79 protein-coding genes (1 of these 79 running past the window's edge) are annotated in these 106747 nt (G+C 38.9%); 34 read left to right on the forward strand and 45 right to left on the reverse strand.

The features are described 5' to 3' along the window. Together Q0093_RS04595 and Q0093_RS04600 are read left to right on the forward strand one after the other, a co-directional pair. Positions 1-187 carry the 3' portion of an aldehyde dehydrogenase gene (locus Q0093_RS04595; RefSeq protein WP_297928601.1) on the forward strand. The gene continues 1181 nt to the left of window position 1, outside the view, so 187 of the gene's 1368 nt are visible here — the last part of the coding sequence; its start codon lies beyond the left edge, outside the window; the stop codon is at positions 185-187. A 19-nt stretch (positions 188-206) separates the two neighbouring features. Continuing rightward, on the forward strand, positions 207-1361 hold the full coding sequence (locus tag Q0093_RS04600) for an iron-containing alcohol dehydrogenase (RefSeq protein ID WP_297928602.1): 1155 nt from the start codon (positions 207-209) through the stop codon (positions 1359-1361). A 147-nt stretch (positions 1362-1508) separates the two neighbouring features. On the opposite strand, the gene Q0093_RS04605 is transcribed toward Q0093_RS04600, so the two are convergent. From Q0093_RS04605 to Q0093_RS04620, 4 genes are all read right to left on the reverse strand, one after another. Then, complete coding sequence (locus tag Q0093_RS04605) at positions 1509-2159, reverse strand: NAD(P)-dependent oxidoreductase (RefSeq protein WP_297928603.1); 651 nt, start codon at positions 2157-2159, stop codon at positions 1509-1511. A gap of 82 nt (positions 2160-2241) precedes the next feature. Further along, a complete protein-coding gene (crcB, locus tag Q0093_RS04610) occupies positions 2242-2625 on the reverse strand; it encodes a fluoride efflux transporter CrcB (RefSeq protein ID WP_294177594.1) in 384 nt (127 codons plus the stop codon). Positions 2626-2635: 10 nt separating this feature from the next. Further along, positions 2636-3982, reverse strand: coding sequence for a dihydroorotase (locus Q0093_RS04615; RefSeq protein ID WP_297928604.1), 1347 nt, complete (start codon positions 3980-3982; stop codon positions 2636-2638). Beyond that, positions 3979-4746: a polyprenol monophosphomannose synthase gene (locus tag Q0093_RS04620; RefSeq protein ID WP_294177596.1), complete on the reverse strand. Its 768-nt coding sequence runs from the start codon at positions 4744-4746 to the stop codon at positions 3979-3981. Before Q0093_RS04620 ends, Q0093_RS04615 begins: the two co-directional genes overlap by 4 nt. 175 nt (positions 4747-4921) lie before the next feature. Between Q0093_RS04620 and mfd the strand changes: the two genes are divergently transcribed. After that, on the forward strand, positions 4922-8272 hold the full coding sequence (mfd, locus tag Q0093_RS04625) for a transcription-repair coupling factor (protein WP_297928705.1): 3351 nt from the start codon (positions 4922-4924) through the stop codon (positions 8270-8272). A 13-nt stretch (positions 8273-8285) separates the two neighbouring features. Continuing rightward, complete coding sequence (locus tag Q0093_RS04630) at positions 8286-10679, forward strand: YfhO family protein (RefSeq protein WP_297928605.1); 2394 nt, start codon at positions 8286-8288, stop codon at positions 10677-10679. Here the strand turns inward: Q0093_RS04630 and Q0093_RS04635 are convergent. The 8 genes from Q0093_RS04635 to Q0093_RS04670 all read right to left on the reverse strand — a co-directional run bounded on the left by Q0093_RS04635 (position 10625) and on the right by Q0093_RS04670 (position 18718). After that, a complete protein-coding gene (locus Q0093_RS04635; RefSeq protein ID WP_294177598.1) occupies positions 10625-11224 on the reverse strand; it encodes a YigZ family protein in 600 nt (199 codons plus the stop codon). The genes Q0093_RS04630 and Q0093_RS04635 overlap by 55 nt on opposite strands. 114 nt (positions 11225-11338) lie before the next feature. Next, positions 11339-11782 carry a PepSY-like domain-containing protein gene (locus Q0093_RS04640; protein WP_297928606.1) on the reverse strand — a complete coding sequence of 148 codons (444 nt, stop codon included), beginning with the start codon at positions 11780-11782 and terminating at the stop codon, positions 11339-11341. Positions 11783-11937: 155 nt separating this feature from the next. Next, a complete protein-coding gene (locus Q0093_RS04645) occupies positions 11938-12687 on the reverse strand; it encodes a nitroreductase family protein (RefSeq protein ID WP_297928607.1) in 750 nt (249 codons plus the stop codon). A gap of 77 nt (positions 12688-12764) precedes the next feature. Continuing rightward, positions 12765-13160, reverse strand: coding sequence for a 2-amino-4-hydroxy-6-hydroxymethyldihydropteridine diphosphokinase (locus Q0093_RS04650; protein ID WP_297928608.1), 396 nt, complete (start codon positions 13158-13160; stop codon positions 12765-12767). 8 nt (positions 13161-13168) lie between these two features. Then, a complete protein-coding gene (locus Q0093_RS04655) occupies positions 13169-15295 on the reverse strand; it encodes a Tex family protein (protein ID WP_297928609.1) in 2127 nt (708 codons plus the stop codon). A 15-nt stretch (positions 15296-15310) separates the two neighbouring features. After that, positions 15311-16693 carry an ATP-binding cassette domain-containing protein gene (locus tag Q0093_RS04660; RefSeq protein WP_297928610.1) on the reverse strand — a complete coding sequence of 461 codons (1383 nt, stop codon included), beginning with the start codon at positions 16691-16693 and terminating at the stop codon, positions 15311-15313. A 4-nt stretch (positions 16694-16697) separates the two neighbouring features. Then, entirely contained in the window at positions 16698-17636 is a 939-nt protein-coding gene (locus tag Q0093_RS04665) for a hypothetical protein (protein ID WP_297928611.1), read from the reverse strand. Further along, entirely contained in the window at positions 17624-18718 is a 1095-nt protein-coding gene (locus tag Q0093_RS04670; protein ID WP_297928613.1) for a metallophosphoesterase, read from the reverse strand. Before Q0093_RS04670 ends, Q0093_RS04665 begins: the two co-directional genes overlap by 13 nt. Before the next feature lie 602 nt (positions 18719-19320). On the opposite strand from Q0093_RS04670, the gene Q0093_RS04675 reads away from it, so the two are divergent. After that, positions 19321-21003: a putative transporter gene (locus tag Q0093_RS04675; RefSeq protein ID WP_294177606.1), complete on the forward strand. Its 1683-nt coding sequence runs from the start codon at positions 19321-19323 to the stop codon at positions 21001-21003. Between the two features lie 77 nt (positions 21004-21080). Here Q0093_RS04675 and Q0093_RS04680 read toward each other — a convergent pair whose 3' ends face one another. The 3 genes from Q0093_RS04680 to Q0093_RS04690 are packed head-to-tail and all read right to left on the reverse strand — an operon-like array spanning position 21081 to position 22597. Then, positions 21081-21539 carry a hypothetical protein gene (locus tag Q0093_RS04680; protein WP_297928615.1) on the reverse strand — a complete coding sequence of 153 codons (459 nt, stop codon included), beginning with the start codon at positions 21537-21539 and terminating at the stop codon, positions 21081-21083. Between the two features lie 30 nt (positions 21540-21569). Beyond that, complete coding sequence (locus Q0093_RS04685) at positions 21570-22079, reverse strand: hypothetical protein (RefSeq protein WP_297928617.1); 510 nt, start codon at positions 22077-22079, stop codon at positions 21570-21572. Further along, entirely contained in the window at positions 22076-22597 is a 522-nt protein-coding gene (locus Q0093_RS04690; protein ID WP_297928707.1) for an RNA polymerase sigma factor, read from the reverse strand. The genes Q0093_RS04685 and Q0093_RS04690 overlap by 4 nt, the downstream gene beginning before the upstream one ends. 226 nt (positions 22598-22823) lie before the next feature. On the opposite strand from Q0093_RS04690, the gene Q0093_RS04695 reads away from it, so the two are divergent. The 8 genes from Q0093_RS04695 (at position 22824) to Q0093_RS04730 (ending at position 30644) form a co-directional block, all read left to right on the forward strand. Beyond that, positions 22824-24182, forward strand: a complete 1359-nt coding sequence (locus Q0093_RS04695) for a TolC family protein (protein WP_297928619.1) — start codon at positions 22824-22826, stop codon at positions 24180-24182. Positions 24183-24223: 41 nt separating this feature from the next. Then, the gene (locus Q0093_RS04700) at positions 24224-25441 is read left to right on the forward strand and encodes an efflux RND transporter periplasmic adaptor subunit (RefSeq protein ID WP_297928709.1); all 1218 of its coding nucleotides are present in this window, start codon (positions 24224-24226) and stop codon (positions 25439-25441) included. 36 nt (positions 25442-25477) lie between these two features. Beyond that, positions 25478-26224, forward strand: a complete 747-nt coding sequence (locus tag Q0093_RS04705; protein WP_297928621.1) for an ABC transporter ATP-binding protein — start codon at positions 25478-25480, stop codon at positions 26222-26224. Positions 26225-26236: 12 nt separating this feature from the next. Then, on the forward strand, positions 26237-27457 hold the full coding sequence (locus Q0093_RS04710) for an ABC transporter permease (RefSeq protein WP_297928622.1): 1221 nt from the start codon (positions 26237-26239) through the stop codon (positions 27455-27457). Between the two features lie 74 nt (positions 27458-27531). Beyond that, on the forward strand, positions 27532-28575 hold the full coding sequence (locus Q0093_RS04715; protein WP_297928624.1) for a sensor histidine kinase: 1044 nt from the start codon (positions 27532-27534) through the stop codon (positions 28573-28575). After that, complete coding sequence (locus Q0093_RS04720; protein WP_297928626.1) at positions 28572-29297, forward strand: LytTR family DNA-binding domain-containing protein; 726 nt, start codon at positions 28572-28574, stop codon at positions 29295-29297. Before Q0093_RS04715 ends, Q0093_RS04720 begins: the two co-directional genes overlap by 4 nt. Positions 29298-29353: 56 nt before the next feature. Further along, positions 29354-29515, forward strand: coding sequence for a rubredoxin (rd, locus tag Q0093_RS04725; RefSeq protein WP_294177614.1), 162 nt, complete (start codon positions 29354-29356; stop codon positions 29513-29515). 187 nt (positions 29516-29702) lie between these two features. After that, positions 29703-30644, forward strand: coding sequence for a DMT family transporter (locus Q0093_RS04730; RefSeq protein ID WP_297928629.1), 942 nt, complete (start codon positions 29703-29705; stop codon positions 30642-30644). On the opposite strand, the gene ccsA is transcribed toward Q0093_RS04730, so the two are convergent. The 11 genes from ccsA to Q0093_RS04785 form a co-directional block, all read right to left on the reverse strand. Next, complete coding sequence (ccsA, locus tag Q0093_RS04735; RefSeq protein WP_297928630.1) at positions 30636-33344, reverse strand: cytochrome c biogenesis protein CcsA; 2709 nt, start codon at positions 33342-33344, stop codon at positions 30636-30638. The genes Q0093_RS04730 and ccsA overlap by 9 nt on opposite strands. 33 nt (positions 33345-33377) lie before the next feature. Beyond that, positions 33378-34025, reverse strand: coding sequence for a GDSL-type esterase/lipase family protein (locus tag Q0093_RS04740; RefSeq protein ID WP_297928632.1), 648 nt, complete (start codon positions 34023-34025; stop codon positions 33378-33380). A gap of 139 nt (positions 34026-34164) precedes the next feature. Then, the gene (locus Q0093_RS04745; protein WP_297928711.1) at positions 34165-37119 is read right to left on the reverse strand and encodes a glycoside hydrolase family 95 protein; all 2955 of its coding nucleotides are present in this window, start codon (positions 37117-37119) and stop codon (positions 34165-34167) included. A gap of 586 nt (positions 37120-37705) precedes the next feature. Further along, positions 37706-38854, reverse strand: coding sequence for a hypothetical protein (locus tag Q0093_RS04750; protein WP_297928634.1), 1149 nt, complete (start codon positions 38852-38854; stop codon positions 37706-37708). Between the two features lie 240 nt (positions 38855-39094). Further along, positions 39095-42001: a glycoside hydrolase family 2 protein gene (locus Q0093_RS04755; RefSeq protein ID WP_297928636.1), complete on the reverse strand. Its 2907-nt coding sequence runs from the start codon at positions 41999-42001 to the stop codon at positions 39095-39097. 10 nt (positions 42002-42011) lie between these two features. Next, a complete protein-coding gene (locus Q0093_RS04760; RefSeq protein ID WP_297928638.1) occupies positions 42012-44318 on the reverse strand; it encodes a GH92 family glycosyl hydrolase in 2307 nt (768 codons plus the stop codon). Between the two features lie 24 nt (positions 44319-44342). Next, a complete protein-coding gene (locus tag Q0093_RS04765) occupies positions 44343-45572 on the reverse strand; it encodes a glycoside hydrolase family 71/99-like protein (RefSeq protein ID WP_297928640.1) in 1230 nt (409 codons plus the stop codon). A gap of 215 nt (positions 45573-45787) precedes the next feature. Continuing rightward, positions 45788-47554 carry a hypothetical protein gene (locus Q0093_RS04770; RefSeq protein WP_297928641.1) on the reverse strand — a complete coding sequence of 589 codons (1767 nt, stop codon included), beginning with the start codon at positions 47552-47554 and terminating at the stop codon, positions 45788-45790. 8 nt (positions 47555-47562) lie between these two features. Beyond that, positions 47563-49521, reverse strand: coding sequence for a heparinase II/III family protein (locus Q0093_RS04775; RefSeq protein WP_297928643.1), 1959 nt, complete (start codon positions 49519-49521; stop codon positions 47563-47565). Between the two features lie 159 nt (positions 49522-49680). Then, positions 49681-51462 carry a tetratricopeptide repeat-containing serine protease family protein gene (locus Q0093_RS04780; protein WP_297928645.1) on the reverse strand — a complete coding sequence of 594 codons (1782 nt, stop codon included), beginning with the start codon at positions 51460-51462 and terminating at the stop codon, positions 49681-49683. A gap of 60 nt (positions 51463-51522) precedes the next feature. Further along, positions 51523-52953: a DUF3078 domain-containing protein gene (locus tag Q0093_RS04785; protein WP_297928647.1), complete on the reverse strand. Its 1431-nt coding sequence runs from the start codon at positions 52951-52953 to the stop codon at positions 51523-51525. A gap of 447 nt (positions 52954-53400) precedes the next feature. On the opposite strand from Q0093_RS04785, the gene Q0093_RS04790 reads away from it, so the two are divergent. Next, positions 53401-55011: a CTP synthase gene (locus tag Q0093_RS04790; RefSeq protein WP_297928713.1), complete on the forward strand. Its 1611-nt coding sequence runs from the start codon at positions 53401-53403 to the stop codon at positions 55009-55011. A 41-nt stretch (positions 55012-55052) separates the two neighbouring features. Next, positions 55053-56948 (forward strand): membrane protein insertase YidC, encoded by a 1896-nt coding sequence (gene yidC, locus Q0093_RS04795; protein ID WP_297928648.1) that lies wholly within the window; start codon positions 55053-55055, stop codon positions 56946-56948. Between the two features lie 247 nt (positions 56949-57195). On the opposite strand, the gene Q0093_RS04800 is transcribed toward yidC, so the two are convergent. The 3 genes from Q0093_RS04800 to dapF are packed head-to-tail and all read right to left on the reverse strand — an operon-like array spanning position 57196 to position 61516. Continuing rightward, entirely contained in the window at positions 57196-59385 is a 2190-nt protein-coding gene (locus Q0093_RS04800; RefSeq protein WP_297928650.1) for a glutamine synthetase III, read from the reverse strand. A 37-nt stretch (positions 59386-59422) separates the two neighbouring features. Beyond that, positions 59423-60652: an LL-diaminopimelate aminotransferase gene (locus tag Q0093_RS04805; RefSeq protein ID WP_297928652.1), complete on the reverse strand. Its 1230-nt coding sequence runs from the start codon at positions 60650-60652 to the stop codon at positions 59423-59425. 21 nt (positions 60653-60673) lie between these two features. Continuing rightward, positions 60674-61516, reverse strand: coding sequence for a diaminopimelate epimerase (dapF, locus tag Q0093_RS04810; RefSeq protein WP_297928715.1), 843 nt, complete (start codon positions 61514-61516; stop codon positions 60674-60676). 600 nt (positions 61517-62116) lie between these two features. On the opposite strand from dapF, the gene glmS reads away from it, so the two are divergent. From glmS to Q0093_RS04835, 5 genes are all read left to right on the forward strand, one after another. Continuing rightward, positions 62117-63961, forward strand: coding sequence for a glutamine--fructose-6-phosphate transaminase (isomerizing) (gene glmS, locus Q0093_RS04815; RefSeq protein ID WP_297928654.1), 1845 nt, complete (start codon positions 62117-62119; stop codon positions 63959-63961). Between the two features lie 18 nt (positions 63962-63979). Next, complete coding sequence (locus Q0093_RS04820; RefSeq protein WP_294177630.1) at positions 63980-65857, forward strand: amidophosphoribosyltransferase; 1878 nt, start codon at positions 63980-63982, stop codon at positions 65855-65857. A 22-nt stretch (positions 65858-65879) separates the two neighbouring features. Further along, a complete protein-coding gene (carA, locus tag Q0093_RS04825; RefSeq protein WP_294177631.1) occupies positions 65880-66950 on the forward strand; it encodes a glutamine-hydrolyzing carbamoyl-phosphate synthase small subunit in 1071 nt (356 codons plus the stop codon). A 12-nt stretch (positions 66951-66962) separates the two neighbouring features. Next, positions 66963-70181: a carbamoyl-phosphate synthase (glutamine-hydrolyzing) large subunit gene (gene carB / locus Q0093_RS04830; RefSeq protein ID WP_297928717.1), complete on the forward strand. Its 3219-nt coding sequence runs from the start codon at positions 66963-66965 to the stop codon at positions 70179-70181. 268 nt (positions 70182-70449) lie between these two features. After that, the gene (locus Q0093_RS04835; RefSeq protein WP_297928656.1) at positions 70450-72813 is read left to right on the forward strand and encodes a TIM-barrel domain-containing protein; all 2364 of its coding nucleotides are present in this window, start codon (positions 70450-70452) and stop codon (positions 72811-72813) included. 65 nt (positions 72814-72878) lie between these two features. Here the strand turns inward: Q0093_RS04835 and Q0093_RS04840 are convergent, their stop codons facing one another. Together Q0093_RS04840 and Q0093_RS04845 are read right to left on the reverse strand one after the other, a co-directional pair. Next, a complete protein-coding gene (locus Q0093_RS04840) occupies positions 72879-73883 on the reverse strand; it encodes a Gfo/Idh/MocA family oxidoreductase (RefSeq protein WP_297928658.1) in 1005 nt (334 codons plus the stop codon). A gap of 54 nt (positions 73884-73937) precedes the next feature. After that, entirely contained in the window at positions 73938-74819 is an 882-nt protein-coding gene (locus Q0093_RS04845; RefSeq protein WP_297928660.1) for a hypothetical protein, read from the reverse strand. Positions 74820-75026: 207 nt separating this feature from the next. On the opposite strand from Q0093_RS04845, the gene Q0093_RS04850 reads away from it, so the two are divergent. Genes Q0093_RS04850 through Q0093_RS04860 form a run of 3 tightly spaced genes read left to right on the forward strand, consistent with a single transcriptional unit; the run spans position 75027 to position 78335 of the window. Further along, entirely contained in the window at positions 75027-76394 is a 1368-nt protein-coding gene (locus Q0093_RS04850) for a DUF5690 family protein (protein ID WP_297928661.1), read from the forward strand. 39 nt (positions 76395-76433) lie between these two features. Beyond that, positions 76434-77234 (forward strand): phosphonoacetaldehyde hydrolase, encoded by an 801-nt coding sequence (phnX, locus tag Q0093_RS04855; protein WP_294177636.1) that lies wholly within the window; start codon positions 76434-76436, stop codon positions 77232-77234. Between the two features lie 12 nt (positions 77235-77246). Continuing rightward, positions 77247-78335: a 2-aminoethylphosphonate--pyruvate transaminase gene (locus Q0093_RS04860; protein ID WP_297928664.1), complete on the forward strand. Its 1089-nt coding sequence runs from the start codon at positions 77247-77249 to the stop codon at positions 78333-78335. Positions 78336-78641: 306 nt separating this feature from the next. Here Q0093_RS04860 and Q0093_RS04865 read toward each other — a convergent pair whose 3' ends face one another. The 8 genes from Q0093_RS04865 to Q0093_RS04900 all read right to left on the reverse strand — a co-directional run bounded on the left by Q0093_RS04865 (position 78642) and on the right by Q0093_RS04900 (position 85577). Continuing rightward, complete coding sequence (locus Q0093_RS04865) at positions 78642-79337, reverse strand: YjjG family noncanonical pyrimidine nucleotidase (protein ID WP_297928666.1); 696 nt, start codon at positions 79335-79337, stop codon at positions 78642-78644. A gap of 91 nt (positions 79338-79428) precedes the next feature. Further along, the gene (locus tag Q0093_RS04870; RefSeq protein ID WP_297928668.1) at positions 79429-80310 is read right to left on the reverse strand and encodes a hypothetical protein; all 882 of its coding nucleotides are present in this window, start codon (positions 80308-80310) and stop codon (positions 79429-79431) included. Positions 80311-80321: 11 nt separating this feature from the next. Beyond that, on the reverse strand, positions 80322-81017 hold the full coding sequence (gene rsmI / locus Q0093_RS04875) for a 16S rRNA (cytidine(1402)-2'-O)-methyltransferase (protein ID WP_294177640.1): 696 nt from the start codon (positions 81015-81017) through the stop codon (positions 80322-80324). Positions 81018-81021: 4 nt separating this feature from the next. Beyond that, positions 81022-81678 carry a hypothetical protein gene (locus Q0093_RS04880; RefSeq protein ID WP_297928670.1) on the reverse strand — a complete coding sequence of 219 codons (657 nt, stop codon included), beginning with the start codon at positions 81676-81678 and terminating at the stop codon, positions 81022-81024. Positions 81679-82084: 406 nt separating this feature from the next. After that, positions 82085-83056 carry a flotillin-like protein FloA gene (floA, locus tag Q0093_RS04885; protein WP_297303252.1) on the reverse strand — a complete coding sequence of 324 codons (972 nt, stop codon included), beginning with the start codon at positions 83054-83056 and terminating at the stop codon, positions 82085-82087. A 21-nt stretch (positions 83057-83077) separates the two neighbouring features. After that, a complete protein-coding gene (locus Q0093_RS04890; protein ID WP_297928671.1) occupies positions 83078-83560 on the reverse strand; it encodes an NfeD family protein in 483 nt (160 codons plus the stop codon). Between the two features lie 18 nt (positions 83561-83578). Beyond that, a complete protein-coding gene (locus Q0093_RS04895; RefSeq protein ID WP_297928673.1) occupies positions 83579-85036 on the reverse strand; it encodes a tetratricopeptide repeat protein in 1458 nt (485 codons plus the stop codon). Between the two features lie 52 nt (positions 85037-85088). Beyond that, the gene (locus Q0093_RS04900; protein ID WP_297928675.1) at positions 85089-85577 is read right to left on the reverse strand and encodes a YcxB family protein; all 489 of its coding nucleotides are present in this window, start codon (positions 85575-85577) and stop codon (positions 85089-85091) included. A gap of 118 nt (positions 85578-85695) precedes the next feature. Between Q0093_RS04900 and Q0093_RS04905 the strand changes: the two genes are divergently transcribed. Further along, positions 85696-86472: an ATP-binding protein gene (locus Q0093_RS04905; RefSeq protein WP_297928677.1), complete on the forward strand. Its 777-nt coding sequence runs from the start codon at positions 85696-85698 to the stop codon at positions 86470-86472. 26 nt (positions 86473-86498) lie between these two features. After that, positions 86499-86867, forward strand: coding sequence for a DMT family protein (locus Q0093_RS04910; RefSeq protein ID WP_297303163.1), 369 nt, complete (start codon positions 86499-86501; stop codon positions 86865-86867). Between the two features lie 41 nt (positions 86868-86908). Here Q0093_RS04910 and Q0093_RS04915 read toward each other — a convergent pair whose 3' ends face one another. Both Q0093_RS04915 and Q0093_RS04920 read right to left on the reverse strand, forming a co-directional pair. Further along, positions 86909-87094 (reverse strand): PLDc N-terminal domain-containing protein, encoded by a 186-nt coding sequence (locus Q0093_RS04915; RefSeq protein WP_297928679.1) that lies wholly within the window; start codon positions 87092-87094, stop codon positions 86909-86911. Positions 87095-87359: 265 nt separating this feature from the next. Continuing rightward, positions 87360-88232, reverse strand: a complete 873-nt coding sequence (locus tag Q0093_RS04920; RefSeq protein ID WP_297928681.1) for an AraC family transcriptional regulator — start codon at positions 88230-88232, stop codon at positions 87360-87362. Positions 88233-88439: 207 nt separating this feature from the next. Here Q0093_RS04920 and Q0093_RS04925 point away from each other — a divergent pair, with 207 nt between their 5' ends. Genes Q0093_RS04925 through Q0093_RS04935 form a run of 3 tightly spaced genes read left to right on the forward strand, consistent with a single transcriptional unit; the run spans position 88440 to position 94081 of the window. Next, complete coding sequence (locus Q0093_RS04925; protein ID WP_297928683.1) at positions 88440-89570, forward strand: efflux RND transporter periplasmic adaptor subunit; 1131 nt, start codon at positions 88440-88442, stop codon at positions 89568-89570. A 3-nt stretch (positions 89571-89573) separates the two neighbouring features. Beyond that, on the forward strand, positions 89574-92714 hold the full coding sequence (locus Q0093_RS04930; RefSeq protein WP_297928684.1) for an efflux RND transporter permease subunit: 3141 nt from the start codon (positions 89574-89576) through the stop codon (positions 92712-92714). After that, a complete protein-coding gene (locus tag Q0093_RS04935; RefSeq protein WP_297928686.1) occupies positions 92711-94081 on the forward strand; it encodes an efflux transporter outer membrane subunit in 1371 nt (456 codons plus the stop codon). Before Q0093_RS04930 ends, Q0093_RS04935 begins: the two co-directional genes overlap by 4 nt. A 210-nt stretch (positions 94082-94291) precedes the next feature. Here Q0093_RS04935 and Q0093_RS04940 read toward each other — a convergent pair whose 3' ends face one another. The 3 genes from Q0093_RS04940 to Q0093_RS04950 are packed head-to-tail and all read right to left on the reverse strand — an operon-like array spanning position 94292 to position 98282. Next, positions 94292-95908: a hypothetical protein gene (locus Q0093_RS04940; protein WP_297928688.1), complete on the reverse strand. Its 1617-nt coding sequence runs from the start codon at positions 95906-95908 to the stop codon at positions 94292-94294. A gap of 3 nt (positions 95909-95911) precedes the next feature. Continuing rightward, entirely contained in the window at positions 95912-96946 is a 1035-nt protein-coding gene (locus Q0093_RS04945; RefSeq protein WP_297928690.1) for an HlyD family secretion protein, read from the reverse strand. A gap of 22 nt (positions 96947-96968) precedes the next feature. Beyond that, entirely contained in the window at positions 96969-98282 is a 1314-nt protein-coding gene (locus Q0093_RS04950) for a TolC family protein (protein ID WP_297928692.1), read from the reverse strand. Positions 98283-98514: 232 nt separating this feature from the next. On the opposite strand from Q0093_RS04950, the gene Q0093_RS04955 reads away from it, so the two are divergent. From Q0093_RS04955 to Q0093_RS04965, 3 genes are all read left to right on the forward strand, one after another. Beyond that, entirely contained in the window at positions 98515-99414 is a 900-nt protein-coding gene (locus Q0093_RS04955) for an AraC family transcriptional regulator (protein ID WP_297928694.1), read from the forward strand. Between the two features lie 381 nt (positions 99415-99795). Then, positions 99796-100695 carry a helix-turn-helix domain-containing protein gene (locus Q0093_RS04960; RefSeq protein WP_297928696.1) on the forward strand — a complete coding sequence of 300 codons (900 nt, stop codon included), beginning with the start codon at positions 99796-99798 and terminating at the stop codon, positions 100693-100695. A 26-nt stretch (positions 100696-100721) separates the two neighbouring features. Next, entirely contained in the window at positions 100722-101597 is an 876-nt protein-coding gene (locus Q0093_RS04965; RefSeq protein ID WP_297928698.1) for an AraC family transcriptional regulator, read from the forward strand. Positions 101598-101684: 87 nt separating this feature from the next. Here Q0093_RS04965 and Q0093_RS04970 read toward each other — a convergent pair whose 3' ends face one another. Beyond that, positions 101685-102872 (reverse strand): pyridoxal phosphate-dependent aminotransferase family protein, encoded by a 1188-nt coding sequence (locus Q0093_RS04970; protein ID WP_294177657.1) that lies wholly within the window; start codon positions 102870-102872, stop codon positions 101685-101687. A gap of 549 nt (positions 102873-103421) precedes the next feature. On the opposite strand from Q0093_RS04970, the gene lpxD reads away from it, so the two are divergent. The 3 genes from lpxD to lpxA are packed head-to-tail and all read left to right on the forward strand — an operon-like array spanning position 103422 to position 106673. Continuing rightward, a complete protein-coding gene (lpxD, locus tag Q0093_RS04975; RefSeq protein WP_297928700.1) occupies positions 103422-104462 on the forward strand; it encodes a UDP-3-O-(3-hydroxymyristoyl)glucosamine N-acyltransferase in 1041 nt (346 codons plus the stop codon). 40 nt (positions 104463-104502) lie between these two features. Then, a complete protein-coding gene (locus Q0093_RS04980) occupies positions 104503-105885 on the forward strand; it encodes a bifunctional UDP-3-O-[3-hydroxymyristoyl] N-acetylglucosamine deacetylase/3-hydroxyacyl-ACP dehydratase (RefSeq protein ID WP_294177659.1) in 1383 nt (460 codons plus the stop codon). An 11-nt stretch (positions 105886-105896) separates the two neighbouring features. Beyond that, positions 105897-106673, forward strand: a complete 777-nt coding sequence (gene lpxA / locus Q0093_RS04985) for an acyl-ACP--UDP-N-acetylglucosamine O-acyltransferase (protein WP_294177660.1) — start codon at positions 105897-105899, stop codon at positions 106671-106673. Positions 106674-106747: the final 74 nt, after the last annotated feature.

A 106747-nucleotide genomic window follows, 5' to 3' on the forward strand; every position in this document is an offset into this window, starting at 1 on the left:
CGCAAATCCCGACTTACCATTCGGAGGCGTGGGTCATAGTGGAATAGGTCGTTATCATGGAATCGACAGTTTTTATACATTCAGCCATATAAGATCAGTCCTTTCTACGACAACCCGCATTAATCCGGGAATAAAATTCGCCCCGTACACAGGAAAATTACCGATATTGAAACGCTTTATGAAATAAACTTTTAATTTATCTTATAATGAATAATTTTGATTTCCATAACCCGACCCGACTTATTTTCGGGAAAGGAACTATCGCTAAACTAGGGACAGAAATACCCTCTGACAGACGCATCATGGTATGTTTCGGAGGGGGAAGCGCCAAAAAAAACGGAGTTTATGAACAAGTAAAAAATGCCCTGTCAAATCATTTTAACATCGAATTCTGGGGTATAGAACCGAATCCTGATTATGACACAGTGATGAAAGCGGTTACATTGGCCCGCGACAATAAAATAAATTACCTTGTTGCCGTCGGAGGCGGTTCTGTAATAGATGGTACAAAATTTATCGCACATGCGATTCCCTACACAGGAGAAGATGCTTGGGAATTAGCTATACATCCCGAAAAGATCATAAAAACGACTCCGCTGGCAACAGTTCTCACTCTTCCGGCAACCGGATCTGAAATGAACTATCGAGGTGTACTTTCACGCCGACGTACTCAAGAAAAAGTTTCATTTATCACTCCGAAATCATCACCTCAATTTTCGATCCTTGATCCGGAAGTAACATATACTCTTCCTAAAAAGCAGCTTTCCAATGGAGTTGTAGATGCCTTTATGCACATCATGGAACAATACATGACTACTCCGGGAAACGGGATTTTGATGGACCGATGGGCTGAAGGTGTACTGCTTTCTCTTATCGAAATAGGCCCGAAAGTGTTGAAAGACCAAAAAGATTATGACACAATGGCAAACTTCATGTTGTGTGCATCTATGGCTCTAAATGACTTTGTGAGCATGGGTGTTCCGCAAGATTGGGCAACGCACCGCATAGGATATGAACTCACAGTGCTTTACGGACTCGATCATGCCGAAACGCTTGCTGTCGTATATCCGTCTTTACTTCGTGTTTTGAAAAAACAAAAAACGGAGAAATTGGCTCAATACGCTGAAAGAGTATGGAACATAACAACAGGAAGCAAAGAAGAAAAGGCAGACAAAGCAATCGAAAAAACTGAAGAGTTTTTCCGACAAATGGGATTACGCACGCGGATGAGTGAATACGGAATTCCGGCAGAAGCTGTGGATATTATCTACAACAGGCTCAAAGCTCATAATATAGCATACGGAGAAAACAAAAACGTAACAGCCGAAGTAGCACGGGAAATTTATACCGGATGCCTATAAAAATAAAAGCTCTTAAATAAAATAGAAAAGCACCGTTTTATCTTGTGTACGAATAAAACGGTACTTTTCATTTATTCTTGCCTGTCACTGCTATCCATATTTCGGGCTCATTAAAATTTTCAAATATTTTTATAATTGATTTTCAAATCAATAACCGATTGTAAAGCGTTCGTAATGATGTGTCGGATATTCAACTTCATCGATCATCGCAACAGCATAATCTTCGACAGAAACAGAACTTTCTCCCTGATCGTCAACAATCATATTATCTTTTCCTAATCTAAATTTTCCTGTTCGCTTTCCCGGAAATAAATTTGCAGCCGGAGAAAAAAACACCCAATCTACCCCTTTTTCTTTCGATAGAGTATTTAAATAAAACTCTCCTAACGATTTAACTCCCGGTAAAATCGTTTCAGGAATCATCCCCGAATCGATCAAACGGAGTCCCGGTTCGACAAACAAAGTTCCCGCCCCTCCAACCATTAAAAAACGAGGAACTCCCGATTGTTTTACAGCTTCTAAAATTTTCGGATATACAGACAATGTCTCCTCATAAATATCCGGATTATTCCAACCGGGATTATAAGCACTGACAATAACATCCGCACCTTTACTTAAACGTGCAATCTTATCAATGTCTGTAACATCGCCTTGTTTCACAGTCAGATTAGCATCCTTTATCGTGATTTTCTCAGGATGTCGTACAATCGCCGTAACTTGCATCCCTCGACTTAAAGCTTCTTTCATAATGGCAGAACCTACATAACCGCTAGCTCCGATCAAAATAATTTTTTTCATATCTTGTCATTTAAAATTCATTATATAACAAGATATAAACTACTTCATGAAGGTGAATGTTCAACAGAAAGACAAAAGAAATTTATCCGTTCCGCACAGATAACGCAATAAAAGAGCCCAAAGCCGTTAATGCTATGCCGCATGTAACACTAATTACGGTATACAAAGAAAAATTCAGCCATTCCCCTGCCTTGAGCAGTAACAGAGATTCACTGGCAAATGTCGAAAAAGTCGTAAAACCACCGCAAAAACCGACCGTTAAAAACATGCGTATCTCTGCAGACAAATTTTCACAACGGGCAAACCATCCTATCAACAGCCCGATAATAAAACATCCTGATAAATTGACCGCCAATGTCGCCCATGGAAACGCACTACCCGCCTGACTAAATATATATTTAGATAGCAGATAACGGACTATACTACCCATAAAACCACCGATCCCGACCCAAAGTGCCAATCTCATATTTACAGAGTTAGTTATCAAAAACGAGTTCTCTGCCCCGATAATTTACATCAACTGTACCTTTATCATAGACAAGAGTTCCGTTCACATAAGTTCGATCTATCGACATAGGGAAAGTATATCCCATAAATGGAGACCATCCGCATTTCGACAGAATATTTTCTGTCGTAACCGTATAACTCCGATTCGGATCGACAAGTACCAAATCTGCGAAATATCCGGGGCGGACATACCCCCGTTTTTCTATGTGAAACAGATCTGCAGGAGCATGGCACATGCGCCTCACTACCTGTTCGGGCGTAAAGTCACCTTTCCGTACCTTATCTAACATCACTAATAAAGAATGCTGAACTAACGGGCCACCTGACGCTGCTTTTAAACAAGAACCTTGTTTTTCACTCCAAAGATGAGGCGCATGATCAGTAGCCACCACATCGATTCGTCCAGTTCTTACAGCCTCTGTCAGAGCCAAACGGTCGGCACAAGTCTTAATAGCCGGATTCCATTTTATTTTATTCCCATATTCAGCATAATCGTTATCATCAAAGAAAAGGTGGTGTACACATACTTCTCCTGTAATTTTTTTCTCGGACAAGGGAGAATCATCCAACAAAGAGAGTTCTCGTGCCGTAGAAAGATGTAACAAATGCAATCTGGCATTATTCCGTACCGCCAGATCAACAGCTTGTGAAGATGATGCATAACAAGCCTCCGCACTCCGTATTAACGGATGAAAAAGCACCGGCAATTCTTCTCCAAAACGAGAGATATAATATTCCCGGTTAGCCCGGATAACTTCTTCCTTTTCACAATGTACGGCTATCAATGCAGGTATTTCGGAAAAAATCCTCTCCAACGCAGCAGGCTGATCTACCAACATATTTCCCGTAGAAGAACCCATAAACAACTTTACTCCGCACACACGTCGGTGATCGATCTTGTAAAGCTCTTCTATATTATCATTCGTAGCCCCCATATAAAAAGAATAGTTAGCAACTGAGGTTTCGGCTGCCCGGTCAAATTTCCAATCGAGTGCCTCTTTCGTTGTCGTTTGAGGGTTTGTATTCGGCATTTCCATATAAGAAGTCACCCCGCCTGCCACCGCAGCAATCGACTCAGAATGCATATCAGCCTTATAAGTCAAGCCGGGTTCTCTAAAATGTACCTGATCATCGATAACACCGGGTAGAAGCCATTTGCCAAAGGCATCTACAACCTCATCCGCATTACGTTCCATTTCGATGGTACACTCTTCAGGATAAACCGCAGCAATTTTATCTCCTTCGATAAGAACCGAAGCTATTCCCGCATATCCTTCATTTATTAAAGTTGCATTTTTTATCAGTATTTTTCTCATGATGCCGCATTACTTTTCTTATGGGGATATTTCTTGAACCAGCTGTCATATTTCAATTTAATTACTCCGAAAACAGCTTCTCCGAAAATGCTGCTATTCATTTTGCTTGTACCCAATACCCGATTTATAAAAATAATAGGAACTTCTACCAACTTGAAGCCACACTTATATGCTGTAAACTTCATTTCTATTTGAAATGCATACCCTTTGAACCGGATATTATCCAAATCGATCGTTTCTAAAACTTCCCGACGATAACATTTAAATCCTGCAGTCGTATCGGCAATATCCATCCCTGTGACAAACCGTACATATTTCGATGCAAAATATGACATCATCACCCGTCCCATCGGCCAATTTACGACATTTACCCCCGTTATATAACGAGACCCGATAGCGACATCCGCACCTTTGTTGGCACAGGCATCCCATAACTTTAAAAGGTCGTCAGGGTTATGAGAAAAATCGGCATCCATTTCGAAAATATATTCATAACCATGAGCAAGCGCCCATTTAAATCCGGTTATATATGCCGTACCCAGTCCCTGTTTCCCTGAACGTTCAATAATAAATAAGCGACCTGTAAATTCTGTCATCAACCGCTTCACTATATCCGCCGTTCCATCCGGCGAACCATCATCAATTACCAAAATATCAAATGCATGCTCTAAAGAAAGGACTTTGCAAATGATATTTTCTATATTCTCTTTTTCATTATAAGTCGGGATAATCACCACCCCGTCAGATTTCACATTCGAGCTCATGAGCCTATCGATAAATCGTTTATTTATCAAAAAATCAATGTGACAAAGATACTACAAATTGAAAAACTACGTAAAATGAATAGTAAATAATGATTAACATGTAATAATTTCTACCTCGCAGTTTGATCAAAAAGATGTATTTTTGTCAAACTTTACGGATGATTATTTCTACAAAATGAAAATCGACTCATTATATACGCTTTTCAATACGCCTGCCCGGCAAAAAGCATTACAAAATCTTGTTGCGGATAACCGGACAAAGACAATCCACATAACCGGATTGCAAGGTTCTGCAGCCTCGTTATTTCTCTCATCACTATCATCTTGCGGAAAGCCTGTCGTTCTGGTTGCAAACGATATGGAAGAAGCCGGATATCTTTACCATGATTTGGTACAAATACAAGGAGAAGGAAATATCGTATTTTTCCCTTCCGGCTATAAACGTGCCATTAAATACGGACAAGTTGATGCGGCAAACGAAATACTACGGACAGAAACTCTCAACCGTTTGAGACAGCCCGACCGATCTTTGATCGTTGTTACTTGCCCGGAGGCTTTGGCTGAAAAAGTCGTAAGAGAAACCACTCTGTCTGAAAAAACAATCCACTTGGTAAAAAACGGCAAAGCGGACATCACGAACATTTCGGATATTCTTTTCAAATACGGCTTCGAACGGGTCGATTATGTATATGAACCGGGACAATATGCCGTAAGAGGCAGTATTCTCGATGTTTACTCCTTTTCTTTCGACCAGCCCTACCGTATCGATTTTTTCGGAGACGACATCGAAAGTATCCGTTCTTTCGATATAGAGTCGCAATTGTCCAATGATCAATTCGAAGAGATATTCATTATTCCCAACATGATGAATAACGAAGCTAACGGCATCTCTTTTCTTGAGTTTATCGATCCGAAAACGATTTTCGGGTTCAGAGATCTGGCATGGTGCATAGAACGGATCAATGGAATTGCAGGAGAAACTCTGTCCGACCAATTATTGATAACCGAAGAAGGCGATCTTAATGCTGGGAAAAAAATCATAGACCCGGATACATTCCGCAAAAAAATATTCGAATTCAAACGAATCGATTACGGAAATAAAAGCCTTTCCTCAGACGCAGCCATTCTGAGAATAGAGTGCTCTCCCCAGCCGATCTATCACAAGAATTTCGAACTAGTCATCGATTCGTTCACCTCTTTTTTGAAAGAGGGATATACCCTTTATATTTTAAGCGACAGCGAAAAACAGATACAACGTATTCAAAGTATCTTTGAAGATAAAGGTGAAAATATCTCGTTCACCCCCGTACAGAAAACACTACACGAAGGTTTTATAGATCGAGAGTTGAAAGCCTGCTTTTTTACAGACCATCAATTGTTCGACCGATTCCATAAATACAGTCTGAAAAGTGATAAAGCCCGTTCGGGAAAACTCGCTCTTTCACTTAAAGAACTGCAACAGATCGAAATAGGAGATTATATCGTCCACATAGATCATGGAGTAGGAAAATTCGGAGGACTGATACGAACAGAGATCAATGGAAAAATGCAAGAAGTCATTAAACTCATTTATCAAAATGACGACATTCTTTTCGTCAGCATACACGCTCTGCACAAATTAGCCAAATATCGGGCAAAAGAAGGAGAACCTCCCCGAATCAACAAATTAGGGACAGGAGCATGGGAACGGATGAAAGAAAAGACCAAGAGCAAGATGAAAGATATTGCCCGTGATCTTATTAAACTGTATGCCAAAAGAAAAGAAGAAAAAGGATTCGCATTTTCCCACGACACATTCATGCAGCAAGAACTCGAAGCGTCATTTATTTATGAGGACACACCCGATCAATTGAAATCGACAGCCGAAGTAAAAGCCGATATGGAGAAAGAACGCCCTATGGACAGGCTGATATGCGGAGATGTCGGGTTCGGAAAAACTGAAATTGCAGTCCGAGCTGCTTTTAAAGCCGCATGCGATAATAAGCAAGTAGCTGTTCTTGTCCCGACTACAGTATTGGCATTCCAACACTATAAAACATTTAGCGAACGACTTAAAGATTTCCCCGTTAAAGTAGACTACCTAAGCCGGGCAAGAACTTCTGCAGAAACACGACAGATACTCAAAAATTTATCAGAAGGTAAAATCGACATACTGATAGGTACACACCGCATCATAGGAAAAGATGTAAAATTTAAAGATTTAGGATTACTCATCATCGATGAAGAACAAAAATTCGGTGTCGCCGTTAAAGAAAAATTGAAACAGATAAAGACAAATGTAGATACTTTGACTATGTCAGCGACACCGATTCCTCGTACTTTGCAATTTTCTTTAATGGGCGCTCGCGATCTTTCCGCCATAACTACTCCCCCCCCCAATCGATACCCTATACAGACCGAGGTTCACGGATTTAATGAAGATATTATCAAGGAAGCCATTAATTTTGAAATGAGCCGAAACGGTCAGGTATTTATCGTCAATAATCGGGTAAAACAGCTTTATGAACTGGAAAATCTCGTACATCGCCTTGTTCCGGACGCCAGAACAATTGTAGGTCACGGACAAATGGAGCCCGAAAAACTCGAACAAGCAATTATCGATTTTACAAATTACGACTATGATGTATTGATAGCGACTACCATCATCGAATCGGGAATCGACATGCCCAATACCAACACGATTATTATCAATAATGCTCAAAATTTCGGTTTGAGCGAACTTCATCAATTACGGGGACGTGTAGGCAGAAGTAATAAAAAAGCTTTTTGTTATCTCCTTACTCCTCCGCTGAGAGAACTGAGTGTGGATGCCCGCCGTCGATTACAAGCGATAGAAAGTTTTTCAGAACTTGGAAGCGGAATACATATCGCCATGCAAGATTTGGATATTCGAGGAGCAGGAAATTTATTGGGGGCTGAACAAAGCGGATTCATTGCAGACTTGGGATATGAAACCTACCAAAAAATATTGAAAGAGGCTGTAGAAGAGTTGAAAAATGAAGAATTTACGGATGTTTATAACGAAAATAGCGTGGTTCTTCCCGGCGAACGAGAAACATTTGTCAGCGACTGCACCATAGAATCAGACATGGAATTGTTATTTCCAAACAGCTATATTCCAAATGACTCGGAACGAATTTCCCTCTATCAGGAATTGGATAATATGGAACGAGCCTCAGACATACAAACATTCACATCTAAACTGGAGGACCGGTTCGGACGCATACCTCATGAAGGGAAAGAGCTTATCCGTATCGTTACCCTCCGACAACTGGCAAAACAGTTAGGTATGGAAAAAGTGGTATTGAAACAAGAAAAGATGAATCTGTTTTTTGTTTCGGATAATAACATCCGCTATTTTCAGTCTCCAGTTTTCGGTAAAGTATTAAGTTATCTGCAAAAGAATCCCCGACAGTGCCAACTGAGGGAAATCAAGGGAAAACGATCTATATCTATCGCCCATATAAAAACGGTAGAAGAGGCGGTTCTTACTTTACAAAATATTCTGGAACAAGAAGAATTATAAAATTTTCTTTCCCATGGAAAAACACGGGCGTATAAACATATTCGTAAATGTGCTATTATCAGGTATATTAAGCCTAATAACTGCATTTGCAGGTATGTTGCCCTCCATTATGCAACATGGGGGATATTTTGTCTCAAAAGCAGATTATATTACTCAGCAAATACCGTTTATACTTGAGACTAAACGAATGTTCTCAACGGGGATGCCCTACTGGAGTTGGAATTCATTTTTAGGAGACAACTTTTTAGGAGGATATGCCTTTTATACTGTGGGAAGTCCATTTGTCTGGATAGCTACTTTATTTCCTGAAAATCATATCCTACAAGGAATTACCGTTTCAATCTTATTAAAATTTTTCGTCTGCGGAATTACCTCTTTTCTCTATTTCAGAATTTTTATAAAGAAACCAATATATGCAATTATAGGGTCACTGCTATATACATTCTCCTCGTTTACGATTTTAAATACGCAATTTAATCATTTTACCGATGTTATAGCACTTTTTCCTTTAATTCCGACAGCTTTGGAATTACGACTCTACAAAAAGAAACAGATTCCGGGATTACTGACCTTCGCCGTTTTCATCAACCTGCTTACCAATTATTATTTTTTCGTATCTTCAGGAATATTTATCGTAATTTATGCCCTATTCAGATTCAAATCGGGAGATTGGACCGGCAATAAACGAAACGATTATTCGGCAATACTCATCGAAGGAATTTTAGGAATATTATTAACTGCATTTCTGATACTTCCGGCATGGTATAAAATCTCAGAAGCTCCGAGAGTCGATAGGATTTGGAAATTCAAAACAGACATCTTCAACATATTAGAACGTCTCAGAGCCTTATTCATGCCGGCAGGTAGCCTTGAAATCCCGGCCTTTTATCCCCAAATTCTCAACTGGAGTTCAATAGGTGCTTTTCTACCGATCACAGGCGCGATACTGGCAGTTTCATTCATCCGGCAGCATCCCCGTAACTGGGTATCTCAACTTCTGATATGTCTGGTCATTATTTCTCTGATCGCACCGTTAAATGCGTCTTTCAATCTGTGGAGCAACTACTCATATACCCGTTGGTGGTACGCTTTGTCTCTTATTTTAGCACTTTCTACAATAAACATATTGTCGCACCCCGATAAACTGTATAATCCCATTTCTCGCAAATATTTCTTATATATTCTCACATTCCTCATTCTGATTACTGTTCCTTTTATTTCAGGACAATTTATCTGCGAAAAAGGGTGGTTCGGAGAGATGTTCTCATCACGATGGACAAATTGGTTCGGAAGATATACCGACACGAATAAATTGATATCAGGATATTCAACCATTTTGACCATAATAAATTATCTTTTACTGTTCGTCATCATCTATTATCGTATATCCCCCCAAAAATTGCTGTTTATCACATGCCTCGCTTCTGCAATAAATATGGGAAGCTTTGTCGAAGTAAATAACCGGATAGACGGGGTCAACAACAGCGACCAAAGTTTAACCGTTTTTCTGACCGACTCTATTCATAATATATCTCCTCAATATGAATATCGGATAGACTTCGATCCGGCAAACCACATGAATATGGGGTTATATCAAAATGAACCTGCAATATCGGTATTCCACAGTTTGCAAAGTCGTTCTCATGCAGATTTCATAAGCGTTTCGGGATATGTAGAAAATATAAAAAGCCCCACCAACGAGCCGTCATTAGAAAACCGGGAATATACCGATGCATTATTATCGGTACGTTATTTTTACAGATATGTTCCTTTTAACACAAAATATATTCCCGAAGGATTCCGATTAAAAAAGAAGAAAAACAAATCTGAAATATACGAAAACCAAAATTTTATTCCTTTCGGATTTACTTACGACAGAGCTATAAACCGGACAAAATTCGACTCGATACATCAAGCCGACCCTCAAAAAAATCGATGTAACATACTTTTGTCCTCTATTGTTCTCGAAAAACAAGACTGGGAAAAATACCACTCATTATTTCAATATACAGAAATAGATACCAGCTTGGATGTTACGCAGCTTTCCCGAAAAAGAAATGAAGTCGTCTGTTCTTCATTTCGCGGAAACTCAACCGGATTCACTGCTGAAATTAATTTACCTAAAGAAAATCTTATTTTTTTCAGTGTTCCGTACGATTCGGGATTTTCGGCAACCGTTAACGGAGAAAAAAGAGAAATTATAAAAACAAATATTTCGTTCATGGCAGTAAAAGGAGATAGAGGTAAAAATACCGTAAATTTCACATACGTTCCTCCCGGAATGAAAGATGGAATTCTAATTTCTACTCTCGCCTTGATTTTTTTCATTATTTATATAGGAAAACAGACTCTCTATTCTTCTAAAAAACGAAGACTCTCCACTTTAGCAAGCCGTGAACGAAGATAATCGACAGCTGATCGACGCACACGAAGGGTCATATCACAATCCAAATTAAAATATTGAGAAATTATAGTAACATTATCCTCTTTTACAATTCGCATCACATCATTCAGAAAAGGATATTCAAACGCAACACGTATATCATCCTCAACAAGGCATTCGATTATTTCATTCGCCCGGATCGCTTCGGCAGCTGCTTCACGATAAGCGACGATCAACCCGCTCGTTCCCAATTTTATTCCTCCGAAATAACGAATTACGACAATCAATATATTCGTCAGTCCGAACGAATTGATTTGTCCGAGTATCGGTTTTCCGGCTGTTCCCGAAGGTTCTCCATTATCATTCGAACGAAAATCCGCACGTTGATGTCCCAGCATGTACGCCCAACAAACGTGTCGGGCATCATAATACTTCTTCTGATATATTTCAAGATTTTCCTTAACTTCATCTAATGTAGAAACCGGGACTGCAAAGGAGATGAACTTACTCATTTTTTCCTTATACAACCCCTCAGAAATTCGGGCTATCGTTTTATACGTATCTTCCATATCGCAAAGATACGATTTTCAACATCAATACAAAAAAACAGCTACCCATGAGGGTAGCCGCATTATTCTATAAATGATTCACAAATTCGTATCGAGTAAAATTCAGACAGGTTCTTAATCCCGGTCATTATCCATATCGATCACATTGAAATTCATATCGAATTTGATTTCCCAGAAATTGGACAACTTTACTTCATAATCATAACGATCTCTCTCGATACTAAGCACCTTCGCTTCGGGATAGTTCGTTTCTACATATTTTTTTATAGGGGCTGGAATAACCTTAGCCGGTACAACAGTTGACTTACAATTCACTTCCGTCCATTCGCCTTTCTTATCAAATTCAAGTTTGTCTCCATTATTAAAAACCACATCATAAGACTTATCGAACAACTCGGTTTCCATTTTCACAAAAGCAATTTTAGCTTTCGGGAAATGTTGTTTTACAAATTGTTGTGCCGCCTGAGGCAACTGAGCAAAATTAATCGGCTTATCATTATCTGCCAATGCTACTTGAATAGAAAATACACACACGAATAAAAAGATCAACTTTTTCATAATCTGACATTTTAAAGGTTACTACTGATTATTTTTATTTCTTGATACAAAGATCAGATACAATTCTGAAAAGATTCTGGAATTTTTATACTGTCTCAAAAAAAAATAAAAATAATTCTCTCGCAGTTCGGTTTACTACACAAATTCAAAAAAAACTATCTACACTCCAAATTGAAATTTTGCGCTTTTAAATAACCTTCCATATCATACTTCAAGGCTTCCCGATAATAGTCAAGCATATGGGCGCACCAGTCATTATCAGTCTTCGCTCCCGCCCTGCAGCCGTTATATTCACAAATTACACGATCGTAAGCCAATAATTCCTCTGTCATGTCATCGGTTCGATAATGGTTTTTATGTATCAAGACCGATAAAGGCTGTTTCGGTTTCAGATCGGGAATTTCACGAGGATAACCGATAGAGAGTCCGCAAGCAACAAACACACCCTTCGGAAGCTGCAAAACTTCCGCGACACGTGCCGGATCAGATGTTCGGGCATATCCGATGCAACAGCTTCCCAAACCCAAAGATTGCGCTGCAACTACGGCATTCTGCATTGCCAAAGCCGCATCGATCAATCCGATCATTACTCCGTCCATTTTATCCTGAATTCGGGGAAAATCAAGCCCCTTAGCTTTTGCCAATAGAGACACTTTATTAAAATCGACACAAAAAACCAAGAATACGGCAGACGTCTTTATCTGCTTTTGACCTATGATGTCATATAACAGTTCTTTTTTTTCCTGATCTTCTACCGCAATAACCGAATATTGCTGACCATTATAACTGGTCGGGGTACTTGCTATCGCCCGATAAATCAAATCAAGCTTTTCCGGTTCTATTTTTTCCCTTTCATAACGCCGAACCGAAGTCCGTTTCAATAAGACATCTTCTATAACTTTCATTTTAACCTCCTCGCATTAACGAATTAAAATCTGAACATCAAACACATTGACGAAAGATATTGTTTATAAACTGGCTCTTACTTTACAAGACGACAAGACGGGTCATTTAATTCCATCAGACCGATCTGCATATAATCCTGCATCATATCTCTCGGCTTTTTAATTTCATCGTTCCACATTGCTATATCTATATCTAAAGGAACAATTCCTACCTTTTTACCGCCCGGAGTACGTCCGGCAGCCTTCTCCATTTCCTTAAAAATACGAAATAAATCCTCATACTCCAACTCTGTCTCCAGAACTCCGACACAATTGTGATAATTCGGCTGAGGAATACTGCTCACCGGAACGGTTTCATAACAAGAAGAGAATTTCGCAGACGAGACCAATCCCCGAATCTCCACACAACTTTTTTTCACTAATAATTTTCCTCCGGGAACATTCGATCCCAAACAAACAATTGCCCTGTTCATCGCACTAATTATATATCTTTCATTGATAACTGCACTCTTTTCCGCTCTTTATCCACACTCATTACCTTTACCATAATCTGCTGATGTATAGATACTATCTCCGTAGGATCAGATATATATCTGTCTGCCAATTGCGAAATATGCACCAACCCGTTCTCTTTAATACCGATATCTACAAAACACCCGAAATTCGTAATATTCGTCACTATTCCCGGAAGTAACATTCCTTCCTTGAGATCATCTATCGTTTTTACCGAAGCATCGAACTCGAACACTTTAATAGCTTGTCGAGGGTCTCTGCCCGGTTTATCGAGTTCTTCTAAAATATCTTTCAAAGTCGGCATCCCGACTTCTTCAGAAAGATAATTCTCCAGCACCAACCGTTTACGAAGTTCTTTATCAGCTATCAGTTCTTTGACGGTACAACCTAAATCAAATGCCATTTTTTCTACCAAAGCATAGCGTTCGGGATGCACCGCCGAATTGTCCAAAGGATTCTCAGACGAGGCAATTCGCAAAAAACCGGCAGCTTGCTCAAAAGCCTTATTTCCCATACGAGGAACTTTCAGCAATTCTTTTCGGGAGTGAAACGGTCCGTTTTCTTTACGGTAATCTATGATATTTTGCGCCAGCTGAGGTCCTAATCCTGAAATATACACCAACAGATGCTTACTTGCCGTATTAATATCCACACCGACAGAATTAACGCAATTCTCGACAGTTTGATCCAACGATTTCTTAAGCTTACTCTGATCTACATCATGCTGGTATTGTCCCACTCCGATAGATTTCGGATCTATTTTCACCAATTCCGCAAGCGGGTCCATCAGACGCCGACCGATAGATACAGCACCTCTTACAGTTACATCATAATCGGGAAATTCTTCTCTGGCCACTTTCGAAGCAGAATAAACGGATGCTCCGTTCTCACTAACAACAAATACTTGAACTTTCCTATCATAACGCAAATTGGTAATAAAATTTTCTGTTTCCCGGCTCGCCGTACCATTACCGATCGCTATTGCCTGAATGTCATATACTTCTACTAAATGCGTTATCTTCCGAGTCGAACCGGAAACATCCTGACGGGGAGGATGCGGAAATATCGTCTCATTATGTAATAGATTTCCCTGAGCATCCAGACAGACAACCTTACATCCGGTACGAAAACCCGGATCGATTCCCAACACCCGTTTCTGCCCCAAAGGAGGAGATAGCAATAATTGTTTCAAATTTTCAGAAAAAACCCGAATAGCCTCGTCATCGGCCTTCTCTTTAGATGATGTCGCAAACTCAGTCTCTATCGAAGGCTTCAATAAACGTTTATATCCGTCACGTACCGCATCGGATACAAGTGCAGCCGCAGCCGTAGCATTTTTTATAAACTGACCCTCAAGACGATCGATACAAAGTTCATCTTCCGGCGATATAGAAACTTTTAAAAAGCCTTCGGCTTCTCCTCTACGCATTGCTAACAACCGATGGGAAGAACAACGATACAACGGCTCAGACCACTCGAAATAATCTCTATATTTCGCAGCTTCTTCAACTTTCGTTTTTACTACACGAGACGATATTACAGCTTCTCGCCGAAATAATCCCCGCACGGTATTCCTTGCTCTTTCATTTTCAGAAACCCATTCGGCAATAATATCACAAGCTCCTTTCAATGCATCTTCGCTATCTTTAACTTCTCCTTTTACAAAAGCTGATGCTTTATATCCCGGATCACCGGGCTGCTGAATCATTAGCCATTTAGCTAAAGATTCCAACCCTTTCTCTCGGGCTATCTCCGCACGAGTGCGACGTCTCGGTTTGTACGGCAAATAGATGTCTTCCAACTCCGTCATATCCCAAGAAGACTCTATGCGATTTTTCAATTCCGAAGACAGTTTTCCTTGTTCCTCGATCGTCGATAGAATCGTCTGTTTCCGTTTTTCTATCTCACATAATTTGTCATATCGGTTTTTTATATCGGCAATCTGCACCTCATCCAATGCCCCGGTCATCTCTTTCCGGTAGCGGCTTATAAACGGAATCGTAGCCCCGTCTTCAAGTAAAGCTATCGTATTCGAAATCTGATCGGCCTTGATATTCAAAACTTTTGAAATCAACTGAGGAAATATTTTATTCATTCTCAAATAATAAGTTTATTGAATTCTTACAATTTTATCAGCTATTCTCGTCTCATCATCTTGATGTGTAACATACAAGATAGTCTTTCCGTACCGGACCTGCCATTTCCGCAAATAGTCCATAACTCTTTGCTTCAAATCGAAATCGAGCCCTTTAAACGGCTCATCAAGCAAATATAAAGATGCAGGGAAAAACATCGTTCGCGCCAATACGACACGTTGACATTCTCCCCCGCTCAACGTTTCAGGAAAACGATCTATGCAATTTCGCATATCCAGTTGTTCCAAAATCTCGGTTATTTCTTTACGAGCCGTTTCCTCTCGCATACAAGACGAACGGGAAAGCGCGATATTTTCATACACCGTCAAATGCGGCAAAAGTCTGTATTCTTGAAAAAGAAAAGCCACTCTATAATCTTTTTTTAAAGACACATCTCCCGCTTCGGCATGATCCAACCCCGACAACAGACGCAACAACGTTGTTTTCCCATATCCGGAAGAAGCCATTAAACAAGTAATTTTTCCCCTCGAAACAGACAACTGTAACTCCGATAATAAGATTTTATGTCCATATCTCTTTCGAATTCCCTCTATATTGAGAATATCGGGAAAATTCTCCATTATTTTTTCCGCATGATCTTTTGAGGCGAAAGAGACCGGGAAACTATATTTTTCAATCCTTTTCAATAACGATTCAAAACCATACGATATAACTACGGCAACCAACGTCCAAGCCAACAAACGAGGAACTTCTATAAAGCCGTGAGCTTCACGAATCATAACTCCGATACCTGTAACGGGTTGCGCCAAAGCTTCTCCCATAATAATAGCTTTCCATCCTAATCCTGTTGTGGAGATCAGTCCGCTGAAAAGATAGGGCGATACTGCCGGATAAATAATATGTTTTACTTTTTGCCTTATTGAAAAAGCATACATATAGGACATTTCCAGCAAGGAGTGATCGATATTCCGAAAACCGGCTATTAAATTCTCGGTCAACACCGGAACTATAGTTATCAAAGCCATTATCAGAGGAATGTATTCCGGAGAAAACCAAATCAAAAATAAAAACAAAAATGAAATAATCGGGACGGAACGAAATAAAGTCAAAAAAGGATGAATATACGTGCGAAACGCATCTGATCGGGAAGCGCGCCATGCCAATATCGCAGCCAGACAAAGGGAAAGCAACATCCCGCATATTCCTCGCAACAAAGTCGATAATATGGCAGACGAAAAAGAGGCCTCCGAAAACAAATAAAATACTGCTGCAATGAGCTGAAAAGCTGAAGGGAAAATATCTTTGTTCCCAATAATATATAGCGAAAAAAACTGCCAACATAGCAATACGGTAAACCATGAAGCTGCAATAAGAATATATTTTTTTCGCTTTCTCATAAAATTATATCGAATTATCGGATATATAGAAACTATCGTCCGGGAACTTGCCTCCTATGGATTTCGGATAATACTTGAAAATAACATGCAGCAAACTATCTACTGAAATTCTGACGGAAGAGCGTGACCTGTATTCGATGCGACAACGAGCATATACTGTTGCCAAATCAATTTTACCGGGTAATATTTTATAGCGTATCAGCCGACTTTCTGTTTCCGGATTTTCAGGTGTACTCTTCCTCACTGAAACCGACAATAAAGAATCGACAGAATTCAATAAATTTTTATCTTGCTTTATTCCTGAACTAACGACCACTGCCGTTTGTGCAAAACCATTCGGACTGAATTCTTTTGCCAAATCATAGCGGACAAATAATGATGAATCTTTTTGTAATGCCAAAGATACAAATGGTTCTGGCAATATAGCATTAGATATCTGACGACTCATCAAGGCTCTATACAAATCTTGAGGTGTAGAATAGGTATAATCGGGATAGAGATCTTGTAAAGCAGAAACACTTTGCAAATATTTCAGCAATACATCGGAAGTTGTACCCTGTCCAAATAAAAATACAGGAAATGGCGACCTATCAGCTCCTTTATCGGACGAGACCCAAAATAAATTTCCCCAAACCGGACAGGCTAAAAGAGAATAACCTGTATTTTTATTGTACAAATTTACAGCCGAAGAAAGCGGCAAAACCGCTATATCTATTTTTTTTTGTATCATTAATGCCTGCACCTTCATCGGATTATCGTACAAAACAGCTTCAAACCGTTTTCCTTGAATATAATAAACCGAATCTAACAAGTTGGAAAATGCTATTGCCGAAGGACCTTTCAACAGAGCCATACGAATTACAGGCGAATCGGACGGTGCTTTTCTACAAGAAAAACCTGTTATTAAAAAGAAAACGCAAATTATAACTTTTACGATATACATTTAAGTCGAATTACTGTTATCTCAGGCGTTGCTCCTACCCGCATCGGCATAAACACACAACCTATACCTTCGTTTACATATAAAAATTGATTCCCCTCCCGATAAAGTCCGCTCCAACGAGGATAACGCATCGCTGCCGGAGAATAACGCCAATTTCCCAGTTGCAACTTAATTTGCATGGCATGAGTATGTCCCGAAAGAGACAAATCTATATTCGTACCTGATATAACTTCTTCATCCCAATGCATCGGATTATGGGTTAATAAAATCTTAAAATATCCATCATTCAAATCCGGATAAGCAGCATTCAAATTTCCGTATTTCGGGAAAGGAGGTTCACCCCAATTTTCAACTCCGATCAGAGCCACAGAATCATTACCGCGATATAAATACACCGACTCATTATTCAACATTCGCCACCCCATCTCTTTTTCTCTTATTCTGAGATGTTTCCGATCTTCTAATTTTTCCGATACATCTTTCCATGGTACATAATCCCCGTAATCATGGTTACCGAGAATCGAATATACCCCGTTCTTTGCTTTCAACCCGGAAAGTACATGCAAGAAAGGTTCTAATTCGGCACTGCGCAATGTAACCAAATCACCGGTAAAAACGATCAAATCGGGATCTAATTTATTGATTTGCCTGACCATCTCGGATATGAATACCGTATCTGATCCAAAACTTTCTAAATGGATATCGGAAATCTGTACGATCTTATAATTATCAAATCCTTCCGGCAATCGGGATGATTCTACGGAAAGTTCTCGAATAACCAAACGCTCTCGATTGATAAACGCCCCATAAGCCATAGATCCGAAAACAAACAAAGCTCCTACAACTCCTATATAATTAAATATATGGAACATCTTTTTTCTAAACAGACAGGGTACATAGTCCCATACAGAGAGCAAAAAGTAAGTAATCTTAGGGGCATAAACCAAAAAGTAGATGAACATAAACCATATAAATAACATACGGTTATCGACATCCTGATGATTTTTCATAAGAGCATAAGCAAACAAAAATGCTGCCAATAACAAACAATTAATACCCCAATAAGATATACGCAACCACATATACCGACAGATTTTCCGTATGATCCGGAAATAAATATAGAAGTCTATTGCAAAATTAATGCAAACTAATGCAAAAAAAGCTATCAGTTGTAGTCTCATATTTTGAATAACACGTTAGCATATCGCTTTACAAAAATACAAATAATTCCGAATCTAAAAGATGTAATTTCGAATCTCCGACAATACATTAATTTTCTTTAGAGTATCGTCTATACACTGTTCTAAACCGAAAACAAATTTAATGATAATAAATCGTTTATTTTTTGCCGCATTAATTAAATATCCTTACCTTTGCAGCCTCTTAAGTAACGGATTATTTTATTTTTAGAGAAAGTGATTTTTCCACTTTATAAAGACAAAAATAAGAGCTTGTTTAAATTTGTATAAACATTTTTTGAGAATTGCTTTAAAGTTGTTTTTCTATTTCGATAAGGAGCGATAGCGAAGACGATACGCAAGAATAGAGAAACAAACCGAAAAGAGACTTAAAAAGTTTGGATATAAATTTTATTGGAAATTTTGAATAGGTTCTAAGATACGAAGCGATATAAAAAACAATTTTTGAACTTTTACATATTTAATTTATACACTTTATATTAACCATGACTTGGATTGAGAATCTGCTATTTACTTCTTCATCGGTCGCACATACGGTATTATTATATGCCTTTGTAATCGCTGCGGGAGTATATTTAGGGAAAATGAAAATCTTCGGCATATCCTTAGGAGTGACATTCGTGCTTTTTGTAGGGTTATTGGCCGGACATTTCGGATTTGTGGGAGAAGCCAATATCATGCATTTTATGCAAGAGTTCGGACTTATCCTTTTTGTTTATTCTATCGGGTTGCAGGTAGGCCCGGGATTCTTTTCTTCCTTTAAAAAAGGCGGAATGACCCTGAACTTACTCGCAACGGGAATCGTATTGCTAAATGTCGCCGTAGCTTGTACTATCTACTTTTTAGCTAACGGTCGAGTCGAAATGCCTATAATGGTCGGTATTTTATCCGGAGCTGTAACAAATACTCCGGGATTAGGAGCAGCCCAGCAAACTTTAGCCCAACTGCATTTCGATGGAAAACTCGATGTTGTACCTGAAATCGCTTCAGGCTATGCTGCCGCCTATCCTTTGGGAGTATTAGGTATTATCCTTTCGATGCTTATCATACGAGCTATATTTAAAGTAAAATTGGATAAAGAAAGCCGTCAAATAGAAGAAGAAACCGCAGCCAGCGTACTTAAACCGCACTTGGTTACCTACAAAGTAGAAAACCAACTGATTTTCGGGAAACCTTTAGATGAACTAATGAAACTCATCGACCGGAACTTTGTTATTTCTCGAATAAAAAAGAATAATAATGAAGTTATCATTCCTCAATCTTCAACTATCATAGAACAAGGGGACTTACTGTTGGTCGTATTGTCGATTCAAGACGAAGAAGCATTGAAAGCTTTCATCGGCAGTACAGTAGAAATGGACTGGGAAGCCATCCATGCTCCCGTAGTATCGCGCCGCATACTCGTGACAAAATCGGAATTTAACGGACGAACGATAGGATCTCTTCGGTTACCGATGGGATACCGATTAAATGCCACCCGTGTCAACCGTGCCGGTGTCGATCTGCTTGCTAACCCAAACCTGACTTTGCAAATCGGAGACCGTCTGACCGTTGTAGGAAAGCTGGAAGATATAAACCGCCTGGCAGAAAGACTCGGAAACTCGATGAAACGTCTTAACGAACCGAATATGATTACTCTTTTTGTCGGAATATTTTTAGGTATCATTTTAGGAAGTATCCCATTAGCGATTCCGGGAATGTCGTCATCCATGAAATTAGGGTTGGCGGGAGGACCTTTAGTAGTTGCTATATTAATAGGGCGTTTCGGATATAAAATGAAATTGGTGACTTATACTTCTACCAGTGCCAGTTTAATGCTTCGAGAAATAGGAATATGCCTATTCTTGGCAAGTGTCGGAATTACGGCAGGAGGAACATTTGCAGAAACCGTATTCAGTGGAGACGGATTACTTTGGGTATTGTGGGGATTCTTAATAACAATCATACCGCTTTTGATTATAGGTTCTATCGCTCGCGGGTATTACAAAATCAACTACTTTACCCTTATCGGACTAATCGCAGGAAGCAATACCGATCCGCCTGCATTGGCTTATGCAAATAAGACTACCTCGACAGATGCTCCGGCAGTCGCTTATTCAACGGTATATCCTCTAACGATGTTTTTGCGGGTGCTTACCGCCCAACTATTGATTTTATTATTTTGCTAAACATAAAAATGAAGTCCGGAAATTCCGGGCTTCATTTCGTCACACCACTTTTCTTCTCTGGAATTTAATTAATATATTTACCTTTTCGGTTTTCCTGTCCGACGTAAATATTCCATTCTTATTTTCCTTTTAATATCCGAATCGGATTGATACAATTTTATAACTTGCTGAGGAGACAATATTTCTAACAAGTTATCCATATATTGTTTATTCAAAACATACAATTTATGTTCTCTGTCAAGATATTCCCTAAGAACTGTCTGAGCCTTCTCGTCAGACAATGTATCAGCGTTCATCCGATTAAACAATTTATGATTCAGCATGTTCAAACGGGCAACCCTTTTTTGATACTGTTTATATACGGGACGAAGCTGTGATATCTGCATTTCCGTAAGATTCAGACGCTCTTGTATTTCCGATAAAGAAACTTCAACCATTCGCTCTTGTAACTCTTTTTGCTTTTCCTGAATAGGAGGTCTCTGCGCCCATAACACGATAGGCACACACAAAAACATCAACATCAATACTCTATTCATAACTACCATATTTAATCTTAAACTAATAAATTAATTATACCACTGATCTACAACCGTTCCACCTGTAATTTCCGTAAGAAACATCAGATCTTCATCACTTAGCTTATCGATCAACTCATCCATCGGCAAATCCTTTTCTGTTTGTGAATATTTAAAATTTTCCGCTAAAGTTTCTTCCCATAGCATAAATTCCAAACTTGAGTCTCTTTGAAAAACTTCATTAAAAACATTCCCGACATATTGATCTGAAACGGGATAAAATTCTTTCAACGAATCGTCGGCCGAAATCTCTGCTATCCTCAATTGATCCGAAACTTCTTTCTTATGTCCGGCTCCTATGTAAACCACCAATAACAAAATTGCAGCAACACTCCCCAACATGTAAAAGAAATAGTTCCTACGAAAACCTGACTTTCGAGAAAATTTTTCTTGTTTACAAGTCTCAAGCACATTACGGGTAACTCTCTGCAAAACCTCCTCATCTACCCGATAAGGTAAACGCTTGCCGACCTGATCAAAATAAAAATCTTTATCTTTCATATCTGATTATTTACCATATATTTTTTTACCTTTTCCACAGCATAATGGTAACCGGTTTTCAATGTTGCCACCGATTGCCCTGTAATACGACTTATCTCCTCATAGCTCAATTCATCATAATATCTCAAATTAAATACAATCCGCTGCTTTTCAGGCAAACGCAAAATCGCCTCTTGAAATCTCAATAACAATTCATCCGCATCTGCATTATTTTCGGTATAAAGCGTTTGTATCAACATGTCACTAACCTCTTCATATGGTGTAAAGGATAACTTTTTACGCCGTAAAAATTGCAAACTTTCATTTGTCGCAATCCGATAAAGCCAAGTAAATAAACGGCTTTCTCCTCTAAATTCATCCAAAGACCGATAAGCCTTTATCAACGATTCCTGCAAAATATCTTCCGCATCCTCATTCGATACGACCAAACGTCGTATATGCCAATACAGAGACTCACGATACATCACAACCAGTTGTTCAAACCCTGTATTACGCATTTTCGGGTCACGCAACTTCATTATTATATCCTGCTCCGTATCTCCAACCATAAAACAAAGTCTAAATTTTTAATTAATTCTATCTATTGGATGCCTATTTATCGATAAAGTTAAACCTATTTACTTCAATTTTTTGTTTTATCTGTAAAAAAAGAAGATCTGTCGGTGAAAAGCTACTCTTTTTATATTTCGATTGGCTGAGAAAACAGCCATATTTAACTTTGTATAAACACAAAAAGAAAGACTTATGAATTATTATCGTATCGGAATTTTCGTGTTTTGTTTCTGTACAGGAGGACTACGGTTATTATCTGCTCAAGAAAAACCTCAAGAGTGGACTTTAAAAAACTGCATAGACTATGCACTGACACAAAACATTCAACTCAAAAAAAGTAAAATTGCATTGGAAAGCAGCCAGGTAGATAGTAAATCTGCCCGAGCCAAATTGTTCCCGTCTCTCTCATTCGGGTCAACTCAACAGTATATAAATACCCCCTTTCCCGAAGGTAACAGTTTAGACAATTACGTAGTTACCGGCAGTAAGGGCAGCAGTAAAAACTCATACACCGGAAACTATTCTCTTCGATCATCGATGACTTTATATAACGGGGGAAAATTGCGAAACAACATCAAATCTTCCAAACTACAAGAACAAGTACAACAATACTCGGTAGAAGAAGAAATCGACAATATCGAGACTTCTATTACCGAAAGTTTTTTACAAATATTATACGCACAAGAATCTGTAAAAATCAACGAAGAAACCGTAGCTCTTTCAAAACTACAATGTGAACGAGGAAAAGCTCTGTTGGAAGCCGGTTCTATTTCTCAAAGCGACTATGCCCAATTAGAATCACAATACAGCTCGGATAAATACCAACTCGTACTTTCACAAACGACTCTGGAAAGTAACATACAGACGTTAAAACAACTTTTGGAAATGGATATGACAGAAACTCTGAGTATTTCTACTCCGACTCTCGAAGCACATGATGTCTTGACACCATTACCCGGAAAAGAGGAAGTCTACCAATCAGCTTTAAATTTTATTCCCAGCATACAAAGCGGAAAACTCGGAATCGACATAGCCAAACTGGAACATAAAAATGCCAAAGCCGGATACTATCCCACTTTAGATTTGTCAGCAAGTGTCGGTACAGGTCACATTTCAGGCAATGACTCAAATTTCGGACAACAAATGAAAAATAAACTGAACGAAAGCATCGGGCTCACTCTCAGCGTACCGATCTTCAGTAACAGAGAAAATAAATCGGCGGTAGAAAAAGCTAAACTGCAAATTTCTGAAGCTGAGTTGGAATATCTCAATGCCCAAAAAGAACTTCAAAAAATAATAGAAGATATTTATTTGGACGCAACTTCATCTCAAGCCCAATATGCAGCCGCCATAGAACAAGTAAAAGCATCAAAAACCAGTTATAATCTGGCACAAGAACAATTCAATTTAGGAATGAAGAATACGGTAGAATTACTCACTGAAAAAAATAATTTTCTTTCAGCACAGCAAGAAATGTTACAAGCCAAATATATGGCTATTCTAAATGCTCAGTTATTAAGATTCTATCAAGGCAAAGAAATAACTCTTTAAATAAAAACGAATAAAAAATTAAATAGACATATACAATGAAAATAACAAAAAAGAAAACCGTCCTTATTGTCATAATCATAGCAATCATAGGAATAGTTATATGGATGTTAAGTAACCCATCCAAAAAGAATGAAATAGCATTCGACACGGCAATTATAACAAAACGAGACATATCGAACTCGGTAACAGCAACGGGAAGTATAGAACCTGTTACCAAGGTAGAAGTCGGTACTCAAGTATCCGGAATCATCGATAAGTTATATGCAGACTATAACTCAATAGTAACCAAAGGACAACTAATCGCCGAAATGGACAAAGTTACTTTGCAAAGCGAACTCGATTCTAAACAAGCGGCTTATGACGGAAGTAAAGCTGAATATGAATATCAACAGAAGAAGTATGCCCGCAGCAAAACTTTGTATGACAAAAATCTGATCAGTGATACCGAATATGAAGAGGCTGTCTATAATTATGAAAAAGCAAAAAGTACTTATCAAAGCCAAAAAGCAGAGCTGGCAAAAGCAAAACGGAATCTTGCCTATGCAACTATCACATCACCTATCGATGGTGTCGTGATAAGTCGTGATGTTGAAGAAGGTCAAACCGTAGCCGCCGGATTCGAAACACCTACCCTTTTCACAATCGCTGCAGATTTGACTCAAATGCAAGTAGTTGCAGATGTCGATGAAGCAGATATAGGCGGTGTTGAAGAAGGTCAACGGGTAAGTTTCACTGTAGATGCATATCCTAACGATACGTTCGAAGGGAAAGTTACTCAAATACGTTTGGGTGACGAGAGTAGTTCAAGTAGTAGCAGTAGTTCTTCTACATCGACCGTCGTTACCTATGAAGTAGTTATTTCTGCCCAAAATCCGGAATATAAACTGAAACCGAGATTGACAGCAAATGTAACGATTTATATCCTCGACAAAAAAGATGTACTCAGTGTCCCGGCAAAAGCTCTTCGATTTACTCCGGAAGCTCCGTTGATCAATCCTGACAATAAAATTATCGATTGTCAATCAGAACATAAAGTATGGACACTCGAAGGAAACACCTTTACCGCTCATCCCGTAAAGGTCGGCATCACGAATGATATATACACAGAAATTCTCGATGGTGTTACGGAAGGAATGAAAATCGTCACGGAAGCAACAATAGGACAGCAAGCCAATCCTGAAATTTCCACAGGAGAATCTAAAGAACAAAATCCGTTCATGCCAGGCCCTCCGGGAAGAAATAAAAAAGATAAAAAATAATTCACCGACAATAAAAGGAACGGATAACTATTTATTATGAAAAAAGTAATCGAATTACAAAATATAAGAAGAAATTTCCAAGTCGGAGATGAAATCGTCCACGCTCTTCGGGGCATATCGTTTACGATTTATGAAGGTGAATTCGTGACGATTATGGGGACATCCGGATCTGGTAAATCAACACTGCTCAATACATTAGGTTGTCTCGATACCCCGACAAGCGGTGAATATTTTCTGGACGGCATATCCGTGCGTACGATGAGCAAATCGGCACGTGCAGTATTAAGAAACAGAAAAATCGGTTTCGTATTCCAAAACTACAATCTTTTACCTAAGACAACAGCCGTAGAGAATGTAGAGCTCCCGCTGATGTATAATCCCGACATCAGTAGTGCAGAAAGAAAAAAAAGAGCGATAAAAGCTTTACAAGACGTAGGATTGGGAAACCGTCTGGAACACAAATCGAACCAGATGTCCGGAGGCCAAATGCAGCGTGTGGCTATCGCACGTGCATTGGTAAATAATCCGGCCGTAATTCTTGCTGATGAAGCAACCGGAAATCTCGACTCGAGAACATCTTTCGAGATCCTCGTACTATTCCAGCAATTGCATGCCGAAGGACGTACGATTATTTTCGTTACTCACAATCCAGATTTAATACAATACAGTAGCCGAAATATTCGGTTACGAGACGGTAAAGTCATAGAAGACTCTATAAATACAAATATCATGTCGGCAGCAGAAGCATTAGCGGCTATGCCTAAACCCGAAGATGACGAATAAAACGTAAAGACAATGAACGGAACCAATTTATTAAAAATAGCCTTGCGTGCGCTCGCAAACAACAAACTGCGAGCTTTTCTTACCATGCTGGGAATCATTATTGGAGTTGCATCGGTTATCACGATGCTTGCCATAGGGCAAGGGTCAAAAAAAAGTATTCAAACTCAGATTGCAGAAATGGGATCTAACATGATCATGATACATCCCGGTGCAGAAATGCGGGGTGGTGTCCGTCAAGATCCGTCAGCCATGCAAACTCTGAAATTGGATGATTTCAAATCTTTACAAGATGAGACAAATTTTTTGTCGGCTGTCAGTCCGAACGTATCATCTTCCGGTCAATTGATAAACGGAGCAAACAACTATCCCTCATCCGTAACAGGAGTCAGTCCCGAATATCTTGAAATACGACAACTCTCCATAGAAAACGGAACGATGTTCACAGATGCTGACATACAAAGCTCTGCCAAAGTCTGCGTGATCGGTAAAACAATAGTCGATAACCTTTTCCCCGACGGAAGCGATCCGATCGGGAAAGTGATCCGTTTTAACAAAATCCCGTTCAGAGTAGTCGGTGTTTTGAAATCCAAAGGATATAATAGTATGGGAATGGATCAAGACGATGTTGTACTCGCTCCTTATACCACTGTCATGAAACGATTACTCGCAGTTACCTATTTGCAAGGAATCTTCGCTTCTGCCCTCACAGAAGACATGACCGATAATGCAACAGACGAAATTACTGCGATTTTAAGAAAAAATCATAAACTGAAAGAATCCGATGACGATGACTTTACCATCCGGTCTCAACAGGAATTGAGTACAATGCTGAATACTACTACCGATTTGATGACGACACTTCTTGCTTGTATCGCCGGAATATCATTAGTTGTGGGCGGTATAGGAATCATGAACATCATGTATGTATCGGTTACCGAACGTACACGTGAAATAGGTTTGCGTATGAGTGTCGGAGCAAGAGGTATCGATATTCTAAGTCAGTTTCTGATCGAAGCTATCCTAATCAGCATTACAGGAGGTATTATCGGAATATTAATCGGGATCGGAGCATCTTTCGCTGTAAAAAATATTGCACACTGGCCTATATACATACAGGGTTGGAGCGTACTGCTCTCTTTTGCCGTGTGTACTATAACCGGAGTATTTTTCGGATGGTATCCGGCACAAAAAGCATCTAACCTCGACCCGATAGAAGCCATACGGTATGAATAAAATCAAATAAATAACTATATTTGTAATGTAATCATAAAATGATGCCGGACACACCTAAAAAAAAATCTTTGCAATTGATTATACATATTCTCGGATGGGGTATCGTATTCGGAATTCCTTTGTTTTTTTTCGAAAGGAACTCGACCGCCGATTACATAGAACGTTATCTGCGATTTATCTCTGCTCCGGTATCATTGATGATTATTTTTTATTTCAACTATTGCTATCTGATCGATAAATTTTTATTCAGAAAACAAACACGGGAATACCTGCTTTCAAATATCGTACTCATTGCATTCGTAACATTATGCCTGCACCTCTGGCACGAACTGCATATACCGGGAGCAATGCCGCCGCCGAATCCGCCCAAACACTTTCAAGTAAGAAAGTTTGACGGTATGATATTTTTCCTCACCCGAGACATAGTACCGCTAATTTTAGCAACCGGAATGAGTGTCGCCATAAAAATGACCAACCGCTGGATACAATCCGAAAATGAAATCAGAGAACTCGAAAAAAGCCGTACTGAGGCAGAATTAAGAAATTTAAGGAATCAGCTCAATCCTCATTTTTTGTTTAATACACTGAATAATATTTATTCTCTGATCGCTTTATCTCCGGAAAAAGCTCAACAAGCGATTATGGATTTGAGTAAATTACTTCGATACGTATTATATGACAACAGCCCCGAATTCGTACCGCTCCAAAAAGAGATGGAATTTGTGCGCAATTACGTAGAATTGATGCGTTTGAGACTGACCGACAATACTGAAATAAAAATTTCTCTGCCCCAATCGACAAGTTCGGGAACGTTAATCGCACCTCTTTTGTTTATCTCCCTGATCGAGAATGCTTTCAAACATGGGGTCAGCAACTCTCAGCCATCTTTCATACACATCGATATAAGCGAATACAGCGATCAGCGTATCGTTTGCACAATCGAGAACAGTTATTTTCCCAAAAACGAAACGGATAAGAGCGGTTCGGGGATAGGTCTCGATAATTTACGTAAAAGATTGGAACTGCTCTATCCGGGACGTTATCTTCTGAACATTGAACAGACAGATGGCAAATACATTTCTGCATTGATATTATTCACCCATACCGAAGAAGAATGATACTGAACTGCTACATAATCGATGACGAACCTTTGGCTATACGACTATTAGAATCGTATGTCAATAAAACTTCGTTTTTACACCTACAAGGATCTTGTACCAATGCCGTTACCGCGTTGGCTGATTTATCGGAAAAATCGGTCGACTTGCTTTTTTTGGATATACAAATGCCGGAATTGAACGGTCTCGAATTTTCAAAAATCATCGGAGACAGATGCCGGATTATTTTTACCACAGCTTTCGAACAATATGCCGTAGACAGTTACCGGGTAAATGCTCTGGATTATCTTTTAAAACCTATTGCTTACCCTGATTTTCTGAATGCTTGTGAAAAAGCTTGTCAATGGTATGAACTTACGGATAACACCGCTCGGAAAAAAGAAGAATTAAAATCGATATTCATTAAAACAGACTATAAGCTGGTACAAATAGAATTAGATAAAATTTTATACGTGGAGGGTCTCAAGGACTATGTAAAAATCTATGTCGAGAACGAACCTCACCCTATTCTCTCTTTAATGAGTTTAAAATCACTGGAAGATGTTCTCCCTTCGGATCGCTTCATTCGTGTACATCGATCTTTTATCGTACAAGCAGACAAAATCAAGGTTATCGAGCGAAATCGGATCGTTTTCGGGAAACAATATATTCCGATTTCCGACTCATACAAAAGTAATTTTCAGGCAATGATCAACCAACGATCTATAACCGGAAAATCTTGACAACTTTTCAAAGCTTTACTTGTTTATTATACTAACCATAACAAAAATCAAAAAGTATGAAGTACAGATGTGTCGTATGCGATTGGATCTATGATCCGGAATTAGGAGACCCGGATGGCGGAATAGAACCCGGAATTCCTTTTGAAGAATTACCCGATGATTGGGTATGCCCGGTTTGCGGTGTCGGAAAAGAAGATTTTGAACCCGTAGAAGAATAAAATCTAAAAATATAATGGCCTCCGGAACAATCTTGAGGCCATTATATTTTTAGAACCTATATAAATCCTTCGATAATATATAAGTTCGACTCAATGTTTCAATTCATTCAATAATGTTAAGGGATAATAAAAATCGTCTATTTATCAAAGACAAAATCTACTTTTGCACGATCAAAAAAATACGGATATGTCAGTAAGCAAATACCAAGGACATATAGCAATACTCACGGCTAATATTATCTGGGGACTCAATTCTCCTATTTCCAAAACAGTTTTGAACAGTGGAGACATCTCTCCTTTCGCACTCACGACATTCCGTATGGTAGGAGCTGCTGCAGCATTTTGGTTGGTCTCCCTTTTTACGAAAAGAGAAAATGTCCCGCCTAAAGATCTGGCCATGTTATTTTTTGCTGCCTTATGCGGAATCGTATTTAATCAGGGAGTATTCATTTTCGGACTTTCCATGACCTCTCCCATCGATGCCTCTATCGTGTCGACAACAGCTCCGATCATTACCATGATCATTGCGGCTTTCTATTTGAAAGAACCGATTACCAATAAAAAAGTATCCGGTATATTTCTGGGTGCTGTCGGAGCTCTTATGCTAATAATGAGCGGACAAAGTACGAACGTATCTTCGGGAGAAAACAAAATAGCGGGAGATCTGCTCTGTCTGTTTGCACAAGCATCTGTCGCTACCTATTTAGTCCTTTTCAAAGATCTTATCAGTCGTTACACACCGATAACCTTGATGAAATGGATGTTTATGTATGCCAGTATGTGTTATATACCGTTCTCTTACCATGATATCGCGACAATACGATACGAAGAGCTACCTGTTTCTCTTTATTCTGAAATCGCATTTGTCGTCTTGGCCGCAACATTTCTTTCGTACATGTTTATTCCTATCGCACAAAAGACTCTACGACCGACGGTCATCAGCATGTACAATTACGTACAACCTATCGTAGCTTCACTAATTGCCGTAATAGTAGGTATGGATACATTTACTGTTGTTAAAGCTATTGCTATCACATTGGTATTCGTCGGCGTATATGTCGTGACCCAAAGTAAATCGAAAGCCCAGATGGATGCAGAAAAATTACAGAAAGAGAAAGAATCAGTCTGATAAAGAGTCCGGTATTCTCTTTCTCGCAGCAATAACGGCTAAAATTGTTATTCCCCAATAAACCAATCCGATAATATCCACAGCCGGCGGTACGTCGCCACTTCCGTATGAATGCAATCCTGTAAGATAATAATTGACTCCGAAATAGGTCATCAACACCGACAACAAACCATAGACAGACATCACGCTGAATGCATAATCGCTACGCAACTTCGGCACAAAACGGGCATGGATAATCATCGCATACACGACAAGTGTTATTAAAGCCCATGTCTCTTTAGGATCCCATCCCCAATAGCGCCCCCACGATTCGTTTGCCCAAATCGCACCTAAAAACGTACCTGCAACAAGCAAACAAACACCGATATGTAATGACATTTCGTTAATAATGCGCAGTTTTCTTATTTCTGCCTGCTTATTATTCCGCACAATAAAAAACATCGTCAACACCCCGATCAAAAAACTCATACCGAAAAAACCGTAACTTGCCGTAATTACAGCCACATGGATCATCAGCCAATAGGATTTTAAGACAGGAACTAATGGTGTAATTTCCGGATCCATCCAATTCAGATCGGCAACAAAAAGGATAACCCCCGCAAAAAAAGCGGCAAGTGCCAAAACCAAACCCGAACGACGAGCAAACAGCAAACCGGCCAAGAGTGTAGCCCAACCGATATAAATCATAGACTCATAAGCATTAGACCAAGGAGCTTGTCCCGAAATATACCAACGCAATCCGATTCCACATGTCTGCAAAAAGAAAAATAAAATAACCGTACCGATAAAAAAACGGACAGTCCATTGACACCACCGGGAAGGTTTCGCCTGAAACCATAATATAGCTGTCAATAACAAAATTCCGGATAACAGACAACCCATAGCCGAAACAAAGAACAGATTCGCTTTATTATAGAACAATTCGGCTTTCAGTTGCTTTTGTGTCATTACCTGCACCTGACTCCGAGCTTTCTGATAGACATCTATCATTCCAATAATATCGGACGGAGTGTCCCAATTACCAGTCGTATAAGAGCGAATCGATTCGTCGCTATACCACAACATAATTTTAGAGACAAACAAAGAATCTTTTCCTGAAAAAGCAGAAAGATCATCCCCTGCAGAAACCCATTTACCGTTTTTATCACTCGGGCACGGAAACAAGGCAAACATCTTCCCTTGTTGCAAGCCATACAATATATTTACTTTTTCATCCAATTTCAAAATATCCTTTTCAAGCCGAGAGCGAGACGATACCGGCTTCATATATATATCCTCTACAAATTTTGCGAGCTTATACGCACCGTCATTTTCAAATAAATCATTAAAAGCAATCTCTTTTCCCGTCGTCCCGAGCAATTTATGCAATTCCAAATTCGTCTGACGAATAACGGGCACGCTATTCCAATAAACAGCATCGAAAATAAAACCTAATACGACCTGCTCGGAGGTTAATCCGTGAAATGAGTTTTTACGGTATATTTTTCTCAATAATGAAGCGGTATAAGTATCGACGGGTTCTATACGTCCCGATGGGTTCTGTATCTGCAACTGCCCCCACCGATCGGCAAGAGACACGGGAGATACACTCTTCTGCAAATCTCTTATCGTAATCTCCTGTGCAGATATAGAAACAGAAGAAACCGATAAAAAGAACAAAGCAATTATTTTTCTATTTCCGGTAAGAACAGTCAATTTCCTGTTCAGAATTCTGAAACGGGAATCCTTATGTGCAAAAATAAAAATCATACCCAATAACAACATGGCATACCCGATATAAGTTACAGATGTACCGAACGTATCATTATTTACCGAAAGAACAGTTCCCTGTTCATCGGTATCATAAGATGATTGATACAAACGATAGTTCTGTTCATATACAACTCTATTCATGTATATCTTTTCTTCCCGAACCGTACCTCCTGAAATAAGAATCAAATCACTCTCAAAAGAAGAAGGACTATGTGAACCCGGATAACGGATCAGTCTAAAATCCTGAAGATGAACCGTAAACGGTAACGTCTTGAAAACAGAGCCATAGGCAATGGATATGTCGACATCTCCGACTTTTACATTCTCCGGCTCGCCGACCTGATAATCTTTCCCCGACAAAAAGACCGTACGCTCATCATTCCCGACTCTCAAAGACATTTCCAATAAATGATCGCCATTTTGCAATGACGAATATTTTACTTTATCGAGACTAATATCGATCTTCTCATTTCCCAAACAGATCGTTTCGGAAAAAGGCTGCGTAAACAGCGAGTTTATCTCTATCGGAAATTCAAAATTTACAGAATGCCCTTTACTCTCAGCCACACCGGAAATGTAACTCTGATGAGTTAACATTTGAGACGTTTGTTCTCCCTCCCGAATATGTATAATCCCCTCATATCCCCAAACGCGGGTGATCAACGCTCCGGCTAACACGACAGCAAAAGCCCAATGAAATATAATAACCCCATATTTTCGATGCCTCCATAAATGTACTTTCAATGAAATACCGATAAAATTTATGATTAAAAGTAGCTGCAACAGATAGAACAGAACATTGTTATACACAACCGCACGAGCCGCCGGAGATCCATAACGGCTTTCGATAAATGTCGCAGCAGCCAATAATACGGCATATAACGCCAATAGTATCAGCATCAATTTATAAGAGGTAAAAAAGGATAAACAACGGACACTTTTTTTCATGTGATTACTTTCTTCCAATATAGAGAATACAAATTATTTTTCTCTCTCCTGCATTAATAAATCATACATTTTATTCGCCATCATTTTCGCACCCTCAGCATTGGGATGTATTTTGTCTTTCAATAAATCGGGACGGTCTTCCAGTAAAGGATGCATATCGATAACTTCTACTCCTTCTTTACTCGCTGCTTTTTCAGTCATGGGGATAATATCCCTTGCAATAACTGTATCCCATATCCCGGTTGTATCGGTCACGAACGAAACAATAGGCGTCAACAATATAACTCGTGGATTCGAAGGCAGATTCCTAAAAGAACGTATCATAGCTCTACAATCGGCCTCGAACTCATCCAGATATTTCCGGTTAATCAGTTTGCTGTCATTTCCTCCCAAATCGATAAACACAATATCCGGACTACAAGCTAATGCCTGTCGATACTCCTTTGTATTCCAATAAGGCAGATTTCCCTTTTTCAGCATTGTACAACCGCTTACCCCGTAATTGAACACTTCATCTCTCACACCAAGCAACGTACCTAATTGGGCCGGATAAGCATATTTTTCTCTTTCCGGTATCGTAGCACCATAAGTAATGCTCGCTCCTACACAGACAATTCGACGGGCATGTATTTCTGTAATCCCCCAAAGAAATATAAGAATATAGACAAAATATTTATTCATACCATCATATTATTAAATTTGAAAAAGAGTGAAGAACTCGCCCAATGAAAGGCCCTCACTATTTTTCACAGTTTTAAGAGGCTATCTAAATTTTCCAACAAAAAATATGATCGGAACGCAGAAAACCGGCTCTTATTTTTTATCGGCAAATTTCATATACCGTACCAGCTGTCGTAACAAATGATATTTTATCGTTATCGATCACTTCTTTCGCTATTGCACCACCGTTTTTCAACTTAACTATCAAATCTTTTGCATTAGGATATTTTATAATGCATTCTTTACCAGAATTAGAAGTCAGCTCAGCTGTAACGAGAACTCCGTTTTTCCATTCTGCATCGATCTCGAAATTTCCTCTCGCTTTTAACCCCTCGAATGTTCCATTCGCCCAATCGTCCGGTATGGCTGGAAGCAATTCTATATAACCTCCCTGACTTTGGAGCAACATCTCCGCAATACCCGAAGTTGCTCCAAAATTTCCATCTATCTGGAAAGGCGGATGCGTATCGAACAAATTCTGATAAACTCCCCCGATATTAGCCGGATTACCTGTATATGTAAGGGTCAACGCCTCTTTCAATAATTTATGAGCGCGGTTTCCGTCTCTCAAACGAGCCCAAAAATTAATCTTCCATGCTTTACTCCAACCTGTACCGCCATCACCTCGGGTCTCCAGAGTTTTTTTCATTGCCTCCACATATTTATCTTCCTGTGTACTTCTTCCGGCAACAATCTGCGATCCCGGATGTAACCAAAACAAATGATTGACATGTCGGTGCTGCCCATCTCCGGTTATATCTCTCGTTACTTCGTCTTTCCATTCCATAAACTGTCCACCTAATCCTATTTGAGGACCTGCCAATTTACTTTTCGCCGCCTTTATCTCGGCAACCTCTTTCGTGTCTTTTCCCAGATCTTCACTCGCTTTAATCACAATATCGAATATTTCGGCAATCATCGCCTGAACCGTAGAACAACCCAATGAATATTCTCCATGCTCGGGAGAATGCGACGGATTAGCGACCAACGTTCCATCCCGTTCATCCGTCCACAAGTTATCCACCCAAAACAAGGCTGCACCTAAAAGCGTATTATAGTTTTGTTCTAAAAATTTCTTGTCACAATTGAATTGATAATATTCCCATATATCCTGACACATCCATGCTGCTCCGGCAGGAAAATGAAATGCCCCATAACTCGTTCCCGGAGCTGTATTTCCCCATATATTATTCTCATGATGCGTTACCCAACCACGCACATCACCGCCATCAGGTTTGCAATAATAATGCCGAGCTGTTATCTCGCCTCTGGGAACTAAACTGTTAATATAAGAAATCAGCGGTATATGACAAGGGCTTAAATTGGTTTGCTGTGCCGGCCAATAATTCATCTGTACGTTAATATTGGTATGATAATCGGCATTCCACGGATTAGACAATCTTTCGCCCCATACACCTTGTAAATTCGCCGGCAAAGAGTTCTCCCGAGAAGAAGCGATCAATAAATAACGCCCGAACTGATAATACAGCATTTCGGCATATAGATTTTCTTCAATGGTATTGCCTCTATAAAAATCTCTCAACAATATATCGGTAGTCTTAGTCGGTATTCCGGTTATATTTCCCAAATTCAAGCTCATTCTGCCATACAATGCCTTATAATCTTTTTTATGCGAAAAGAGCAAATCTTCATATGTTTTCGACTCTGCTGCCGCCAACGTTCGTTTTACTGTCGTCAAAGGATCATCACTCGAAAAATAATTGAAATTTTCATCCATAGATTGCTGATAGTTCGTCGCAGCAGACATAAGCAAAATTACTTCATCGGCATCTTTTACACGAATCTTTTTATTATCGATAACTTCCAGATGTCCTCCTTTATTCAATACCTTTACTTGCTGTGCAAATTTCAATCCGTTCTCTTTATGCAATGCCGGCCGTCCCGTCATTGTCAATGTATTACCAGACGCAAATATTCGTTTTCTCGGTTGAGGGGATGTAATTGCAAATGTTCGGGAAATACATCCTCTCTTATCCGCCTTCAATCGCATCACCATTACATTATCCGGATAACTCATAAAAGATTCACGAGTAAACGTCGTTCCATTTTCCTTATAAATCACCGAATGCACCGCGTTATCTATATCAAGCATCCGCACATAATCGCTATACGGATCTAAAGGCTCATATAACTGTTCATATTCAAGCTCTATGTCCGACAGTTGCGGAGGTGTAGTCGTATTGCCGGCTGCAACCTTCGTAATTTCCAGCTTAAAAAATTTATAATTCGCTTCTTTTTTCAAGGGAAATTTTAAAACTTCTTTTCGCTTTTCAAATGTTACGTTCGACTGCTTATCGAGTAATTTATATCTCTTACCATCATTTGAGCCATAAAAGTTCCATGATACGGGATCTCTATCCGGGACATCGTTCCCCGATGTAAGGCTATAAGATTTTACCCGTAGTTTCGTTCCGTATTCCCAAGCGATATAACAAGGGAATTTTCCTTGAAATCCTTTATCGGCATACCACTTCGTATTATTATTCGCATCAAACAATTTATCGATCCGCTGATCGTAATTATTGATATTATCACAATCGCTTTCGAATCTCACGACATCCGGAATAACCAATGAATTATAAGCTATTTCGATATTGCCTAAGGTCTGATACGAACCGAAATTATTTTTAGTTCCGCGAAGACTCTCGATAAGAGACTTCATTCCGTCACTATTCTCGTCGCCGTAATTTTTGGTAACCAACTTTCCGTCAGAATCAAAATAAGCCGCGTCACTTTTAGAGAACTTATTCATTTTTTGCTGTAAAGCTTTCCTGACTTTCTGCAAATTAGCTCTATTTTCTGCAGGTGTTCCCAGATGACCTCCATTATAATCCGAATTCTCTCCCGGACCGCCTGACCACAACGAATGTTCATTAACTTGAATTATATCCCGATAAACATCTCCGAAAATCATAGCCCCCATGTACCCATTGCCGATAGGAAGTGCTTCACTCTCCCACACTTTAGCCGGCTTATTATACACAGCTTTCATTTCAGGCTGGTGAGAACCGGAAAAAGATATAGCATCCACCATCCGGACAGGATACAATAATACGAATAACATTCCCAAAGAAATTTTACTGATTCCCCTCATTTTACTGATTTTATATTAAAAAATACTCTTATTCGATCAATAATAAAATCTCATCTATCAACTTAAAAAAAAGCTACACTGTTTTCTTTTACGACCTACTCTCCAACTAAAAATTCAGGATATTATCTTCGAAAAGAAAAATTTGAAAATTATATTTATTTCCGATCTTTCCCAAACTATTTACTATACGAGACATCATCTAACGATGAGAATAAAATATTTATTCAAAATCTCACCCTTACGAAGAATTTCAATTACCGATCAAATATAAAAATTGTTTTTCAATATAAAAAGGGATTAAAAATAATTTGAAGGCTTTAGAACCTGTCTAAATTTTCCGACTAAAGAAAATATTATCAGGTCATTTTTACATTTTCTTCCGATCTGTTTTTACGTTTTCACTCCTCAGATAACCGGTTTATTATCCTTGCAAAAACAATAAAAGATCCTCGAAAGAAATTCCCAAACCTGCCCATGAAAATTTAGACGAGTTCTTATTACTATGCGACAATTTTACGACTTAAAATCATACAGAAGCGATTCCTTCTATCTCTATTAATAATTCATCCCGGCACACATCAGCCAAAAGAAAAATAGACTCAACATCGGGATACAGTCTTTCAATAACCATACGGGCTTTCTCCATAAAAGAAACATCTTTCAGATATACCCGGCAATTTTTTAATTTATAAGAAGATCCGAAAAGCGGAACACCCTGCTTCTGCATATTTTCTCTTGAAATAAGATAATCGATATTTTCCACCGTAGTCTGAGCCTGTTTTTCTATACCGACACCTAAAAGACTTTCCTCTCCTCGTATAGCAGCAGTTCCCGATACATAAACTATTTCATATTCTTCTTGCTTTACTCGTTTAGCACGTTCAAATTTAGGAGTAGTCTTATTTTGAAAACGAGGATCTTTCTCTCCCAATAAAACGCCCTGCGAATAAGCATGCGCCGCAATTTGCCAACCATTATCTATTGCATCGATATTTATAGAAGCATCATCCGCATAAACCGCATTGATATCGACAACAACTCCTCCACATGCCGTTCCTATTCCTGTTGCCGCAGGATAACCTTCAGGCCATTGTGAATAATTATAAAAAAAACTTCGTGCATCATTAAAATCCTGATAATGTTGATGTTCTCCGTCAAATGCCGTAATCTGTTCAATATAATTCCATTGTCGGACGATAGAATGTACAGGCATGTTCTCTATCTGCAATATCTTTTCGACAACATCAAATACATTGTAAGATTGAACGGAAAAACTTTCGTCTAAATTATCACTCATTACTCCCCCTAAAAAGAGATGTTTCACATGAGGAGATGTTACTGTAACGTAAAAATTTGTCCACAACGATTTATATTCAACCGTCTCCCCTTGAAATATTTTCAATTCATGAGCTTCCATGACCAAACCGCTTCCATCCAATGGTTTCTGAGCCACATAACTAATTACAGGAAGTTTATCTCCAAAATGGATATCGGCTTCTTTTCGAATAACATCAAGCTCTTCCCGATAACGGACATTATCCGTAACGTCTCCGAAAAAAACCAGACGGACAGGGACATTTTTCGGTCGATACTTACTCAATAAACGCTTCACCATAGTAGAAAAGTCCGCCCGACTTTCCCTTAAATAGCGACATATATAACGACAATCATTCATTACTATTTTTATTTTTTCGCAATATATTTTTACAGTGCTTAATTCTGCTGCAAAAGTACAAAATGATACAATCCCATTGCAATACCTAAAAATAGGTAAAAACAAGAACGTCCGAACATCTAATGATGACCGGACATTCTTAGAGCCTATTTAAATTTTCCGATTGCAGAAATTCTCGAACTTGACCCGTGCAAAATTCAATCAGGCTCTTACCCCTAATAATGAAAACCTAATAATTATTTACTTACCATCTACAGGTCCATCCAACAACAAATCGTGCTGAACTTTTTTACTTTTTCCTGACTGCTTATTAGCCTTATCCATATCTATTTTCATCACAGAAAAGAGTCGTTCCCAAAAAGCCGCAGTCTCTTTTGTATCGACAAGATAGTTTATAGAAGAAACTGCTATTACCGATTTTCCTAAAGGATAGGTAACCATCGCCACACCTGACGGTTTCCGTAGCTTTTCATATAATACTACTTGTGCACATTTCCTATTCTCCGGAGCTCGGTTAAAGAGAGACCAGTCAATCCCCGAAGCATCGAACACAACAGTCCCTTCATCGACAAAAGCTCCCGAGAGTCCTTGTTTGAGAATAGGTTCTTTACTATCTATTTCTGAAAAATAAAGTGCAGGTACAGTAAAATATTCACCCCATTCTGACTTTTTACCGGGATTAAATGCCGTCGCTGTTCTATTTGTCGTTTCAATATTTGCAGGTAATAACGGTAAAATCTTCGGATCAATACCTTTAGTAGCTGTCATAATCAGAATTGTACGATCGGATTTTTTAGCAGATTTCATAACAGCGGTAAATTGTTTTAATTGACTATCTCCGATATTTTCACCATCAACAATTACCACAGGCGATTTTTTATTCGTAGAAAACGTTATCCCTGTTTTTCTTAAATGATCAGCCAATGCTCCGGTTTTATCTCCGATAAAAAATACTTCGGAATATACCGGCTGAGGAAGATCTGCGGGTTTCGGAATTTTCAACTCTGTATAATGATCCCATTCGCAAGGTTTATCCGCTAATGCAGCCTTTAAGGCATGAAACATAGGCAAAGGTTTATAGAGAGGCAATGACGGATCGATTCCCGGATTAAAAGTTGTCACATAAGGCGGAATACGCTCAAATTGATATCCCGGTTTACCCTCTTCATAAACTTTTCCGGCAAATACTCCATCCTGCCCATCCGGTAAACGAGAATAATCATTATAGCCAAGGTTCAGATGTTCCAGTCCGAACCAACAAACTTCGGACGGTGAATAATAAGCCAAAAACGGCTTTGCCATTTTCTGTACATTCTGATATACATCTACTGCCAAAGCTTCATTACGTCCGTAATAAGAGACATAAGGTTTGTCTCCTGCGAACTGGTACAATTGGTCAGGTTTTCCGTAATAGGTAGCACCCGATTCTCCGACAATCATTGGTTTATCTTTTTTCTCCGGCAACAAATCCAATTTCAGCCCGTGCCCGAAATGCTTACTCCATACAGGCAAACGCCCATCTAAATCCCTGTCTCCGTCACAAGTTATAAAACCCCTCGTTGGGTCCCATGCCGGCACACGATCTGCAAGTTCTACAATTTTATCATCCCATTTTTCCGCTACCTCTTTAGACGGTTTATTTAAAAGAGCAATTGCGAACAACTCATTACCTACACTCCAACCGATTACAGAAGGGTGATTTCTATCTCGAAGAATCAAACGCTCCAAATGTTCTGCATAATGTTCCCAAGCTTCAGGAGCTTCAAAATTAAGATTGATAGAACTCCCGAACAACCCGGTTTCATCTAATACCATAATTCCCATCTCATCCGCCAAATCATAATACACACGAGGCCACGGTTGTGCGTGAGGACGCACCGAATTCCCTCCAAAGTCTTTAATCATCTGTAACCATGCCCAAGCAAAACGACGTGAACAGATATAAGGACCGAAGGGGTGCTGTATATCACCGACACACTGAATTTTCCTACCGTTCAACAAAAAATCTGTTCCCGACAGTTTGAACTGACGCCATCCGAAACGAATATTTTTAATATCATACGCTTGTTTCTTATCTGAAATTTTCAAAGAAAGCATATATAAATTAGGGGTTTCGGGTGACCAAAGCTTCAATTGATTTCTTACTTTAGTTTGCAAAGTTACTTTTTGTGTTTCTCCCGGTTTTAAAGTCACAGATACGGGATCTATCGTTAAAGCCGTATTCCCCAACGCCCATTTAATCTCAGGAGCATCCAAAATCGTTTTGCCGGCATTGTTGATCCACTCACGAGCATCTCCTCCTAATAAAATAGTTTTAAGTTGTCGAGACTGATTGATGACATTTACATCGATCTCCAGTTCATCACGATCTACCCAAGGCTTTATAAAAGCTTCCGTTACCCGAACTTCAGGTACAGCCCACAAAAATACATCTTGCCAAATACCCACGATCTTATCGGTATTAGAACCCAATGCATAAGTTGTTTTCATTTTTTTATATTCCGGATGAAATTTTTGGAAAAGAGTATTATGGCGTACACCTACTAACAACTCATTCGGTTTATTCCAATCAATATAATCGGTAACATCTGCATCAAACGGCAAATACTGGTCAAAATTCCGACAAACTTCTTTACCATTGACCTTTACGACACATTCTCCTGCAACAGCTTCAAAATGAAGTATCAAACGATTACCCTTTTTCCAATCGGCAGGTATCGAAAATTCCCGGCGTAACCACCCCATTTTTTCTCGTATCCAAGAGGACGGATATGAGGGATAATAAACAGAACTCGGAGCATAAGGGTTCTTCGAACCCTCTCCGGTCTCCATTCCACCACCCCAATCATTTACATTCCACGGTGACGGAATTTTTATTTTTACTTTTTCCCACCGGCCTTCTCGAGGTTCTGTCAATATAGGGGCAACTCCATTCCCTTGCTTCCAATCACGAGGCACGGCTACCGGTTGAAAATCCCACAGCCCGTTCAAACATATTTCTTGCCGATACGGTTTTTCTTGCGGTGACACAAGTCCTTCCGCAGGAGAAAAATCCCGATTAAACACGACTTTCTCCTTTGCAAATAACGAATCTCCTCCACTCAATAACGCTACCGTCAAGCTCAAAATTGCAATTGTATCTCTCATGTAAATCAAATTAATACGTTTTAAATAATTCCTTGTTAGGTTCTTTCCCCATTTCAAACTCCAATACTCCTCCGCTGACAAGCATTTGATGAGAAAAACGAGGTTCGGATAACGGTAAACCATTCCATTTTACCGACTGAATGTACTTATTTTCTTTACTGTTATTTAATGCTTTTACTACGAATGTTTTATCTCCGGACAATCGCACCGTAACTTCATCAAACAACGGACGACCAATCTCATAAACCGGAATACCCGGACAGAAAGAATAAAATCCCATAGAATTAAGGACATACCAGGCCGACATTTGACCACAATCTTCATTTCCCGAAATTCCATCCGGATCATCGTGATATAAAGTACAAAGAATAGAATCGACCAAAGCCTGAGTTTTCCATGCCTCATCTACATAGTTGTAAAGATACGGTATATGATGACTGGGCTCATTTCCATGTGCATATTGTCCTATCATTCCGGTAACATCGAGAGCTGCCCCAGCATCTCCGGTCAATTCCGAAGGCATTGAAAACATACTATCCAGCTTAGCAATAAAAGCACTTTTCCCTCCCATTTCTTCAATCAATCCCGGAACATCCTGAGGAATAAACCAACTCCACTGCCACGCATTCCCCTCTACATAGCAAGAACCCTTAAAAGCGGCTCTCGGATCAAAAGGCATTACCCATGAACCGTTCATATTGCGACCTCTCATCAAACGAGTCTCAGGATCGACATAATTTTTCCAATATTCACCTCTCTTCGTATAAATATCAGCTATATCTTTCCGATCCAAAGATTTTGCCATCTGAGCTATCAACCAGTCATTATATGCAAACTCTATACCTTGCGAAACAGATCTTCCACAACGATCGGCCGGTACATAACCTAATTCATTTTTATACTTTAACTCCAAAGGCATAATACGGGCAACAATAGAAGCCGGCATCATAGACGTAATGCCCGTCGTATCATAAGTTGATGAACGAACACATGCCGCCAAAGCTTTATTTACGTCAAAATTACGTTGATTCTTGAAAAAAGCATCGGCAATTACCGATACGGCATGATAACCGATCATCGTACCGGTTTCGTTCGAAGCCAGTTCCCATTTGGGAAGTACGCCGCTCTCATCGTATTTTTTCAAGAAAGTTCGGATAAATGCCTGATTAATATCGGGACAAATCACTGTATATAACGGATGCAATGCACGGAAAGTATCCCACAAAGAAAAAAGGGTATAATTCGTATAAGAAGTGTCTTGTACGATCGTATGTTCCATAGTTCGATAGCGTCCGTCAACATCAGAAGCGATACAAGGCGATATGGCCGTATGATATAAAGCTGTATAGAAAATTTCCCTTTGTTTAGCATCATCTGTCTTGACATCGATAACCGAAAGCTCATTATTCCATATTTTACGGGCATCCGCTACGATTTTATCAAAATCCCATCCCGGAATGTCGGCCTTCATATTTTTCTTCGCACCTTCACAATCGACAGAAGAAATACCGACTTTAACCAGAACCTCCTTTTTTGCCCCCTCCGGAATAAAAGTCAACAAGGCTTTTGCTGTCTCGGCTTTTATAAGATCTCCTTCAACTACCGTATCTCCCGAATACAATGTGTAGGAAAACGGTCGCGAAAACTCTGCATAAAAATAGACATAATGATTTTTTGCCCATCCTGTCGTATATTTCATTCCCGAAATGGTAGAATCATTCACAACTCGTATTTCTGTAACCGGATGTTGATGACCGTGAATCGTAGGCTCCATATCGATAATCAGATTGGCAGCTTTACCCTCTGGATATGTATAACGATGAAAACCGGTTCTCAAAGCAGCAGTCAACTCAGCGGTAATATCATAATCGGACAACCTAACTTTGTAATATCCCGGAACAGCCTCTTCTTCTTTATGAGAAAAACGAGAGCGATAGCCGAAATCAGGATCTTCTGCATTTCCCGATACCATAAATTTATTTTCTCCGGAAGTAGGCATCATCAGTATGTCTCCGTAATCTCCGATTCCCGTCCCGCTCAAATGCGTATGACTGAACCCGATTATAGAACTATCGGCATAATAATATCCTGAACACCCGTCCCACCCGAACAATCGTGTATCAGGGCTCAACTGTACCATGCCGTGAGGCAATGTAGCACCGGGATAGGTGTGCCCATGCCCACCTGTCCCGATAAATACATTAACATAATCTACATACTCTTTGGCAATATGAGTTTGCGAACAAGAAAAAAATAATCCCGAAAAAACAATAAAACTCGTTGCCAAACGACACCCTATCAATTTTATATTCTTCATAACTATCCTTGATTAATTCTGCGACTATTTTCTAACAGGTTGGGATATACTCAACGGTATCTCTTTTCTCAACATCCTCCCGGCTTCACCCACCAACCACAAGTAATGATCGCTTTGCAATTCCTCTTCTATTGGTACAAACGATTCCGGGACACGGGTAGCACATTTAAATATCGCCGTACCCTCGTCTATTTCATCAAACATGGCTATATACAGCATCTCTGCACCCATAGAAATAGCTCCGGATAACTGGGCCCAGAAAAAATCGCCTTTATTTCTCGGTATTTGAGTAGTATTAGGGCCATACATATTTTTCCAAGAAAAGCCGGGAAAAGCTAACGGAGCATAATCGACTCTATTTTTATTACACCAAGTTAAATGCTCTGCTATAATCGGCTGCATATTCGTATATACTTTATCATTATACCATCCCACAAACCAAGGCATTACGATATCGCATTCTTTAATCAAATCCAATAATTCGGCTTGACTTGCAGAAGGAGTTTTTCCTTCTTTGGGAAGCCACCTTGCCGGAGTCCCCAGCATAACGCTATATCCCCGTTTCCGGATTTCTTTTACCAATTTTGCAGCATCCTCCACATCATAAGAACGGCCGGGGAATCCCACTCCCCAAATAGCTACCAACGGTTTTTTATTATGGAAAAGATAGGTCGGCACTTTTTTTCTTTTCTTAAACTCATAAGTATTATTCAGCTCATCCAAATCCGAAAGTATAAAATCGACATCGGTCTTTTTCATTCCGCTCAAATCATACATGATGCAAACAGCCCGATCATATTTTTTGGCAGAAGAAACAGCAGAATCAAGCACTTTATTAAAATGCACCTTTCCACTCTTTCCTTTTACTTCATTGACAAATCGCTGCATGAACACACCATCCAAACCATACTCCTTCATCCAACGGAAATGAGTATCTACCGTAGAAGGATCATGCGAACTAAACGTGTAAGCCGGAGTACCGTCATCAAAAACGAATTTCGTCTCATAAACTTTTTCATATTCCCGCACATCAGGCCACATGTCGATAGTGCAACATCCCGGTTCGAAACGACCTTTAGGTCCTGAATAATGATACCAACCTCGTCCCGCTCCGTCATCGGGAGCATTGAACCATCCCTGATAACCGGCCATTATCAGTCCCTTATATGAATTGTATTTTGTATTTTTCGCAGAAATCGTGATAAACGAAAAGATCATTATAATCACGAAAAATAAACGATTCTTGTTCTTCATGCGTATATTCTTTAAATACTTCTTTATTCTCTGTCGATTACGGAAACAAAGTAAAAATCTCAATATTAATTTTCACTTAATAAGCCGATAAATAAATTCTTAAAAAGTGTACAATTGACCTTTTAATTTCATTTTTCTCAAAAAAATATCCGCTGACAAAGATTTTGACCCTCTGTCAACGGACATTTTTATCGATTACGATCGATGCCGTTATATCACTTCAGCATAGACTTCCAATTCCCCGAATAATATGCAACAGTCAACTGTTTTAATTTTTCCTGATCTCCTCTCTGCATAAAAGCGTGTTCAAGATCCTTATAGATATAGAACTGCAACCAATAACCGTTATTGTATTGTTGACGAACAGAAAAGGCCTGCATCAATTTAGCATACCACAATGTCTGTACGTTATATTTATGCGCAACTTGAACGGCAGTCATTGCATTTTTCCACATCGACTTAGACATTTTCTTCATCATAGAAGTGTAATCCTTGTATTTGAATGTAGAAATATCGATCAACTCACAGCGATCATCCAGCCCCAGTGCCTTGAAATCTATCGTCATCTCGAACTTTTTATCTCCGTCAAGATCATATTCGATATAATCGAAAAAGCCGTTGTCATCTTTATCGGTATATTTTACAGTACCGAATTTTCCGGGCTGCCTATCCATACCCATCCACATACGATCCCAGCCTTGATAATAATTTGCATTCTGGTCTATGCGCCAACAACCCCATTCAGCTCCATATAAATGCAAACGACCATCGAACTTTCCGATATATAATTTACCTTTTCCCGAATTATCCATATCCCATTCTCCCCGATCTCCGGCAGCATCAGATTGTTTATTATTATCAATACCGCCATTTTTCCAGCCGATCTTGAACGGATCTAACGGATCATAAAATTCTACTCGTTCCCAACGTCCACAATCGTCGTCTTCATCATATACAAAATTGACTCTCGACCACTCTCCTCTTTTAAAGATCATCTCTTTAGCACTTTTATGATCGGGATATAAAAATTCTGTCAATTGACGGTAACGAGGATCCATGAAAAATTTATCCGCCTCAGGCATACCTCGCAAATTATTAACTTTATGTACCTGATCGGTGTAATCGAAACCTTTACCTTGAAAACCTATTGTAAAATCAAAATCAAATTCGTTACCAGGACCATTGTCGTTATCTAAATCGACAGCCATAGAAACCCAATCGATACGACCTTCCAACTGACGGTTCACATAACTATTCGAAGGTTTGCTTCTATCTTTTATTTTAGGAGAATCGACAAACCGTATAGCCATTTCGGTCAGACCATCGCCATCTTCATCATAAAACAAAAACGGATTTTCCCAATTCAAACGTAAATCTTTAATATCATAAGTAGATGTATGAATTTTCATGAACATCGTCTGGCCGCTATAATCTTCATAAAAATCGCAAACTCCGTTTTTATCCCAACATCGCAAACTAAAATCATTCCAATTAATATAATTGAAAATATTATCTTTATCCAAATCACACATAATCATATAATGCCCGTTCGGCCAGACTTCTCCGGTATTTTTTTTCGGATATTCGATTACAATCTGCATATCTGCTTTACCGTCATCATCCGTATCGACCCAATCGATAATCAGATCTCCCTGTCCTCCATAAATTCCATCTTTATTACGGTCAATCAATAAACAATCATTGATCATATCTCCCTCGATATCTCCTTCTTTCATATTACCGTCGTCATCCAACCAAAGAACAGGAGTATCGTTTACCGTAACAGATTTAATCGCATCAGGCTTTCCATCTCCATTCAAATCGATATACTCTACCTGATAACCGACCGGAGGCAAAGGCAGACGAAACGGCTCGATCTGCAATTTCTGATTCCAATACTTCCGGTCATACGGCAATGCTTGAGCCACAGAAACAACAAGAGCTCCCAACATTGCCAGATAAATAAATTTACATTTTTTCATTGTGTGTGTTATTTATTAGTATTTGCATTAAATATCGTCCATCTCGCATTTACCTGCATATTTTTCGATCCTTGCAAACGAACAATCACAGGATAACATAGCCGAGCTCCTGTTCCTTCTTCTGCAAGTTTCAATGCAGGTATTCCGGGAGCTTCCCCGACCAACAGCTCTTTTACTGGAGCTTCTGATAATTTCAAGATCAGATTTCCTGAAGGAGTTTTAAATAAAATTTTTTTACCGAGTTTATATTTCCTTACATTTTTAATCTGCGAATGTACTTTCGACTCATTCAATATGACAGTCTCTCCTTTTCCGGCTTTAAATACGGGCTTTTCATTGAATAAAAGAACATATTCATACACATGAACAGAATCTGACATACACTCGAATGTATCATCCAAGATATTTCCCTCCAGATTCATCTTCCGCAACATTCTCACTCCTGAATAAGCTGTCGTACACTCAGCTTCCGCCCGACCTCCGTTTGGAGTAGCTTCATAACTGATTAATTTTCCTAAAGCCTTGCGATCCTGATCTTTATAATCCACTGTTACCATATTATGAGGCAACGAATTCCGATACCAATCCAAATATAATTTAAGACCATAAGCACACGTACCGAAATCAGAAATCAATTCTTTTTCTCCATTATGTATCGTTATAGATAATTTATCGGGATGCCCGTGCCCTATTCCTTGACCACCGAATTTTAATACCGAAGAAACAGCTCCGCTTCGCAAACAAAGAAATCCGGATTGCGGGTAACAATAACTCGGTTGTATCATCGGTTTCTTAACAGGCTTTATAACCTCTCCCGTAAGCAACGATTCATACGCCGTTCGGTCTGTCATTCCGTAAGCATGCTCCAAAACAGTCTCAATAACAGGGTCTTTTAAACGTGCAAAAGCCAATTCATGAATAGGCAACTCACTCAAAACACTCGCTCCATACCAACCGTCACTATGAGCAGGATAACTTAAATCGGGATAAGTTCCCTTAATCGGAGCAACAAACATCTTCCTCATATCCTCATTATACAAATTTATTCCTCGACAACGCATAACATCTGCCGTATGAATTAAAGCCTGTAACGGGAAATAATGATAATTAGGAGAACCTTCATCTATCCATCCGTCAGGTTTCAAGTGCTTTTTTATCAAAGCATAATATCCTCTTACCGGATCATTCATGGCAATGTCGATAATAGAGTCGTTTTCCAGTGCAACTCCCAAAACTGCAAGCCCGCTATTATGCCACATCTGCCAGTTCGCCCCGGCAGGGCGATTAAGCAATAATTCAGCGCAAGGACGCAAAAGTCCGCTTTCTATCTTATCGATCTCTTCTTGTGTCAGATATTTTTTTATAACCGTGTAAGACGGAAGTGCATAAGTAGCCCATGTTGCCTCATCCAAACTTTGCGCAAAAGCCTTACCGCTATGCTTATCACTAACAACACGGGCAGCATTATATTCTTTATATGCTGCATATTTCGACGCATAATCAAGCAAGAGATTTTTGATATAATCGACATACAACAAATCTCCCGTAGCCATATAAGCATACATACAAGCTTGCAAATATTCTTGATTTTTACGGTGCACCATATAAATCCAAGCCCAATCGAAACGGTCCACATGGGTATAAGTCGTTTTACAAGCTGAGCAATAGTGTGCATGAGGCTTATCCCAATCAAAAGTCAACCGCTGACCGTCTTTATCACAATAATAATGATGAATATGTCCTCCTTCGACAATGGGAACTGTAAGATCGTGAGAACGACGTTCGACTATATCCATTTTAATTCGGTCAAGAATCTTTCTCCCCCATGAAGTCTGGGCAGATTTTCGAATTTGAATGATATCATCCGGAGAATAACAATAATATGATCGTCCATCCGCAAATACAGGAAATACTGCTAAGGCAAAAACAAAAAGAAATAAAAGGCTTTTCAGTGATGTGTGTTTCATAAGATATTTCTTTGCATTAAACTTTATTGCAAAGAAAAAGCCGACACATTAAAAAGTGCTTAAAATTCACGCAAAAAACAATTAATATATCAAGTAATACGAAAAAAATCAGAGATAAGAGTCTATCTAAGTTTTCCAAGGAAATTTTAAAATAAATTTTTACCGGTATCTTTCTAACCACTGTGCGGCATCCTCATCACCCATTGAAGCAGCTTGCTCCATATCCGACCGAGCCCCGGTAAAGTCTTTTAAAGCAAATTTCGCCAAGGCTCTGAAATAATAAACAGTCGTCGTTATTCTGTTTCCTTTTTCAATTGTACGAGTAAGATCATCGATACATTTCCTATAATCTTTTAAATAATAATAAATACAGCCCCGAATTTCATAACTCTTTGCATCAGACCCATCTGCTGAAATTGCTTTATCTATGGTTTCCAATGCATTATTGTATGCTCCGATAAAAGCCTGACAAATAGATTTATTCTGGTATATTTCCGACAAAGAATAGTTTGCACTTCTTTCTTTATGATATTTCAAAACAGAATCATAGTCAAGAATCGCCTCATTTTGCCGTCCCAGTGCAGAATAACATAAAGCTCGGAAATAATAGGCATCAGTCCAAAGAGAGTCTTTTTGCAATTCTTCGGAAAGGATATTTACCGCTTCTTCGTAATTCCCCGAACGGTGTTTCTCTTTCACCTCATTCAGAACAGAAATACGATTGCTATTATCCTGTAATTCCGGACGAGGCATCGAACTTTCCGATTTATCGGCAACTATATTATTTTTAGAAATTTCAGACTCACTATTGCTGACTTTTATTAAATATACATTATTCTTCACCTGCTTGATAATCTCCGTCAACGACCTTTTTACAAGTACAGGTTTAAAAGTCAACTTGTTTAGAACAGGATCGCTCTCCAACAATAATTTAAGATAAGAAGCTTTTACAGCAAGATTCGCCATATAGTCGGCTTTGTCTCCATATCCGGCAGAAATTATACCCAAAATATTGCCATTGCTATCGATCAGAGGTCCTCCACTGTTTCCAAATGTTACCGGAACAGATATCTGACAAAAAACAGGTCCGGCTTTTCCCGCATTTACAGCACTTATTATACCATTCGTCACCTTTACGTTATCACCCAAAATATCCGATCGAGGATATCCTATTGCATAACAAGGTTCTCCTTCGACAGGGACATCTGTCCGCAAGTCATAATTCACCTCTCCTAAAGTTTCAAACTCGGGATCATCGATTTTTATAACAGAAAGATCTGTCATAGGATCGGATAGAATGACTTTAGCATTATAAAAACGAGTAAAATCACCATTAATCCCTGTCACCTGAATATACTTGGCATCTTCCGTCACATGATTGCAAGTAGCAATATACCCATCGGAAGAAAGCGCAAAACCGCTTCCCGTTCCGGTATTGGAGTCCTCCACCGATTTCGATTCTGACGTAGGATAGACCTTCATAAGCCTGAAATCCCACAACCAGCCTTTTATATCGAGACGATTGCGATATAACAAGGTTGCTATATGATTTATATATCTGACTTTACCGTATCTGCGACATACTACAAGATTAAAAGTTCCTTTATCTGCCGTCAGCTCTAAGAATCCGTCAACCATTCCCGGCGTCAAATACTTAAAAGTACTGACTTTGACCATACGATACTTAAAGCGTTCCGGTATATTCTTATCTGTAAAACGTTCAATCGACCATCGTTCTCCATTATAATTTTGCCAAATTCCTTCTATCGGGTCTATTTCTCTGGAATCGTGTAAAAGCCGGGCTTCTTCCTCTGTATAACCGTCAACACAATAACTCTGCTTATACCACTTTTTAACAGGTGAATCTTTTTTATCCGACTTTGCAAATACAGATAAAATTAGTGACATCAGTAAAAAAAATAAAGATATATATTTTTTCATGGTCTTAAAGAATTTACAAAACAATACGAACCGTAATTTTTGAAATCATACGAAAATCAATTAAAAGCTGTAATTGAACCCGAAACTCAACAATTCTTTAAATTGAAAATGCGTCTTACGATCTTTTTTCTCCCGAGCATCATCATACCTTAAATGAAGAAAAAGACGAGTTGAGAAAAAACGATTCAGAATGAAATCGAAACTATTTTCAAAGTCAGATTGAATTTGCTCATAATTAGTAAAATAGAATAGTCTTGAACTCCATTTCATATTTCTGTAAAATTCCCACTTAACAGTTACCTCGAAAGACGAACCGAACTGATTGAGCGTATTACCCGCATTAATACCGGAATTGGCCGGATTTATATCTCGATCGTTCGCTACGAATTTCAAATTATAAGAAAATGGCGATAATACAACCGATGATTCAAATTTCCATTTCTCTTGTTTATAATTATATGACATACCAAGACCTGCATTAAACTCTCCCGGAGAAAGAAATTCTGCTAATTTCTCGGTCGTATTGGCTTTATAATTATTAAACAACTGCGTTTTAAAAAATAGTGTCGCAGTATAATACCAACTTTTAAAGGCTTTGAAACCAAACTTCGAATTAATCTGGAAAAGGTCTTCGCTTATTCTTATTTTTCGTACAGTATCTTCCGGAGCACTGTTAATGTTTACTTTCCACTGAACCGTATTATCGAAAATCATCCGGTCATAGTCATCGAACTTCAACGTATATACCTGATTGCTGACAATATTTAAATTACTTTCGCCACCCTGATACCAATTCTCTGAGATATGTACCTGAGAAAACTGAACAGAACTTTGAAGTCCGGAAATCCAATGTCTCAATTTCTTCTCTCCGGCATTTATAGACGATTGAGATACCGAAACCGTCATATCCTCCAATTTCAACAAATTTTTTCTCGGAGACGTTTCCATTACTTTAACTTTAGGAACTTCAGGCAAATTATCCGTATTATATTTTACACATTCCGGATGATTTATAATTACCCAAAAACGTCCTCTCTCTCTCATGGTTTGCAATCCCTTGACCCGCATCAGCCATTCCGGTTCTTTAAAAGTATAAGAAAAAGGTTCGAATGACGAAAATGTTTCTTTAAATGGAATAAATACATTTAATGAATCCGGATTTTTATACTTGTCGAAAATAATCGGCAAAAAATAAGGAGAATCCAATAATGACATTTCGTCATCCTGAACTATACTATCCGGGAACAATACCATATCCAAAGCCTCCTGTACCTCAGGTGTCAAAGAAATAGAATCTGTGGATATCAACTGTAGCAATATACTCCGTTTACCTTGTAATGAATCGGTCTGTTCAACAGTAACCGAATCCGGCAAATGTTGTTGAGAAAATGCGCTAACCTGAAAAACTGTATCGTTAGCAGCAGAAGCAGTCATAAAATAAACAAAGCACATTAATAAAAGAATCGCACTCCGGCAAAATTTTAAAAACATATTCCAGTCTTTTAAATAAGATCTATTTGCCGAACCCTTTGCTCTCCAAAACAAGACCGGCACAGCAATTTTTTGCAAATGTAATTATTTTATAGTTAAATACATATTTCATAATTACAAAAAACGAAATATAGAAAGCCTCAAAATAATATTGTTAATTGATAGAGTCTGTCGTACATTCGTCTAAATTTCACCCGGATCAGATTCGAGAGTTTCTTTCGAAGATATTTTTCTATTTTTACAAGGAGGATAGCGGGTTATCGACGAGTGAAAACGGGGAAAAAGTCCGAAAGAAAACGCAAAAATGACCTGAGAATATTTTTTTGTCAGAAAATTTAGACAAGCTCATAATTAATTAAAAACAGTTTTCCCGAAAATCTGAAGTTTTTTTTCTACTTTTGCGTTTTGAAAAATCATCTGCACATAAATTAATGTATTAAATATCATATAGTAGTGGACACAAAGTATATTTTCGTCACAGGCGGAGTTGTTTCTTCTTTAGGAAAAGGCATTATCTCAGCATCTCTTGCCAAATTGCTTCAAGCCAGAGGCTATAATGTTACCATTCAAAAGTTCGATCCGTACATTAACATCGATCCGGGGACATTAAATCCTTATGAACACGGAGAATGTTACGTTACAGTAGATGGACATGAAGCCGATCTCGATTTAGGCCACTACGAACGGTTTACTAACATTCGTACGACACGTGCGAACAATATCACTACGGGACGTATTTACCAAAACGTTATCAATAAAGAAAGACGCGGTGATTATTTAGGCAAAACAGTACAGATCATACCGCATATTACCGATGAGATAAAAAGAAATGTAAAATTGCTGGGAACAAAAAACGAATTCGATTTCGTTATTACCGAAATCGGCGGTACTGTCGGAGATATAGAATCTCTTCCTTTTCTTGAAAGTGTCCGTCAATTAAAATGGGAACTCGGTAAAAACTGTCTTTGCATCCATTTGACTTACGTTCCTTTTATCGCCGCAGCAAAAGAGGTAAAAACAAAACCGACCCAACATTCTGTAAAACAGTTACAAGAAGTAGGGATACAACCGGATATTTTGGTTTTACGGACAGAACACGAACTAAGCAATGAAATTCGCCGTAAAGTAGCATTATTCTGCAATGTAGCACCAGAAGCTGTCATACAGTCTATCGATGTGCCTTCTATCTATGAAGTCCCGTTAAAAATGCAACAACAAAAATTAGACGAAATAGTACTGAACAAAACAGGTATGCCGGTCGGATCGACTCCCGAGCTGAAACCGTGGAAAGAATTTCTTGCCCGCGTGAAAAATGCGAAAGAAAGCGTTCGCATCGGGTTGGTCGGGAAATACGTAGAACTACAAGATGCATATAAATCGATCGATGAGGCTCTTTTCCAAGCAGCAACATACAACGACCGCAAATTGGATCTGAAACTTATTCATTCGGAAAAATTAAACGAGTCTAATGTCGAAGAATTGCTCGGGTCTATGGACGGGCTTCTCATCGCCCCGGGATTTGGACAAAGAGGTATCGAAGGGAAATTTACCGCTATAAAATATGCTCGCGAACATGATATACCGACATTCGGTATTTGTTTAGGCATGCAATGTATGGTGATCGAATTCGCAAGAAATGTATTGGGTTATGCCGATGCCAATTCAACGGAGATGGAAGTAAGTACCAAGCATAACGTAATCGATTTGATGGAAAGCCAAAAAAGCGTCTCCAACATGGGTGGAACTATGCGTTTAGGCGAATACGATTGTGTACTCGATCCGGATTCGAAGACAGCCCAAGCATATCAATCGACTCATATTAAAGAACGTCATCGCCATCGTTTCGAATTCAATAGCGATTATCGCGCCGAATTTGAAGCGGCAGGAATGAAATGTGTCGGAGAAAATCCTGAAACACATCTCGTAGAGGTCGTAGAAATACCTTCTCTTTCATGGTTTATAGGAGTACAATACCATCCGGAATACAATAGTACGGTATTACGACCTAATCCTCTTTTCATAGACTTTATCAAAGCTGTTATTAAAAATAAAAAATAATCCTGAAACCGGAAAAGGATAAAAAACGATTATACATATATATGGATAAAAATACGATTATTGGTTTTGTTCTTATTGCTGCCGTTCTTTTCGGCTATTCATGGTTTACAAAACCTACACCCGAACAATTACAAGAACTTCAACGTAGAAACGACTCTATTGCTCAGGTTGAACAGAAAAAACTGGAAGAGATACAACAACAAAGCCAAGCGGCAGTTAATGATGCAGACTCAACTATCGTTCTGAACGAGGATTCCCTTCGTCAAGTACAAATGAAAGAGACATTCGGGGTTTTCTCTAATTTCACAACAGGAGAAAATGAAAAAATAAACCTAAAAAACGATCTCGTCTCTCTTTCTTTCTCAAGTAAAGGCGGAGCTCTCACCGAAGCTACTTTAAATAAATACAAAACCCACGACTCATTGCCGCTTACTCTTTTCGATGAAAAGGATAACCAATACGGATTCATTTTCAAGACCGGAGGGCGTATCGTAAGCACGACCGATCTTTTCTTCAAACCTATTGCAGGAAAAGATGGCAAATCCGTAACGATGCGACTTGATTTCGGTAATGGAAAATTCTTTGATCTTGTCTATACATTACCGGAAGACAGTTATATGGTCAAAATGGATATCCGTCAAAAAGGAATGGAAACCATTCTTCCCGGAAATACGGCAAGTCTGGATTTATTCTGGAATCAGAACTTACGCAGTCAGGAAAAAGGACGCATGTTTGAAGAAAGGAATAGTGCATTATATTATAAATTCGTAGGTTCGGATGTCGATCATCTGAGCGAATCTAAGGATGAGCAAGAAACTATTTCGTTAGGACTTAAATGGATCGGATATAAAAATCAATTTTTTTCATCAGCTCTTATACCCGACGGAAAATTCAACGGAGCTCTTATTCGTTCAGGGATGAATAATGATCCTGCATATTTGAAAAACTTCCATACAGAAACGACAGTAGATTATAATCCGGCAGACAATAACGGTCCGGGATTCCGTTTTTATTTAGGACCGAATCTTTATCCTCTATTACACAGCTATGACAAAGGCGTCGATGATGACAAAGCCCTCGATCTGGATAAACTTGTACCGCTGGGATTTAAATTTTTCCGATGGATCAACACATGGATAATCATACCCATATTTACATTCTTAGGAAAATATATTGCAAATTACGGAATCATCATTCTATTGATGACAATCATCATCAAGATATTCTTAGCTCCGCTTACATTCAAATCCTACATGTCAAGTGCCCGTATGCGGGTATTACGTCCTCAGATCGAAGAAATAAATGCCAAATATCCGGGACAAGACAAAGCTATGGATCGTCAAAGAGCCACAATGGACTTGTACAGCAAAGCAGGAATCAATCCGATGAGCGGATGTTTGCCTATGTTATTGCAGATGCCGATTTTGTTAGCGATGTTCGCATTCTTCCCTTCATCTATCGAATTACGGCAACAATCATTCCTTTGGGCTCAAGATTTATCATCCTATGATGCAATATTCAGCTGGGATGCCTATATACCTTTGATTACTCCGTATTTCGGAAACCATATCAGTTTGTTCTGCTTGTTAATGACTATTACGAACATTCTATATACAAAAATCAATATGGACAATACCGGCGGAAGCCAGCAAATGCCGGGAATGAAAGTCATGATGTATCTCATGCCTTTAATGTTCTTGTTCATTTTCAATAACTACGCTTCAGGTTTGAGTTACTATTATTTTGTTTCTACATTGATCACAATTATCCAGACCTATATATTCCGCAAATGCATCAATGAAGAAAAAGTTCTTGCTCAGCTTAAAGAGAATCAGAAAAAACCTCGCAAAAAGTCAGGATTTATGGCTCGTCTGGAAGAGGCTCAACGGCAACAACAGGCAGCTTTGAGACAACAACAAAAAAACAAACGAAGATAATTCGTCCTTATAAAAAATAAACGGTCGGGAAGAGATTATTTCCGACCGTTTATTTTTTATTCAATGTAATGTTCGAATCTATAAATGTGTAAAAACAAGTCGGGGAACAAAAACTTCTCTCTAACCGACTTTTTTAATAAAAGACTCTGCATTATGTTCCTACAAAACCTACATCAATAATAAACAAACAAAAAAGAGATACCTTTTTTCGAAAGGTATCCCCCATAAATAAACATTCCTATTCTTTCTAACGAATAAAGAGTAACTCCCGATATTTCGGCAAAGTCCACATCTGATCATCCACAATCAGTTCAAGCTTATCGATATGATAACGGATTTCATCAAACTTGGGTGCTACCGTATCATGGTAGGCTATCGCCTTTTCTCTTTCATCGGCAATTCTATTAGCCTTTTTACGTGCTTCGATCATCTCTTCGACTTTCTCTTTTATCGCTAATTCCCGACGTCCGATTTCCTCGATAATATCCAAATCCTTACCACACAATAAGACAGCTTTATCTTCAGAAAAAAGACTTTTTATTTTATAAACATTATCGATAAGTTCAGATTGATATTTCGTTGAAATAGGAATAATATGATTCATGGCGAGATCTCCCAACACACGTGCCTCGATCTGTATCTTTTTAGTATAAGTTTCCCATTTCACTTCATTACGGGCTTCCAATTCCTTACGGGTCATCACTCCGGTAGATTCAAACATTTTGACAGAATCTTCTTTCAAATAATTATCGAAAATAACCGGTACACTGGTCTCACAATCCAAACCTCTTTTCAAAGCCTCCATTTTCCATTCCTCACTATAACCGTTACCGTCAAAATGAATCGGTTTACTCTCTTTTATATATTTACGCACGACATCCAAAATGGCTGAGACCTTCGGTTCTCCTTTCGCTATCAAAGCATCTACCTCAGATTTAAACTCTATCAGTTGTTCTGCAACAGCTGTATTCAAAGCAATCATGGCCGAAGCACAGTTTGCCTCAGAACCTACAGCACGGAACTCAAAACGATTTCCTGTAAAAGCAAAAGGCGAAGTCCGGTTACGGTCGGTATTATCAATCAACAATTCCGGAATTTGAGGAATATCCAACTTCATCCCGTGTTTCCCGCTCAATGCGATCAACTCATCGTTAGAGCTCTCTTCAAGATGATCGAGTACTTGTGTCAATTGTGTTCCCAAGAAACTCGAAATAATAGCTGGAGGAGCTTCATTCGCACCCAAACGATGAGCGTTAGTAGCAGAAGATATACTGGCCTTCAACAATCCGTTATGACGATAAACCGCCATTAAAACATTTACAATAAAAGTCACAAAACGCAAATTGTCTTCTGCCGTTTTTCCGGGTGCCATCAGTAAAACCCCGGTATCAGTTCCCAAAGACCAGTTATTATGCTTACCCGATCCGTTTACACCCTTAAAAGGTTTCTCATGAAGCAAAACTCGAAACCCGTGCCGACGAGAAATTTTCCGCATCAAAGCCATAATCAACAAATTATGGTCATTTGCAAGATTACACTCTTCAAATATAGGAGCTAATTCAAATTGATTGGGAGCAACCTCATTATGTCGAGTCTTCACCGGAATGCCCAACTTAAGACTCTCTATTTCGAGATCTTTCATAAAAGCTGCTACACGTGTAGGAATAGCCCCGAAATAATGATCTTCCAACTGTTGGTTTTTCGAACTTTCATGCCCCATAAGCGTACGTCCTGTAAGCAATAAATCAGGACGAGCGGCATACAAGCCTTCATCAACCAAAAAATATTCCTGTTCCCAGCCCAAATATGCAAAGACCTTTTTTACATTATGGTCGAAATAATGACATACATCTACAGCCGCTTTATTAACGCTATCCAAGGCCTTCAACAAAGGAGCTTTATAGTCCAACGATTCTCCGGTATAAGCTATAAAAACAGTAGGAATACAAAGTGTATCATCCACGATAAAAGCAGGCGATGAAGGATCCCAAGCCGAATATCCGCGAGCCTCAAATGTGTTGCGAATACCTCCATTCGGGAAACTCGAAGCATCCGGTTCTTGCTGAATCAATAATTTCCCGGAAAATTCTTCTACGACACCGCCCTTACCGTCATGCTCCACAAAAGCATCATGCTTCTCCGCAGTACCTTCGGTCAAAGGATGAAACCAATGAGTATAATGAGTAGCACCCATCTCGATAGCCCATTTTTTCATTCCTTCTGCCACAGAATCGGCAATTTCACGATCGAGAGGAGTGCCATTGTCGATTGCATCGACCAATTTCCGATATGTCTTTTCCGGAAGATATTTAAACATCTTCGCTCGGTTAAACACATATTTACCGAAATATTCCGAAGGTCTTTCATCCGGAACTGCGACATCCACCGCTTTTTTAGTAAAAGCAGTTTCTACAACTCTAAATCTCAATGTTGACATAATACCTATTGTTTGATTGTTTCTACAAATTAATAAATCAACGCAACCATTTTTTCAGTCGGAATATAGCCTCCATGCAGTCGTCCCGATCACCGAATGCCGTTAAACGGGCATATCCTTCTCCGGACGGACCGAAACCTATTCCCGGAGTACAGACAACGTTCGCTTCATACAACATTCTCTCAAAAAATTTCCATGAAGAAAGACCGTCCGGTGCTTTTACCCATAGATAAGGAGCATTCTCCCCGCCATATACTTCCAAACCCGTTTCGGAAAGACCGGTTTTCATAATACGGGCATTCGTCATATAATATTGAATAATCTCTTTTACTTGAATCTGCCCTTCAGGAGAATATACGGCTTCAGCTGCCCGTTGGGTTATATAGGACGTTCCATTAAATTTTGTACATTGTCTCCGATTCCATAATCGATTCAAAGGAATTCGTTCTCCAGTAAGAGTTGCGGCACTTACCTCTTTCGGTACGACCGTATATCCACAACGGACACCTGTAAATCCAGCTGTCTTAGAAAAACTGCGGAATTCGATAGCACATTTTTTCGCACCTTTAATTTCATATATAGAATGCGGGACATCCGAATCCTGTATATAAGCCTCATAAGCGGCATCAAAAAGAATCAACGTATCATTAGACAAAGCATAATTCACCCATTTTTTCAATTCTTGTTTCGAAAGTGCCGTACCGGTAGGGTTATTCGGATAACAGAGATAAAGAATATCGATACGATTCTCCGGTATTTCGGGAACAAAACCGTTCTCGCTCCGACAGGGGATATAAGTCACATTACTCCATTTTCCATTTTCTAACGTTCCGGCCCTCCCGCACATCACATTAGAATCTATATATACAGGATATATAGGATCAGTTACTCCGATACTATTATCATGCCGCAAAATATCTCCTATGTTTCCGGTATCGCTTTTTGCTCCGTCGTTAATAAATATCTCTCCCGGCTCAAAATGGATTCCTTTAGGAACAAAGTCATTTTTTATGACTGCATCAATCAGAAAACCGTATCCTTGTTCAGGACCATATCCTCTGAACGTATCTCTAACCGCCATTTCATCTACCGCCTTATGCATAGCTTCGATTACAGCTTTCGGCAGAGGTCGTGTAACATCCCCTATCCCCAAAGAGATCACCTTATCTTTCGGATGAGTCACCTTAAAAGTATTTATTTTCTTAGCTATATCCGAAAATAAATAACTATCCGGAAGTTTCAGAAAATGTTCATTTACGAGTGCCATATTCTTTCTGCATTAAAAAATTTAATCTATTTCTACTTCTCCGTCAAAAACTTTTACGGCATCTCCGGTCATTAAAACATGATCGGTCTCTTCATCCCAACATATCGTCAACACTCCGCCATCCATGTTTACGGAAGAAGTTCGTTCTGTACGTCCTGTCACAAAACCTGCCACTGCCGTTGCACAAGCGCCTGTCCCGCAAGCCTGAGTAATTCCCGATCCCCTTTCCCAGACCCTCATTCTAATAGAATTTTTATTTTTCACTTGAGCAAACTCCACATTGATCCGATCGGGAAACAAAGGATTATTTTCCAATATAGGCCCTACTTTTTCTAATTCGATTCGATCGACATCATCAACAAAAATCACCAAATGGGGATTCCCCATAGATATTGCCGTCGCTTTAAAGGACTTTTTCCCTACCATTATCGGCATATCAATCATGTAACCGGCATATCCCTCAGACATAATATAAATCGACTCCGGAATACCCATATCTACCGTGACACAAGTTACCTTTCCGTCCACAACCTGCAATTTAAGTAATTTTATACCTGACAAAGTATCAAGCAAAAGTTCCGTTTTATCTGTCAAATGATTGTCATACAAGTATTTTCCCACACACCGAGAAGCGTTACCACACATTTTAGCCTCCGAACCATCTGCATTAAAAATGCGCATACTAAAATCTGCCTTATCCGAATCGCCGATCAACACCAACCCGTCACTCCCTATGCCTGTGTGGTATTTACTCCATTTTACTGCCAATTTTTCAGGATTCATAACCGGAAAAACTGATGTATTCACATATATATAATCATTCCCCGCACCTTGCATTTTAGTAAATCCGATACGATGCATAATATATCATTTTGACAATATAAATAAGTAATACAATCTTTTTGCTTTATTTATTCGCAAATATATATCATTTTGAAAAACAACAATTAAAACTATAAACTTTTTTCTATTTCAAAAATAAAATATTATAAATCGAATATTCATTTACCATATTTATTACGAAATATTACTTATATACGCACAAAATAGAATAATTATAAGATATTATTTCTCGATCATAAAAAAATTGAAAAAGGATTATGAATAAAATTACTCAAGAAAACAGATAATTGCTTGAATAGATTTCGCAGGAAATAGAAATAGTAAAATTAATAAATTCTATTCTTTTCTTTTTTATGATTTCGGCATTATTAATCTAAAAAAAAATTTGATCTTACAGATTAAAATATCACACGATCCACAAATAACAAATTATGAAAAAGAGGAGAGTTCAGAAACGAAATAGTAAGATAACTTATTTCTTCTATTCAGAATTACAAATTAACTTTTTACAATACATATTTCATTTTAAGTATCTTTTTGCTCATTATTTTATATATAAAAGGTCAAAATGTCATTTTATATAATTATCTTTGTCGCCGAAATAAATTAACCCGATCATTTATGTGTGGAATTGTAGGATATATTGGAGCTCAAAATGCATACCCAATTCTTATTAAAGCCTTGAAAAGACTGGAATACAGAGGTTATGACAGTGCAGGTGTGGCACTCATCAGCAATAATCAACAATTAAATGTTTATAAAACAAAAGGAAAAGTTTCAGACTTGGAAGCTTTTGCCGCTCAAAAGGATATTAGTGGAACTATAGGAATAGCGCACACACGCTGGGCTACTCACGGAGAACCATGTCAAGCGAATGCACATCCTCACTATTCTGAATCTGAAAATTTGGCTATAATACATAACGGTATTATTGAGAATTATGCAGTTCTTAAAGAAAAATTACAGGAAAAAGGATATACATTTAAAAGCAGTACCGATACAGAAGTTCTGGTACAATTAATTGAATATATCAAAGTATCCCATAACCTCGATTTACTGACTTCGGTACAGCTTGCCTTACATGAAGTCATCGGAGCATACGCCATTGCCATCTTAAATCGAAATAATCCCGACGAAATCATTGTAGCGAGAAAAAGCAGTCCTTTGGTGATAGGTATAGGAAAAGGTGAATATTTTATCGCATCAGACGCTACTCCCATTGTAGAATACACTGACAAAGTCGTATATTTGGAAGACGGAGAGATTGCCGTAATACATCGCGGACAAGAATTAAAGATCGTAACTCAAGATAATATTGCCGTAAACCCAACAATCAATACTATAGAATTAAACCTCGGACAGCTCGAAAAAGGAGGCTATCCCCATTTTATGCTTAAAGAGATATTCGAACAACCCGACTGCATTCATGATTGCATGCGAGGACGTGTTAACATAGAAGGGACTGATATTGCGTTATCTGCTATTATCGATCATAAAGAAAAACTGCTCCATGCAAAAAGATTCATTATCGTAGCATGCGGTACATCTTGGCATGCCGCTCTTATCGGAAAATATCTCATTGAGAAATTTTGTCGTTTCCCGGTAGAAGTCGAATACGCTTCCGAATTCCGGTATCGAAATCCGGTCATCAACCCGGATGATGTAGTCATCGCCATTTCTCAATCGGGAGAGACGGCAGATACATTGGCCGCAGTCGAAGAAGCTAAAAACAAAGGTGCATTTATATACGGAATATGCAATGCAGTCGGATCTTCTATTCCGAGAGCTACACACACCGGCTCATATATACACGTAGGACCAGAAATCGGTGTCGCTTCTACAAAAGCATTTACCGGTCAAGTTACGGTTCTCACTATGTTGGCCCTTACTTTGGCTCGAGAAAAGAACAGTATCGGCAATGAAGAATTCAGGCAAGTAGTATATGAGCTGAGCACAATACCGGAAAAGATGAAAAAAGTTCTCGAAAAAAACGAAAGTATAGCCAATCTTTCACAAATATTTACCTATGCACATAATTTTATCTACTTAGGCAGAGGATTTAATTATCCGGTCGCTTTAGAAGGAGCTCTCAAATTAAAAGAAATATCATACATCCACGCAGAGGGTTATCCGGCAGCAGAAATGAAACACGGACCAATTGCCCTGATAGATACCGAAATGCCGGTTGTAGTCGTAGCGACGCACAATAACCAATATGAAAAAATAATCAGCAATATACAAGAAATAAAAGCTCGAAAAGGGAAAGTAATAGCCCTTGTGACAGAAGGTGATACAACTATTAAAAATATTGCCGATTTTTGTATCGAATTGCCGAAAACAATACCGTGCCTCGATCCGTTAATCACGACAATTCCTCTTCAATTACTGGCATACCATATTGCCATTTGCAAAGGGAAAGATGTAGATCAGCCGAGGAATCTCGCAAAATCGGTAACCGTAGAATAAAAATGATTCTAAAAAGAGATGGAAGAATTGAAACATGAATGCGGAGTAGCAATGATACGCTTACTAAAACCGCTCGAATATTATGAAAAAAAATACGGAACATGGATGTATGGGCTCAATAAGCTTTATTTGCTTATGGAGAAACAACACAACCGAGGACAAGAAGGTGCTGGATTGGCCTGTGTAAAACTCCAAGCCAATCCGGGAGAAGAATACATGTTTAGGGAACGAGCTTTGGGAACAAGCGCCATTACCGAGATATTCGAAGCTGTACATTCTCATTACACATCTCTGACAGAAACACAGTTGCATAACGCTGAATACGCCGAACAGGTATTGCCTTTCGCCGGAGAAATCTATATGGGACATCTCCGTTACAGTACGACAGGGAAATCCGGTATTTCATATATACATCCTTTTTTAAGACGGAATAACTGGAGAGCGAAAAATTTGAGCTTATGCGGTAATTTCAATCTGACCAATGTCGATGAAATATTCGAAAAAATTACGGCTAAAGGGCAGCATCCCAGAAAATACGCCGATACATATATCATGCTGGAAGAGGTAGGACACAGACTCGACCGGGAGGTCGAAAGGCTGTATGCAAAATGCGAAAACGAAGGACTGGAAGGAATGGATATTACGTATGCCATAGAAGATCAGATCGATCTGGCAAACGTATTGAAAAAAACTACTCCCGGATGGGATGGCGGATATGTGATCTGCGGTATCACAGGAAGCGGAGAAAGTTTCTCGATTCGTGATCCGTGGGGTATCCGTCCGGCATTTTGGTATGCCGATGACGAAGTCGTAGTACTGGCATCGGAACGTCCGGTTATACAGACAGCTTTCAACCTGTCAAGCGATTCTATAAAGGAGTTGCTTCCGGGACAGGCTTTATTCGTAAATAAAAAAGGGAATATCCGTACGGAGCAAATCAACTCTCCTAAAAAGAACAATGCCTGTAGCTTTGAAAGAATATATTTTTCTCGCGGTAGCGACAAAGATATTTATCAGGAACGCAAGCAATTAGGGAAAAATTTGGTAAAACCGTTACTCGATGCAATAAGAAATGATATAGACCATACGGTTTTTTCTTTCATTCCTAATACTGCGGAAGTTGCATTCTACGGTATGCTGGAAGGTTTTGAAATGTATTTGAACCAACTGAAGAAAAAATATCTTACAACGTTAAAAAACGGAGTATCGGAACAGGAACTCGAACACATATTATCGATGCGTATCCGATTTGAAAAAGCCGTTATTAAAGATATAAAGCTCCGGACATTTATTGCCGAAGGAAATACTCGGAACGATCTCGCCGCACATGTATATGATATCACATACGGCAGTGTAGAACCTTATTCAGACAATCTGGTCGTCATAGATGACAGTATCGTCAGAGGAACTACTCTCAAACAAAGTATTATAGGCATATTAGATCGGCTGCATCCTAAAAAAATCATTATCGTATCATCCTCTCCACAAGTAAGATACCCAGATTATTACGGTATAGATATGTCTCGAATGAAAGAGTTCATCGCTTTCAGAGCAGCGATAGCTTTATTGAAAGAGCGAGATATGAAACAGTTAATAACCGACGTATATCAAAAATGTATTGCCCAACGTAATTTATCCAAAACCGAAATGGTCAATCACGTGAAAGAAATATACGCGCCCTTTACCGCTAATGAAATTTCAGGAAAGATAGCGGAACTGCTCACTCCCCCAGACACAAAAGCTGAAGTGCAAATTGTTTATCAAACATTAGAAGGTCTGCACTCATCTTGTCCCGGCCATCCCGGAGATTGGTATTTCTCCGGGAATTACCCTACACCGGGAGGAATGAAACTGGTAAACGAGGCTTTTATTAACTATGTAGAACAGGAATTTTAATATAGAGTTTATAAAGTTCAAAATGCAAAAACAAAAAAATGTTTCACTAATACTGGATGACGGGAGCAAATTCTCCGGTATTTCTTTCGGATACGAGAGTCCGACAGCCGGAGAAATCGTCTTTAACACTGCAATGTCCGGTTATCCGGAAAGTTTGACCGATCCGTCCTATTCCGGACAAATAATGGTGCTCACCTATCCGCTCATAGGCAACTACGGAGTTCCGGCACGATCTTTTTCAGAAAATCTCTCGACTTTTCTCGAATCTGAAAAGATACATGCCGACGGGATAATCGTATCGGATTATTCTGAAAACTACAGTCATTGGAATGCGACAGAGAGTTTGGGTGAATGGCTGAAACAAGAAAAAATCACAGGAATTACCGGTATCGACACTCGAGAGCTGACTAAACTGTTGCGTGAAAAAGGAAGCATGAAAGGAAAGATCGTTTTTACTGATGAAAATGAAATCGATTTCATCGACCCGAACAAAATCAATCAAGTTGCACGAGTAAGTACAAATGAAATAATTACTTACGGAAATGGGGAAAAACGAGTCGTACTGGTCGATTGCGGTGTAAAACACAACATTATACGATGTCTCTTAAAAAGAAATGTTTCCATCATCAGAGTTCCTTGGGACTACGATTTCAATGCAATAGAATATGACGGATTGTTCATCTCCAACGGACCGGGTGATCCCGATACTTGTGGAATTACGGTAAAGCACATTCGGGAAGCCATGAAAAAAGAAAAACCGATTTTCGGAATTTGCATGGGTAACCAATTGCTCGCCAAAGCCGGAGGAGCTAATACTTATAAACTGAAGTACGGACACAGAAGTCATAATCAACCGGTACGCTTAGTCGGTACAGAAAAATGTTTTATCACTTCGCAAAACCACGGTTTTGCAGTCGACAATAATACATTAAGCGATGAATGGACACCTTTGTTCGTCAATATGAACGACGGTACAAACGAAGGTATTCAACACAAGAATAAACCTTTTTTCTCTGTACAATTTCATCCTGAAGCCGCCAGCGGTCCTACCGACACAGAATTTTTATTCGACCGATTTATAGAAATGATATAATCCTTGTCCGCCATTATGAGTACAATAAAGAAAGTTTTATTATTAGGTTCAGGAGCTTTAAAAATCGGGGAAGCCGGCGAATTCGATTACTCCGGTTCTCAAGCCCTGAAAGCTCTTCGGGAAGAAGGCATAGAAACCGTATTGATCAACCCTAACATCGCCACAGTACAAACTTCGGAAGGAGTAGCCGATCATATCTATTACCTTCCGGTAACCCCGTTTTTCGTAGAAAAAGTAATCAAAAAAGAACATCCCGATGGTATCTTACTCTCTTTCGGAGGACAAACGGCTTTGAATTGCGGGGTAGAACTTTACAAAAAAGGAATACTCGAGAAATATAACCTTCAGGTATTAGGTACTCCCGTACAAGCGATCATGGACACTGAAGATCGGGAACTTTTTGTAAAAAAACTGGATGAAATACAGGTTAAAACCATTCAAAGCGAAGCTGTAGAAAACATCGAAGACGCTCGCATCGCTGCAAAACGACTCGGATATCCGGTAATCATTCGTGCCGCCTACGCTTTAGGAGGGTTAGGAAGCGGATTTTGCGATAATGAGGAGGAACTGAACAAACTGGCAGAAAAAGCATTTTCTTTCTCTCCGCAAGTATTAGTCGAGAAGTCTTTAAAAGGCTGGAAAGAAGTAGAATATGAAGTTGTCCGCGATCGATTCGACAACTGTATCACAGTATGCAATATGGAAAATTTCGATCCGTTAGGTATCCATACGGGTGAAAGTATTGTAATTGCACCTTCTCAAACACTAACAAACAGCGAATACCATAAACTTCGGGAACTGGCAATCCGCATTATACGCCATATCGGAATTGTCGGTGAATGTAATGTACAATATGCATTAGACCCGAATTCGGAAGACTACAGAGTTATTGAAGTAAATGCCCGGCTGAGCCGTTCATCTGCCCTCGCATCAAAAGCAACAGGATATCCGCTCGCATTCGTCGCAGCAAAATTAGGATTAGGCTATGGGCTTTTTGATCTGAAAAATTCGGTTACACAAACGACCTCCGCATTCTTTGAACCTGCTCTCGACTATGTTGTTTGCAAAATCCCCCGCTGGGATTTAGGAAAATTCCACGGTGTCGATCGGGAACTGGGCAGTAGCATGAAATCGGTAGGAGAAGTCATGGCTATCGGACGTACATTCGAAGAGGCCATACAAAAGGGACTTCGAATGATCGGGCAAGGTATGCATGGGTTCGTCGAAAACAAAGAACTGGTTATACAGGATATAGACAAAGCGTTACGAGAACCTACCGACAAACGAATCTTCGTCATCAGCAAAGCCATGCAAAAAGGCTATACGGTGAACCAGATACATGAATTGACAAAAATCGATAAATGGTTTCTGGAAAAATTAAATAATATCATTTATACGGCAAAAGAGATCGAAACTTTCTCTTCTTTGGAAGCTTTACCATTAGAATTACTGAAAACAGCAAAAAAACAAGGCTTTTCCGATTTCCAAATTGCTCGGGCTATTTTTAAAGATCAAGGAGATATAGACCGACATCTGCTTGAAGTACGGAAGTTCCGGAAAGGAAAAGGCATCATACCGGTAGTAAAACAGATAGATACTCTGGCTGCCGAATATCCGGCACAGACCAACTATCTGTATCTGACTTATAACGGTACGGCAAATGACGTCCATTATCTTGGAGACCATCGCTCTGTCGTCGTACTCGGGTCAGGTGCTTACCGTATCGGCAGTTCTGTAGAATTTGACTGGTGCGGTGTAAATGCCCTTAATACAATCCGTAAAGAGGGATGGCGCAGTGTTATGATCAACTATAATCCGGAAACCGTATCGACCGATTATGACATGTGTGATCGACTATATTTTGATGAACTGACATTCGAACGGGTAATGGATATTCTCGAAATGGAATCTCCTCATGGCGTTATCGTTTCCACTGGCGGACAAATTCCCAATAATCTTGCTCTGAAACTCGATGCTCAGGGTGTTAATATTTTGGGAACATCGGCAAAAAGTATCGATAATGCCGAAGACCGAAACAAATTCTCGGCAATGTGTGATCGTTTGGGAATAGACCAACCCAGATGGAGAGAACTCACGTCAATGAAAGATATTCATCAATTTGTCGATGAGGTAGGATTTCCCGTACTGGTTCGTCCGTCCTATGTATTATCGGGAGCTGCAATGAATGTATGTTCAAACAATGATGAACTGGAACGTTTTCTAAAATTGGCTGCTAACGTATCTCAAAAGCATCCGGTAGTAGTGAGCCAATTTATCGAACATGCAAAAGAGGTAGAAATGGATGCCGTAGCAGATAAAGGTGAAATTATCGCATACGCCATCAGTGAACATATAGAATTTGCAGGTGTACATTCAGGAGATGCCACCATACAGTTTCCTCCGCAAAAACTGTATATGGAAACTATCCGCCGGGTAAAACGTATTTCTAAACTGATCGCAAAAGAATTACAGATATCAGGACCTTTCAATATTCAATTTCTTGCCAAAGGCAATGCTATCAAAGTTATCGAATGTAATTTACGTGCATCGCGAAGTTTTCCGTTTATCAGCAAAGTTTTGAAGATTAATTTTATCGATTTGGCGACACAGGTCATGTTGGGTAAAAAGGTCGAAAAACCTCATAAAACATTATTCGACATCGATTATGTCGGAATTAAGGCTTCTCAGTTCTCATTCTCCCGATTACAAAAAGCCGATCCTGTACTGGGTGTAGATATGGTAAGTACGGGTGAAGTGGGTTGTCTTGGAAATGACACGAACGATGCGATTCTCAAATCGATGCTTTCGGTCGGATATAAGATTCCACAACAAAGTATTCTGCTTTCGACCGGAACGGCAAAACAGAAAGTAGACATGCTTGCTGCAGCCGAGCTTTTACATAAAAACGGATATAAGCTTTTTGCAACAGGAGGAACGCATAGCATGTTGGCGGAAAATAATATTCCTTCTACCCGAGTAGCATGGCCGGGTGAAGAAGGTTATCCTCAAGCTCTCGATCTGTTACACGAGAAAAAAATAGATATGGTGGTTAACATTCCTAAAAATTTGACTGCGGGAGAGCTGGATAACGGTTACAAAATACGAAGGGCTGCAATAGACCTGAATATTCCTTTGGTAACCAATTCTCGCCTCGCGTCCGCTTTTATTACCGCATTCTGTACGACACCGATAGAAGAACTGGAAATAAAAGCATGGGAAGAATATAAATAAATATTTCCTAATCGATCAGCAAGGATATTCTCAAATCGGGAATATCCTTGTTTCTTATTCATCACTTTACCCCGATTTAGACAGGCTCTCAGATGTTAAATAATAAAAAATAGATATCACTTAATAATTAACATTTTATATCTTTATTGATATAAAAGACATAATTCTCGATCAAATAAATCAGAAAAATACAGGAACATTTTTTATATCCGACAATCTGCCAATATATTAAATATAAATTCAATATACACACTAATACACTATACTCATGAAAAATGTAAAAAATCGACTTCTATTCTTGCTGTCATTCCTATTTGTCGGGAGTTCACTCGTATCGACAGCAAAACAATCAGACAAAATCTCGGTAAAAGGAATCTGTACAGAAATAACATTCTATTCTCCGACTACCGTAAGAATATTAAAATATCCACAAGGCCAAATACCTCAAAAAGAATCTTTAGTCGTCTTGCAGAAACCCGAAAAAGTAAAATTGACCCAAGACAAATCTGCAGATTATTATTCTATAAAAAGCAATGAAATAAATGTATCGGTCAACACCAATACCGGAGAGATCATTTTTAAAGACTCGAAAGGAAATTTGCTTTTAAAAGATAAAAACACGCAATTCTCTTTCCGAAAAGATATGAACAAAGACTCTTATCAAGTAAAACAAATTTTTAATCTCGACACGAATGAAGCTATCTACGGATTGGGACAAATACAAAACGGACAATTGAACCAACGAAATCAAAAAGAATTGTTACGTCAAAGGAACACGGTGATCTGTATCCCGTTCTTCCAGTCTATTAAAGGATATGGTGTCTATCTGGACAATTACTCCCCTACCCGCTTCAGCGACTCACCTGAAGAAACGGTCTTTGACTCTGATTTGGGAACTTGCAGCGATTACTATTTCATGTACGGAAAAAACACAGACGGAGTTGTCAAAGCGATGCGTCAACTGACCGGAAAAGTTCCGATGTTGCCCGAAAGCGGATTCGGCTTCTGGCAAAGCCGGGAACGTTATGTCTCACAAAAACAGATTGTCGAAATACTAAAGAAATACCGAGACATGCAAGTCCCTATCGACGGGATTATTCAGGATTGGAGATATTGGAGCAACGATAATAAACATTGGAACGCTGTAGCCTTCGACAACCCCGAGTTTTCAAATCCGCAAGAGATGATTTCTCAGATACACGACATGAATGCCCGATTAATTATATCTATCTGGCCTTCTTTCGGTCCGACGACTGACATTTTCAAAGAATTAAAATCCCGAAATATGTTATTCGATTTCGAAACGTTTCCCACAAATAATGGAGTTCGGGTATATGACGCTTTCAATCCCGAAGCCCGGGACATCTATTGGAGGTATTTCAATAAAAATATGTTCTCTATCGGAATGGACGGCTGGTGGCTCGATGCAACAGAACCGGAATACCAAGATAAAAACGAAACACATCTCGATTCGGCTTGCTATTTAGGTTCATACCGAAATTACTATAACGCTTTTCCTTTAGTCTCTGTCGAGGGTATATATAAGAATCAACGTAAAACAAGCAGCGATAAACGGGTCTTCATCTTGACTCGTTCAGCTTTCGCCGGACAACAAAGAACCGGAGCTATCTCATGGTCCGGAGATATAGACGGAAATTGGAACGCTTTAAAAGCTCAAATTCCGGCAGGATTGAATTTCTCCATGACCGGCATTCCGTATTGGAACTGCGATATCGGCGGTTTCACTGTCCGTCAATATCCGGGTGGAAATAAAAATCAGGCCTATCAGGAACTATATACCCGATGGACACAATTCGCCGCATTCTTAGGGATGATGCGATCTCACGGGACTTCTACTCAACGGGAAATTTTTCTTTTCGGAGAAAGGGGATCTTGGGCTTTCGATGTACAGGAAAAATTTATCAACCTTCGTTACAAGCTATTGCCTTATATCTATTCTACTGCATGGGATATAACTCAAAATGACGCATCCCTGATGCGACCTCTATTTGCCGACTTCGTAGAGGATCAACGGACGCACAATCTCAATACCGAATTCTTATTCGGAAAATCGATTCTCGTAGCTCCTGTTTTAGACCCGCAATATACCGACGGGAAAGGAGCAGACGTGAAAATCGACTTCAGCCGAAACAAATCGATAAAAGTCTACCTTCCTTCCGGTAGCGAATGGTATGATTTCTGGACAAATGAAAAGATAACCGGAGGAAAGTCTATAAATAAAGAAACCCCTATCGATATCATGCCTATTTACATAAAAGCCGGATCGATTCTACCATTCGGACCTAAAGTGCAATATGCAAAAGAGAAAAAAGAAGCTCCCATCGAAATCCGCATTTATCCGGGCAAGAATGCAAACTTTACTTTATATGAAGATGAGGGGGACAATTACAACTACGAAAAAGGAAACTATTCTACGATCGATTTCAAATGGAATGATTCGACTTCCACTTTATCAATCGGACAGAGAAACGGGAACTTCAACGGAATGCTCAAAAAGAGGACATTCAAGATCATACTCGCATCTACTGAATCCGGTATCGGAATGGAGGAAAACAGTCCACAGTCGAAAACAATAAACTATAACGGAAAAGCGGTTTCCGTCAAACTTTAATCTCACATATAATACGAGGAGAACTCGGATAATATGACTGGGTTCTCCTCGTATTATACAAAAGATTAATTTTTATCTGCCGGATATACAACACCTAATTGACGGCGTACCTCATCGATAATTTCAAGAGTTATCAATGAATTCAGATGAGAATTAACAGAAGACTCTCTATCTCCGGATTGCACCAAATCGATAAACTCCTTTACTTCATAATAATATTCATTTTGCCGGTCGGCAACAGAAATATCTTGAGAGATTCCATTCCGGTACTTCAAAAGAATCCGATCCGGAGATTGTATCTTATCGATAACAATAGTCCCCTCTTCACCCTGTATTTCCGACGGAAGCAGAGAATCTGCAACTTTAGAATACAATATCGTAGCACACTTATCCTCATATTCAAAATTTACAGCGCCTTGCCCGTCCACACCGGTTGAAAGCAATGTCCCGGTCGCTGAAATCCCGAGCGGTCGTCCCCATAAAACAACCAGAGGATAAATGGTATAGATTCCCAAATCCATCACTGCACCATTGGAAAGTTCCGGTTTGAAGGCATTCATAACCTCTCCCGCTTTCAACTTGTCATAACGTGAAAAATACTGACAATAGGATGCAAAATAACGTCGTACCGTCCCTATTTCGGGCAAATGCTGCAAAACGGCTTTGAATCCCGGCATCAATGTCGATTTCATGGCCTCCATAAATACGACATCATACTTTTTTGCGGTCTCGATCATCCGACCAAGCTCACGAATATTAGAAGCCGAAGGCTTTTCACACAGCACATGTTTACCATGTTCCATAAAAAGGACGGCTTGTTCGGAATGCAACGCCGTAGGAGATGCAATATAAACGGCATCGATCAAAGGTGACGAAGCCATCTTCTCCAATGAAACAAACGTGTGCGGAATATTGTGCTTTTCAGCAAAAGCATCTGCTGTATCTTGTGAACGGGAATAAATGGCTGTCACCTCGAAACGAGTATCCTTTGCAGCACCTTCCAACAACCAGTCCGATATAAAATTCGTCCCGATAACCCCGAATCGTAATTTAAAAACAGCACAACCCATCAACAACTATTTTACATTAACTTGTTCAAAAATAAGAATATTTAAAATAGACAACTATATTTTCAACATTTTTTTCTCCCGTTCCAAATCTTTCTCGTTAAGTTGAGGAGAAGGGACGGTACAGGTTTTAATGTAATCTCCCTCTTGACATGTATAATTATAATAATGTAATTGTTCTTCCGTCAATTTATCCTTAGGAACAAGCTCTCCTTTCAACTCCAGAAAATCATCCATACAAGTACTATCCGAATATTTTATAAAAAGTATCCGCCTCGCTATCGGATTGCGGTTATAATCCAAACAGAGATACAGTCCTTTCAACATACGAGGATATTCATACATCGGCAATTGCAAATAAATCGTGAACAAAGCCACTTGCGGAGTTTCCCGTTCATTGAACATGATATACGAATTCTGATGGTTACTGAATATGCCTACCCCCCAATGTGTCGTATTATACGCGCTCATGTGAGCAACCTTTACATAATCGTTATTCTCCGAAGGGGTAATAAGATAGGGTTCTATTTTTAACGAATCTGAAGATGATGAAAGACTATAACTAATATATATACCGCTATAATTATACACATCTTGGGCAGAACGCAACATCTCTTCCGTTAACATATTCATAAACGGATTATCTTTTTGTCCGCTATTTATTGTAGGCTCTAATTCGAACAAGGCTTCTTTCAATTCTGTCAAATTTCCCAACAAACGCTTTTTCGAAACATTATTGACTTGCGAAAGGGCATAATCTAAAGCCTCCTCTTCCGGCATATCCTTTTTAACACAACTTACAAAAGTCGGAAGAACACTTGAGTAAAGAGAAGACAGGACACTGGCCGCCATATTGACATGGTCTGCTATCTCTTTCATTTTTACACCTTTATTACGTAAATATTCAATACGTTTATATATATCCAATAGATCATTCATATAAGCATATATAATAGGCAGTTTAACAAAATACTTTGCAAATAAATACCCATCATATTATATAGACATTGCATTAATATTACATTAATGTTACTTTATAAAACACTGTATGTATGAACTTTATTAATAATAAATATTCATTTTTAGTATCACAAACCGCCCATATATTTGCTGCCGAAATCAAAATTCGAACAACAGAGAAACAATATGATTACCGATACTAAAACGACAAAAATATCCAAAAAGAAATTATCCGACTTCTTATTTATACTTTGGGCAGGAGGTGCTGCACTTCTTTCTTATTCACTGGTATATGCCTTGCGTAAACCGTTTACCGCAGCGACTTTCGACGGACTCGATTTTTTCGGCATGGATTACAAAACAGCTACCAGCATTATTCAAATATCAGGATATCTTATTTCAAAATTTATCGGTATAAAACTAATTTCCGAATTAAAAAAAGAAAATCGCCTGAAATTCATTATTTCTTCTGTAGCCATAGCTGAATTATCATTAATACTATTCGGTGCATTACCTCGCCCATTCAATGTATTCGCTCTATTTTTCAACGGACTCTCATTGGGTTGCATGTGGGGAGTCATTTTCAGCTTTCTCGAAGGACGCAGAGTCACAGACCTATTGGCCAGTCTTATGGGGCTGAGTATTGCTGTCAGTTCAGGCACAGCGAAATCGATCGGACTATTTGTCATGAATAATCTGGGAATCGGAGAGTTCTGGATGCCGGCTTTAATCGGAGCTTTCGCATTTCCGCTATTATCCGGCTTAGGATGGTTAATGACACGTATGCCGCAACCGACAAAAGAGGACATCGAACAACGAACAGAGAGAGTAACATTAGATGGAAAGGCCCGTCTCAATATATTCAAAAATTTCATGCCCGTATTGGTGATGTTATTTTTCGCCAACTTGTTCATCACCGTTCTGCAAGATATAAAAGAAGATTTCCTCGTAAAAATTCTGGATGTAAAAGCTGCCGGACTCTCATCTTGGGTCTTTGCCAAAGTAGATGCAAGTGTAACCGTGATAATTCTTATCATGTTCGGTTTGATGTCTCTCATAAAAAGCAATATAAAAGTTCTTTGCCTTTTATTAGGGCTTGTTTCTTGCGGAACAGCAACGTTAAGTTTCCTTGCTTTCAACTACAGTTCATTACAAATTTCGCCTATAATATGGCTATTCCTCCAAAGCCTTTCGCTTTATACCGTTTATCTCAGCTTTCAAACCATATTTTTCGACCGCTTTATCGCCTGTTTTAAAATAAAAGGAAATGTAGGATTTTTCATCATTACATTAGATTTTATCGGTTATACAGGAACAGTGCTCGTTTTAATATTCAAAGAATTTTTAAATCCCGGTATCGACTGGCTCGAATTTTATAACTTTATGTCCGGTTACATCGGTATCATCTGTTGCGTTGCTTTTTGTAGTTCAGCTATCTATCTGATACAACGGTACAAAAAAGAAAAGCTACCGGAAAACAAGAAATCAATATCTGCTAATTCTACAAACAATAATAGCGATAATGTATTGATCATGAGATCACAGACGATTTAACGAATAAAGAAATAATAAATTACATAATAAAGAATTGTTATGAAAAGAATTGAATGTATTATCATGGACTGGGCTGGAACAGCAGTAGATTATGGCTGTTTTGCTCCTGTAGCAGCATTCCTGAAAGCTTTTGAGGAAATAGGAATCACGATAAGTATGGAACAAGCCCGCCGTCCGATGGGAATGGCTAAAATCGATCACATCCGGGAACTTTTTAAAATGGAGGGTATCGGAGACACCTTTGAAAAAATCTATAACCGGAAATGGACGGAAGATGATGTTATTGCCATGAACAAAAAATTCGAGGGGTATCTTTTCGCTTCGCTGGCCGATTATACCGATCCGATTCCCGGTGTTATAGAAACTTTAAAAAATCTCAGATCTCAAGGCATAAAAATCGGTTCTACAACCGGTTATACCCAAGCTATGATGGATGTAGTATTACCGAATGCGGCTGCGAAAGGGTATAAAACAGACAATTGTGTAACTCCCGATAAATTACCTGCCGGACGTCCCTATCCATACATGATATATCAAAATATGATCGATCTCGATATTCCGTCTGTCGATTATATTCTGAAATACGGTGATACTATCGCCGATATTAAGGAAGGTCGGAATGCTAAAGTGTGGACTGTCGGTGTAATACTCGGCAGTAATGAAATGGGTCTGACAGAAAAAGAAGTTGCCGACATGCCGACTCAAGAACTGGAAATTCGCAAAGCCGAAGTAAAAAAACAGATGCTCGATGCCGGAGCGCACTTTGTCATCGATACGATCAAAGAACTTCCCTCTGTGATCGATACTATAAACAAAAGATTAAATAACGAACAATTCTAAATAATTATAATTATGAGACCCTATATTTTACTAACTCCCGGACCGCTTACGACATCCGAATCTGTTAAAGCAACCATGATGACCGACTGGTGTACATGGGACGAAGATTATAATCTCCATATTGTCGAAGAAATAAGAAAATCTCTTGTCGAACTGGCAACCAAAGCGACAGATGAATACACCTCCATATTGCTTCAAGGAAGCGGAACTTATTGTGTAGAAGCCGTTATCGGAAGCACCATAAAGGCCGGAGATAAACTACTTATACTAAGCAATGGCGCATACGGCGACAGAATGGGTAACATTGCAGAATATCATGGTATCCATTATGACATGCTGGCTTTTGACGAAACAGAACCGGTTTCTGTAGAGTACGTAGATGACTATCTTGCCCATAATGCCGAGATTACACACGTTGCAATAGTCCACTGCGAAACGACTACCGGAGTACTGAATCCACTGAAAGAAATCGCCCATATCGTAAAAATGCACGGAAAGAAACTGATCGTAGATGCGATGAGCAGTTTCGGCGGAGTTCCTTTAGATGTTCAGGAACTCGGCATCGATTTCATGATCAGCAGTGCAAATAAATGTATTCAAGGTGTTCCCGGATTCGGTTTCATTATTGCCCGGAAATCGGAACTCAAATACTGCAAAGGCGTATCCAAATCCTTGTCTCTCGATATCTATGACCAATGGGAAACCATGGAAAAAGGTCATGGCAAATGGCGTTTTACTTCTCCGACTCATGTAGTGCGTGCATTCAAACAAGCCATGGATGAGTTGAAAGAAGAGGGCGGTGTTGCAGCCCGTCACAAAAGATATTGTGAGAATCACGACATTTTGGTAAAAGGCATGCGTTCATTAGGATTCGAGACATTACTGCCTGACAATATGCAATCTCCTATTATTACCTCTTTCCTCTATCCGAAAAGCAATTTCGATTTTAAGAGCTTTTATGCTCAGTTGAAAGAAAAAGGATTCGTTATTTATCCGGGCAAAATATCTCAAGCAGATACTTTCCGCATCGGTAATATCGGGGATGTTTATCCTGAAGATTTCAAGCGTTTGATCGAAGCTATACAGAGCACTAAATATTAATTACCAAGAGCCTGCCTAAATGTCGACAGGCTCTAATCTATATATAATCGGGGATGACTAAGAGCCTGTCTAAATTTTCCAACAAAAAAATACTATCAGGTCATCTTTGCGTTTTCTTCCGGTCTGTTTTCCCGTTTTCCTTCGTCGGATAGCCCGCTATCCTCCTCGTAAAAACAGAAAAATATCCTCGAAAGAAAATCTCAAAATTGACCCGAGTAAAATTGAAACAGACTCTAACAAACTGGATGTTAATCAACCCCGATCGTATTTCCCTGAAACTGATAAATTATCCCAAAATCCGTTTCTCTACAATATATTACATATCTCGGATAATGTCCTTACTTCATAGGTAGGGAGTTTTCCCGAAATCGGCTTCTGAAAAGGGTTAAAATAAACTTGGTCCAAACCGCTTTGCATAGCCCCTAAAATATCGGCGTCATAATTATCTCCGATCATCAACGATGTCTCACCTGATGAACCGGTTTTATTCAATGCATACCTGAATATATCAGGATGCGGTTTATTGACCCCGACCTCATCTGACAATATTATTTTTTCAAAGTAGTTTTCTATTCCGGCAGATTTCATCTTTTTAAACTGAACTTCTTTGAAACCGTTACTGATAATATGCAAACGGTACGAACGACTTTTCAAATAATCAAGCAACTCTCTTGCCTGCGGAACAAGTTCTCCTTGCTCTGACAATACCGACAAATAATCTGCATTCAATTGTAAAACCAGTTTATCATTATATGCTCCCACCCGCTGCAAAGGGTAACGAAATCGCTCTACAATTAATGTCTCTTTACTGATACGATTATGGTGATACAAAGACCATAACTCCGTATTTTTCTCGCTATATACTCTATAATATTCATCGAACAACGGATAATACTCACTCAATCCATAGCGATCGTAAATTATTTCTAATGCAATTTTAGAATTCGTACGAAAATCCCAAATCGTATCGTCCAAATCAATGAATATATTCTGATATTTCATTACTTATATTCTCTAAAAAAATAGATGCGAAAATAACATTTTTAGAGGTTATTTCCGCATCTATCTATAAAACTTTATCCGAGTCAAGAGATCAATCGTCCACTTTTACTACTAAATATTTAGACAAGCTCCAAAAATTTTGAGGATCACCGATCACTAATGTCAACAAGCCTTTGTCATTTTTCACCAAAGAATAAGAGCCTTCGGGATGATTGGTAAGAATCTTAGCTTTTTTCATTTCAAGAGGAATCTCTTTTAACGTCCGCAAATCGGCTTTAGTAAAATAATCTTTGTTGAAATCACCTTTCATCACCTCTTTTGCCTTAAACAAACCACCGCCAGAAAGAATCTTCTGTTCTTTCAACTCCTTTGTTGTTCCAAATACATAAAATACAGTATTCAATTCTTTATCCTGAGTAGAAATCGTATTTTTTTGTTCTTCGGTCTCCTGAGAAAGATCTGTTACTTTACCCGAAAGGTCTGAAACAGCATCATCGAGTTCTTTAATACGAATATCCCGTTTCGCCAAATCTTCCTGCAACGAGGCAATCATAGCCGTCTTACTCTCTATTTCTGCAGACAACCGATCTACAGACTGTTTTAATTGAGAAGACTGATATTTACTGTTTTTCAACTGGCTCTGCAACTGTGCCAATTTTTCTTTATTTTCTTTTAAGGTCTGGGCTACTAACTGCATATCCGACTTTAATTTTTCTCGTGTCGTCTTATCTACATCACCCGTCGCATTTTGTTGTACAATAAGATAATTTTCCGCTTCTTTCATCTGACGGAATCCGTCTTCGACTTCATTCATCAATTGCAACATTTCTTCAAAATCCGCTTTTGTCTGAACATTGACCTGCATCAGAGAATCATTCTCCTGCTTCAACCTCTGAACCTCTTTTCCGCCTCCTTGACAAGAAATCAGACATGTCGAGGCTATTACGGCAACTGTTAAAAAAAACTTTTTCATAACTTTTCCTTTTAGATTTCTACATATTTTGCTTTACTCGGAAGACCGCCTACCACAATTACAAATTCACCTTTTGGCTCTCTTTCAGTAAAATGAGCAACAATTTCTGATAATGTTCCACGAATAGTTTCTTCATGAACCTTTGATATTTCCCGGCTTACCGAAGCGTCTCTATCTGCACCGAAAACTTCGGCAAACTGAATCAATGTCTTCAACAGTCGAAAAGGAGATTCATAAAAAATCATCGTACGTGTTTCTTTTGCCAATTCGGACAAGCGTGTAGAACGACCTTTTTTTTGAGGCAAAAAGCCTTCAAAACAGAACCGGTCATTCGGTAATCCTGAGGTGACCAAAGCCGGAACAAACGCTGTCGCACCCGGTAAACACTCAACATCGATCCCAGCCTTTCTACATTCCCTGACCAGCAGAAAACCCGGATCAGAAATTGCAGGAGTACCGGCATCCGATATAAGCGCAATATTTTCACCCCCTTGTAATCGGGAAACAAGTCCTTCTACCGTTTTATGCTCGTTGAATTTATGATGCGACTGCATACGGGTTTTTATATCAAAATGTTTCATCAAAATACCACTTGTACGAGTATCTTCAGCCAAAACACAATCCGCTTCTTTCAATATCCTAATCGCTCTCATCGTCATGTCTTCGAGATTTCCCACCGGTGTAGGAACTACATAGAGCTTTGCCATAATATCAATTAGTAAAACGTTTCTCCAAAATATTAAAAAACTCTACAGCCGGCTCGTTATTTTCTATATCCCAGCCAAACTGATCCTGAAGAAAAGCGACCGATTCCTCAAAAGAAGAAATTTCATTCAACGCCTCAAGAGTATTATTCATCACCTCATCGCTGTTGACAAATAACTCACGCTTAAAACGGAATTTATCATTCAGACTCATCAACTTACGAATATCTTTCAGCTCTCTCACATTTTCAACCGCACTCAGATTTTCAGACTCGGGGCAAGACTCTTCCATCCCACCTGTAACAACAAAATCCAACGAATTTTGTTCCTCCATTAAAGAATCTTGCACAAGTTCAATCTTTTCTTCTTGAAAATTCTTCCCATCAGATCGAGTCGCCGATGTCTCCGGTTCTTTTGTATCCATGCACTTTTCTCCGCCGTAAGCACATGTATCAACAATAACATCCTCACTATCATTACCGGAAATCATCTTATCTTCAGGAATACCAGAATTCACACTCGGTAAACCTTTTACTTTTTCGGTAACGGCCTCTGCCTTTTCTACCGCCAGTTTATACAAGATATCAGGAACTTCCGGAGAACTTTTATCAATTAGTTTTAACAGTTCCTCCAATTCCTGCAGAGTCCGAAAAATTTGTTCCATATACATAATCGTAACAATTTGATCGTTTTATCCTCATTACATTACAAAAATAAGTATAAAATAGATACGAACTCTTTACTTGCACTTATTTATTTTACTCTAAAAATCCAATGCAATTCAATATCTGTAAACTGTTTACCAATTATACTACAAGAATGATACCTTATAAAGAGAAAAAGAATAAATAAATGATTATCAGAAAAATAATTATATAATGAGGAAAGACACAATATCGATACCGCTCCACACATTTGTAGATAAATTCTACACATCGAAACCCTCATGCCAAAATATACTGCATAGCTAAACATAAAAAACTCCCGGTAATTATACCGAGAGTTTCCTTTAAAGCCTGTCTAAAAAATTATATATCCGGACTTTTTCGAGTCTCTTTTCAAATATTCTCTTATTTAGAAGGGCCGGCTGAAGGTTTTGCTATAGCTTCCCGCATCGTCGTATCCGCCTCTATATTTTTCATTTTATAGTAATCCATTATGCCGAGATTGCCCGACCGGAACGCTTCCGCCATAGCTTTCGGAACTTCGGCTTCGGCTTCTATCACCTTAGCACGTGCTTCCTGAGCTTTTGCCTTCATCTCCTGTTCGAGAGCTATAGCCATTGCTCGTCTCTCTTCTGCTTTTGCCTGAGCGATATTCTTATCTGCCTGAGCCTGATCAATCTGCAAACCGGCACCGATATTTTTACCTATATCGATATCGGCTATATCAATAGAAAGTATTTCAAATGCAGTTCCCGAATCCAATCCTTTTTTCAAAACTAATTTAGATATAGAATCCGGATTTTCCAATACGGTCTTATGGGATTCCGATGAACCGATAGAAGAGACAATCCCCTCTCCGACACGCGCCAAAATAGTATCTTCACCGGCTCCACCAACCAACTGACGAATATTCGCACGCACCGTTACCCGGGCTTTGGCGATCAACTGAATTCCATCTTTGGCAACTGCAACGACCGGAGGAGTATCTATCACTTTCGGATTTACCGACATCTGTACCGCCTCAAATACGTCACGACCTGCAAGATCGATAGCCGTCGCCATCTGGAATCCCAAATCGATATTCGCTTTAGACGCCGATACCAAAGCATGAACAACGCGTTCTACATGACCGCCGGCAAGATAATGAGCCTCTAATTCATCCCGGGTTATCGCATTCAATCCGGCTTTATGCGCCTCGATCATCGCCCGTACGATAATTTGCGGCGGAACTTTACGAATACGCATCAGGAAGAGCTGTAAAAGAGAAATATTGACTCCGGATACTATCGCCGATATCCACAATAGAAACGGAACAAAATAAAAGAAAACTACCACCAATACAACAACTGCGATCAGTAGCAAAAAGCTGATTTCCATCATAAGATCTACATTTTTAATTTATACTTGTTTTTCATTCTCTTTTTTCTGTACAATCACCGTAGTCCGATCTACCTTTTCAACGATAACCGGAGTATCTTCATCGATAAAATCTTCTCGTGTACGGGCCTCTACAGTAATATTATTTATCAAGACAGACCCCATCGGATTAAGACGAGACAAAGTAATTCCCTCATCTCCCACTTTTATTTGATCCGATATCAATGTAGGAGCGACAGAGTCTATCGTAGTTTTCAGAGCCATTCGGTCAAGACTGCGAGAGCGGATAAATGCAATTATTCCTATTATGGTTACTATAACCGAAACGGCAATCGTAATATAACCGGCAAACTCACCTAACTGCATGAATGCATAAAAAACAGCTCCTACAAAAAAAAGAACGGCACTGATTCCGGCAATCGTTATTCCCGGTAAAAAAAAGACTTCCAGAATAACCATCACCAACCCGATAAAGATCAATAAGGCAATAATAAAAATATCCATTCCCATAATCGGCTTTTACTATTTTTTCTTTTGGTTCTGCAATTTAATAAGGTATGAAATTTCTTCAGCCCGACTTTTCGCCTCCAACTCTTCAGGTTGTCCATAAAGTTTAAGCAAAGTTTGTTCTAATCGGGCAATCTGCGACTCAAAAGGTTTCTTATTCTGAGCGATCCGATATTCGCTCCTTAACTGCTGCAACTTATCTTCTGTCTCTCGAATCGATTTCCGAATATCTTGCGCCTTAATAAATAAATTACGGGCTTCATTGCTATCAAAATCCTTTAATGTAACATAGGTAATTCTATTATTAATCTGAAACAAAAAGTCTCCTTTTTGCGCATTACCTTCATCCGGATTACCTATACGGGCAATTTTTTCAAGTATAGGTTTATAATCGACACCTTTTATCCATGAATCCTTAATCGCACCGATCCGCGCCAAAGAACGCGCACGAGACTCATCCCCTCCTTTATAAATCTTTTTCTCCGTATTCGGGATAAATAAATAAACTATCAGTTTATCCTCCGCCTGAAAACGGTCACTGACAAACCATCCTACATTATTCAATTCATCGATAGCTAACATATAGTCATTATAAATCGAATTGAAAGGCATTCCCATATTTTCAGGGACTAAATAATTTCCGGTATTCAAATTTAAGCGTGTGACAAATATATCATACCCACCCAATGATTCTTCACCGGAAGATGCAAAATAAAGAGTTGTCCCGTCCGATAACAAATAAGGATAATTTTCATTTGCCGAAGAATTAACCGGTGCAGGTAATGCGATCTCTTCACCCCAGCTATCATCAATCAGCTTACTACGAGTCATAATATCATACCCGTTCTTTGCTGTTTTCGCTCCATAAAGAATCTTATCACCCCGCTGATTCTGATACACAGTACTGTTATTTTTTGACGAAAGATTGAAAAACGTATTGTAATCATGCAGTGTTCCCGACTCGGAAGAAAGTTTATAATGTTTAAAGAATGATGCTTTATCTACAATAAGACTATCGATTATCTGAACTTCTTCAACACGACGAAGCATTTGGGCAGCTCGCTCAGCATTTTTAATCAATTTCTCCGCCTCCGCCGTATTCATCTTTTTTTTCTTCAATTGCTCCAAATACTTATTATATTGACTAAAAGCATCTTCAAAACGATAATCCAAGTAATATAAGTTCCCTAAATAACGGAATGATTCCAAAATATTACGGGATGCCGCATATTTAAGATACTTCTCAGCTGCTTTATAATCTCCGGTTTCAAAAAGACAAACACCATACCATTGGTTCAAACTCGAATTAAAAGGATTCTTTCGAATATTTTCCTCAAAAATAGGTTTAGCCTCTGCAAATTTACCGGCCTTATATAATTCTTTTGCCCGTTCTAAACCCTGTCCGCAAAGCGATATGCTCCAACTCAAGGCAACAATAGAAATAATAAAAGGTTTCAATATGTTCAATCTCATTTTTCCTGTTTTTTATTACATCCAATATGATGATACACAAAGATATTCTTTTTTAAGAAATGTTTTGCCTATTCCGATACATTATTTTATACAAAACCTCTTGTTCGAACCAAATACGGTCTCCATCATTGTAAAATATATTCTTAGGAATATAGAAAAAACGATTCTTATCGAGATAAAGCAGATAGTATGATGAGAACGGTTCTGCATTAATCATATCAGACCACCTCACTATTTCTGTTTTATCATCTTCAAAATGAAAAATCATCTGCTCATTATCCATATCCAATTGTTTCTCTAACAGCAGAAAACGATTATGAGGACGGGTAGCAATCTTAAAATAGGCATTTAACAACAAAAAAGGAAATGCACCGAATACTAATATAACAACTACATACACTACATCTGAAGTATGAAAAGCCAGTGCCGATAAGATAAATACCGGCAAAAGAAACCACCCCCAGTTTCTTTTCCAATATTGGCGAAACAAAAGTTTCAGATACCGTTCTCCGGAAATTTTATACGATTGTGTAACAATCACCTCTATGTATGTCCTAATTATAAAATTATGAGGGTAAAGATAAAAATATTTTCCTAAATCCGATTCTCCGATCATTTAAAATATACTACTTTTGTCAGCTTGAAAAACAGAAAGGGGTATGACTGAAAAAAGCGAAAAGGATCTATTATTATATCACCTCGATCGAAAAATAAAAAAAGCGATAGAATCGTACCGGTTAATAGAAAACGGAGACCGCATTCTTATCGGATTGTCTGGAGGAAAAGATTCTCTTGCTCTGATCGAGTTATTAGGAAAACGAATGAAGATATTTTCTCCCCGATTTACAGCAATAGCTGTTCATATACGTATGAAAAATATTTCATATAAAAGCGACACATCCTATTTGAAAGAACATTGTGAACAGTCGGGTATTCCATTCCTCGAATATATAACAGAGTTCGATCCTGAAAACGACAAAAGAAAATCGCCCTGTTTCCTCTGTTCATGGTATCGGCGCAAAGCTATGTTTTCCATAGCCAAAGAACAACAATGTAATAAAATAGCGCTGGGTCATCATCAAGACGACATAATACAGACGCTGCTCATGAATATGGCATTTCAAGGTTCTTTCGGAACTATGCCTCCTCGCTTATCGATGAGTAAATTTAAAATGACTCTTATCCGTCCGCTTTGTCTGATAGAAGAAAAAGACCTCCTCCGGTTATCTCAACTATCGGGATACATCAAGCAGGAAAAGGTCTGTCCTTATGAAAAATCATCAAATCGTGCTGAGATGAAAGAGGTATTAAAAAGTTTAGAAAAAATAAGTCCTCAAGTGCGTAACCATATATGGAACAGCATGACCCATATACAACCCGAATATTTACCGGGATTTATAGAGCCCGACCCAAGCAAAATTAAGACAGACTCATAAAACAATACAACATAAAAACAATTAATATGCAAGGACTTTACACTATTCTATTATTAACCGTATCAAACATTTTTATGACTTTTGCATGGTACGGTCATCTGAAACTTCAAGAAATGAAGATCATTTCGAACTGGCCTTTATACGCTGTAATTTTATTTTCATGGGGAATTGCTCTCGCTGAATATTCATTTCAAATACCGGCAAACCGCATCGGATTTAACGGTAACGGAGGACCTTTCAGCTTAATGCAATTAAAAGTAATTCAAGAGGTTATTACCCTTATTGTCTTCACAGTATTTACCACCGTTCTTTTTAAAGGAGAAGCCTTACACTGGAATCATTTCGCAGCTTTTATATGCCTGATATTGGCCGTTTATTTCGTATTCATGAAATAAAGGCAAAGAGGAATAAACTCTTTACCTCTATTTTAATCTTACTACTTACACCATTCTTCGATATGATCTTTTCCATAAAAAAGATAAAACAATAATCCGATCCAACTCGTAAGCAACAGAATTATCGTCACTCCTAATTTACAAGCTGTAGATATATTCTTTTTAAAAACATCCATAATCGCATAAACCGTTGCGACTATACCGATAATATAAATAATCAATCCCATAACTTTTTATTTTATAAACAAATTATTATTCATAAAAACAAAAACGAATACGATTAGTTCTTTATCAAGGACATGTCTAAATTCTCCGATAAAATTATATCCGGATTTTTTAATTCTCTTTCCGGTCTATTTTCCCGCTCTCGCACGTTACTATCCTTAAATCCTAATCAAAGATAAAATACTTACATAAAAATTCCTATGTTTTGCAACACATTCCAGATTTCTATTTATAATTAACGTATAGACTCGAAAAAGAAAAAACATATCATCGTTTTTTCCGTCTATATGCCATCGGAGGAATTTTTTTATGCTTCTTGAAAAATTTACAAAACGCCGCCTGATCTGAGAAATGAAGTTCTTCTGCAATCTGAGAGACCAAAATATTGTCATCTTCAAGCATAATCATAGCTTGATTGATCAGCTCATCACAAATAACCGCATGCGGAGTCTTGCCTATCATACTCTTGACAATACGAGTAAGATGTTTAGTCGATATACACAAAGCTTCGGCATAAAAATCAATATTATGTTCTTCCATGAAATGCTTCGAGACAAGCTTCATAAAATTCAATATAATAAAATCCCTTTTACTGATATAAGGCACAGCATCATCCCCATTTTCATCATGGGTAAACATAATATTTCCCAATTCAAGACTAAAACTTCTAAAATAAGTTTGTGAAAGCTCTCGCTGATAATAATGTTTCGGATTACAGAGAGTATCCCTCAACAAAAGTAATTGTCCCTCAAGAATCCGGCTTTCTTCCTTCGAAAGATTCCATACGGGAAGATATAAGCGTTCTAACAAATGATTCAGAGGACCGGGACGAAGATTTTTCAAAGACTCGCTGGCAAACTCGAATGTAATAAACAGACACCATGCTTTCAAGTCAGAACTGGTTCTGCTTATTAATACTGAGACTGTATCCAAGACATCAAGGAGAGAAGGACCTTTCATTTCGCATGACTTTCCGTTCAATTCCATATTCATACTGCCTTCACACACCAATATGTGCAAACGGCTCTTTTCGATGACATTTCCTTCTAACTTACGAAAACTGTCAGGCGGTACTAACAAAAGCATTCCGTCTTTATAAAAAGCAGAAGGAAATAACCGAGATAATTCTTTTTGAGTCATTTTTAATCTCCTTTGTTTACAAATCGACACAAAAATATGGGAAAATGTCCCGATTAAACAATTTCATGCGTCAAAAAGACACCCCATTTGCTAATAATTTTTAATACAGAGCAATATAAACAAATCCTTGCGCTATTTGCACAAATAAGGCAGAAAGTAACCCTCCTATTTTTGTGATGTAAAATAACAAATTTAACTAAAAAGAAAATGAAGGTAAGAAGTATTTTTGTATTGTATTTATGTTGCATGTATACACTGTCAGGTTGCCGACAGGATATAAAACAACAGGATAATGGGGGAAATTATCCTCTTATGACATTGAAACCTGAAGACAGGCAGCTCTCTGTCAAATACTCCGCAGTAATAAAGGGAAAACAAGATGTAGAAGTACGACCACAAGTTTCCGGAACAATTACACAAGTGTGTGTCGAAGAAGGAGCGCATGTCCGTAAAGGACAAATACTGTTTATCATAGACCAAGTACCATATAAAGCAGCCTTACAGAAAGCAAAAGCAGCTATAGCAACGGCCGAAGCTAATGAGGCAACGGCAAAACAAACATTAGAAGGTAAACAATCTTTATATAAAGATAAAGTAATATCTGATTTCGAATTGCGAACAGCGCAGAATGAATATAAAAGTGCTAAAGCTACTTTACAACAAGCACAGGCCGAATTGACAGAAGCAGAAAACAACCTTTCCTATACAAAAGTAAAAAGTCCTGTAGATGGGTATGCAGGCATGACTTCCTACCGAATTGGCGCACTGGTCAGCTCATCTATGGCAGATGCTCTTATCAACGTTTCAGACAATTCCGAGATGTATGTCTATTTCTCCCTGACAGAGAAGCAGGTACTTTCCCTGACCGCTCAATATGGTTCTTTGGACAAAGCACTGCAATCCTTCCCTGAAGTATCATTGGAACTCAACGATGGTTCTGTCTATGAACAGAAAGGAAAAGTCGATGTCATCAGTGGAATCATAGACAAAACGAGCGGGACAGTAGGCATGAGAGCCGTATTCGATAATAAAGACAAACGACTGATGAGTGGCGGACAAGCCAATATCATCATTCCATACGACCGTTCACAGTGTATCGTTATTCCACAAGGCGCTACCTACGAGATTCAAAACCGCATCTTTGCCTATAAAGTAGTAGACGGAAAAGCGGTTTCCACTCCCATAAAGGTTTTTGAAATTAATGACGGAACAGAATATATTGTAGAGGAAGGGTTACAAGAAGGTGATGTAATCGTTTCCGAAGGTGCTGGACTATTAAAGGACGGGACAGTCATCACTTCCTCATCCGTATCTGCCAAAGAAGGAAAGGAGGAATAAGCTATGAAACTGCAAAAATTTATAGACCGGCCGATTCTTTCGATAGTGATTTCGATCGTTATTCTGGTAGCCGGATTAATCGGGTTATATGCATTATCCGTAGAACAATATCCGGATATTGCCCCTCCCACCATACGTGTGTCAACCACTTATAGCGGAGCCAATGCGGAAGCCGTACAAAAAAGCGTGATCGTACCGTTGGAAGAAGCCATTAACGGGGTGGAAAATATGACTTATATGACATCCACCGCCAGTAATACCGGCAGTGCCGAAATCACTGTTTATTTCAAACAAGGTAGCGATCCGGATATGGCAGCCGTTAATGTACAGAACAAAGTTTCTACTGCAACCTCTTTATTACCGGCTGAGGTAACTAAAGTCGGGGTTACGACCATGAAACGCCAGAGCAGTATGCTGAAAATTTTCGGTCTTTACAGTCCGAAAGGAACGTATGATGAGACATTCTTAACCAACTATCTGACCATCAATGTAAAACCACAAATACAACGTATTTCGGGTGTAGGCGAGGTTAATGTCATGGGAGGAGATTATGCAATGCGTATCTGGCTAAAACCTGATGTAATGGCACAATACGAATTAGAACCCAGTGATGTGGAGGCCGCACTTTCCAGCCAAAATATAGAAGCGTCTACCGGCTCTATCGGTGAAGATTCTAAAAACGTATATCAATATACGTTGAAATATCGTGGACGTCTGGAGACAGAACAGGAGTTTGAGGAGATTGTCATCAAAGCGTACGATGACGGCCGTGTATTGAAACTGAAAGACATTGCTACGGTAGAACTGGGAGCACAAAGTTACTCCTATACCGGTACGGTCAACGGTGCACCGGGAAGTACCTGTATGATTAACCAAACAGCCGGAACAAATGCTAACGAAATCATTACGAACATAGATGCATACCTGGATGAATTAGAAGAGAGTCTTCCGGAAGATATGGAAATTGTAGAGCTGATGAGCACCAAGAACTTTCTCGACGCTTCTATCGACGAGGTAATTAAGACTTTGCTCGAAGCCATTATACTGGTAGTGCTGGTTGTATATGTATTTCTCCAAAACCCACGTTCCACGCTAATTCCAACTATCAGCATCTTTGTATCTCTGATCGGTACATTTGCAGCTCTCTATATTGCAGGATTCAGTATCAATTTACTGACTCTTTTCGCTCTGGTACTTGCTATCGGCACTATTGTGGACGATGCAATCATCGTGGTCGAAGCGGTACAGACCCGTTTCGATGAAGGCTACCGCTCTCCCTATAAGGCATCTGTCGATGCGACCAACGGCATTTCTTCGGCCATCGTTACCTCCACTCTGGTCTTTATGGCCGTATTCGTACCCGTATCTTTTATGGGAGGTACGTCCGGAATCTTTTACACGCAGTTCGGTATTACCATGGCTGTTGCCGTAGGCATCTCAGCGATTAATGCATTGACGCTTTCTCCGGCACTCTGTGCCCTGATACTACGTCCGAATGAGATTCTGGTGGAAGGAAAGAGACCGGAATTCTCCACTCGGTTTCGTATGGCTTTCGACTCAGCCTTCAAGCGCATCGTTTTAAAGTACAAAACAGTAACCAAGTTCCTTATCAAACGTAAATGGCTGGCCTGGTCTTCTTTGGGACTGGCAATCATACTGCTCTGCTATCTGATGAGTACCACCAAAACCGGCCTTGTCCCCTCGGAAGATACCGGTTCGATATTCGTCAGTCTGGATGCACCTGCGGGAAGCACACTGGCAGAGACAGCAAGCATCATGGACAAAGTCGAAAAGGAACTGAAAAAAATTCCGCAGATTGATAATTTCAACAAGGTTGCAGGATTCGGTATGGGGTCAGGGAGCGGTTCTTCTCACGGAATGTTTATTATCAAACTGAAACATTGGGATGAACGTCAGGGAAAGGAAAACAGTGTGGATGCCATTTCCGAAGAGATTTACCGACGTACGGCAAATATCAAAAATGCCAATATCTTCGTCTTCTCTCCTCCTATGATTTCAGGTTACGGTACAGGAAACAGCTTCGAGCTTTATATACAAGACCGTAGCGGAAAGGGAATCGAAGCTCTGAGCCAAGTAACCGACGACTTTCTTATAGAATTGAACAAACGCCCAGAGATACAGATGGCCTACACATCGTTCAGCACCAACTTCCCGCAATACCGTATCGATGTAGATGAGGCTCAGTGTCAGCGGGCGGGAACTACTACTGAAGAAGTTCTTGATGTACTATCCGGCTACTTCGGAAGTATCTATGCTTCTAACTTCAACCGTTTCACGAAGCTCTACCGTGTCATTATCCAAGCACCTTCAGATAGCCGGAAGAACATGCAAGCTCTGGATAATATCTTTGTGAAGACAAACAACGGAATGTCACCAGTCAGCCAATTTGTGAAATTGAGTAAAACTTACGGTGCAGAGTCTCTGACTCGCTTCAACATGTTTTCCTCTATCAATGTACAGGGAATGCCTGCGGACGGATACAGTTCGGGTGACGTCATCAATGCGGTGACCGAAGTGGCTGCACAGACACTCCCTACCGGTTACGGCTATGAATACTCCGGCATGACACGGGAAGAAGAACAAATGGCAAATTCCCATGATACCGTTATTATCTACGGCGTATGTATCCTGTTCATTTATCTGATACTTTGCGCTCTTTACGAAAGCGTATTCATTCCGATGGCGGTAATTCTTTCCGTTCCTTTCGGGCTGATGGGTAGTTTCTTGTTCGCCCGTATATGGGGAATCGAAAACAATATCTATTTACAGACAGGACTCATTATGCTGATAGGATTGCTTTCTAAAACAGCCATCTTAATGACCGAATACGCAACTGAACGCCGGCAAGCGGGCATGTCTCTCTCACAGGCTGCCATGAGTGCCGCTTCCGTCCGTTTTCGCCCTATTCTGATGACGGCACTGACTATGATTTTCGGTATGCTTCCGCTAATGTTCGCTTCCGGTGTAGGAGCTAACGGTAACCAGTCATTAGGTGTAGGCACTGTAGGCGGTCTGATTATCGGGACAATCGCCTTATTATTTATAACACCTGCATTCTTTATCGTATTCCAGCATATTGAAGAACGAGTAATGGGTAAACGCAAAAAAGATAGAAAGTTATGAAAAAGACAATATATATGATAATATTTACGGCATTGTTGAGCAGTTGCCACATCTATCGCAATTATCAACGACCGGAAAGATTGCCGATGGACAGCTTATACAGAGAGACAGAAAACATTCATACAGAGGACTCTATGACACTGGGAGACCTACCTTGGCAAGAGATGTTTCGCGATACTCTGTTACAAAACCTAATCCGTTATGGGTTAAAAAATAATACCGACTTGCAGACAGCATTGTTGCGTGTGGATCAGGCTAAAGCACAATTGAAAGCCGCTCGCCTATCATTTCTTCCATCACTCACTTTATCTCCACAAGGAACGTTAACTCGTACTGATGGAAACAAAGCTGTAAAAACTTACGAACTGCCCATACAAGCAAGTTGGGAAATAGATCTTTTCGGTAATTTACGCAATGCCAAGAAAGGTGTACAAGTTTCTTTACTCGGGCAACAGGCTTATCAACAAGCTATCCGTTCAGAACTGATAGCGACAATTGCTAACGATTATTATTCCCTACTGATGCTGGACGAACAAATATTCATCAGCCAAGCCACATTAGAAATATGGAAAGAACAGATACGGACAATGGAGTCAATGCTCAGAGTGGGCGAAGAGACGGAAAATGCCGTAACACAGGCCCGCGCCAGTCTATACGAACTGGAAGCTACACATAACGACCTGCTTCGTCAGCAGCGGGAAACGGAAAATACGCTTTGTACTTTGTTGGGAATGACTTCCCGGAGCATACCCCGCAGTTCGTTGGCAGAACAGGTCTTACCGGAAAAGATTAATGTCGGTATTCCTTTACAGTTGCTCTCCAGACGTCCAGACGTGGTACAGGCAGAAATGGCACTGGCAAGCGCCTACTACACGACCAATCAGGCCCGTTCAGCCTTCTATCCCAATCTGACACTGACCGGAAGTGCCGGATGGACTAATTCTCTGGGGCAAGCAGTGACCAATCCCGGAGGCTGGATCTTGTCTGCCATCGGTTCTCTGACTCAGCCTATCTTCAACAGAGGAAAACTGATATCCAACCTACGGGTCTCCAAAGACGAGGAACAAATCGCCCTGCTCGACTACAAACAAACCTTATTGAATGCCGGACAAGAAGTAAACGATGCCCTGTATGCCACAGAATCGGCACAGAGAAGCCTTGAAAGCCATCGAAAACAATGTAAAGAACTGGAACGGACCGTACAAACATCCGAGGCATTATACCGTACGGGTAATGCCACTTATCTGGAAGTTCTCACAGCACGGCAGTCGCTGTTAAATGCCCGGTTAAATGTAACTTCAGACCAATTCACACGTTGTCAATCTATTATTAACTTGTACAATGCTTTGGGTGGAGGCTGCGAATAAATAGGCTGAAATCACTCACGATCATTTTTACGTTAGCTATTACGATATTTCAACTATTTTATTCGATTAACAGTATAAAAAATTACCCAGAAAAGACAAAGTCGATAAGCTTTTCCGCATTTAGCTATACTTCATACCTTTAAACTGTCTTTATTTGGGTATATTTTGCAGCTTGGGTAAACCCAAGCTGCATTTTTTATTAATAATCTTTTATATCGACTGCGGTTGTTCTTTCTTTATATTTCTGATTTTTCCCGACATCCTCAACTCATGCTTTATAAAACGACGAATAGTTCTATACTTCGGATGCAATACATATCGAGGACGAATAGAACTTTCTTTGATCATAAATAATAAAAGGCATAATAAACTCAATAAAGTAAGCCAACCGAATATTTCTTTCATCGATACAATCAAGGCTTGTTGCTGCAATACACCGTAAAGTTCTTTTTTCGGAATTTGATTTGCAAGAACATTCACATGATCTAAAGTCGAGCCTAACAACATTCCATTTTTTTTCATTATGATACTCAGCATCCTTCCCAAAACAGCACTCCCTACAGCACCGCCAACCGCTGCACTGACAAAAGCCTGTACCGATACGGCCTGAAAAAAATATTGAAACGGAACTTTGGAGAGGGAAGTAAGAAAACAAATAGCGACTATCACATAAGCGACGCTTCGAAAGAATATCGGTAGATACAACGCTTCTTTCGGCAATCTGTAATCTATCGTAAAATAGAACATCATCAAATAAGCTGTTATTAATGAAAAAGCAATAACAGTCATTGTTTTATAACGCCATTTTAAACGGGCAAAAGTACAATAAGTAAAAATACTTCCGGCTATAATGCCACAAAGTACTACCCAATTAAAAGAAATTACATTTAAAGAATCAAACTTCAGTACAGACTCCGCATATATATGTTCGAACAAATGAGACGGAGCTAACAATATATTGATTACAATATATAGAAAGAACGTCATATATACGATTTTATACCGCAACGTTTGCAACGAAATATAGGGATGACGGATAAAAGACGCCCTCCATATATTCAATAGCAAAATTAAAGTTCCTATAACGGAAGCCATTCGTATATATACAGAATGGAACCATTCATAATGCTCTCCATATACACATATAAAAATAATACAAAGCAAAGTTAATCCCCACATCAATCCGCCAAGCCAATCTATTCCCCAAAGAGGTAATTTACGCATAGAGCGATAGTTCCGGAATAATACCCAAACAGTCAGCATTACCATACCAAGCAACCCGATAATCAACCAATGCATGTATTCCCATTTAGCCCAAAATACTGTATAAACTGTAATCAATCCCGATAATTGAATGCACGCTTGTACCAATAAATAGATATAGCAAAAGAAAACAGAAAGGTCTCTTTTCGGAGTTATCCATAATTGAACAGTCGAATTGCACTCGAATGTTCCCCACATTCGGAAAATACCTGCAAAAAAACAAGTCACGACAAGTACGAGAATACTCTGCGTATACATGCATATAAGATTACACACGATAATGGCAATACAACAGGTCATTAAGGATGTTTTCGATGCAAAACGGAATTTAAGTCTGAACATAATAGCAAATGTCAATGACATTCCTACCATAGAAGCATATCCAGCCATCATTATATCTTCTTGCATCAATGACATAGAACCAACCATTTCACTAACGGCTGAAAGATAAATTCCTCCTGAAAACTGAAAAATAATGACTATGGCAATAACAATCCAAGGCCTCAACCTATTCGGAACAAAATTGCGCATAGCCGGTATAGAAAAAGGATCTACCTCGTGCATGAATCAATAATTTACGACACATTCAACATTCATACCTGCACGTAAGCGACTCATATCTTCCGGTCTGTTATCATTCGAAAACTCTATACGTACCGGAATACGTTGCTCGACTTTTACAAAATTTCCGGCAGAATTATCTTGCGGAATAAGGGAAAAACTCGCCCCAGTAGCCCGAGATATCGACTTTACAACACCTTTAAACTTAATTTCAGGTACAGCATCCACTTCTATATCTACCAACTGACCGTTACAAATATGAGTAGTCTGTGTTTCTTTATAATTGGCAACTACCCATTTTTCTTTCTCATCAACAATATCGACCATTGTTTGTCCGGGTTGTACCAGTTGTCCTTCCTGTATTTCCTTTCGTCCCGTAGTCCCGTTACAAGGAGCTACAATTACCGTATATGATAGATTTAAACGGGCTATTTCCAATGCAGCTTGAGCTAATTTAATTCCCGCATCAGTCTGATCCAGACGCTTAGTCTGTTCCTGTTTTACGAGTGCTGCACTTTTTTTCTGTCTGAGCAAAAGCTCATAGCGGGCTTTTAAAGCTTCATAATTTGTTTTTACTGCGTCATATTGCTGCCGGGTAACAGCATCTTGTCCCAATAAATTCTTATATCGGTTATACTCCCTTTCTGAGTTATCCAAAAGGACTTTCGCTTCTTGAACTCCCGCATCCGACACCTCTATGTTATTGGATGTAGTATTTATTGTCGAAGTCATCACGGTCTTTCCAGACAGGGCACTTTGATAATCAGCTTCAGCCTGAGCCAATCGGAAACGAAACTCGGCATCTTCAATAATAACAAGCGTATCTCCTTTACAAACGGGTTGATATTCCTCAAAACAGATTTTTTTTATAAATCCCTGGACTCGTGAATTAACAGGTACTATCAACTGCTTAACCTGAGCATTATCGGTATATTCCACATTTCCAAGATGTATGAAACGAGTACTAACCCACACGATACCTATGATAATCAACAATCCGACGACTATATTATAAATCAATTTCTTAGTTTTATGTCTCATTTTTATACTATTTAATATATTATTATAAATTTCCCGATGCCTTTTTCAATTTGTAATAATTAAAAAGAATATTGATGCGGGCATTCACGACCTGTAATTCTGCGCTCAATTTAGAATTACTTGCATCAAGCATGTCGGTTATCAATGCCAAATCATTCAAATAACGGTTATTTACCACTTTATAATTCTGCTCTGCCAATTCAAGACTTTTTTCTTGAGTATCATAAACTGTAAATGCTTCTCTAAAACGGATATAGGCTTCCTTAACATTCATATGTATATTTTCCTGAAGCAATAAATCTTTCTCAACTGCTTTCTGCATAGAAAGTCGGGCTTGCCTGACTTTTTTACCGGATTTATATATCGAGCCTATATCATACTTTAAACCTATTCCTACATACCAATAATTAAGATTTTTATTTATCGGCGGCACTTCTATCGTAATAGGTCCGTCAAAATGATCTCCGGCAATTAAAGCCAATGATGGCAACCGTTCTGACTTTATAATTTTCTCATTATAATGAAACTGTTTGATATTCAGCTTCATCTGTTGCAAATCAGGTGAGGCAGTCAACGCTGATTCTTGCCAATACAACTCGCCCGATAATTCCGGTAACTTATCCAACAAGCATGTATCGACATCTATAATTGTTTCTTGTGGCAAACCGAGTACTGTAACCAGTTGGTCATTGGCAATTAAGATTCCATTTTGAATTTGCGTCAAAGCCAGTTCCAATGATTTCAACTGCAATTCATATCTTGTAATATCGTTTTTCAATGCAAGACCCTGTACTTGTTTTGCGGTGATATCCGACAACAATTTGCGCGTCTGTTCTATATTTTTTCGATAGACTTCTGCCTGATTTTTCAATTTATACATCTCCAGATAATTCCCGACAAGCAAAAAACGTATATCCTGTCTATTTTTCTCCTTATCCAATTGTGCCAACTGATATTGTAATTTCGAAACTGCAATTTTATTAGATATCGCTCCCCCTGCATAAATAATTTGAGAAGCCTCCAATGCCAAATTATTCCCGAAATGAGGCATCGAAGCATTCTGTCCGTTAGAGAAGTCTCTGTCCGACAACCATGCATCTCCTAAAAAACTCGCAGAAACAGAAAGCTCTATTGCAGGAAGCTTGGCATTTTCCGCAATTCTGACAGCTTGTTCCGCTTCCTCTTCAGCAATACGATAGGTCCGCACACTACGACTACACAAATCTGCTATCTCAAACATCTCATCGATACTCATTTTTCGGATATTCTGAGCTGTAAGAAATAAAATGCAATTTGAAAAAAGAAATAAAAAAAGAACTTTTCTAAAATCTACCATACCATTCGTTTATTATTATCCTCCAAATCCTGAACTCATTTAAAGTTCATAAAAATAGGATTGAAACAGAATATTTTTCTATCGCAGACAGAACATTAAATAAATTCTGAAAAACGATTGCAAAGTTCGTCCAAAAACTCTCCTACTGAAAATCCGAAAATGCATAAAATTGGTTTAATTTGAACATATAAAATAATTCTGCTACTTTTGTATAAAGGAAAATCAATACACGATGAAAGAAAAAATACATATTAAAAATATTCGAGAATTGTCTGTAACAAGAGGAGAATCGAACGACATGAGAAAAAAAATAAACTGCATCACAATTGATCATGCCGATGTCTACAACCAATTCTCCTCAGCAGTATATTTCGATGCTATCATATCTATATTGGTTTTATCAGGAAAAGCAGATATATACATCAATTATAAATCTTATCCGATCAGCAATAATACTTTGTTAATATTATCGTCTGCCCACTTATTTCATTTTTATGAATGCAGCAAAGATTTTAAATGTATATGTTTATTCGTCAGCAGAGACTTCATAAATGAGATGGACTCAACAGATATGATTTATCAAAGAATCAAATACGGAGTCCGACTATATAACACTCCGATAATGTTCTTAAACGAGAATAACAAAAACATTGCTCTAAAAAGGATCAATGCAATTAACGAGGCAATCGACAATACCGGACATTTTTATTATAAAGAGGTAATTCTTAATAATCTATTCGCCTTTTATCTTGATTTGAGCAACATCATAGAACATAATTCTCCGGCATCTCGGGGAGAAGGTAACCCGACCCGATACGAAAGTATAATCAAATCTTTTATAGAACTGTTAGCTGCCAATTATCGGGAAGAGCATAAAGTAGACTTTTACGCTTCACAGCTAAATTTATCAGCCCATTATCTAACCCTCATTGTAAAACGAGTTACCGGTCAAAGCGTATCTGACTTTATATTTGAAATGCTATATAGCGAATCTCGTACGTTATTGACTCATTCAAAGCTTTCTATACAAGAAATCAGTTCGGTACTAAATTTTTCAGACCAATCTTCCTTTGGAAAATTTTTCAAAAGAAAGGCTGGTATTTCACCGGCAGACTTTCGTAAAAAAAGATAAGATCAAATTTATTCATTGTCAATGGAAGAATTGACCGGTATTTGTATTAATTTAAGAGCCTGTCAGAATTTTCCGACAAAAAAATATTATCAGGTCATTTTTGTATTTTCTTCCGGTCTTTTTTCCCGTTTTCTCTCGTCAGACAGTTCGCTATTTTCCTCGTAAAAACAACAAAACATCCTCGAAAGAAAATCTTAAAACTGACCCAAGTAAAATTGAGATAGGCCCTAAGACGTTTCTTACTCGATAAATCTTATTACATTCAAAAGACATTTGTGCAAATATTACGGATAGTTGTAACATTATTACTGATTCCGAATAAAGAGGAACAACATTCATGTTTATATTGATTACATTTGTAACGGAATAAAATTAAGCACTATGGAAGAAATCATAAAGTTGGATACAGTAGATCAATATAACGAATTATTCGGTCTTGAGACACTACATCCGTTAGTAGGTGTAATAGATTTATCGAAAGCCACAAAATTTCCGACTCATTTCACACTGAATTACGGACTATATGCATTATTTCTGAAAGAAACCAAATGCGGAGATATTCGCTATGGAAGGCAGATTTATGATTATAAAGAAGGGACTGTCACCAGTTTTGCTCCCGGACAAATCGTCGAAACAGAAATTACAGACGGGATAAAATTAGGTGCTCATGGTATTTTATTTCATCCGGATTTGATAAAAGGGACATCATTAGGCAAGAATATAAAACAATACTCTTTCTTTTCCTATGCTTCGAATGAGGCTTTACATCTGTCAGAAGAAGAAAAAGAAATTTTTCTCGACTGCTTGAAAAAAATAAATATAGAACTTAGTCATCCGATAGATAATTACAGTAAATGCTTAATATCGAAAAACATCGAACTATTATTGGATTATTGCATGCGTTTCTATGCCCGGCAATTTATCACAAGATCAACTGTCAATAAAGATATTCTTACAAAATTCGAAAATTTACTTGAAGAATATTTTACAGATAATAAACCTAAAGTGGACGGCTTGCCTTCCGTTAAATATTTTGCAGATAAAGTATGTCTTTCTCCCAACTATTTCGGAGACTTAATAAAAAGAGAGACCGGAAAAACAGCACAAGAATATATACAAAATAAAATCATAGATCTTGCCAAAGAGATGATTGTCGGGACAGAAAAAACGATCAGTCAGATATCTTATGAACTGGGATTCCAATATTCACAACATTTTAATCGCATATTCAAAAAAAATGTGGGGTACACCCCGAATGAATACAGAAGGCTTCAGGTTTAAAAACAACGAAAATTTATCAAGCAGACATGATAGCGCAATGTGACAAATCGTTACACAGCAAAACAATACATCCGTTGATAAACATCGGCTGTTTATCCGATATATCGAATACTTTTATAAAAACCGGATTTTACCGTATTATACTAAAAGGCAGATCTTCATGCCCTGATTTCGGAAGATTGTGTTGCGATTACCAAGATGCAAGCGTAATATTCTTATCTCCGGAATATTCCCTGTCTCGTTTAATATCAGAAGACTTGAGTTTTTATAAAAAAAGCATATTTTTGTCTTTCCATGCAGATCTGGTCAACGCCTCTGCCATAAAAAAACATTTTGACGATTACTCTTTTTTCAATTATCGACAAGACGAATCTTTACACATCTCATTACGAGAAAAGAAAATTCTCACGGCTCGTCTCGAAGATATTTCTGATGAACTGAATTGGGGTATAGACAAATACACTAATATCCTGATCTCAGGAAAAATCGAGTTATTTCTGAATTATTGCAGACGTTTTTATACCCGACAATTTATTACAAGATCAGAGGTAAACAGATGTATAATACAAAAAACTAAACGGATGATCGATGAATATTTCTTTATGAACAAAATATCGGAAGAAGGTCTGCCTTCTTCCGAGTATTGTTCAAATAATTTAGACCTGTCTTCCGCATATTTCGAAGACCTGTTTAATCACGAAACAGGAATGAGCATAGCCGAATACATTCAATTAAGACGTATGCATCTGGCAAAAGAACGCCTTTGCAACACAAACAAAACAATCTCGTGTATCGCACGAGAATTAGGTTACCCTTCTCAACAATATTTCTGCAAATTATTTAAAAAATTATCAGGATATACACCGGATGAGTACCGAAATCCTTGCAGGTCAATATCATGATAGGTTCAATACAAAAATTCCCTCTATTCTTCATATTACAATCGAATAGAGGGAAAACTATGAATTAAAAAAGCCAATTTCTTTAAGCTATTTCAATAAGTCATATCGTTTAAAGCACTTTTGGATTTTATCAAGAGCAAAATCCAACTGTTCTTTCGTATGTGTAGCCATCAAAGAGAAACGGATCAATGTACTATCGGAAGGTACGGCAGGAGACACTACCGGATTTACAAATACCCCTTCATCGAAAAGTTCACGAGTAATGCGGAACGTTTTATTATTATCTCGAATAAATAATGGAATGATCGGAGTAGAAGTATTACCTATCTCACATCCCATATTACGAAAACCGTCTAAAGCATAATGGGTCATTTCCCAAAGATGCTCTATACGTTCGGGTTCACTCTCCATAATATCCAAAGCTGCCGATACTGCTGCTGTAGAAGCCGGTGTAATGCTGGCGCTAAATATATAAGATCGAGAATTATGACGCAAATAATTTGCCGTAATAGAGTCGGTAGCGACAAAACCGCCTAAAGAAGCAAACGATTTAGAGAACGTTCCCATAATCAAATCGACATCTTGAGCTACACCGAAATGATCGCAAGTTCCCCGACCCTGTTTCCCGAAAACTCCGATACCGTGAGCTTCATCTACATAGACCGCAGCATTGTATTTTTTTGCCAAAGCAACGATTTCAGGCAAATTGGCAACATCCCCTTCCATACTGAATACACCGTCCACAACAATCAATTTCACTTTGTCTTCAGGACAAGATTTCAGAACCTTCTCCAAAGAGGTCATGTCATTATGCTTAAACTTCAACTGAGTAGAAAACGAAAGACGACGTCCTTCGATAATCGAAGCATGATCGAGCTCGTCCCAGATAATATAATCTTCTCGTCCGGTAAGACAAGATATTACCCCCAAATTCACCTGAAAACCTGTCGAATATATAATCGCCTCTTCTTTTCCGACAAAACGAGCCAAGCGTTTTTCTAATTCTACATGAATATCAAGTGTTCCGTTCAGGAATCTCGATCCGGCACAACCAGTACCATATTTTTTTATTGCAGCAATCGCTGCTTCTTTAATTTTCGGATGATTAGTCAATCCCAAATAACTGTTCGACCCGAACATCAGCACTTTTTTGCCGTTGATAATAACTTCGGTATCTTGATCACTTTCTATTTCGCGAAAATACGGATAAACACCTAAAGCCTTCGCTTTTTGCGGTGCATCATATCTCGCTAATTTTGCTTGTAACAGCTTCATAATAATTAAAGAAGTTAACAGGTTATATAATTAAGTCATCAGATTTTCAAGGTATTACGCAAAATCGCCCAATACAATTAAAAATTTACAAGATGCAAAAATAAGTAATTATTTTTAATGTGGGATATTTCTGAATTAAATTTGTCATTTTTATTTTTCTCTGAAATCGACAGGTACATTAAGAGGTTGCCTGAATTTTTCGATAAGAAAATACGATCAAGTCATCTTTGCACTTTCTTCCGGTTTGTTTTCCCGCTTTCACTCGTCAGACAGCCCGCAACCTTCCTCATAAAAACAATAAAATATCCTCGAAAGAAATTTTCAAATCCGATCCGAGCAAAATTCAGACAGCTCCTAAGAGCCCGTTTCTATCTGATACTTGCTGCAAACTATAATCGGTCAAACAGACAAAGAGCACACAAAACTTTTTATAATACAGAAGTTTCCATACTTGAATAAAAACAGATAAATATCCGTCATATTTGAAAAAAAAATACGTAATTTGCAAAATGAAATAATTTTGTAACCATTAGAATTAACTTAATACGAATGGAATTTTCCGCACAGCAAATCGCCGATTTTCTTCACGGCGAAATTATCGGAGACAATCAAGTTAAAGTAAACAACTTGTCTAAAATTGAAGAAGGAAAGCCCGGAACACTGACTTTTTTGGCCAATCCCAAATATACGCATCACATCTATACAACCCAAGCCAGTATCGTTTTAGTAAATCGAGATTTCGAGCCCGAACAAAAAATAAAGGCGACACTAATTAAAGTTGACGATGCGTATTCTTGTCTGGCACAACTACTTAACTTAGTAAATCAAGCTCGTCCCGAAAAAAAAGGTATCGATAAAGATACATGCATTGCAGCGTCTGCAACAATTTCTCAGTCTGTATATATAGGTGCGTTCGCTTACGTAAGCGAAAATGTAAAAGTAGGAGAAAATGTCAAGATTTATCCTCAAGTTTACATCGGTGATAACGTAACGATCGGAGATAATACGATTTTGTACCCAGGTGTAAAGATTTACCATGACTGTGTGATCGGGAAAAATTGTATTATTCATGCAGGTGCGGTAATCGGAGCTGATGGTTTCGGCTTTGCTCCTCATAACGGTACATACGTAAAAATCGCACAGATCGGAAATGTAATCATCGAAGATCAAGTAGAGATCGGAGCAAACACAACGATCGACCGCGCCACAATGGGATCGACTATTGTAAGAAAAGGAGCTAAACTGGACAATTTGATTCAAGTCGCCCATAATGTAGAGATCGGAGAAAATACGGTCATGGCAGCCCAAGTGGGTGTTGCAGGATCAACGAAAATAGGCAGTCATTGCATGGTTGGCGGGCAAGTTGGTTTTGCAGGACACATCACTATCGGTGACCGGGTGAATATAGGTGCCCAATCGGGAATTCCTAACCACGTAAGTTCCGATGCAAGCATATTGGGTTATCCGGCAGTACCGGCAAGAGAATTTGCCCGTTCTACCGTGATGATAAAAAAGTTACCGGAATTAAACCAAACCGTTAAGCAGTTGCAGAAAGAAATTGAAAATTTAAAGAAACAACTCGAAAAGTAAGGCCTTTTCTTATTTAGAGTGCATTATTTAGAGAATATTTATGAAACAACAGACTTTACAAAACAGCTTCTCCTTAACAGGAAAAGGATTGCATACGGGAATGGACATCACAATCACATTCCTTCCCGCACCTGAAAATCACGGGTATAAAATTCAACGTATAGACCTTCCCGAACAACCGGTTATCGAAGCTGTCGCAGATCAGGTAAGTGAAACTCAACGAGGTACTGTAGTGGGAAAAAACGAAGTTGTCGTAAGTACCATAGAACATGCCATGGCTGCCCTATACGGAGCAGGAATAGATAACTGCCTGATACAAGTAAACGCTCCTGAATTTCCGATACTCGACGGTAGTGCCAAATATTATACCGACGCAATCGAAAAGGCCGGTATCGCCGAGCAAGAAGCAGAAAGGGATTATTACATCATCAAAGATAAAATCGAGGTTAAAGATGAAAATACCGGATCATCGATATTAGTATTACCGGACGATCATTTTAGCGTAAACGTACTGATAAATTTCGATTCGCCTGTTCTCAATAACCAATATGCTTGTCTGGAAGATCTGGAACTTTTCAAAGACGAGATCTCGGCAAGCCGTACATTCGTATTTGTCCGAGAAATAGAACCTTTGGTAAAACATAATCTTATAAAAGGCGGCGATCTCGACAATGCAATTGTCATATATGATCAAAAAACATCACAAGAAGAACTCGATCGTCTGGCCGATTTGATGAATGTCCCCCACAAACATGTAGATGAACTCGGATACATCAATAATAAACCTTTAGTGTTCGATAACGAACCTGCACGCCATAAGCTTTTAGATATACTCGGCGATATAGCTCTGATCGGGAAACCGATCAAAGGTCGCATCATAGCTACCCGTCCCGGACACAAAATCAACAACCAACTGGCACGCTCTATTCGCAAGGAAATGAAACGGCAAGAAATACAAGCCCCGTCATACGATCCGAATAAAGAGCCTATTATGGATGTGAATCGTATCAAGCAATTGCTTCCTCATCGGTATCCGATGTTATTGGTAGATAAAATTATCGAAATAGGGAAAAATCATATTGTCGGGGTAAAAAACTTTACATCGAACGAACCGTTCTTTCAAGGCCATTTTCCTCAAGAACCGGTCACTCCCGGCGTCTTGTTGATTGAAGCTATGGCACAAACAGGAGGATTATTGGTATTGAACACAGTCGAAGAACCGGAAAAATATTCGACCTATTTTTTAAAAATAGACAACGTAAAGTTCCGTCAAAAAGTAGTTCCGGGGGATACGGTTATATTCCATATTTCATTCATGACAGAATTACGCAGAGGATGTGCCTATATGAAAGGCTATGCTTTTGTAGGCAACAAAATCACAACCGAAGCTGAATTTATGGCTCAGATTATAAAAAATAAATAATACCCACTTTTATGAAACAACCATTAGCTTATGTACATCCGGAAGCCAAGATAGCTCCTAACGTGGTTATCGAACCGTTTGTTACTATCGATAAAAACGTAGTTATCGGTGAAGGGACGCGCATTGGTTCCAATGTAACAATTCTTGAAGGAGCTCGTATCGGGAAAAACTGCAATATTTGTTCCGGTGCGGTTATTTCAGGAATCCCTCAAGACCTAAAATTCAAAGGGGAAGAAACTACCGCCGAAATCGGAGACAATACCACTATACGCGAATGTGTTACAATCAACAGAGGTACTGCGTCAAAGGGTAAAACCGTGATCGGAAGCAACTGCCTCATTATGGCTTATTGTCATATCGCACACGATTGTGTTATCGGAGATAACATTATCATGTCAAATGCGACACAAGTAGCCGGAGAAGTACGAATCGATGATTTTGCTGTTATCGGAGGCGGTACTCTCGTACACCAGTTCTGCCATGTAGGTGCTCACGTTATGATACAAGGAGGGTCACTCATTAATAAAGATATTCCCCCTTACGTCAAAGCTGCCCGTAATCCTATTTCTTATGCCGGCATCAACTCTATCGGTTTGCGCCGACGTAATTTCACCAATGAAACCATACGTGATATTCAAGAAATATACCGATACCTCTATCTATCCGGCTTAAATAACTCGGATGCAATAGAACGTATCGAAGCAGAATTACCCGCAACTAAAGAAAGAGACGAAATCGTGCTATTTGTACGTAACTCTCAACGAGGAATTATTCGCGGTTATTTATAATATAAGAAATATATTCTATAAGGGGCTGTCCAAAAAGTCGGACAGCCCCTTTTGCTATTGTTTATTTCGGTAAA

Origin of the sequence: uncultured Coprobacter sp. (genome assembly GCF_947855755.1) — a bacterium.
In the GTDB taxonomy this organism is placed as follows: Bacteria; Bacteroidota; Bacteroidia; order Bacteroidales; family Coprobacteraceae; genus Coprobacter.

Excerpts from the sequence above, each read along its gene's own strand:
- Q0093_RS04895 (WP_297928673.1), bottom strand. The coding sequence starts at position 85,036 with ATGAGATTGAACATATTGAAACCTTTTATTATTTCTATTGTTGCCTTG.
- Q0093_RS04635 (WP_294177598.1), bottom strand. The coding sequence starts at position 11,224 with ATGGAAGATACGTATAAAACGATAGCCCGAATTTCTGAGGGGTTGTAT.
- Q0093_RS04955 (WP_297928694.1), top strand. The coding sequence starts at position 98,515 with ATGAAAGAAAAAATACATATTAAAAATATTCGAGAATTGTCTGTAACA.
- Q0093_RS04750 (WP_297928634.1), bottom strand. The coding sequence starts at position 38,854 with ATGAATGATTGTCGTTATATATGTCGCTATTTAAGGGAAAGTCGGGCG.
- Q0093_RS04910 (WP_297303163.1), top strand. The coding sequence starts at position 86,499 with ATGCAAGGACTTTACACTATTCTATTATTAACCGTATCAAACATTTTT.
- Q0093_RS04925 (WP_297928683.1), top strand. The coding sequence starts at position 88,440 with ATGAAGGTAAGAAGTATTTTTGTATTGTATTTATGTTGCATGTATACA.
- Q0093_RS04915 (WP_297928679.1), bottom strand. The coding sequence starts at position 87,094 with ATGGGATTGATTATTTATATTATCGGTATAGTCGCAACGGTTTATGCG.
- rsmI (WP_294177640.1), bottom strand. The coding sequence starts at position 81,017 with ATGGCAAAGCTCTATGTAGTTCCTACACCGGTGGGAAATCTCGAAGAC.
- Q0093_RS04880 (WP_297928670.1), bottom strand. The coding sequence starts at position 81,678 with ATGGAACAAATTTTTCGGACTCTGCAGGAATTGGAGGAACTGTTAAAA.
- crcB (WP_294177594.1), bottom strand. The coding sequence starts at position 2,625 with ATGAGATTGGCACTTTGGGTCGGGATCGGTGGTTTTATGGGTAGTATA.
- Q0093_RS04800 (WP_297928650.1), bottom strand. The coding sequence starts at position 59,385 with ATGTCAACATTGAGATTTAGAGTTGTAGAAACTGCTTTTACTAAAAAA.
- Q0093_RS04620 (WP_294177596.1), bottom strand. The coding sequence starts at position 4,746 with ATGAGCTCGAATGTGAAATCTGACGGGGTGGTGATTATCCCGACTTAT.
- Q0093_RS04745 (WP_297928711.1), bottom strand. The coding sequence starts at position 37,119 with ATGGTGGATGCTATATCTTTTTCCGGTTCTCACCAGCCTGAAATGAAA.
- Q0093_RS04920 (WP_297928681.1), bottom strand. The coding sequence starts at position 88,232 with ATGACTCAAAAAGAATTATCTCGGTTATTTCCTTCTGCTTTTTATAAA.
- Q0093_RS04615 (WP_297928604.1), bottom strand. The coding sequence starts at position 3,982 with ATGAGAAAAATACTGATAAAAAATGCAACTTTAATAAATGAAGGATAT.
- Q0093_RS04680 (WP_297928615.1), bottom strand. The coding sequence starts at position 21,539 with ATGAATAGAGTATTGATGTTGATGTTTTTGTGTGTGCCTATCGTGTTA.
- rd (WP_294177614.1), top strand. The coding sequence starts at position 29,354 with ATGAAGTACAGATGTGTCGTATGCGATTGGATCTATGATCCGGAATTA.
- Q0093_RS04965 (WP_297928698.1), top strand. The coding sequence starts at position 100,722 with ATGATAGCGCAATGTGACAAATCGTTACACAGCAAAACAATACATCCG.
- Q0093_RS04645 (WP_297928607.1), bottom strand. The coding sequence starts at position 12,687 with ATGAAAGTTATAGAAGATGTCTTATTGAAACGGACTTCGGTTCGGCGT.
- Q0093_RS04870 (WP_297928668.1), bottom strand. The coding sequence starts at position 80,310 with ATGAAAAAGTTTTTTTTAACAGTTGCCGTAATAGCCTCGACATGTCTG.
- Q0093_RS04630 (WP_297928605.1), top strand. The coding sequence starts at position 8,286 with ATGGAAAAACACGGGCGTATAAACATATTCGTAAATGTGCTATTATCA.
- Q0093_RS04820 (WP_294177630.1), top strand. The coding sequence starts at position 63,980 with ATGGAAGAATTGAAACATGAATGCGGAGTAGCAATGATACGCTTACTA.
- Q0093_RS04980 (WP_294177659.1), top strand. The coding sequence starts at position 104,503 with ATGAAACAACAGACTTTACAAAACAGCTTCTCCTTAACAGGAAAAGGA.
- Q0093_RS04860 (WP_297928664.1), top strand. The coding sequence starts at position 77,247 with ATGAGACCCTATATTTTACTAACTCCCGGACCGCTTACGACATCCGAA.
- Q0093_RS04905 (WP_297928677.1), top strand. The coding sequence starts at position 85,696 with ATGACTGAAAAAAGCGAAAAGGATCTATTATTATATCACCTCGATCGA.
- Q0093_RS04775 (WP_297928643.1), bottom strand. The coding sequence starts at position 49,521 with ATGAAACACACATCACTGAAAAGCCTTTTATTTCTTTTTGTTTTTGCC.
- Q0093_RS04605 (WP_297928603.1), bottom strand. The coding sequence starts at position 2,159 with ATGAAAAAAATTATTTTGATCGGAGCTAGCGGTTATGTAGGTTCTGCC.
- Q0093_RS04970 (WP_294177657.1), bottom strand. The coding sequence starts at position 102,872 with ATGAAGCTGTTACAAGCAAAATTAGCGAGATATGATGCACCGCAAAAA.
- Q0093_RS04685 (WP_297928617.1), bottom strand. The coding sequence starts at position 22,079 with ATGAAAGATAAAGATTTTTATTTTGATCAGGTCGGCAAGCGTTTACCT.
- Q0093_RS04835 (WP_297928656.1), top strand. The coding sequence starts at position 70,450 with ATGAAAAATGTAAAAAATCGACTTCTATTCTTGCTGTCATTCCTATTT.
- Q0093_RS04695 (WP_297928619.1), top strand. The coding sequence starts at position 22,824 with ATGAATTATTATCGTATCGGAATTTTCGTGTTTTGTTTCTGTACAGGA.
- Q0093_RS04945 (WP_297928690.1), bottom strand. The coding sequence starts at position 96,946 with ATGAGACATAAAACTAAGAAATTGATTTATAATATAGTCGTCGGATTG.
- carA (WP_294177631.1), top strand. The coding sequence starts at position 65,880 with ATGCAAAAACAAAAAAATGTTTCACTAATACTGGATGACGGGAGCAAA.
- Q0093_RS04845 (WP_297928660.1), bottom strand. The coding sequence starts at position 74,819 with ATGAATGATCTATTGGATATATATAAACGTATTGAATATTTACGTAAT.
- Q0093_RS04600 (WP_297928602.1), top strand. The coding sequence starts at position 207 with ATGAATAATTTTGATTTCCATAACCCGACCCGACTTATTTTCGGGAAA.
- Q0093_RS04655 (WP_297928609.1), bottom strand. The coding sequence starts at position 15,295 with ATGAATAAAATATTTCCTCAGTTGATTTCAAAAGTTTTGAATATCAAG.
- Q0093_RS04650 (WP_297928608.1), bottom strand. The coding sequence starts at position 13,160 with ATGAACAGGGCAATTGTTTGTTTGGGATCGAATGTTCCCGGAGGAAAA.
- floA (WP_297303252.1), bottom strand. The coding sequence starts at position 83,056 with ATGGAAATCAGCTTTTTGCTACTGATCGCAGTTGTTGTATTGGTGGTA.
- Q0093_RS04935 (WP_297928686.1), top strand. The coding sequence starts at position 92,711 with ATGAAAAAGACAATATATATGATAATATTTACGGCATTGTTGAGCAGT.
- mfd (WP_297928705.1), top strand. The coding sequence starts at position 4,922 with ATGAAAATCGACTCATTATATACGCTTTTCAATACGCCTGCCCGGCAA.
- yidC (WP_297928648.1), top strand. The coding sequence starts at position 55,053 with ATGGATAAAAATACGATTATTGGTTTTGTTCTTATTGCTGCCGTTCTT.
- Q0093_RS04765 (WP_297928640.1), bottom strand. The coding sequence starts at position 45,572 with ATGAAGAACAAGAATCGTTTATTTTTCGTGATTATAATGATCTTTTCG.
- Q0093_RS04960 (WP_297928696.1), top strand. The coding sequence starts at position 99,796 with ATGGAAGAAATCATAAAGTTGGATACAGTAGATCAATATAACGAATTA.
- glmS (WP_297928654.1), top strand. The coding sequence starts at position 62,117 with ATGTGTGGAATTGTAGGATATATTGGAGCTCAAAATGCATACCCAATT.
- lpxA (WP_294177660.1), top strand. The coding sequence starts at position 105,897 with ATGAAACAACCATTAGCTTATGTACATCCGGAAGCCAAGATAGCTCCT.
- lpxD (WP_297928700.1), top strand. The coding sequence starts at position 103,422 with ATGGAATTTTCCGCACAGCAAATCGCCGATTTTCTTCACGGCGAAATT.
- phnX (WP_294177636.1), top strand. The coding sequence starts at position 76,434 with ATGAAAAGAATTGAATGTATTATCATGGACTGGGCTGGAACAGCAGTA.
- Q0093_RS04740 (WP_297928632.1), bottom strand. The coding sequence starts at position 34,025 with ATGAATAAATATTTTGTCTATATTCTTATATTTCTTTGGGGGATTACA.
- Q0093_RS04785 (WP_297928647.1), bottom strand. The coding sequence starts at position 52,953 with ATGTTTTTAAAATTTTGCCGGAGTGCGATTCTTTTATTAATGTGCTTT.
- ccsA (WP_297928630.1), bottom strand. The coding sequence starts at position 33,344 with ATGAAAAAAAGTGTCCGTTGTTTATCCTTTTTTACCTCTTATAAATTG.
- Q0093_RS04675 (WP_294177606.1), top strand. The coding sequence starts at position 19,321 with ATGACTTGGATTGAGAATCTGCTATTTACTTCTTCATCGGTCGCACAT.
- Q0093_RS04710 (WP_297928622.1), top strand. The coding sequence starts at position 26,237 with ATGAACGGAACCAATTTATTAAAAATAGCCTTGCGTGCGCTCGCAAAC.
- Q0093_RS04705 (WP_297928621.1), top strand. The coding sequence starts at position 25,478 with ATGAAAAAAGTAATCGAATTACAAAATATAAGAAGAAATTTCCAAGTC.
- Q0093_RS04940 (WP_297928688.1), bottom strand. The coding sequence starts at position 95,908 with ATGCACGAGGTAGATCCTTTTTCTATACCGGCTATGCGCAATTTTGTT.
- Q0093_RS04780 (WP_297928645.1), bottom strand. The coding sequence starts at position 51,462 with ATGAAAAAATATATATCTTTATTTTTTTTACTGATGTCACTAATTTTA.
- Q0093_RS04890 (WP_297928671.1), bottom strand. The coding sequence starts at position 83,560 with ATGGATATTTTTATTATTGCCTTATTGATCTTTATCGGGTTGGTGATG.
- Q0093_RS04640 (WP_297928606.1), bottom strand. The coding sequence starts at position 11,782 with ATGAAAAAGTTGATCTTTTTATTCGTGTGTGTATTTTCTATTCAAGTA.
- Q0093_RS04840 (WP_297928658.1), bottom strand. The coding sequence starts at position 73,883 with ATGGGTTGTGCTGTTTTTAAATTACGATTCGGGGTTATCGGGACGAAT.
- Q0093_RS04770 (WP_297928641.1), bottom strand. The coding sequence starts at position 47,554 with ATGAAAAAATGTAAATTTATTTATCTGGCAATGTTGGGAGCTCTTGTT.
- Q0093_RS04665 (WP_297928611.1), bottom strand. The coding sequence starts at position 17,636 with ATGTATATCGTAAAAGTTATAATTTGCGTTTTCTTTTTAATAACAGGT.
- Q0093_RS04755 (WP_297928636.1), bottom strand. The coding sequence starts at position 42,001 with ATGAGAGATACAATTGCAATTTTGAGCTTGACGGTAGCGTTATTGAGT.
- Q0093_RS04670 (WP_297928613.1), bottom strand. The coding sequence starts at position 18,718 with ATGTGGTTGCGTATATCTTATTGGGGTATTAATTGTTTGTTATTGGCA.
- Q0093_RS04950 (WP_297928692.1), bottom strand. The coding sequence starts at position 98,282 with ATGGTAGATTTTAGAAAAGTTCTTTTTTTATTTCTTTTTTCAAATTGC.
- Q0093_RS04805 (WP_297928652.1), bottom strand. The coding sequence starts at position 60,652 with ATGGCACTCGTAAATGAACATTTTCTGAAACTTCCGGATAGTTATTTA.
- Q0093_RS04760 (WP_297928638.1), bottom strand. The coding sequence starts at position 44,318 with ATGAAGAATATAAAATTGATAGGGTGTCGTTTGGCAACGAGTTTTATT.
- Q0093_RS04720 (WP_297928626.1), top strand. The coding sequence starts at position 28,572 with ATGATACTGAACTGCTACATAATCGATGACGAACCTTTGGCTATACGA.
- Q0093_RS04930 (WP_297928684.1), top strand. The coding sequence starts at position 89,574 with ATGAAACTGCAAAAATTTATAGACCGGCCGATTCTTTCGATAGTGATT.
- Q0093_RS04865 (WP_297928666.1), bottom strand. The coding sequence starts at position 79,337 with ATGAAATATCAGAATATATTCATTGATTTGGACGATACGATTTGGGAT.
- Q0093_RS04730 (WP_297928629.1), top strand. The coding sequence starts at position 29,703 with ATGTCAGTAAGCAAATACCAAGGACATATAGCAATACTCACGGCTAAT.
- Q0093_RS04690 (WP_297928707.1), bottom strand. The coding sequence starts at position 22,597 with ATGAAGTTGCGTGACCCGAAAATGCGTAATACAGGGTTTGAACAACTG.
- Q0093_RS04660 (WP_297928610.1), bottom strand. The coding sequence starts at position 16,693 with ATGAGAAAGCGAAAAAAATATATTCTTATTGCAGCTTCATGGTTTACC.
- Q0093_RS04850 (WP_297928661.1), top strand. The coding sequence starts at position 75,027 with ATGATTACCGATACTAAAACGACAAAAATATCCAAAAAGAAATTATCC.